Below are 112,730 nucleotides of genomic sequence, written 5' to 3'. Positions count from 1 at the left end.
AAGCGGAGCGATTAACCATAAAGAGGCGGAAATCGCGGCGAAAGCACTCAGTAATTCACTCCTCGTTAAAACAGCACTGTTCGGTCAAGATCCCAACTGGGGACGGATCGCTTCTACGGTCGGTGCCAGCGGGATTATGTGTGATGAAGCGTTTTTGAGTATCTGGTTTGATGAGGTATGCGTCTACAAAAAAGGGGAGTTGTTGTTTGATGAAAAACTTGAACCTCTCGCCGCGAGCGTTATGCAAAAAAGTGCCTTTACGATACATTGTGATATCGGGTTACAAGACGGTGAATTCATTGCGTACGGATGTGATCTAGGGCATGAATACGTAAAGATAAACGCTGACTATCGCACATAATTTTAACCGTTACTAAAGTGATAGGTTGCTATAATCGCGATAATTTATAGGCAACAGGAAGACCCATGCGCGGATATAAAATTTTCAGCGGTTCAGCGTGTACCGAGTTTGCGGCGGAAGTGTGCAGAACCCTCGATGTTCCCCTCTCCAAAGCTCTAATCAAACGTTTCAGTGACGGAGAGATTAACGTTCAAATCTCCGAGAGTGTTCGCGGACGCGATGTTTTTATCATCCAATCAACGGGTGCACCATCGAATGATAATTTGATGGAATTGTTGATTATGACCGATGCCCTTCGCCGCTCATCTGCTAACTCAATCACAGCGGTTGTTCCGTATTTCGGATATGCACGACAAGACCGTAAAGCGGCTCCTCGTGTCCCTATCACCGCGAAACTTGTTGCCGATATGTTCGAAACAGCGGGGATCGACCGTGTCGTGACGATCGATTTGCACGCAGGTCAGATTCAAGGATTCTTCGATATCCCGGTCGATAACCTCTACGGGGCGATTATTTTTGAAGAGTACATTCGCTCTAAAAATCTCTCAAATCCTGTTATTGCTTCTCCGGACATCGGCGGGGTAGCGCGCGCACGTTATTTTGCCGAAAAATTGGGTCTAGATATGGTTATCGTCGATAAACGTCGTGAAAAAGCGAACGAGTCGGAAGTGATGAACATCATCGGTGACGTTGCCGGTAAAGATATCATTATGATCGATGATATGGTCGATACGGCAGGGACAATGGTTAAAGCGGCGGCTGCTTTGAAAAAACGGGGTGCAACATCGGTTATGGCCTGTGCTACTCACGGTGTTCTCAGCGGAAACGCGTATGAGAATATCAACAACGGTGAGCTTGATGAACTTGTCATCTCCAATACCTTAGTTCTTCGCGGTCAAAGCGATAAAGTCAAGGTTTTAAGTGTTGCCCCTCTCTTCGCCGAAGTCATTCGTCGTGTTTATCATAATGAAAGTGTCAACAGTTTGTTCAGCTAATGGATAATATTCGCAACTTTTCAATCATTGCCCACATTGACCACGGTAAAAGTACGTTAGCCGACCGTATCATCCAAGAGTGCGGAGCAGTCAGTGACCGTGAGCTTAGTAAACAGATGATGGATACGATGGATATCGAGCAAGAGCGCGGGATTACGATTAAAGCCCAAAGTGTTCGTCTTGATTACGTTAAAGAGGGCAAGCATTACATCCTCAATCTGATAGATACTCCGGGCCACGTCGATTTTAGCTATGAAGTAAGTAAGTCACTTGCATCGTCTGACGGAGCCTTACTGATTGTCGATGCGGCACAAGGGGTTGAGGCACAAACCATCGCGAATGTCTATATGGCGATGGAAAACAACCTCACCCTCATCCCCGTTATCAACAAAATCGATCTCCCCGCCGCAGAGCCGGAACGGGTAGCTGAGGAGATTGAAACAACCATCGGGATCGATGCCACCGATGCGGTGATGATTTCAGCCAAAACAGGGGTCGGTATCCGTGAACTGATCGATACGATCGTCGATCGTATCCCTGCACCTAGCGGTGACCCATCCGCTACGACCAAAGCGATTATTTACGATTCATGGTTTGATGCGTATCAAGGGGCTATGGCACTGGTACGTGTGTTTGATGGTGAGATCAAAATGGGGCAGATGATTAAGCTGATGCACAATGATGAAAACCATCAAGTGCTGGAGTTGATGTACCCTCACCCGCTTCGTCGCCAAAAAACGCAAGCGATCAAAGCCGGAGAGATCGGGATTGTGATCTTGGGGGTTAAAGAGGTGGGATCTATCCGTGTCGGCGATACGATTACCGATGCACGAAATCCGACGCGTGAACCGGTGGGTGAATATGCCCCTGCTAAACCGTTCGTATTTGCGGGGCTTTACCCTATCGATACCGATGAGTTTGAAGCGGTGCGCGATGCTCTCGATAAACTCAAACTCAACGACAGTAGCCTCAGTTATGAGCCGGAAACATCGGTTGCTCTAGGCTTTGGGTTCCGTGTCGGCTTTTTGGGGATGCTTCACATGGAGGTCGTTAAAGAGCGACTAGAGCGGGAGTTTAATCTCGATCTTATCGCAACCGCACCGTCCGTTATCTATAAAGTTTACAAGACCGATGGAACGATGATTGAAGTCCAAAATCCGAGTGAACTTCCTGAGCCGCAAACGATCGAGAAAATCGAAGAGCCGTATGTTCGAGCAACGGTGATCGTTCCGACCGATTATTTGGGGAATGTGATCACCCTTTTGACCAATAAACGGGGCATGCAAGAGAAGATGGAGTATCTCAATGAGACACGCGTCATGCTCATCTATGTCATGCCGATGAACGAAATCGTCGTTGATTTTTACGATAAACTCAAATCAACGTCGAAAGGATACGCGAGTTTCGACTACGATCCTATCGAATTTCGTCAGGGTGATTTGGTCAAACTCGATGTTCGTGTGGCGGGAGATGTAGTCGATGCCCTCAGCGTTATCGTTCCGCGCACGTCTGCCGATATGCGCGGCCGAGCATTGGTTACGAACATGAAAGAGATTGTCCCGCGTCAGCTTTTCGAAGTGGCGATCCAAGCGAGTATCGGTAATCGTGTTATTGCCCGCGAGACGGTCAAATCGATGGGTAAAAATGTTACCGCCAAATGTTATGGCGGGGATATCTCCCGTAAACGTAAACTCCTCGACAAACAAAAAGAGGGTAAAAAACGGATGAAAGCGATCGGGAAAGTTCAGCTTCCCCAAGAGGCATTTATGTCCGTCCTCAAAATGGACTAGTTATGCGTTGCATGATGTGCGAGCGGCTTAGCTTCTCACATATCTGCTCCGCGTGTCGAGATTCTCTGCTAACTCCGCAACTCCATAAACGCAAAATTCTTGGGAATATTCCCGTCTACTCCTTTTTTCCCTACAACGATATCGAACCGCTGCTACTGAGCAAACATACCGATGTCGGATACTACATCTATACGATTTTAGCGAAGTGTGCATTCGGGGCATTCGCAAAAGAGTGGCAGTACGAAAATCGTGTCGCCTCCCTCGGCATCGACGATCATGCACTAAGCGGCTACTCTCATACGGCGGTGTTAAACCGTGCATTAAAATCTCCAAACATTACCCCCCAGTATGGAAAACTTCGCGCGACGAATCACCATAAATATGCGGGTAAAAGCGCCGAAGAGAGGCTGTTGAATCCTCGGCAGTTTCGATATACATCATTTGCGGAAAATGAGGTCATTTTGGTTGATGATATCGTCACGACGGGGACAACTCTTAGCGAAGCCTCTGAGGTACTTCATACGAACGGTAAAAAAGTGATCCTCTGCCTCACCCTCACCGATGCGGAGAATAAATAGTTAAGAGCGTCTAGTATTATTCCGAAATGCTACGATGAATTGATAGATCATGACTGCGATTGTGATTCGAACGATGGTGGCGTAAAACTCGATTCCTTTGTATAGCTCAACATCTTTGAATGCGCCGATAGGGTTGGTGATTTGAACAATGTAATTGGTGAAAGTTCGTATTTCAAGATTATTAGCATCTGCTATGAAAAAAGCCAAGACTATAAATGGAATAGCTATAAGAATAAGATAAATATCTTTAGTAAAAGTGTAGCGGTATAGAAAACCCCAACCTGAAATCATTGTTAATGTAAGTGGAAGATACTGATACAAGTTAAAATGAATGACACTTTTATCTTTGTCATCCACTAACCATCCAATATGGTCAAATGCCATGTATCCGATCATTACAATATATCCAAAGAGGATAAGCACTATAAGTGATCTTAGCCAGTCGGTACCGAAATGAGAGACATATTTATTTAAAAAAAGAGTTGTGATTGTTTGCCATCGATTTGGTTCAGTAGAATTTGGATCTTTCAGTTCATCGAAATAGAGTTCTTGTTCGAGAGCAAAATATTTATTAGACTCAGTGATGTTATTATGGGAGTCAAGATGACCTTTGATGAGTCTTGCTGTTTCTTTGTTTACAAAGTTATCTTTTGTAAGTACTTTGCCATTTTCTAGGTCATTATTGTATGCAGATATATTTAAAAGATTTGTATCATCAAAAAAAGTATTAAGTAAATTGAATTTTTTAATTTTAGCATTATATAAGGAGAACTTTTTAGCAAAGGTAGCTCCTTCAAAGTTAGCGTAATTACAAAATATTGTTTTCTTGAAAGAAGCTTGATGATCAAATTGAGTTTCTGAAAAATCGACATCATCTTTGAACGTTGCTTGATTAAAATCAACATTACCATTGAATGTACTTTGATAAAAAAAGACTTCACCTGCAAAACTAGCTTCATTAAAATTAACATAACCAGTGAATATTGCATGACTAAAATCAACTTCACCATTAAATATAGTTTTGAAAAATTGGCTGTTAGCTCCCAACCTGATGCCAGCAAAGTAAGATGCACCTTCAAAGATACATTTTGAGAAAATTACACTATTATCATTTAGATTGTATTTATCAATATCAAAGTGTGGGAAATGGATATAGCGCAAATCCATTTTTTGAGTTTTCATGTAAGATAAGACTTTGCTAAATGCAGAAGTGAATTCAGTTATTTTATCTTTTGAATTATCCCAATCTTCTTTTCCATTGGATATAGTGTACCAACTTTTTTTGTCTTCAAAAAGGATATCAAGTTCTGCTTGATTGATCATACCAGCTTTACACAATTCTTTGATAGTGTAGTTTTTTGATGAGCAATTAGCCACTATTTTGTCCTATTCTTCGGAATACTCTTTAAAAGTTCTCGAAGCATTTGATCGTGGGTAGTCGTAGCATCGATCTCCATGCGGCTTAAATCAGATGTGAAGGAGGCTTGGTAATGAACCCCTTTTTTTGTTATATCGGCACTGACATCCGCATCAAAGTGAATGAGAGGCTGTGTGATCTGATAGTGCTGCTTTAACGTGTTAGGGATCGTTACCCCATTGAGTATAGCAATGTTAATGTGTCCGCTGTTGGCCTTGAGTTCCGCATAGGCAGAAAGTTCTCCTTGTATAGGCGAGGGGGTAGCAAACAGTCCAAAGGTTTGCTCGGCATCTCCCCCTTTGAGATCAAAGATGATGGAAGAGGGCTCCAGCTCGGGGATAAGAATCGTAAGGGAAGTATCACTCCGGGCAACATCGCTAGAGGCGCGCAGACGTAAGAATTTTTCATCCCCTTCGATTCTCCCTTTCACTTTAAAGGCTCCGGCTAAGGGGATACCGACAAACTGCTCTAAAACTCCGGCGTGCTCTAACGAAGCGTCAAGTATCACTTTTACATGAAAAGGTCTTATCTGCCCGTCAGGATCTGCTAAAAACGATTTAAGAGTGAACGATCCGTTGCTATCTTCCAAAATCGGGGTCGGTGTAAAGTGCTCGGTCTTGGTGTTGAGGACAATGTCTCCCTCTATGTCACGTTGATCGAACCCTTTTAATGTAATTTCACCGCTGAGCAAAGTCTCGGTTTTGGAGGGGTAGTCAAGCAGATGGAGAAGCTTTTGATAGTTGATTTCCTCCATTTTGAGATGGAGAGAGGCGAGATGAAAGCGGTGGAGCTCTGTTTGATAGAGAAGATTGCCTCCGAAGATATCTCCGGTTCCGTGAATAGTGAAAGAAGCAATACCGCCGCTGAGGGAGCCTTCTGTTTTAAACGGCTGAGAAATAGGATTGAATCCGTTGTTCTCAAAACACTCAATTCGGTAATGAGCATACATTCGGAGTGTCAGCAGTGAAAAGCCCCCTTGGGTGGAGAGGGTATTGCCAAAGCGATCTTGGATAACGAGTTGAAAACGGTTATAGGTGAGGGAAAACTCTTGAACTTGAATTGGCGTTGAGAGTGCTGAGGTGAGTGATTTCTCGACGATAGGGCTCATGATGCGGTTCCCCACCGGAGTGAAGAGGAGCAATGCGAGAACTACGATTAAGCCGAGAATAAAGAGGAGTACTCTTCCCGGCATAGTGTGGTGAAAGTTGCGAATACGTTTCATGCGAGAGCCAGTATCCACGGCGTACCGATAAGGATAAAAATGAGAAAGGTCAGGAGTGTCACTGCACCGCCGTAGATATAGATATCACGGGCGCTGATGTAGCCGGAACTGAGATAGATCGCATTGCACGATGAGCCTTGCGGGGTAATCGTGGCATTAAAGTTGGTGGCAAACAGCAGCATCATCGCCATCAACTCTCCCGGTACGCCCGATTGGACACCGATGGCTAAAAAGATACCGAACAATGCTAAAAGGTGAGCACTTTGAGAGACAAAGAGGTAGTGGATCAACACATAAATTGTGATTAATACAAGATAGACCCACATCCATGAAAGCCCTCCTAAGTAGTGAGTAAAGTGTTCGGCGATGGCGTTCATAAACCCTTGTTCGGCGAGTTGGGTAGAGAGACCGAAGAGAATAGCAAACCAGATGAGGGTGCTGAGTGCTTCTCCTTGACTTCTGAAATCATCGACCCCGAATACTCTCGTCGCCATCAAAATCCCCAACCCTCCGAAGGCAACCGCTGCTTTATCGATAGGAAATATCCCTGAGAGCGCCCAAAGGGTCAACATTGAGACAAAGACGCCGGCGGTGATCCACTCGTTACGGCTGATGCGCCCCATATGCTCCAACGCAACTGCGGCTTTTTGAGGGGCATCTGGGGTCTCTTTCATTTCCGGGGGGTAGATACGATACAGCATCCACGGGATGAGGGCAAACGCGATCAGGGTCGGAACAATCGCGTACAAAAGCCAGCTGCCAAACGTGATATGGATTCCCATCTTCGCCGCAATTCCCACTCCCACAGGATTGACCGCCATAGCCGTAAGCCATAGACCCGAGGAGATGGTGAGTCCGGCCATCGAAGTCATCATCAGATAGCTACCCGCTCTGCGATGGGTATTATCTCCAACTTTTGAACCGCAGTCATGGGCGAGACCATAAACGATGGGGTAGAGGACTCCGCTTCGGGCGGTATTACTCGGAAACGCGGGGGCAATAAGGATATCGGTGGCGATAACACTGTATCCTAACCCCAGAGTCGAATGTCCGAATTTACGGATAATATGCAAAGAGAGCCGTTTTCCTAACCCTGATTTGTGGACGGCATGGGAAACCAAAAATGCCGCAACGATAAGGAGGATAAAGCTCTCCGAAAATCCCGCATAGGCTTTGGCAGGCTCAATGACTTCCGCCAATACACTGACTGCAAGGGCTATGATAGCAGCGGCAATGATGGGGAGGATGTTAAATAAAATAGCACCGATAGTGGTGATGAAGATCGTAAAAAGATGCCACGTTGATAGGGAAATAGAGAGGGGAGGGGGGGTAAACCACACACCTAGTGCAAAGAGCAACAATAATAGCGGAGGATAAAACCGTTTGATATTCACATTGTCCCCTTTATAGCGGTTCTTATTATAGCATTTTAGGGGGCTTTTTATAGTTGATAGTATAAGACTCAACTATTTTGCATAAAAATATTCATACACCCCTTGACAACAGGTGACTCAATTCATTATAATAACACCGGATTTCAAAAAAGGAGTCGTATAAACTTATGTCAAACGAAGTAAATGAAGAAGTGATCAACGATGAACAACCAGCCCTCCAAGAGGGTGAGGAAGCAGTCGTTGAGAGTATGAGCGAATTAGAAACTATTACGGCTGAATTAGCGTCGTTGAAAGACAAGTACGCTCGCGTACATGCCGATTTCGACAATATCAAAAAACGTCTTGAGCGTGAGAAATATCAAGCGCTAGAGTACGCAAACGAAAAATTTGCAAAAGATTTGATCCCCGTGGTCGATTCGCTTTCTATGGCAATCGGCGCAACGGCTATCGAAGCAGATGCAAATGTTTTACTTGAAAAGCTCAAAGAGGGTGTTGAACTCACGATGAAACAGCTTTTAAGCGTTCTCGAAAAACACGGGGTAACTCCTGTCGATGAGAGTGAACCGTTCAATCCCGATATTCATAACGCAGTACAGCGTGTGGACAGTGATGCTCATGAGAGCGGAGCTATCGTAAACACTTTTCAAAAAGGGTTTCGATATAAAGAGCGAACATTGCGGGATGCAATGGTCGTAATTGCAAACTAAATTTAAAACAAGGAATATATTATGTCAAAAGTTATTGGTATCGACTTAGGAACAACAAACTCATGTGTTGCAGTCTATGAAGGCGGCGAAGCAAAAATTATCCCGAATAAAGAGGGAAAAAACACTACTCCTTCCGTAGTAGCATTTACTGATAAAGGGGAAATCCTCGTCGGTGATCCTGCAAAACGTCAGGCGATCACAAATCCGGATAAAACGATCTACTCGGTCAAACGTATCATGGGTCTTATGATGAACGAAGAGAAAGCAAAAGAGGCGCACGACAAAGTTACCTATAAAATCGTCGATAAAAACGGTATGGCTGCGGTTGACGTTGCGGGTAAAATCTATACGCCACAAGAGATCTCGGCTAAAATCCTTTCAAAATTGAAAGCGGATGCAGAGAGCTACCTCGGACAAGCGGTAAGCGATGCGGTTATTACCGTTCCTGCGTACTTCAATGATGCACAGCGTAAAGCGACCAAAGAGGCGGGAACGATTGCAGGTCTTAACGTTCTTCGTATCATCAACGAGCCTACTGCGTCTGCGCTTGCATACGGTTTGGATTCTAAAGGGGATGAAAAAGTTCTCGTTTACGATCTAGGGGGCGGAACATTCGACGTTACGGTTCTTGAAATCTCTGAGGGAACTTTCGAGGTTCTTTCAACCGACGGTAATGCGTTTCTCGGTGGGGATGACTTCGATAATAAAATCGTTGACTTCCTCGCAAATGAGTTCAAATCCGATCACGGAATCGACCTCAAAGCGGACAAAATGGCGCTTCAACGTCTCAAAGACGCGGCTGAAAATGCGAAAAAAGAGCTCTCTTCAGCAGAAGAAACAGAGATCAATCTTCCGTTTATCACCGCAGACGCATCAGGTCCTAAACACTTAGTTGTGAAATTGACCCGTGCGAAATTCGAGGGGATGATCGATACTCTCGTTAAAGAGACGATCAGCCATATCAAAACAGCGATGAAAGATGCAGGCCTTAGCAACAAGGAAATCAACGAAGTTATCATGGTCGGTGGATCAACTCGTCTTCCAATCGCACAAAAAATGGTATCCGATGAATTCGGCGGAAAAACTCTTAACAAAGGGGTAAATCCGGATGAAGTCGTTGCAGCAGGTGCCGCTATCCAAGGTGGAGTTCTTCGCGGAGACGTTAAAGACGTACTTCTTCTCGATGTTACTCCATTGTCACTCGGGATCGAAACTCTCGGCGGCGTAATGACAAAAATCATCGAAAAAGGGACTACTATTCCGGTTAAAAAATCGCAAGTGTTCTCGACTGCGGAAGACAACCAACCAGCGGTTAGTATTTCTGTAGGTCAAGGTGAGCGTGAGTTCGCCCGCGATAACAAATCTCTCGGATTGTTCGAGCTTACCGGTATCCCTGCCGCACCACGCGGTGTACCTCAAATCGAAGTAACGTTTGACATCGATGCCAACGGTATCCTAACTGTTAGCTCGACCGATAAAGGGACAGGTAAATCTCAGTCTATCACGATTTCCGGAAGTTCAGGATTGAGTGAAGAAGAGATCAACAAAATGGTTCAAGACGCGGAAGCTCACAAAGTTGAAGATGCGGCACGTAAAGAGATCGTAGATCTTCGCAACCAAGCCGATGCACTTGCTAGCCAAACCGAAAAATCTCTCAAAGAGATGGAAGACAAAATCGATGCAACTGAAAAAGCTGCGATCGAAACAGCTCTCGAAGAATTGAAAGTAGTGTTGAAAAATACCGATGCTACCAAAGAAGAGATCGAAGCGGCGACCAAAAAATTGGCAGATGCGAGCCACAAAATGGCAGAGCAAATGTACAAACAAAATGAAGGCGGCGAAGCTGCTGCATCTTCATCAGCGAAAAAAGATGACGACGTCATCGACGCTGAAATCGAGTAATTGCATCTCTCCTCTTTTCCCCTAAGGGGGAAATTCTCCTTCTTAATCCTCATTTGTTATAATATCCCTAATTAAAAGGGAACTATCATGGAACATTTTTTAGAAAAAGCAAAATCTGCCAGCCGCATTTTGGCGACGATGAGCGGAAACGAGCGTAACCGAATCCTTCGCGAGATGGCCGAATCCCTTCGTGCCAACACGATGAATATCATTGAAGCCAATGCCCTCGATATGCGCAGTGCGGATGAAAACGACATAGCTCCATCAATGAAAGAGCGATTATTGCTCGATGAAAAACGGATTGAGTCGATGGCAGTAGCGATTGAAGAGATCGCCGCGCTCAAAGATCCGATCGGAAAAGTGATCGAGGGATGGGTCACCGAAGCGGGGCTAAAAATCGAGAAAGTGAGCATCCCTATCGGGGTGATCGGGATCATATACGAATCCCGTCCGAATGTCACCTCCGATACGGCCGCACTCTGTTTTAAAAGTTCGAACGGTTGTGTCCTCAAAGGGGGAAAAGAGGCGGAGCATTCTAACAAGGTCATTGCCGATGTCTTACAGCAGGTTCTATTGCGTAACAACCTCCCGAAAGAATTGATAGCACTCTTGCCCGATGCGACGCGTGAGGGGGTAGCGAAACTCATTAAAATGGATCGCTACGTTGACTTGATCGTTCCGCGCGGGGGAGAAGCTTTGATCCGATTTGTGAGCCAAAATTCGAGTGTCCCCGTCGTCAAACACGACAAAGGACTGTGTCACACCTATATCGATAAAGACGCGAATATCGAAAATGCGATAGCCATTGCGCTCAACGCGAAAGTTCAGCGTCCGGGTGTGTGTAACTCGATGGAGACGCTGCTCGTAGACGAGCCGATTGCGCAACATATCCTACCGATGCTAAAAGAGGCGTTTGATCGAGCCCATACAGAGCTTAAAGGGTGTGATCAAACCCGTGAAATTATCAGTGTAGCCCCCGCAACCGAGGAGGATTTTGATACGGAGTATTTGGCAAATATCCTCAATATCCGTATCGTTGACGGAGTCGATGGGGCAATCAGTCATATCGTCCGTTTCGGCTCAGGGCACTCCGAAGCGATCATCACCGAAAACATCACGACCTCTGAGCGGTTTATGGACGCTATTGATGCGGCGGCAGTGTACGTCAATGCATCCACCCGATTTACCGACGGAGGTGCATTCGGATTCGGTGCCGAAGTGGGGATCAGTACCAACAAACTCCATGCGCGCGGACCGATGGGTGTTGAGGGGTTGACGACCTACAAATTCAAAGTGTACGGAAAAGGTCAGATTCGTTGAAACCCATTTTAGATATCGAAAATATATCTTTTGGATATAGTAAAGATATAAAAATATTCGATAATTTTTCACTCTCTCTCAAAGAGGGGGAGATTAAAGCTATCGTAGGCCCTAGCGGTGTCGGAAAATCGACACTGTTTGAGCTTATTTTAGGGCACCGTAAACCCTCATCAGGTTCTATTCGATCATTATCCTTCTCTCAGGTGTTTCAAGACCCTTACAGCTCGTTTCACCCTACCTATACGGTACGTGAACAAATTGCGGAAGTGACATCGATGGAGGGAGTAGAGAAGCTCTTGGATCAGATGGGGTTGGAAGAGTCTCATTTGGATACGCTTCCTCATAAACTCTCAGGTGGACAGCTGCAGCGATGTTCTATTTTGAGGGCATTATTGATGAAGCCGAAACTGCTCCTTCTGGATGAGCCGACTTCGGCACTCGATAATCTGAATCAACTCGATATTATGAAACTGATTGTACAACACGCTCAGGGGATGGGTGTATTGTTGATTACTCACGATCATGATTTGGCAACGTGGTGTGCCGATGAAATCGTGACGTTAGGATAGAGTGTTTTTGAAGAGATAATATCCCGAAGCAGCCATCAAAACCGTTCCGAAAGTATTAAGTGCCATGTTTGCCGCCGCCATAAGCAAATGGCCGCCGCTTAGCAATAAAAACGTCTCCATGGCAAAGGTTGAATAGGTGGTGAGACCTCCCAAAAAACCGGTAGTAAGAAATGACTTCATGTGAACGCTAAAGAGTGTCGTGTAACTGAAATAGGCGAATAGGGCACCGATAATAAAACTCCCCAGCAGATTAACCGAGAGCGTTCCAAAAGGGAGGGAGTGGGGAAAGTGATGGTTAACAACACCGTTCATATAGGCACGAAGAACCGCACCTAAAAAGGCACCGCTACCGATAGCGAGGATGGTTTGCCAACTCATCATCATATACCTTTTGCATTAGATCACGGGTTTCATTTAGCCATTCCGGGTTGCTTTTATCGGCGGTAAAAGGGTCCAGATAGATCGCGGTAATCGTTCCGGGGTTAAAGTCTTTGCGTTTATTGCTGAAATGCCATGCGGTGGCAATGAGGACAACGGGTTGGACTTTGAGGCTGAATTTATCAGCGACCATTTTAGCCCCTGCTTTAAACGGCTTCATTTTTCCGCTTTCGGTACGGGTTCCTTCAGGGAAGATAGTTATAACACGCCCGTGATCGAGTCGGTCTTTGGAGTCTTTGATCAGTTTGACGAGGGCAGTTTTGCTTTCTCGCTCTAATGCGATGTCCTTAGGAAGACGGACAACCAGTCCGAAGAACGGGACATTGAAAAGCTCTTTTTTGGCGACCCAAGCCAAATCTTTGGTACTGATCGTCTCCATAACGCCGATATCGATATCACTTTGGTGGTTAATTAAATACATTTGGGCATCGGGATCGGGAGTCCCTTTAACACGGACGGGGACAAAGACGAGAAGACGGATAAACCATGCCGAAAATTTAACGGCATAAGGTTTCGGGAGAAGATAGAACGTCGCGATCATCAGCGTCATTCCGCTGAAGATGACGATTACCGCATAAAGCCACTTAATTCGAGCAAAGATCACGTTGATTCACCCATCCGACTTTATCGTTGCTTAGATGTATTTTAACGAACTCACCTACCTCTTTTTCTGCTTCCAAATGTTCTTCTTGAAGGGTCATCTCAAAAATGGTTCCGTTTTTAATCGGAAGCAAATAAATAGGAGCATCTTTTTTGACACAGATATTTTGATTTGGAAGCAATGCATAGACAATGTAGAACATCGGAACAGCGGAAAGATATAAATACCATTTTTCCCGTCTCCAGTAAAAAAGAGCAAAGAAAATAAAGACGGTAACGGCAGCAGCACCTACTTTGAGCTCTGTATGACGTGCATCGGTCGGAGAGAGATCACTTTGTCCCGTCGAGACGGTATCGTCATCCACAACGATAGGGATTGTTAAGGATTCATAGCGTTGCTTTTTGAGATTGAAAAAAGAGAAATTGATGTTTTGTTCACTATTGGGGATAATCACATAGTAGGTCATTTGCGATTCGCCGACATTAGAGAGTTTAGATTCAAACCCTTGTTTTATCGCATTAGGAACACTAAAGTCACTGATATTACATCGAGTCGCTTTTGCCGTAAATATAAGAACATTGCTCTCATTGTTATATGGGGTCGTTTTGTAATTAATAATTTCAAATTTTTCGGCAAGAATATTGGCAAAGCCTGAAGGAGGACTCAGTGTTGTAGCACTTAGTGTGGTTCCTGTTAGCGTCTGCGATGTTGTTCCTGTTGAAGTAATTGTTGCGGTAATATCCGGGAATCTAATGGCGGATGACTGAACTAAGAAATAGAAGGTATCATAAACACCGTCATCTTTGACACTACGCCGCGGGGTATCGCTGAAAATCCGAATGCCCTCCTCATTTTGAAGGGTATACTCGATATTTCCTGATGCGACATCGACGGGAGTGAGTTTAACGTTGAGGGCAACGATTTCACCGACATAAGGGTGTTCCGGAAGATTTGTAAACTGAAGGGTTAGCCCTGATGAGGATATTCCGGAGAAAAGAGTATCTATCTCTGAAGCATTTTCTACTGTCGCTGGTGTTACCTCTTCGCCTGTCGCAGGCGCTTGCTCGGTGAGAACGGAGGGCTCAGAATAAAGTACCTGCGATATAAAAAGAAAGAAAAAGGCTAGTGTTTTCAAGCGTTTATGAACCCTTCAAGCATAGCTCGACCGTCATCTGAGCCTAAAAGCATTTCCATCGCACGTTCAGGATGGGGCATAAGACCAAAGACATTTTTAGATTTGTTGCAAATGCCGGCAATTGAGTCAACCGATCCGTTAGGATTATCGATGTTTCCTGAGCTGTCGGTATATTTCAAGAGGACTTGATTGTTCGCATAAAGCTCACTTAAACCTGCGGCATCAATGTAAAAGTTCCCGTCATGGTGTGCGATAGGGATGTTGACCACTTGATCAACTGCACAATGGCGGAGGAAGTCATTGTCGTTATTGACCACTTTTAGATGATGATGACGCGAGATAAAATGGAGCCCTTCGTTACGTTTCAAGGCACCCGGAAGGAGACCGGTTTCGGTGAGTACTTGAAACCCGTTACAGATACCGAGTACTTTTCCTCCATTTTCCGCGTATATTTTAAGTGCTTTCATAATCGGAGACATTTTTGCGATGGCACCGCTTCGGAGATAATCTCCATAACTAAATCCCCCGGCAGCTACTACCAAATCCATGTCAGAGGGGATAGACTCTTCTTTGTGCCAAAGAATTTGTGTTTCACACCCTAATGCGGCAAACGCATGCTGGGTATCGTACTCACAGTTTGTCCCCGGAAATTGGATGATGCCGACTTTCATGCTTGGATCTCAATTTCATAATCTTCGATAACGGTGTTGGCAAGAAGCTCTTCACACATATGGGCAACTTTCTCTTTAGCGAGTGCTGCGTCTGATTCGTTCATCTCAATAATGATTTGTTTGCCGACACGGACATCTTTGACACTGTCAAAACCGTGACCTGAGAGGGCGTGTTGTACCGCTTTACCCTGAGAGTCAAGAACTCCGTTTTTCAAAAATACATTTACGATTGCTTTCATTCATTACCCCAATATTCTATTTAATACTTCTTCATAGGCGACTTTGAGTCCGCCAAGACCTTGACGGAAACGGTCTTTATCCATTTTTTCACCTGTCGCTAAATCCCAAAAACGGCAGTTATCGGGACTGATCTCATCGGCAAGGATGATTTTTCCATTCGCATCACGACCGAATTCAAGTTTGAAATCGACCAAATTAAGCCCTTTTTCATGGAAATAAGGACGTAAAATAGAGTTCACTTCACGTGCCATAGCGCGCAGTTGATCGAGTTCCGCTTCATTTTTAACAAGCTCTAATATGAGACAGTGTTGGTCATTTAACTTAGGATCACCTAGTGCATCGTTTTTGTAATCGAATTCGACCAATGTAAACGGAAGAACGGTTCCATCAGCGATTCCTAGATTCTTACTGAGGCTTCCTGTCGCGATATTACGGACAATCACTTCGATGAGGATAATGTCCACTTTTTTACAAAGCATGTGGGTATCATCTAACATCTCGACAAAGTGGGACTCTACACCGCGTGAAGCGAGCATCTTAAATAATTCGGTTGAGATCTTATTGTTCAATGCCCCTTTACCCGATTCATTATCTTTTTTTGCGCCGTTGAATGCGGTCAGATCATCCTTAAATTCGGCAATGACAAGGTTGGCATCGTCGGTGCTAAAGAGGCGTTTAGCCTTTCCTTCGTAGATGATATCGCGTTTTTCCATGGTTATTTTCCTTTGACTATGATTAGGGCTTTAATAATATCGACACCCTCTTTGAGCTGAATATCTTTATTCATTTGCTCTGGGGTAATAATTGTTTTATTGGTTGCATTGGCTTCGGTTACATCGATCATTCCACCCTCTTTTTCGAGTTCGGATTCGAGATGTTTTTTAAGATCGGCTTCTTTGATGTTAAATGTTTTGTCGTGATTTTTGACTTCGCCGGCGATTACTTCGATATCAGGTGCTACACCGACGGCTTGGATCGTACGGCCGCTAGGGAGATAATATCGGGCAACGGTGAGTTTGATCCCCTCCGTTTCAGTGATAGGCATAACGACTTGAACCGAGCCTTTACCGAAAGTTTTTTCTCCGACGATGACACCCCGTTTCAAATCTTGAAGTGCTCCGCTGACGATCTCTGAGGCACTGGCCGAACCTTCGTTGACCAAAACAACGAGAGGAAGATCGGTGATCGTTGAACTTTTGGTAGCGCTGTAGGTAATATCATCAGCTTTATTGCGCCCTTTTTGGGAAACGATAACCCCTTCGCTTACGAACAGGTCAGTCAATTCAACCGCTTGATCCAAGAGTCCTCCCGGATTGTTGCGGAGATCGAGAATGATCCCTTTGGTTTTTGCGGCGTGTTTTTTAATTGCTTTTTTGACATCAGCTGCGACTTTTTTATCGAAACTGGTGACACGGATATAAAGAATATCTTTGCCGATAGTGCGGGTATAGACCGATTCAACGGTGATGATATCACGGATGATGTGGAATTTGATCGGATCAGCGGACCCTTTACGGACAATCGTGATATCAATCGGTGTTTTAGGGGTTCCGCGCATTAAACTGACGGCATCGTCAATGGTCATGCTGAGGGTTGATTTGTCATTGATTTTAAGGATAATATCGCCCGCTTTAACACCCGCTTTGTCCGCAGGAGTACCTTCTATTGGAGCAATAACGGTGAGAGCGTTATCTCGCATACCGACCGTAATCCCTAAACCTCCGAATTCACCGTCAGTTTGGGTTTTAAGATTATCGTAGCTTTTTTTATCCATATAAGTGGAATGGGCATCAAGGTTGGAGAGCATCCCCTGAAGCGATTTATCGATGAGCTGATCGATGGTGAGACCGTCTACGTTGTACTGTTCGACGATTCCCAAAACTTTGGTAAATTTAGCGAGTGATTGGAGACGTGAGGCTTCTACAGAGGCTTCAGCTGGAACAGCGGTGTTGCTTTTTGCCAACAGCGATGTGGAAAGGGCGATACTGACCGCTACAGCACTAACAAAACCGACAACCATCATTTTTGTATTTTTCATACGTTTTTTGAACCTTGTGTAGAGCCGTTAAATAAGATCAGCAATTATAGTGAAAACTCCATTAAATAACAATGGATTAGATCACTTCGATTACGACGTCACCGATCGTAATCGTCTCCCCTTTTTTGATCTTTGCCCGTTTGCGAGTTTCGATTTCACCGTTACGGAATACATGGGAGTTTTCGATTAATACTTTGGCTTGTCCGCCGGTATCGACAAGGTCTAATAGTTTGATCAGTTTATGGAGTTCGATAAATGGTTCTGTGAGCGTATATGTCATGGTATGTCTTTAAAATTAAGATGATTGAGAAGAGCTAAAGGGGAAAACAAAAGAGGCATGAAAGCCCATTAGGGCTTCATGGTTGTGATTACCAGCGGTCGCGTGGAGGGCGTGGAGCGCGTGGACGAGCTTCGTTAACACGAAGTGTACGTCCGCCGAAATCGTTACCTTCAAGAGCAGTGATCGCTTTATTAGCTTCGTCTTGGTTCGCCATTTCAACGAAACCGAAACCGCGAAAACGGCCTGTTTCTTTATCATTTACGAACTTAACTGAGCTAACTTCACCGTATTGTCCGAAAAGATCTTTAAGATCATTTTCGTCTTTGCCGTAGGGAATGTTCCCGACATAAATTTGTGTCACATTGTACTCCGTGAAAAAATCGAACTATAACCAGCATAATCCTTGACACATTCTAGCAATTACAATCTTATGGGAATGTTAAAAAAAATTGTACATTTACGATTAATCCAAACCCCAAGTCAAAACTTTACAAAAACGCTCCCGCCTCGTGTAATGTGGTGAAACACGGCTTAGAATGTGAGCGTAAAAAGAGGAGAGCTTCACTCATCATAGCACCCCCTAAAAGGATAGGGAAAACGGGTTTATTCCATGATTGATCTAAAAGACGGACAATATTGAGTGTATCGGTCATCATTTGAGGGGTGATGAGAAGATAGATCAGATCGACTCCCTCCATCGCATCGACACATCGCAATGTCGCTTCAAATCGCTCACTGCGAGCATCACCGATAATATCGATAGGATTATTGCGTGACCAGTTGGAGGGTAATACGGCGTCAAGGGCACTAAGATCGTCTTCACTCAGGGTATAGAGTTTTGATCCCCTCTCAATGATAACATCAGTGATAATCGTACCCGGTCCTCCTGCGTTGGTGATGACGGCAATGTTCTCAAAATTTTGGGCGTAAAGGAGTGCTTCGATAGAATCGACCATTTTAACGCCGACACTCTCTAAAAGACCTCGAAACATCGGATAGTCTCCACTGAGATTTCCCGTATGGGAAAAAGCCGCTTTTCGTGCCTGCGGAGATTTCCCCGCTTTATAGACACGGATCGGTTTCGGGCAACGTCGTAGCGTCTCTAAAAATGCTTTCCCCTCCTGTATCCCCTCTGCATACAGCGAGATTGCTTCACATTGGGGATCGGCAGAGAGCATCGTAATGATGTCAGCAAAACCCATATCGGCCATATTCCCTGCCGAGAGAATATGGGAAAAGCCAATCCCCTCTTGGGTCGCCTTGTCCATAAGGGAGGAGAGGACGGCTCCCGATTGGGCGATGAGAGCAAGAGAACCTTGTTTAATGCTGGATGAGCCGAAGGTGAGATTAAGGCTTTGGGTCGATTCGTAGTACCCCAAACAATTCGGTCCGATAATATTGAGATTGTGCTGCTTTGCCAACTCGCTTAAACGCTCTTCGCTGCGGGTGTCACCCACCTCTTTGAAGCCTGCCGAGACGATAATAAGATTTTTAACGCCCTTGGGAATGAGGGCTTCTATCGTTTCGATGACGTGAGAAGAGGGGATGGTAATAACAGCGGTATCAATCGTTTCGTCAATATCATTCAGTGAACAATAGAGCTGATGACCCTCAAACGTCCCCCCTTTTGCATTGACCAAATAAAGTTTCCCTTTAAAAGAGAGAGCATTGTGGGCAATAGCATAACCCACTTTATTGGGATCATTGGATGCGCCGATAACGGCAACAGTGCGGTTGTCGAAAAAATTAGGACGCACACGTATATCAGATGCGGGTTTCAGGCTCTGTGTATGATACGCGATTCGCGCATCCACGACGTGTAGCCCTTTAGGATTGAAAATGACGGGATTGAGATCACACTCGCGGATTTTCGGATTGTTTTTGATAAAGCGTTGGAGGTTCTGAATAAATTTGATGATTTCTTCCATCATCGGTTTTGAACCCCGAAACCCTTCAAAAAGTTTGCTTATTTTGGTGGTACGGATGGCGCGGAGAATCTCGATTTCACCTGCGTGGATATCAATATAGCAGACGTCACGGTAGAGCTCCAGTAAAATGCCCCCTTTTCCGAAAAGGATGATTTGCCCGAAAATCGGATCATCGATAACACCGGCGAAGAGTTCCTCCCCTTGAATCATAGCGGTCGCAATAAAGCCATCATGAGAATCCAGTACGATATTGTGCTCACCGATTCGGCGTATCATCTGATCTCGTGCCGCTTCTACCGCATCTTGAGTACTGAGTGAAATACTCACTCCGCCCACATCGCTTTTATGGATGATTTTAGGAGATTCGACTTTGAGAGCTACGGGGTAAAAATCGAGTGCAATAGGCTCATTCAGAGCGAAGCGGCGAAACGGAGGAATTTGGAATCCCGATTGTGAGAGTAGCGGGTAAAGTTCAGATTCGAGCATGAATATCTCCTAGGGAGTTTTTTAATACTTCAAAATGAGGAAGCAGATTAAGTAGTATAGCCTAAGGCTATTACAGTGTAAAGAACTGCCGCTAACATATTGTAACGACTTTCTTTGAGTCGTCATAATAAGGGTTAGGAGAGGATAATTTGAATTTGGATATAATCGCGTAATTTTTATGTAAAGAGTTTTGCAATGGTACAAGTCACAAAATTAACAATGCGCTTCGGAAGCCGAATTTTATTTGAGGGGATCAACCTCAAACTAGATCGTAACAAACGTTACGGTCTTATCGGTGCGAACGGCGCGGGAAAAACAACATTCTTGAAAATTCTCAGCGGTGAGATCAAAGAATACGAAGGGGATATCTCTATTGAGCCGGGTCTCAAAGTAGGTATTTTGGGGCAAAATCAGTTTGCGTTTGAAGATTTCACGATTGCCGATGCAGTATTGTGGGGTAATAAACGTCTATATGACGCAATCAAAGAGAAAGAACATCTATATGCCAACGGCGATTTCGAAGATGAAAAAACCAATGATCGTCTTGCAGAGTTGGAGATGATTTCGGTCGAAGAAGATCCGACGTATGAATACGATGTCCAAATCGCAAAGATTTTAGAAAATGTCGGTATTTCAGCAGAACATCATAATGATTTGATGTCAAGCCTCCCTTCATCAGAGAAATTTAAAGTCCTCCTTGCTCAGGTCCTTTATCCGAAACCGGATGTTTTGTTCCTCGATGAGCCGACAAATAACCTCGATATCGACACGATCGGATGGTTGGAGCGTGAGCTTCAACGTCATGAGGGGACATTGGTCATTATCTCACATGACCGTCACTTCATTAATGCCGTCGTTACTAATATTCTCGACGTCGATTTCCAAAAAATTCGTGAATTTACGGGGACGTATGATGACTGGTATCTCGCCTCTACCGTTATGGCGAACCAAGCACAGCTTGATCGCGATAAAAAAGTAAAAGAGAAAGAGCAACTCGAAGCGTTTGTCCGTCGATTCTCCGCGAATGCGTCAAAAGCAAAACAAGCGACTTCCCGTCAGAAACAACTTGATAAATTGACTATTGAAGATATCAAACCATCATCTCGCCGTGACCCAAGTATCGTCTTTAAACCGAAGCGTCCTATGGGGGATGAAGCGTTGCGTGTAGCGAATGTTTCTCACAGCTATGATGATTTGAATGTCTTGCGCGACTTTGACATTTTGGTGGCTCCGGGTGAAAAAATCGCTATTATCGGTCCCAACGGTGCGGGTAAATCAACCTTGTGTAAAATTCTTATGGAAGAGATGAAGCCGACAAGCGGAACCGTGACATGGGGAGCGACGATTGAATACAGTTATTTCCCTCAAGATACGACCGATAAAATCAAAGGGGACGGTACCCTGTACGATTGGCTTCGCGGGTTTGATCCGAAACGTGAAATCTCCGAGATCCGTAACTGTTTAGGGCGTATGCTTTTCAACGGTGAACAGCAAGAGAAAAGTGTTGAGAAGATTTCAGGGGGAGAAAAACATCGTATGATGCTCTCTAAAATGATGTTAGAGGGGGGGAATTTCCTCGTACTCGATGAGCCTACCAATCACCTTGACCTTGAAGCGATTATTGCTCTCGGTGAGGCGCTATTGGATTTCGAAGGGAATGTTATTTGTGTGAGTCATGACCGTGAGTTGCTTGATGCATTCGCGGATCGCATTATTGAATTACACCTTGATGGCACCTATATCGATTTCAAAGGTTCGTACGAAGAGTTTGCTGAGGCAAAAGCAAGTGGCACATTATAAAGAGTATGTCGGTTTTGGAGTAGCAGGTAACTTCGCCCTCCATCTCGAACAAGCCGGTGAAAGCGCCGATTTTAAAGATGTCGTAACCGATGATCCTAACGGTCCCAAAGGGGTGTTCCCTTTTTATATGCCCGGACGCAAAGGGCAGCTTGGAATCTATCCTCTCAGTAGTGATACCATCATTCTTCCCCAAGAGGAGTGCAATGTCCAGATGGAACCTGAAGTCGCCCTTATTTGTGATTTGGAATATGACAGCGAGGGGAAAATCATCCGCATTACTCCGAAGTTTTTCGGTGCCTATAACGATTGCTCTCTCCGCAAAGAGGGAGCTGCAAAGATCAGCCACAAAAAAAATTGGGGCGAAGCTTCCAAGGGGTTATCCTCTACCCTCATTCCGATCGATACGTTTGACAAGGGCGGAGTGATGGATAGCTATCGTATTGCTTCGTTTCTACGGCGCGAGGGAATATTGATGCGCTATGGCGAAGATGTTGAATTGACGGGGTACAGCTATTTTCACACTAAACTGATCGATTGGCTTAAAAACCAAATCAATATCCAAGTGGATTTCGGCCCGTTGGAGGCGATAGGAAGCTATCTCAAAGATGCAGGATATCCTGCACGAGCGGTTATCAGTATCGGAGCTACCCGCTATACCCATTTCGGTGAGACAAACTTTTTACAAGAGGGGGACGAAATTATTGTGGTCGTGTATGATAACGATAAATACTGTATGAATCCGATCCTCTCACTGGCGAATAAAGGGGAGTTGGCGGAAAAAGAGGGGATCAGTGTTTTGATTCAAAAGGTAGCACGTGGTTAAAAGCGGTCTTTATCGCCATTACAAGGGGAAACATTACGAAGTGATCGGGGTGGCAAAACACTCCGAAACCTCCGAGAGCCTTGTTGTATATCGTCCCCTTTACGGTGAGAGGGGATTATGGGTTCGTCCCCTTAAAATGTTTATTGAAATTTTACCTAACGGGGTGAAACGATTTGAATACTGCGGAGAGGTGCAATGAGTCGGGGGATGAAACTTTCACTCGATCTAGGAGCTTCTTGGGGCGAGGAGTGGAGTATGGAAGAGGAAAAAACCGCAAAAGTTTTCACAACTCTTGAACCCTCTGCTCACCGTCTCGTCTTTCAAAAAGAAAAACGCAAAGGGAAAGCGGTAACCTTAGTGGGCCCATTCAGCCTGTGCGAAGAAGATGCTCAAAAAACGCTCTCTTCGCTCAAAAAGTCATTGGCGTGCGGCGGTGCGTATAAAGAGCACTGGATGGAATTTCAAGGCGACATTGCCCCAAAAGTACGTGAACAGCTAGAAAAACTTTCATTCAAATTCAAAAATCCGAAATAATTTATAATTTATTGCTGAACATCACTTGATTGCGTCCTCGCTCTTTTGCGGCATAGAGGTTTGTATCTGCCGCATGGATAAGGGCATCTTCGCTCATATCAACGGTGGGAGTGATACAAATTCCACCGATTGAGATACTGAGGGTAGGTAAAATTTTAGACCCTTTATGCTCAATTTTTAGGTTCTCAATCCCTTCGCGTACTTTTTCACCCATACTGCGAGCATTATTACAATCGATATCGGTAAGGATAATCCCAAACTCTTCTCCCCCCAATCGAAACGGGTAATCGCCCGGACGCTGGAGTGTGGTTTTGAGTACTTTGGCTACGGCTTGAAGGGCGACATCTCCTTGTAAGTGACCGTAGGTATCGTTGTATTGCTTGAAATAATCGATATCGAGCATCATAAAAACAAAAGGGTTATTAGAGCGGAGCGCGCGTTTAAATTCCCTCTCATATACAATATTAAAATAACGTCGGTTGAACATCCCCGTCAGCGAATCGGTATAAGAGGCTTGCTCGAGTTTTAGGTTCAGATGCTTCAGCGTTTCACTCGAAGCAATTAATTGCTGTTGCTGAACTTCAATACGGGCGAATATCGTCCATGCCAGTCCCATAACCAGTGCCAAAATAACCCCAAGAAAGAAAACCAGCTGTATTAGAGCATTCTCGTATTGTGTCAATAGCATAGAGTGTTCATATTTTGCTACGGCATTTTCATAGGTAATGAGCTGCTGAAGGGTCGTGTGGATTGATTGGAGATTATCATCCATACTCATAAGCGAGAGGGGGTGAGATCGGTCAGGGTCGTTGATTAAAGAGCGCACCTGAATAAAATAATTGCCGATATTTTGTATCTGTCCTTCGGTATATTTAACATATGCCATCTCTTCGGGACGTTTGTGATGGGAAATATACGATCCCCATAAGGTATTGATCCGATCTAGTCCCTGCACGATATTCTGGGATGCCTGCTCGTCGCTGAGGAGTTGGTTGCTCCATTGATAGACGGAAGAGGCGAGATCATTATGATAGATAGAGGAGATGGAGTTTAGTTCGCTCAAGGGGAGAAGGGAGCCGAAATAGAGGGTATCCATATTCCGTTTGATATTTTGAATATTGATATAACCGATCAATCCTACTACAACGAGTCCAAATCCTACAAGCAACAATAAGTAAAGAAGTTTTGTTTTAAGTTTAAGAGATTTCACGATTTTGATTAATCTTTATGGATTGGATACTTTTATCTAAGCAACTCCTATACCAAAAGCTATTACAATAGGGGACTTTAAACGGGAGGTAAACAATGGCAAAACGGCTCATAAAAGAGGAGCGAATCAAGACGATTGTTCATAATATTGCCGAAGATTTCCGTTTTTCTCATGAAACGGGTGATTACGCATTGCTGTTTTATAAAGCGGATACGGAAGGGGTGATCCGAGGAGCCGATATCGACTCGATGATCGAGTACCTCTCTACCGGACTTACGGAGCTGCAAGATAATATTCAATGGCGTCGGGAATTTTTGAGTGAAAATCCGGGAGTTGATGAGATGCGGATGCTCGAAAATCTCGGTGTCATCGAAAAAGAGTATATCGATTTGCTCGAATTCTTACGTTAGGGATTCGGCTTATACGGCTCTATAGGCATCTTTTTGCCGATGGCGTATTGAATCCCCCCCTGCAAATCGATAACGTTATACCCTTGCTGTTTTCCTAAAAAATTACCGACGATTTGAGTACGGTTTCCGCTGTTGCAGATTAGGGCAAACTTTTCCCCTTTTTTGACCACTTTATTCAGTTTTCCCAAAAAAGCTTCGACGTTGTAGTTTCCCTGTTCGTCAAAAAACATGATAGGGATGGAACCTTTGATTAGCCCTGTTGTTTTCCATTCCGATGGAGTTCGGATATCGATGATTTTGATTTTGGAATCAATCAGTTTTTTATCGATCGGTTGGGCGGAGTAATCGGCCATCAACGTTGTAGCCAAAAGCAAAATGGCAATGAATAGAATACGCATACTAAATCCTCTTAAGGGTATAATAGCGGTATTGTATCGATGAATGATTAATATGAGGTTTTATGGGCGAATCTAAAACAGAAAATGCAAAACGGCTCCGCTACATTCGGCTATTGGGTCGTTTTATCAACGGAATACTCTCGTTTCTCGCAAAAAGCGATAGTCCGACAAAAGAGCAGTTTGATCAAAAAGTAGATATGAATTTTCGCTTTTTAGAAAAAAATGAAGCGGTCAAACTCTATAAGGATGAATACCTCGTCCTTGAAGCGCTAGGACAGAAGATTCTTGATTTCCGAGCGAGTGATGAGGAGATTGAAACGATTAAAGAGGAACTTTTTTATGCTCAAAATCAGCTCGAGAAACGGGTAAATGCCAGCCGCTATAAAAAATCAAAACACGATAATCATGCAACGGACGGTTGGTAATTAAAGAACCTCTAAATGCTCTAAGAGGATCTTGGTTCCCAATCCGATTAGGATAAGTCCTCCGAGCATCTCCGCTTTACTCTCCAGCAATGAACCTAATTTCTTCCCGACATAGACGGCCGCGACACAGAGGACAAATGTGACCAGTGCAATGACACCTGCCGCACTATAGATATCGGTTTGTAAAAAAGCGAAAGTTACCCCGATCGCCATCGCATCGATGCTCGTAGCAATCCCAAGAGTGATAAGCGTTTTAGCGGAGAGATCGGTAACTTCTTCATCGAATTCATTTTTGTACGCTTCGTAAAGCATTTTCCCCCCAAGACCTACGAGGAGGACAAAGGCGATCCAGTGATCGAAGGCTTGAACATAGTCGGCAAAGCTGATTCCGATGAAATAGCCTGCTATGGGCATCGCCCCCTGGAAAAAACCGAAAACGGCAGCTGTAAAAAAGGCTTTGGAGAGTAAAAGATCTTTGTATTTTGATCCGATCGCGATGGAGACGGCGACAGAGTCCATTGCCAATGCGACGGCGAGGATGAGAAGGGTTTCGTTCATAAAGCGTCCTGAAAAATAAGTGCGCCATTATAGCGGACAAAGTTTTAGTACCTATTTATGAGCAGCATGATCCGCCCTTGCAGTTTTTATCCTTTTTTTGAAACCATCCGCGAACCAAATGCCATCCGATCAATCCGAGCATTAAAACTGCCGCTACCTCTTCTACTATCCCATGCTTCTCGTTCAGGTTTACATCCATATTAATCGAGAGAGAGTCAAATAGCAAATCGATTGATGCACCGAATGCAATACTGCCAATGGCAATCACCGAGAGATAAATTACTAACGCACGCATTCCAAGCATCGATTTGACGGCTCCCATCGTTACCGTATTGGTAGCCGGCCCTGCACTTAAAAAGATAAAGGCGGCGCCGGGAGAAACTCCGGCAATCATAAGAGATGCCGCTATCGGAAGTGATTCTGTAGCACATACATACATGGGGGCTGCGATTGCGACGGCTATAATGTAACTTAAAAAGCGGTTGTCATTAAAGAGTTCCTGGAGATTGGAGGGGATAGCCGCCGTAATAAACGCACCGAGTAAAAGTCCGAATAATAAAGGTTTGCTGAAACTTCCAAGCAATGTTACCAGTCCGTAGTGAAAAACCGCCATGAAAGAAAACGGATTTCGGGGTTCCGATTGGGTAATTTGTATTACCTTAGGGGAAGCTATCGGAGCATTTGCCGTGAACGTAAACCCTTTATTTACAGTCTCTTTGGGTTCAAATATATTCATAAGCATTCCGGCAACAATCGCTATTACAACGGAAGTAAAAACTCGATAGAGGGTAAAAATCCCTCCGAACATTCCAAAGGTCGCTAACATCGAATCAATACCTGTTATCGGCGTTGAAATCAAAAAGGAGAGGGTTGATCCTTTGGATGCACCGTTTCGTCTGAGAGATGCCGCAAACGGGATAACACTACACGAACATAAGGGGAGGGGAGCTCCGAATAGGGCGGCTTTGAAGACGGAGTTGTGTGTATTGGAACCTAAATGCTTTTGAATCCACTTTTCTCGGATAAGCTGGTGCAGTACCCCTGCAGCTAACAGACCAAAAAGGATATAAATCCCCATCGCGACACTCAAACCCCAAAACGCTTCCCAAATTAAATACACAACATACTCCTGAAAACAATAACTATTATCGAATTATGAGTATATTAGCTTAATTTTTTATTACAGTCGGTCTCTTTTCCAAAAATACATCGTCCGTTAAAGATCAGTTTTCGGATCAAGAAGAAAAGTGAAAGGGAGGCAAGAAGTCCGCTGATAACAGCATGGGGGATAAGTCCTTGCGAGAAAAAAGAGAAGGTGGCCACAATAAAGGCAAAGGTTAAAATAAGGCACATAGAGGAACTCCTTGAAGATACATAGTGATCACCCTGTAATATGAGGAAGGATTTTAATAAATTCGATCAGCAAAACGACGAGCCATGTAAAAATAGTTATCCCTGCCGCCGCCGCGGCTATATCTTTGATAATACGAATCTTTTCATTACATTGTGTTTCCATAAAATCGCATACCGCTTCTATCGCTGTGTTGAAGAGCTCTCCCGCAATCATAACCCCTGTGGCTAGAATGATCAAGGAGGCATCGACCCACTCTTTATAGAGCATAACGGGGATGAGGAGTAGGATCGAGAGGATAATTTTGTACAAAACACTAAAATCGTAGATAACGGCAAAACGGAGACCGGAGAGGATGATTTTGAATTTTCGCAGCGGATGATAGCCGTGCTCCCCTGTCTCTAAAAATTTGTTTTTCATCCCAATACCCCCGTTTTAACAATCCATCCGGTAATAACGGCCCACATAAAAGCTATGAGCATCCCCGCCACGATATCGGTCGGAAAATGGACTTGAAGATACATCCGTGAAGCGGAAACCGATAAAACGAGTACCAAAAGAAGTGAGGAGATTACCCCTTGATAGAGGGTTTGAGTACCGGCGAGTGCGAGAGTGAGTCCAAGGGCGAATGCGGTGATCTGCGCCGTATGGGCACTCGGAAACGAAGGATCCAGCGGAAGTTCATGGATAGCTCCGAAAAAGAGAGGACGTTTGCGTTCGAATTCAAATTTGAGCGCATAGACGGTGATAACCGTTCCCCAAAAGGTGATGCCCAAGATTTTTTCAAAATGGGCTATATGGGGAGTCAGCGTGAGGGTCAATACAAGATAGAGTGGCAAAAGAATCCATAACGATCCCATCCATGTGATGGTAGAGAAAAAATGATCCAGATACGGATGACGGATCGTATGGAACCACGTTAGAACGCTCTGATCAAAATTGACGACGTAATTGTTTTTCAGATAGTGAGCAAGAAAAATAAAGAGAATGAACGCGGTTGAGAAGAGGAGTAGTGAGAGTATCCACGATTCTCCGGAGATAAATTTTAGATTGAATGGCATGTTCTCCCCTTTTTCTAAGAAGATTGTATCATATTTAGGGCTAGGGGAGACGATTGAGGCGATCTTTTACCTCACTGAGACGGACGAAGCTAAAGCCGTCCGCTTTGAGCTTGGTAACCCCCTCTATGATCCCCTCACGGGTACCCCCCTCGGGATGGTTCATATGAAAAAGGAGAATATCGCCGCTGTGGGAAGTTAGGAGCTGTTGCGTCACTTTGGGCGCACTAAAGGTTGCTCCCGCATCTCCCAATACACTGAATCCCGCTATTTCAACACCGTTTTGATGAGCAATGGCGACGGAGAACTCATCATAATAGGCGGTGCCGGAACGGAAAAACAGGGGGCGTTTGCCGGTGAGTTTCTCGATCAAATCTCCGTTACCGTTGATCTCTTTTGCAACTTCTTCAGCTGAAGCGGTACCGGGTATATTGTAAACGCTTTTGCCGTTGATCGAGAGGGGGCGGTGTGCCGTACCGTGGTTGGCTATCTCAAACAGCGGATTTGCCGCTAATTTGGCAAAAATTTCCGGATTGCTTTGTATCCAGCGGGTGTTGATAAAGAGGGTAGCTTGAATATGGTTATTCGATAGAAAATCGATCAGTTGTGCATCGTACTGTGAACTGCGAAAACTTCCTCCGCACGCATCGAAGGTGAGAGCGATCTCTTTTTTGGAGGAATTAAACGTTCTGACGACGCCGCTCACATTTTCACCCCATTGTGCAGGCTCATCGGCGGAGAGTGACAGAGCCGTGATGAAGAGCAAAAAAAGTAGTTTATTTAACATAATGAATCCCTTTATACAGACAATACAATTGTAACGTAGAGTTTCTTTTAAGATAGTTTTCACCCCCTATTCGGTATCATAATAGGTTCTATATCTAAAGAAATTAAGTTAATTTTATAATTTAAGTAGGTGAAAAATGCAAAATAAAACGACCTATACAAAGATTGCGGCAAAAATAATTTTTATTACGATGTTTGTAACTCTCTTGGCCGCGTATTTGTACGGTGAATATATGAAGAGAGACGCGATTGCAAATCTGGCTCATGTGGATGCTAAAAAAACGAGTATGCTCGTCTTTGAAACCCTCTATTCCGCTATGCAAAGAGGGTGGAACAAAGATGATTTGGAAGAGATTATCGCAAGACTAAACAGTGTCGATGCCAATATGAAAGTCAATGTATACCGCAGTGAACGGGTTGTTCAGTTGTTTGGGGAAATTGAAAAAGATAAGATTGCCAGAGAGACGGATAAAAATATTGCAAGAGCTATTCAAGGCGAAGAGATATTAAATATTTCCGATGCTGAAATGATCGAATATTATTATCCGGTCATCGCAAAAGAGAATTGTTTAAAATGTCATATCAATGTGAATGCAGGAGATGTTTTAGGGGTCATTGACGTCTCTTATCCGATCGATAATTTAAAAGTGCCACTCACTGAGATGATAAACTTTTTTATTGTCTTTATCGTACTGTTTTCGATTGTTATCTATCTCTCTATCTTTATAGAACTCAATCAGTATTTGATAAAACCGATCAAAAACTTTTCCAATATGATAAAAAATATAACGGCCTCTCAAGATATGAGAAAACGGATTGAAGTGAATGACAATATCGAAGAGATCGATTCGATCAAGGATGTTTTTAACAGTATGCTCGATTCGATCGAACACCAATTTTATTTTGACAGTTTAACCGGTTTGGAAAACAGAAGAAGATTGACGGAAAAGCTCGATGAGGGGCAAAATATATTTTTAATCATTATTAATATCGATGGATTTCAAGAGATAAACGATCTCTACGGTGATCCGGCAGGAGACTTGATTTTAAAGGAATTTGCACAATTTTTACAAGAGATTATGATTGATAACAAGGGGCTTTATCGACTTCATTCGGATGAATTTGCCCACATATGTAACAGTACAATAGATATGAATGAGTTTAAAATCTTTGCGTCATTCCTGAGTGAAAAAATCGCTCAAAAAAGTTTTAAAATAGATGAAAAAAGTGAGGTAAGCCTCAGCGCGACAATGGGGATATCGTATGGTTCGGAGATGCTGCTTGTGAATGCGGACGTTGCGCTAAAACTAGCTAAAAAAACTAAAAAGAATTATTTGATTTATGATTCTTCAATGGCAATGACGAAAGAGTATGAGAAAAATTTTGACTGGACCAAACGTCTTAGAAAAGCGATAGAAGAAGATAAAATCGTCCCTGTCTTCCAACCGATTGTGGATACCAAAACACAGAAAATCGTCAAATACGAAGCACTTATGCGGATGATGGACGATCACGGATTGTACATAGCCCCTATCCATTTTTTAGAGCTTGCCAAAAAGAATAAGCTTTATCATCAATTGACAAAAATTATGATAGAAAAAACATTTGCAAAATTCCAGCATTTGCCTTACTTTGTCTCTATCAATATATCGGTCGAAGATATTTTGAACAAAGATATCTATACCTATATTTTGAAAAAGTTGGAAGAGTCAGGGATCGGTCACAAAATTGTCTTTGAAATTATAGAGTCCGAAGGGATCGAAAATTTTGATAAAGTTTTAGAGTTTATCAATAATGTCAAACAATACGGTGCAAAAATTTCTATTGATGATTTCGGTACGGGGTATTCAAATTTTGAGTATCTTATGAAGTTGAAAGTGGACTATATTAAAATTGACGGATCGATGATTAAAAATATCGATAGTGACAAAAATTCTCAAATGATTACAAAGTCGATTGTCAGTTTTGCCAAAAATATGAATATCAAAACGGTTGCCGAGTTTGTCCACTCTAAAAATGTTTTTGAAAAAGTGAAAGAGCTGGATGTCGATTATTCACAAGGGTATTATTTCGGAGAGCCTACCGATACTATTGCCTCTGAATCTTAATGTTCTAACGCCGTTTCTATTCGATTTTTCCCTAGCTCTTTTGCACGGTACATTGCCGAATCGGCTCGTGTGAGAAGGGTATCTATCGTATCGCCGGTGCGGGCGGTGACAATCCCGAAGCTCGCGGTTACAGGGGAAGGGGCGAGATGAATGAGACGAGCGTCTTCTTCGAATGCGCTGCGCAGTGTTTCGGCAATCACCTCGGCATTTTCTTGATCCGTATCAATCAATCCGAGGATAAATTCTTCACCTCCCCAGCGGCCGACGATATCGGTGCGGCGGAGACGGGCTTTAAGGAGCTCGGCAATGCGGATGAGGACACTGTCTCCCACCTGATGCCCCAGTGTATCGTTGATGGTTTTGAAGTTATCGATATCAAAAAAGATAAGGCTCAGAGGATCACCGTTTCGTTTGGAAAGGTGGAGAAAATCATTAAAGGAATCATTGAATGCGCTTCGATTCATCAATCCGGTTAGCGTATCGTTACGTGCCATAAATTCGAGCTTTTCGTTGTATCCACGGATCATTAGGAGAATGATAAATGTGATAATGACGGTTACCAGCAGTGAAGCGGCAAGGTTCAGATAAAACGTCTGGCGTACATTTGCGGTAAAGTCATCCAGTTTGGCTTCTACTAGGAGGTACAGATCGAGTTCAGGGATGTATTTGGTCTTGAGGAGATAGTTTTCGCCGTTTTTTTGGTATTCGAGAATTTTGGAGTCTTTGACGATGATCTGATCACTCAGGCTTTTCAGCTCCGGAGTATCGGAAAGGTTTTGGATTTTGCTGTCGGTCCGTTCGGATAAAATGATTTGACCCTCTTCGTTAACGAACATGACGGTGAAATTGTACTCCTGTCGAAACCGTTTGAGCATATCGTTGATATAGGAAATTTTCAGTCCGATTCCGGTGGCTCCGACTAAATGGTACTCGTTGTCGTAAATTTTATGATTGATAAACATAATCAGGGAATTGTCTAGATTGTTATTGAAATCGAGATTGATTTCATTGTTCTCTTGTACTTTTTTAAAATTAAAATACCACGCATTATTAGGTTTTGAACTGCTGAGATGTTCAAGAAACCCGTTTTGGGTGTAGTAGCTTTGGGTTTTTTCCGAAACTAAAAAGGCGACGAACATACCGTATTTATTTTTGATCGTTTCAAGATAACGGATGATCTTCTCGCTGTTTTGTTCATCGTTGATGAGCCAGTCTTTGAGAAATGTATCGTGTGCCATCATGGACGCGACCAAATTGGGTTCGATGACGTGTTTTTGGATTTCGGTGTAGATATTGTCTACTGTCAGCGGGAGGGAACGGGTTTTTAGGTCGGTTTCGGTGGCATGGAGAGAAACCATAAAGTTAATGAGTGAAATACTGATTGAGAGGAATATCATTAATATCGAAACAGTGATGACTATATAGAAATTGTTTTTATTTTTCATTAAGACTCATTTAAACGGCATAAAATAGAGGAAAGTGTAGCATGATTTTTTAAAAATGAAGTGGTGACCCCAACGAGATTCGAACTCGTATGGCCAGAATGAAAATCTGGAATCCTAACCATTAGATGATGGGGCCACATAAATGTGGTTGAAAAAAGTGGTGTCCCGTGATGGATTCGAACCATCGACCCCTTCATTAAAAGTGAAATGCTCTACCAGCTGAGCTAACGGGACGTAAATAACAATAAACTGTTCCAGCACAATTTATGGACGGGAATTATAGCGGTTGTAACCTTTTTTGTCAATAGGATATGAGCTTAATAGGGGTATTTCTCTTAAAATAAGTGATAAGTACACTCTTTACGCGGAAATCGGGGAGTAAAAATGATACTATTGTGATAGTAATAGTATAAGGAATGAGAATGTTGAGAGTATTTTTTTTAAGTTGTGCCGCTGTTTTAACCCTGTGGGGTGGAACCATTCAGAATGATGAGCAATTTAAACAGGCGGTTTTCCAAATGGGAAAAGAAAATAAAATAGTATTAATGATGTATACCACGGACGATTGTCCCGAATGTGCTTATATGAAAAGCAAAGTGTTTCACGATAAAGAGGTGGAACTCTATATGAACCGTCATTTCATTGTAATCGAGAAAAATGTCCATAAAAGCAAACTCCCTGACGGGTACGATTTTTTCGGGATTCCGACGATGTTTTTTATCGACAAAGCGGGCAATAAAAAAGAGACGATCATCGGGTCTAAACGCCCCCAACCGTTTTTGGGTGAGTTACGCCGTATTCGGGGGATTAAATGAGAGGACTCTTGTTAGCAATTGTTTTAGGGATCACTCTAAGTGCTTATGATGCCATCCATCTTAAAAAAGCGTTGGAAGAGAAAGAGTGTATCGGCTGTGATTTGCGGGATGCGAATTTGAGCCGGAGAGATTTTAGCGGCGGTGATTTTCACGGAAGCGATCTTAGCAAAGCGGATTTGAGAGGTAGCATCTTCGAGATGGGCGATTTCAACGGGTGCAGTCTGCGCGGCGCGAATGCAGAAGGAGCCGTTTTTTGGAAAGCGACATTAGAGCGTGCTGATTTGCGTGGAATGCACGCCAAAGGGGCGAATTTCAAAGGGGTACATTTTAACGGAAGTGATTTGAGCCGTGCCGATATACGGGATGCGAAAGTGTGGAAAGCCGATTTCACCGATGCAATTCTCCGTAAAACCGATTTTCGGAATTCTGAAATAGGAGGATCCAAGTTTATACGTAATGATCTGCATACTGCGAAAATGAAAAATACCCTCCTTTGGCAAACCCGTTTTAGCGATGTCGTAATGAGCAAAACGCAATGCGCTCACGCCAAAAAAGAAGAGGCGACAGTGGACGCAAACGTGACGTGCCGTTAATTTTTTTTGGCTATCATTGCATTATGTATAACAAAGGATTAACTTGTTTATAGACTATTTTCTCTCATTTGCCCTTTTCTTCTTTACCGCAATAGCGGTTTTTGGCCTATTTCTTTTTCTCTATGCGAAAGTTACTCCGTATGATGATTATCAAATGATTTTCGGTGCGAACAACACAGCAGCGGCACTAGGATTCGGCGGAGCTATCTTAGGTCTCTCAATCCCACTTTACAGTGCATTGGTTCATAGTGTTTCGTATATCGATTTTGTGATGTGGGCCGGTGTCGCGATGTCGATACAACTTATTTTTGCACTGATCCTCACTCGTTTGAGCGGCAAATTCTCGGTTAAAAAACATATCGATAACGGTGACCTCTCCGTCGGTACGTTTATGGCGTTTATGTCGATTGCTATCGGTTTGATCAATGCCGGTTCGATGAGTTACTAAGCCCATGGACAGGACACCCTCTCATCCCTCTTCATCTAAGCGTATTCCTTCCCAAGGTTCTTACTAATGTCAAAAAGTGTCAAGACGGCTTTGGTCGCCAATGGAATTATCGCTGTGGCAAAAGGTCTTGCCGCCTTTTTTACCGGCTCGGCTTCGATGATGGCGGAAGCGATACACAGCACTGCCGATTGCGGAAATCAAGCTCTGGTATTAGTCGGTCAAAAACAGGCGGCACGGGGGAAATCGGAAGCTCATTCATTCGGGCAGGGAAAAGCCAACTTCTTTTGGTCGTTTGTTGTTGCCGTTGTCCTTTTTTCGCTTGGCGGATTATTTTCACTCTATGAGGGGATTCACAAGATCATGGACCCCCAAGAGATTCAACATCCGTGGCTCATCGTAGGTATTATCATCCTCGCCGTGATACTTGAGGGGGGAGCGTTAAAAGTTGCCCTCAAAGAGAGCGGAACAAAACTCAAAGATATCTTTAAAACGATCGAAAAAAGCTCCTCGTCTCATATTCTGGTGGTTCTTATCGAAGATTCCGGTGCCTTGTTAGGGCTATTTATTTTAGCCGTAGGGCTTGTTCTCTCTTTATATGTCGACCCCATATTCGATGGGATTGCGGCACTGATGATCGGTATTTTACTCTTATCCCTATCGACGCTGCTGTTCGTTGAGCTTAAAAAATTACTCGTCGGTGAAAGTTTGGATCGTGAGACAATCCGACAGATCAAGAATCTCGTAAAAGAAGAGTCAAATGTACTGGTACATATCAATTCGGTACGGAGTATGTTCATCGGTTCGGAGGAAGTTTTATTGGTTATCTCGATGAATGTCAAAGATGATAAACTGGGATCTGAAATTGAGCAAGATATCAAAGAATTGAAGCATAAAATTCAAAAGATACTTCCACAGCATAGACTTGACATTTATATCGATGTATTTGAGTTTTGATGCTGCAGCGTAGGTAAAAGGGAGAAAAAAATGGTCTACATTATCCTAAAAATAGTATTGTCCGCATCTCTTCTCGTGGCGATAGCTGAAGTCGCCAAACGGAGTTCATTCATGGGAGGGCTTCTCGCTTCATTACCATTGATCTCAATTCTAGCCATGATATGGATTTACACCGAGACAAAGGACGTCGAAAAAATATCTCAGCTCTCGATGTCGATATTCTGGCTTGTAATCCCTTCGTTGACACTTTTTGCGACTTTGCCTCTTCTGCTGAAAAAAGGGCTTAACTTTTATCTGAGTTTGGGGATAGCGGCGCTTATCACTATTATGGCCTATTATGCGATGATCTGGGTATTGGGCAAAATAGGGATTGAGTTATAACGATCACTTAAAACATATAATCGGCAATAATTCTCACATTAGTCTCATCGTATGCTTTGTTCTGATAGAGTGACGTGCTGTCACGCTCATAATTGATACGTGCTAAACGGGTTCGCAAACGAAATTCTTTACGCGGCTGATAGGTCGCATCGATATTGACCTCGTCCGAATCGGGGCGGGGATTTTGGGTGAGCGATGCGGGGTTGGATTGGATAGCGTCGCTTTGATCGATCCGCATATATTTGGCCGAAATCTCGAACGTCGAATCAGGGCGATAGGTGAGGACTCCTCCGTACGCTTCCGCACCTGCGTTTTCACTCTCTCCGTCGATTTGCAGATCGGTGTAGGTGATAAAGGCTCCCCACCCCATCTTCTCATACCGTCCGCCTGTCCCTAGCAAGCTCTGATCGCCGATACGGGTGTATAGAGCGCTCAGACTCCACTCACCCTTCGTTAGAGTTCCTCGTAGCCCTAGCAGATAGGTATCGACTTCTCCTGCGGCATTGTCTCCGATACTCTGTTCGCTCAGATATTGTAATGCTCCCGAAAAGGTTGTCCCATCGGACGATTTCCAAATAGCATTGTCGATGATTTGCAGATAAGGGGCGTTCATCACATCATGGACATAGGTGTCGAAGAGTTCGATTTTCCATGGTGATGCCGGAGAATAGATCGCTCCCAGGACGGCGATGTCACGGTCAATCCCGAGCGAGTAGGTGGGTGAGACGAAGGTATCGGAGCCTTTGTATTTCCACCCCGTGATATAAGCACCTTTGAGGGTGACATGGTCGATGGAACGATTCTCACAACTGAGTGCTTCGAAACTGTTGGGGAGCATCCGGTTGTAGTAGTCGTTTGAGAGGGGGAGGTCGAGACGCTGGCGTCCGTATTTCACAACGGTATCATATCCACTGTATTGGAGGTAGGCTTCGCCAAGAGTGTTGATGGAACTGCCATTAGGGTTGAGGTTATGGGTTTGCCCCGATTCGGGCATCTGTGTCAGCGAGGTAACTCCGTTACTCGAAAAGAACGAAACGCCTCCGCTGAACCCTTCGTAAGGGGCTGTTTTATAGCTCAAAATCCCTCCGAGTGTGAGGGCGGTTCGGTCGATCCGTAGCTCACGGTCGCCGTCGTACCAGAATGCGCGAAGCTGAGCATTCATTTTCCCTTTGCTAAACATCTCTTCAAGACTTTGAGCTAAAGCTGAAGTATTGAGCGCAATGCTCCCAATGAGTAGAATGATAGTATTGAGTCGGATGCTCATTTAGTGAATCGGCACATAGGCAAAATGGTCGTTTTGTTTATCGATCAACCCGATCGTAGAACTCGGGGTGAGTTTCACAAAATCATAGAGGGTGTTTTTGTCGATTTTCAGAGATTTCATCCCTGATTCGCACATGATAAATTCCACATCGTAGTTTTTTGCCATAGCGATGAGCCGTTTGCCGAGCTGGTCGTGTGCTTTAAGAAGATTTGCGTCATTTTTATAAGGGGAGTTTTTGAGATCTTTGATGAAAAATTTATAAGCATCACCGTGAATCACGACGGCGACATCGAGTTTTTCGAGTTGATTCTCATAATGGGTTTTATTAAAAGCGATACCGCTCAATACCTTTTTCTCAATCGCTTCGAGTTTTCCGCTGGTGAGATCGAAAACGACTTTTTTAACCCCTTCTTCTGCGAATAATACTCCGCAGAGTACGAGGAGAAATAATAATTTTTTCATCTTGGCAGTCCTTTTGGTCAAATTATAAAGGATTATAGAGTAAGAGTGTAAAAATAACGAAAAAGCCTGAATAAACTTAATCCTCAAATCGGTATAATTTATCTATGAATATTTGGTCATTTGATTTCCCGTGGGCATTTTTAGCACTTCCTCCCATCCTCTATTGCCTTTACCGCTGTAAAATCATCCCCCAAAAGCGCTATTTTCCCCATCTGCAATTTTTCGGTAATCCGGGAAAATGGCGCAATATCGAGTGGCTTCTCAAAGCACTTGCCGTGACATTGATGGTGGGGGCGTTGGCGACACCCGTAGTGGTCGATTTTTCTGATCCGCGCAACCGTAACGGGATCGATATCGTCCTAAGCCTCGATGCCAGCGGGTCGATGAACGCCTCGGGATTTTCGAGTGATGAGAGCCGTGCCACCCGATTTGAGATCGTCCAAAAAATCGCTTCTGATTTTGTCATGAAACGGCGCGAAGATAACGTAGGAGTAGTCGTGTTTGGGGATTTTGCCTTTATCGCGACCCCCGTGACCTATGAGAAAGAGATCATAGCCGAGATGATCAGCTATCTGAGTCACGGTATGGCGGGGCAAAATACGGCAATCGGTGAGGGGGTCGCTCAGGCTGTTCGGGCGCTTAAAGATTCCAAAGCTAAGAGCCGGGTCATTATCCTCCTCACCGACGGAGAGCACAACAGCGGTGCGATCTCTCCCAAAGAGTCGGTAGCGATGGCTCAAAAAGCAGGGATCAAACTCTACACTATCGGGATCGGTGAAAAGGGGGCGTTTGACAGCAAACTTTTAGCCCAGATGGCGCGTGATGGCGGAGGAGAATATTTTAGCGCGGGAAATGAGAAGGAGTTGAAAGCGGTGTATGCTCAAATCAATACGCTGGAGCGTTCCCGCATCAAAAGTGCCGAGCACACATTTTTCGAACACTATTACCAGTACGCGGTGGCGGCGGCATTGTTCATTATTGTGTGGCTAGGCTGGAGAAGGAGGGTCAAAGGATGAGTTTGTTATCCCCTCTGTGGCTCATTGCCCTCATAATCCTTCCTCTCTATCTCTGGGGTGCACGTCGCTATAGGTGGCATAGGCAAGCTTGGATGATGGTGAGTGTGTTCTTTTTGATTCTCTCCCTTACCCGTCCGGTACTCTCTGAAAAACCGATCAGCGTTGAAGAATCGGGGAGTGACGTGATTTTAGCCGTCGATGTGTCGTATTCGATGAGAGCAACCGATATCGCCCCGAACCGTTTGGAAGCGGCGAAAAAGGCTTTGAGTGAGATTGTTAGATCCGATAGTCGTGATCGCTTCGCCGTTATGGCACACACCACCAGTGCCATCGTCCTCTCACCGCTGACCAAAGATACTGAGCTTCTCGAATACCTCTTCGCCTCGCTCGATGAATCGCAGATTATTACCAAAGGGACGGAGGTGATGAGTGCGTTGGAACTTGCCCGTAAAATGTCCCACGCACAGCACCCTTTGGTGGTTTTATTTACCGATGGCGGAGATGAACTCTCGTATGAGGAAGAGGCGGCGTATGCCGAGGAAAAGGGTTTGAGAGTGTGTATCGTGATGCTCGCTACATCAGGCGGAAGTACTCTCCCCTCCGAGAACGGCTCGCTCAAAGATGAAGAGGGGCATATCGTCGTAAGTTCACGCAATGATGCGATTAACACCATCGCCGAGCAAAGCGGCGGGAAAGTGATTGAGGGAGCGGATGCGGAGGCTGTGAGAGAGTGGATCGAACGTGAACGGAGTGAAGATTTCGCGGGAGAGTCTACCGTAACACGCTATAGCGAACTTTTTTATTTTCCTCTGGTGTTGGCACTGATCGCTTTTGTACTCGCCTATACGAGCGTGGGAGAGAAAGTGAGCAAATCTCTTATCCCTTTACTCGCGCTGGTGGGAATCAGCGCCAATGCGGGGCTGCTGGATTATCCCTATCAAACATTAGGGAGCTATGCGTATTCTCATGGCAATTATGAGCGCTCGGCTCAGTGGTATGGACGGATCGATTCGGAGAGGGGACGGTTCAATCGTGCCGCTTCTCTCTATAAAATGGGAAAATATCAGGATGCCTTAGCTATGTATCGCACGATACGCTCCGAAGAGCCTTTGTTCAAATCGAAGGTATTTTATAATATGGCCAATTGCCATATTCGACTCAGTGAGTTTGAAAACGCTCGAACCGCGTTACTCAAATCGCTCACTCTGAGTTACACGCCTCAAGCCGATCAAAATCTCCGCGCTATTGCAGGGGCACAGGAGCAAAAATCGCTCAATGTCCGTAAAGAGAAAAAAGATCAATTCACCTCGGATGAAAACAAACCCACAGGCGAGGGGAAGAAAAGCAAAGAGGGGGGCGGATCGAATATGCAAAGCGATATTGCCTCCTCCGGTGCCGGAGATGCGGGGAAAAAAGCACAGGCTGATCCCCGTTTCTCAACGTCGCAAGGCAAAGCAGCCCTTAGCTCAAAACAGTATGAATTGATCAATCAAAGGAGTGTGCATGAAACGAAGCCTTGGTAAGCTCATCGCGCTGATGATCCTCAGCATGAGCGGATGGGGAGCGACTTATGAGTGGAAAATGCTTGAAGCTCCGCAGAGCCTCTATGTTCAACAAAGCGGTGTCGTACGGTATGAGTGTACCTTTTCGACCAGTGCGGCGGATTACACGATTGATTTTAAACCCTCAAGCACCGAAGAATATCGTGCTTCAATCCTGACCCAGCGCGATCAGATCGTTAAGGGAAAGCGGGTGCAGACGTTTGATGTACTTATCACTCCGCTTAGAGAGGGGAATATCGAGATAGCATTGGAAGCATTGATCCGCCACACGACGTTTGCCTCGATTGAGAATGCCTCCATCGGTCGCGATAACGTCAAAAAATACGACTTCGATGATGAGACAGCGCATCTGCCGAAAGTCCTCATCACTGCCAAACCTAACAGCGCGGCACTTAGTGGAGAGATGGCGTTGGAGGTGAGAATCGACAAACGGAGCGTCATAGCGCATGAACCGGTGCATGTGAGCCTCTTTCTTCGCGGGAAGGGAAACCTCGATCAGTATGTTCCCTATGAGCTAAACATCAGCGGAGTGAATATTTTTGCCGAAGAGCCGATGCGTGATATCTCTCCCGATACGGCGGGATTTAGCGGGGAGATACGTCAGGAATTTGCCCTTGTCAGCTCTAAAAGTTTTATTATCCCTTCCATCACCATCGATGTTTTCGACACGTCAACGCAAAAAATAAAACGGCTCCAAAGCGAAGCGGCAGCGATCGAAGTGGTGCAGGGATATGAGCGATCGAATCTCTTAGACCCTCCCGCTTTGCGTGATTGGAGCGGTTGGATGCGATATACCCTTTATACGGGTTTAGTGATTATGGGCATTGTACTGGGTGAGGCAGTGCGGCGACTGTGGAAACTGAGACCACGGAGAAAGGCAAAGCGGTTTTGGGATGAGGCCAAAACATCCAAAGAGTTGGTGATGCTCCTCTCCCTTTCGGGAGAAAAACGTTACGAAGAGGTGATTGGATTGCTCGAATCAGGGAGAGTGGATTTGCGTGAAGCTAAGAAGAAACTTGATAAACTCACAACAGATAAAGAGGAAAAATAATGATAGATGTAATTAATCAAATACGCTCCGAAGTTTCAAAAGTTGTTGTCGGTCAGGAGAAGATGATCGACGGGTTGTTGATCGGATTATTGTGTGACGGACATATTTTGATCGAGGGGATTCCGGGGTTGGCGAAAACGACGACGGTCAAAGCCCTCTCACAAACGTTGGGATTAGGGTTTAAACGGGTGCAGTTCACCCCCGATCTGCTCCCGAGCGATATTTTGGGCGCTGAGGTCTACGATCCGAAAGAGAACGGCTTTAAAATCAAAAAAGGGCCTATTTTTACCAATCTTCTCCTTGCCGATGAGATCAACCGCGCACCTGCAAAAGTGCAGTCGGCACTGCTCGAAGTGATGCAGGAGCGGCAGGTGACGTTGGGGGATGAGAGTTTTAAACTCTCCCCTCCGTTTCTCGTTATGGCGACGCAGAATCCGATCGAGAACGAAGGGGTTTATCCTCTTCCCGAAGCGCAATTAGACCGTTTTATGCTCAAAATTACCGTCGGATATAACACTGCCGAAGAGGAACTCTCCATTGCACGGCGTGTCGGTTCGGGATTGGGAGAGGCGATCAATGCCGTGATTGACTCGGCGGTGTTAATGGCACTCAAAGAGAAAGTCAAAGAGATCCATATCGACGAAGAGGTAGAGAAATATATGATCAGCCTCGTGACCGCTACGCGTGAGCCGCAAGCGTTCGGATTGGGTGAGATCAAAGGATTTTTACAGTTCGGTGCCTCTCCTCGTGTGAGCATCGATATGTTCAAAGCGGTGCGTGCCGTGGCGTTTTTACGCGGTCGCGAGTTTGTAACTCCGAGTGACATCGCCTCGATCATCAAAGAGCTGATGCGTCATCGCCTTGTCCTCTCGTACGAAGCGGAAGCAGAGGGGATCACGAGCGATGAACTGATCGAGAAGATCATTAAAGCGGTACCGATTCCGTAATGAAAAACAGCGCTCAGATTCTCCTTAAAGCCCGTCGTCAGATCATCGGGGACCGTATTGGAAATAACCCCTCCATGTTTCGGGGGGAGGGGTACGATTTCATCGAACTGCGCGAATACGTCAGCGGTGATGATACCCGTCACATCGACTGGAATGTGACGGCAAAGATGGGAAAACCGTTCGTCAAAGTGTTTCGGGAGGAGAGGGAACTTAATGTCCTCACCGTGGCACTTCTCGGCGGAGGACTTCATTTTGGGTCGGAGAAGTTTAAAATCGAGAGCGTTGCCGAAGCGGTGGCATTGATCGGGTACTCTGCGGTGGCGAACGGAGACGTATTTGGTCATTGTAACTATTCTGAGAGTTTACGCAATGAAATCCGTCCTGCGAAAAAGCGTTTTTCGGTACAGCAGGCGACGCAAAGTGTTTTGGATGCGGAGATTTTGCATCATCATGTCGATCTGCACCATACGATAAAAGAGCTGTATCGACGAACGAAGCGAAGGTCTCTGATGGTATTGATCGGCGATTTTTTCGAGATTCCCGATCTGCGCCTCCTCGCCCGAAAGCACGAAGTGGTTGCCGTCGTGGTACGTGATCGTGCGGAGGAGAATCCGAGTGAGATGGGATTTACTGCCCTGATCGATCCCGAGAGCGGTGCAGTGTTAGAGGGGGATTTTAATGAACGGAGTATCAAGCGTTACCGTGATCGGGTAAAGGCGCACGATATCGAACTCTTTGAATCGTTTCGTAAAGCGGGAGTAAGGGGAACGAAACTCTATACCGATGCAAATGCGGTGGTGACGTTGCGCCGATTGTTTGAGGGGAGAGTATGAAAGATCTTAATATTCCGCTAAACGATATCGCTCCTCTTGTCGAGATACCCGATTACTCACTCTATTACTTTATCGCAGTGGTTCTTATCGGAATTGCTGTGAGCGTGGCACTCTTTTTAGCACTCCTTAAACAGATGCGAAAACGTAAAGTGAATCTCAGAAAAGAGTGTCTTAGTGCACTCTCAACGATCGATTTTTCCGATCCTAAGCGTGCCGCCTATGCGATCAGTGAGCTCGGACGTGTGTTTGCCTCCGACAATGAACGGACGGCAAAAGCGTATCACAACCTCTTCGAGCGGTTGGCTCCCTATAAATATGCTCCAAAAGTAGAGAAGATCGATGAGGAGACGTTGGGGTATTATCGTCTCTATTTAGAGATTATCGATGTTTGAGGGGATCTATTTCCAGTTTCCCAAACTCAGTTTTATACTCTTTTTCTTTTTAGCGTGTGAGGCGTTGTGCCCTCTGCGCACCAATGCTCTCTATTTTCCCCGAACACTATTATTCGGTGAATCAAAGATGAGACCACCTTTATGGATGTGGATTGCGAAATGGGCGATGATCTCCTTTTTTATCGTGGCATTGATGTCTCCCGTGCGGGAGACCAAAGAGGAGGTAGAGGGGTATGATATCCTTTTCGCTATCGATCCCCAATCGCTTACCTCTGAAACCCTTAGCGATATTCAAACCTTTATAAAAGGGAGGGAAAATGATCGTTTTGCCCTTTTCGTCCCTGCTTCATCCGATATTATGATCCCCCTTAGCGATGATTACGAGAAACTTTTAAAGATCGTTGCCCAGCTGAGTGTAGTCCCGACAGAGGAGAAGATAACACGGCAGATTGATCGGTTTTTTTCTACCACATCCGAGGGGAGAGGATGGATCATACTTCTCTCTGAGGAGCCTAAACACTTTGTCCGATCGCTTCCGGTAGATAAAGAGACCTCTATAATAGCCCCCAGCGAGGATTGGGTTGAAGCACTTGATCGTTCTCACCCAGCGTTCAGTGTTATCGGTGTGCAGAAATATTTTGAGTATTTTTACATCTATCCGCTGTTTCTCGGATTTTTAGCGATGCTCGCCTATTTGTATGGACGCAATCAGAAGGGGCTTCGATGAGTTTTTTGCATCCGGAGTTTTTACTCTGGCTTTTGGCTCCGACCCTCATCCTTTTTTATTTTTGGCTCACCCAAAAACCGTTGAGAACTCTCAATGTGCGCGAGGAGATACTCGAAAAACTGCGCGCCCCCGAGACAACCATGGGGTTGCAAGGGAGAAACACCCTTTTTCTCCTCTCCGCCGTATTGTTGATTATCACGATGGCGCAACCGGTGATCCTCGATTCAACTCCGATAAAAGGGAAGGGGCTTCATATCGTGATGGCGATCGATAGGGGTGAAGAGAACTTTGAGCTGACCCGCTCTTTAGCGCTCTCGAGCCTTTATACCCTTTTGGGTGAAGAGATAGAGGTGATGGCGTTTGATGAGAAGGTGTACGGTATTTCTCCGCGCAGCAATGACGGAGGGATATTGGGTGAATTGATACGAGATCTATCCCCCTCTTCGAAACGGTTCAATCAAATGCTTTTAGAAGAAAAACTCTCACGAATGGATGATGTTGATATGGTAGTTGTCATCACACATCAGCCGATTGAGAGCGGTTTATTGCTACGGGTCTCTTCATCGGCAGATATTATCAACGTCCATGAAAAACTCCTTCAGCTCAGAGACACACATCGATTGAGGATGCATATCCCCCTCTTTTTCTACCCTTTGGGCTTGGCGATGGTGTTGATTCTTTTTGCCCTTTCGTCCATGAGTAAACGTCAAAGCGTAAGTGTGGGAACAGTACTTATCCTTTTTACTCTATCACCGGATTCCGGCAATGCGGGAATTTTGGATTTTAAGCTGCTCGCAGACGCTTCACAAGCGTATGAAGCAGGGGCGTATGAGAAAAGCGAACGCCTTTACAGAGAGTATCAATTGGCACACGATTCACCGCAGGTACGCTATAACCGTGCCAATGCTCTTTATATGAGCGGGCGCTATGCGAGGGCTAAGTATTGGTATGAGAAGGTTTATACCTCTGATCCTCTCTTGCGGGAGCGGGCAAGGCATAATTTAAAACAGAGTATTAGGAAAATAGAAGAGGTTGAGGAACAAAAGAAAGGTGATGTAAAAGAGACGGCTCGATCGGAAGCTTCAACCCTTCCACAAGGGCTAAAGCATTTTAAGAGAGAAACAAAATTATTTGAATGGTGATTATTTAAAAATATCGTAGAGCTTATTGGCACCTTTCATCTCACGGCGAAGCTCGGCATAATCTTTGTTTTTGAGGGCAGATTTAAGTGCTTGAAGTTCGACTTCAAAGAGTTCTACCGCTTCAAGGACATTTTCACGGTTTTGACGAAAAATATCTTCCCACATCGCGGGAGAACTTTTAGCCAGTCGGCTCATGGAGCGAAAGCCCCCCGCCGCGAGGGTGAGGATATTCTCTTTCTCTTCTTGGGCTAACACAGTGTTTGCGAGCGCATACGAGATAACGTGGGGCATGTGGCTGATAAATGCCGCATGACGGTCATGTTGGGCTGCTCCCATAGTGCGTATTTGCATACCGATCGCCTGAAAAATCCGTAAAGCCGTATCGCGCTGTGTGTCGCCGCTGTGTTCCAAGTCACACAGTACGACTACTTTCTCTGCGTATAACCCCTCCAGCGCTGCACTGGGGCCAAATTGTTCCGTACCCGTCATCGGATGGGCGGCGACGACATTTTTACGGATAACGGCGGGGATCGCATCGACGATAAGGGCTTTAGTACTTCCCAAATCGATCAGCGTTTTATCACTTCCGGCCAAGTCGGTTGATTTTTGAAGAAACTCAATAACACCGTTTACGGGGACAGCTAGAAAGATCACATCGCAATGTGCTTTAAGCTCTTCAAAGCTCATAAAAGATTCGACAAGCCCTCGTTGAAGGGCGATCATTTGGTGCTCTTCGTTGTGGTCACATCCGATAATGGAGGAGATAAAGGAACGGTGTTTGAGGGCAAGTGCCATCGAACCTCCCATTAACCCTAACCCTACAATACCGATTTTCATGACACCCCTTTGACTCTAATGGTGCTATTTTAACCCTTTTAAGTTTAATTTACAGAACAATTAATCGTTAGAGTGATAGAATGGGAGACTATTTTAACGCAATGGAAACTTTGGCTTGAAAACAATTACCCTCTCATTGATAGTCGCGAGTGCATTGGCGCACGCATCTACGCAAAACGTCCAATCGATTCAGTATGATGGAATGATCCATATTTCCGAGACCGTTGCCAAACGGCTTAATGAGGTCAAAGTCGGAGAGCCTTTAGATGCTGCCGCAGTAGACAAAACGATCAAAAACTTCTTCGATCAAGGTTATTTTGAAGACGTATGGGCAGAAGAGGATGAGGGGAAAGTGACCTTTCATTTCAAAGAGAAACCGATTATCTCTAAAATCGAGCTCAAAGGGTACAAAGAGAACGATGAAGAGGCGCAAAAAACACTGTTGCAAATTGATAAAGGTGCCTTGTATGATGAAAAGCGGCTTGAGGGAGCCAAAAAACGGATCGTTGAAGCTCTAAGTCAAGACGGAAAAATCGATTCCGTTGTTGAGATTGATTCCGAAAAACTGGACAACGGCAGTATGCAAGTCACCTTTATCGTCAATGAGGGTGAAGAGATTATCATTAAAAAACTCACCTACGCGGGAGTTTTGACCCAAGACGCCGATGATTTCGACAGTATGATCGCCAATAAAGAAGAGCAGTTTATGGGGTGGATGTGGGGCCGCAACGACGGGAAGATGAAAGTTGCCGAGTTACAGTATGATCCGCTTCGTATCCGCGACTTTTATATGCAGCGCGGTTATCTTGATGCGAAAATCGACGAACCGTTTGTAGCGGTCGATTTCGATCACTACGAAGCACAGATGAGCTATAGTATTTTTGAGGGGGATATCTATCGCGTATCCGATATTTTGGTCTTCCAAGATACACAGGTAATCGATGACAAAGAGCTTCTTGAGATTATTGCGTTAGAGAAAAATAAACCTTTTAATATTAAAACGTTCCGAGAAGATGCGGAGCGGATCAAAACAAAAATCGCCGATTTGGGATATGCGTACGTGCAGGTACAGCCCGATTTGAAAAAAGACAAAGAGGCTAAAAGCGTCGATGTCGTCTACCGTATCACTCCGGGTAAAAAAGTTCGCATTCGCAACGTTATCGTTTCCGGAAATAACCGTACTCTTGATAGAGTAGTACGTCGTGAGCTTTTCCTTGCACCGGGAGATTTGTACAGCTTGAGCGATCTTAAAGATTCCCGTAATGCGTTGGGGCGAACGGGATATTTCGAGAGTAATACAATCGAAGAGAAACGGATCGACGATGAGTCGATGGATCTCATCGTCCAAACCAAAGAGGCTCCTACCGGAAATATCCAGCTCGGCGGAGGATACGGCAGTTTCGGCGGAATACTCCTCAGCGTTGCGATCAGTGACCGTAATATTTTCGGTTCAGGGATCAATGTCGGACTCAATCTAGAGCGTTCTCAACGTACCAGCAATTACTCATTCAATATCTCTAATCCGCGTCTCAACGACAGTGATTTCAGCGGTAACTTCTCCGTTTTCAACAGCTCAACGGAATACGACAGCTATACCACCTCTTCTTTGGGGACAAGCATCGGAGTAGGACACCGTTTTAACCGTTATTGGAGCGGTTATATGGGATACAATTACTCTAAAAATGATTACAGCGATATCGATTCGACGACCTCAACCCTTGACCCTCGTTATTATGCGAATTATGCGAAAAGCTCGCTGATCGCTTCGGCAACATTTGACAATACCGATGATTTTTATATTCCTCGTGAGGGAATTAGTTTTTCTCAAAGTATTGAAAAAGCGGGGGTAGGAGGAGACGCCGACTTTATTAAAAGCCGTACCACCTTCGGTGCGTATCAGGGACTTCAAAAATTGACGGATTTTGATTTGATTCTCCGTTATAAAGCACGGTTCAATTATGCGGATGAAAGCGGCTATTTACCGTTGGGTGAAAAGTTTTACATGGGGGGAATCGGTTCGGTTCGCGGCTATCAGGGGTATTCGATTTCCCCAGTAGACGGGGTTGACAGCAGCGGTGACCCGTTTAAAATCGGGGGGACTCAAACCTTTTCAAATTCACTCGAATTCAGTGTTCCTCTTGTCCCAGAAGCTCGTATGCGGGCTACGGCATTTATCGATTACGGTATGATAGGTGAGAAGAGTTTAACTGAAATCAAGCGCGGAGGATATGGGGTATCACTTGAGTGGTTCAGCCCTGTCGGACCGCTTCAACTTGTTTTCGCAAACCCTATCGGAGACAAACCGGGTGATGATATTACCCACTTCGAATTTACCATCGGACAGAGATTCTAAAATACATTTCGTTCCCCCTGAGCTAGTTGAAGGGTGGACGAAAGAAACTTACTTTTTAAACACTCTTACAATTTTTGAAATAATTTCGACTGTCCCCATCACAATACCGCCCGCAACGATTCCCGCTACAGCATCTAATAGCACCGGCGTCATCCACCCTAGCACATTACCAATGGCAGGTATCTTTTCGGCTGTTTGAACCGCAGTTTCTACGATATGGTGCGCATCGGGGAGTCCGTGAAGCAAGATACTTCCTCCGACGAGGAACATTGCCGCGGTTCCGACTATGGTAAGAATTTTCATCAGTTTCGGAGCAAAACTGAGCAATCCCTGCCCGACATTGCGGTGAAGTATCCCTCGTTTGCCCTCCGGAGCATTATGGAGGAGGTGTAATCCGACATCGTCCATTTTAACGATTGCGGCCACAATTCCATACACTCCGATCGTGATGGCGATTGCAATCCCCGAAACAACGATCGTTTGGGTCATGATATCTTTATCAGCGACGGTTCCCAGTGCAATAGCGATGATCTCTGCCGAGAGGATAAAGTCGGTACGGACAGCCCCTTGGATTTTCTCTTTCTCAAACGCTTCCAAATCGATTTCGGGGTTGTGAAAGGCTTCAATCAACTGATGCTGATGTTCTTCCTCTTCACGGGAAGCGAGAAAAGGGTGGGCTATTTTTTCAAACCCTTCATAACAAAGGTACGCTCCCCCAACCATCAAGATGGGGGTGATCGACCACGGTGCAAAGGCACTTAACCCTAATGCTGCAGGGACGAGGATCAGTTTGTTTTTGAAAGACCCTTTTGCAACTCCCCAGACGACGGGGAGTTCCCTCTCTGCTCGAATCCCGGCGACTTGCTGTGCATTGACTGCAAGATCATCACCGAGGACTCCGGCAGTCTTTTTCGCAGCTACTTTACTCATTGCCGCGACGTCGTCTAAGAGAAGGGTAATATCATCAATCAGAAGGAGTAAGCTGCTACCTGCCATCATTTAGTCCTTTAGTATAAGGGTGATATTTTCAGGTAGAATAATATTTTTGAGTTGTTCACGAGCAAGATAGAGATGTTTTCCGCTAACACTCAATGTCCCATTTTCCAGCACAAGCGAGATCTCAGAAGCATTGACTCTTGATGCCAAAAGGATATGTGCAAGCCACAGTAACATACCAAGAGCATCCAGAGTCTCTTTCTCCGGCAATAGTGAGCTTAATGATCCTTTAGGGATGAGATCAGAGGAAGAGTGCCCTTTTTTAAAGAGGAGAAGGTGTGAGATAAGGGCAATCTGTGAATGATTGAGACCATAGTCGAGTGTGTTCATCGCTAGATAGTGACTGTGGCGCTGATAAGCATAATAACGGACATCAACCCCTATGGAGAGAAGTTTGGCGGCAATAGCAAGCTCTTGTTGAAATTTAGGGGCAATCCCGAGAGAAACATGCAGCAATTCAAAGAGACGTTTACTAAGATGGGCACATTGCTGTGCATGCGTACTGTGGAGACCATAGGTATCGAGAAGATACCGAACACTGGGGTTATAATTGGCAGGGAAGCGATCTCCTGAATTACGAAGTAAATCGGTTAGAAATACCCCTTCGCGTACCCCGACTCCACTACAGATAAGTGTTTTGATTTGGGTATGACGAATAATACGCTCTAAGATAAGGGCACCGGGCTTGATGGTATCAAAACGATCGGGCTTAATAAATAACGAGCGAAGTTTTTTGGAACCCGCAGAGAGGATTTGCTCATTAAAGTGTAAAAAAGAGGCTTCATCTGTGGTGTATGCGTGAAGCTTTTTAAGAGGATACTCCTCTTTTTTCATCAGAGCACGGGTGAGGGCGCGAAAGCTTCCTCCTATACCGATCAGAGTATCGGTATCAAATGGTGGAAGCTGTTTGAGTGCTTCATCGATATAGCCAATGGCTCCCTCCACATCATCACGATCGAAGAAAAGTTCTTTGATTCGAACAGTTCCGACATTGAGAGAGAAGAGTTGCTCAACTTTCCCGTTGCGAAGAAGGGTAAACTCACTGGAACCTCCCCCTACATCGACCGTAATGGCATCTGAGAGGCTCGGAAGGAGATTGGCACAGGCCATTCCTCCTAAATAGGCTTCTCTCTCTCCTGTGATCACTTTGATAGATAGGTCATGTTCACGTTTGATACGGGAGAGAAAAGAAGAAGCATTCGGTGCATCACGTAGAGCGGATGTCGCAACACATAATATTTTTCGAACACCGAAAGATTTGGCAATCGATAAAAACTCTCCGATTGCCTGAGCGGTACGATCCATAGCGTCACTCTGAAGATAACCTTCATTTTTATAAGCGTTTTCACTGATACGGACAGAACTTTTGACTTCGTGGAGAATATGAAAAGCAAAACGGCTGGTTTTTTGAAAGACCGCCATTCGCATGGAATTGCTTCCTATGTCGATAACGGCGGTTGATTTTGCCATTTACTCCTCTTCCTCCATCAATTGCTTGTGTTTATAGAGGAGTTCTTGCATGGTTTCCACATTATCTTTATCGGGGATAATACAATCGACCGGACATACGGCAATACAAGCAGGTTCATCGTAGGTTCCTACACACTCGGTACAACGGTCCGGATCGATGATATAAATCGGATCGCCCTCTTCGATTGCGTCCATTGGGCATTCTTCACGGCATGCGTCGCATGCGATACATTCATCGACAATTAATAGTGGCATAGGTTAAACCTCGGTTATGTATTTGGTTATTGCGCGATTTATAGCGAAAGGAACCTTTGAGGAGTTTTAAAGTAGAGAATCTTATCGTAATGGAAGGACGCAACACAGCTTCGAAGGGAGAATAAGACGAGCACATGAACCGTCCATTCCATCTTCTCTATTGGTTAGCGTAATAACGGCACCGATCGCTTCGGCAGCACTTTTGGCTAAAAATAGTCCCAACCCAACCCCTGATTTGTTTCCTTGGCGCTTAAACGGGGCGAAGAGATCGACGCTTTCATCGATACCGCACCCCTCATCGATCACTTCAATGACAATTCCGACTCCGTTGAGACGACTTTGGAAGGTAATTACTTTCCCCTCAGGGGTAAACTTGAGGGCATTTTGTAAAAAATTCTGCAAAATTTGATTGAGCAGAGTAACCTGCAATACGGCATTAAAGGCATCCGGTTCAAAATGGGTTTTGAGCGTTTTATTTTCACTGTTTGCCAAGAGTTTAAAATCCCCCTCCCATTTTTTGAGAATTTGGATGACATCGGTTTGGACAGGAATTTCGAGCTGTGCCCCCTCTTGACGACCTATGTTGAGAATATCGGCGACGATTTTATTCATCTCATCAACACTTTGATTGGTTATTTTGATCGCTTCGATATACTCTTCCGCGGTTCGCTTTTTAATCAACGTAACTTGATTTTTGAGTTTAATAACGGCGAGAGGGGTTTTGAGTTCATGTGCCGCACCGATAAAGAGCTCTTTTTGGTATTTGACGAAATTTTGGATACGGGCTATGAGACGATTGAGCGTCTCTCCCAGAGGTTCGAACTCATCGGGAAGCTGTTCAACTTTGATAGGGCGTATAAGGTGCTCGTTCATGTTGGCAAGACGGCGGCTGAGGGCAGTGATCGGGGCAATCAACATTTTTGAAAAGGCTATAGCATAAAGGATAATGACGACAAAACCGACGGCATTGATGAGATAAATAGAGTTCATGATTTTTGTTAAGAGCCGCTTGGTCGGAGTGATATCCCGACTCACTTTTAGATACGAGGAGTTTTCAAAATCAAACGGATAGATAAGAACAAGGGTCGTTGTTTTATCTTTATTTGTTTTTTCATAAAAATCGAGGTGTTCTTCATTTGGGGTGAGGGTAATCAACTCAACGTCAAGTCCCATAAGTGTTTCCGTATTGTTCTGCTGTGCGGACAAAAGGGATTTATTGGAAGATATGTTTTCAGCGTAACCGATTAGTTCAGCTTGTTTTTCATCGTAAATAGATTGTTTGATAAAGAGATATAAAAAGGAGGAAAAAAGGATAACCAATGCCGCCGAAGCGACAATGAGTTGGAAGAGAAAGCGTCGTCTTATGCTTCTTTTGGAAAACAAAAACGGTATCCTCGGCGGCGCACGGTTTCGATAGTGGTGATACCGAGCGGTTTATCCATTTTCTGACGAATTTGGTTGATCGCAACCTCGATAACATTCGGAGTAACGAGTTCAGGCTCTTCCCAGATGGCATCCAACAATTGCTCTTTGGATACGATTTGGTCACGATGACGTGCAAGGTGAGTCAATACTTCGAAAGGTTTACCTTTGAGTTCAATCTCTTTTTCTTTATAGATGATTTTTTCCTCTTCAGGATTGATCGTCAAATCATCAATTTCGATGATATTGCTACCGCCGAAACGTAAACGTGCTTCAATACGAGCAACAAGGACATCGAAATCAAACGGTTTACGGATATAATCGTCCGCACCAGCTTTAAGGGCTTCAATTTCGCTTGCATTGTCATCACGTGCTGAGAGAACAACAACTACAGTTTTAGGAGTATTGCTTTTGATGTCTGGGATGATATCGACGCTATTACCATCAGGTAGCATCCAATCCATCAAGATTAGGTCATAGTTACGGATATCGAGATAATACTCGCCGTCTTTTAGTGTTTCGACGACGTCGCTTTGGTAACCAAATTCTTTGAGCCCTTCTGCAAGGGTTTTATTGAGGGTTACTTCATCTTCAATGATCAGAATACGCATTCAGATTCCTCATTTATACGGAAATTTTGCCGAAATGATACCATACTTTTAGAATTTTTTAAACTTTTTTTCAATTTTTTTTAAAAAATGAAATTTTTTTGAACACCGACGGTGCAATTTTGGAGAATATCAGGTTTGCGAATGGTAAGAAAAAGGGTTTCAATAAGAGGGAAATGTTTTTTGAGCGTAACGCCGAGTACCTCCAATGCCGTTTCGATCAATTCAAACTTTTCAGTTTTCATTGTATCTTCAATCATTCGGGCAACGTCAGCGTAATTAATGAAAAGGGTGGATGTATAAGAATAGTCAATAGTGCAGTCGATTTGAACCCTCTGCGGGATGGTGCGTTCATGTTCAAGAATCCCGATAATAGTATCAAAGGTGAGATTCTCGATAAGAATGGTCATGCGACCCGTTTCTCTTCCCCTTTGAAAAGGCGGACAAAGTTAGGAATATGTTTGTAAAAAAGGATAAAGGCGATGAAAAGTACCGGAGCATGGAACATCGTAGGATATAAAACAAAAGAAGCAATGATAAGGGCAAGAAGTCCGAGCATTGAAGAGAGTGACGAGATACGGATCGTTTTTGCCGCAACTCCCCACACGATAAGGGCGATGGCGGTAGGAATCGGGAGCATTACGGCCATAACGCCCATCCCTGTTGCAACTCCTTTGCCCCCCTCAAACCACATATACGGACTAAAACAGTGCCCGATAACGGCGAGAACGGCAACCATCCATTGAACCGAATCACTCATTTCAAAATATTTAGCGGCGAGGACAACAATAATCCCTTTGAGTGCATCCAGAGCGAGGGTCGCGGCACCGAGCTTTTTAGCAAGCTTAGGATTGGTCTCTTTGACAACGCGCAGTACATTGGTCGCCCCGATACTTCCCGAGCCTGAATCGGTGATATTGACCCCTGCAAACACTTTTGCCAAAATAAGTCCGAACGGGATACCGCCGAGGAGATAGGCGGCGAGATAAAACTGAACATTGAGGTTAAATAAAAAATCCATAATAGGTGACTCTTTGTTGGTAAATTTTGGATGGTATTATATTTCAAAAGATATAATAACATCCTAATGAGAGTAAGGAATGATTTTGAATACTAGCGCAGAAGAGTTAAAACAAAAAATTATTGATCTTAAAAGCCGTCTCAGCGTCACCGTTGTTGCCCATTTTTATCAGCGCGATGAAGTGTTTGAGATGGGGGATATTACGGGAGATTCGCTCGAACTCGCGAAACGGACGATGGCGGATGATAAAGAGTTCGTCGTATTCTGCGGGGTCGGATTTATGGGGCAAAGTGTCAAAATCCTCAGCCCTGAAAAACGGGTTGTGATGCCGAAAGTCGCCTGTTGTGCGATGGCAAAAATGATTGATGGCCTCTATTACGATCAATCGATCCAAAAACTCGAAGAGGCGGGGATCAAAGCGGACGATATCCTCCCGATCACTTACATCAACTCCGATGCGGCGGTAAAAGCCCGTGTCGGAAAAATGGGGGGGATGGTTTGCACCAGTTCCAACGCCAAAACGATTATCACCAAAGCCCTTGCCGAGGGGAAAAAGATCCTTTTCGTCCCTGATCGCTGTTTGGGACAAAATATCGCCAATATGATGGGATTGAAATCATGCGTCATCGGGGATGGGTCTGACCCCAAAGAAGCGGACATTATTTGCTACGACGGATTTTGCTCGGTGCATCAACTCTTTAGTGTCGAGGATATCGAGTTTTACCGTAAGAAATATCCGGGGATTTTGATCGCCGTCCACCCTGAGTGCGACCCTGCTATCTGTGACCGAGCCGATTTCGTCGGTTCGACGTCGCAACTCATCAAATACATCATGGAACTTCCAGCGGATCAAAAGGTGGCGGTAGGGACAGAGTTTAATATGGTCAACCGCCTCCGCCCATCCAATACGTATATTCTTTCCAGCACCAAACCCGAATGTCCGACGATGAATGAAACGACGTTGGAAGATTTGTATAATGTCCTTAAATCGATTGAAGACGGTGCGCCGATCAACGAGATCGAAGTGGATGAGGATACGGCGTATTGGGCAAAAATCGCGTTAGAGAGGATGATGGCGTTATGATTGAACAATTTATCCGTGAAGTATTAGCCGAAGATGTGGGGCGCGGGGATTTGTATGCGCGGGTTTCCGATGCGGCACCTGCCAGTGCGAAGATCATCGCGAAAAGTGACGGTGTTTTAGCGGGGGAAGCGTATCTACGGGTATTGTCGGATATCGAAAAGTTCACTATTACATGGCACAAACAAGACGGTGAGAGGTTTGTAAAAGGGGAGGTGCTGATGGAGCTTAGCGGCGATTCGCACACACTCCTTCGGATAGAGAGGACGCTTCTTAATATGCTCCTTCATGCGAGTTCTATCGCGACACTGACCCGTAAATATGTCGATCTCATCGCACCGTATGGGACGAAACTCCTCGATACCCGAAAAACTCGCCCTTTGCTGCGCAATTTCGAGAAATACGCGACCCGTATCGGCGGGGCGACGAACCATCGGATGGGGCTGGACGATGCACTGATGCTCAAAGATACCCATCTCAAAACGATTCCAAATTTAGAGCTTTTTATGGAAGAGGCGCGGGCAAAAATACCCTTTACCGCGAAGATAGAGATTGAAGCTGAGACGATAGAGATGGCGAAGCATGCTATGGAAGTGGGTGCCGATATCGTAATGTGTGACAATATGTCTGCCGAAGCGCTCCGTGAAGTGGTTGAGTACAAATGGGAACACCACAGCAGTGTATTGCTCGAAGCGAGCGGCAATATTACTCTGGATACCATAGAAGAGTATGCTAAAACAGGTGTTGATGCAATCAGTACGGGTTCCCTCATTCACCAAGCCAATTGGATCGATATGTCAATGAAAATGGATTAATAAGTGGCTGACGACACAGAAAAGACCGAAGAACCCACCGCCAAGAAGATAGAAGATGCGCGTGCTGAAGGGAATGTCCCCAAAAGTCAGGATATTGTCGGGGTAGTGGTACTGCTCGTCGCTATTTTGGCTCTAATAATGATGTTTGTTTTTATTGCCGAGCGGATGCTCAATCTTGCCCGCTATTACTTTTCCTTGATGAATCAGCCTCTGGATCGTGAGCTGATGCTGGATATGGCAATAGTTACGATGAAAGAGTTCCTCATTATGGCATTGCCTATCTCAGTGGTTGTCGCTATTGCAGGGGTCATGGGGACAGTCGGTCAGATCGGATTCAATTTTACGACCAAACCTCTCGTCCCTAACTTCTCAAAACTTGACCCGATTAAGGGATTTGCCAATCTTTTTACCCTTCAAAAAGCACTGGAATCGGTCAAAATAACCTTTAAATCCCTTACGGCTTTGGGGATCGGATTTCTCTATTTTTGGTATTTTATGGAAGAGTTGCCGACGGTTGCGTTGTTTAACCTGCACGATCAGATGATTTGGTTGCGGGACAAAGCGATCATTTTAGCTTCCATTATGCTTATTATCATTTTTCTGTACGCTATTGTAGACCTCTTTTTAGTCCGAAAAAACTATTTTGATAAGCTCAAAATGTCACTTCAAGAGATCAAAGATGAGATGAAGAATATGGAAGGGGATCCTCACATCAAAGCGAAAATTCGCCAGATTCAGATGCAGGCGGCACGGAAGCGGATGATGTCGGCTGTCCCTACCGCCGATGTCGTTATCACCAATCCGACCCACTATGCCGTAGCGATAGTCTACGATGATACGAAACACAATGCTCCCGTCGTGGTCGCCAAAGGGGTCGACAATATGGCGATACAGATTAAAAAAGTGGCACGGGAAAATGGGGTACATATTGTCCAAAATCCTCCTCTTGCACGATCTCTTTACGCAGAGGTTGATGTTGATCGTCCAATTCCCGATATGCTCTTTGCCGCAGTGGCCGAAGTACTGGCGTATGTCTATAAGATGGGCAAAAAACGGAAGGATAGCTTGTGATGGATCGCTGGTTAGCGTTTTTTGCCGATAAAAAAATTATTGCCGGCGTATTTTTGCTCATCATGACGCTTCTGGGGGGAACCTTGTTGTATTTGGAACAAAAAGTGACATCCCAAACGCTAGAACGTCTTAGCGACCAACTCTCACTCGCACTCAACTCTCAACTCGAAAAAGAGCGTTCCACCGCATTGCGCTATGCTTTGATACTGGGACAAAACAATTCACTCAGTGATGCATTAGAGCAAGAAGATGAAGAGAAAGGTTTTGAAATTCTATCCGAGGTAATGGAGTCGATTAAGCTTCATACCGATTCACTCATACGTTCACAGATTATTACCGCCGATTATGTTATTTTTGCACGGAGCTGGGACAACTCGTATGCAGGGATGCCTTTGGATTTTCATCGTCCCGATCTCCTCTATTTTCAAAATCATAAAAAACCCCGCTCCGCTATCGAAGTAGGGCGAAAGATAGGGGTTAAAGCAACGGTTCCGATCTATCATACCGAGCAGATGGTCGGATTTGTGGAAGTGGTCTCTTTTTTCGAATCGACGCAAGAATATTTTGATCGTTTGGGGATTGATTTATATATTCTGATGGATGAACGTTTTTACGAAACAGCGGTATTTATGCAAGAAAATCCGGCGATCGGAAAAGAGTATATTTTAGCCAATCCGAAATATACCCAAAGTGATTTAAAGCTTTTGGAGGGGATCAATTTCAAAACGTTAAAAATGACTCGAGTAGTTTTTAGCGGAGGGCGTTATCTGTTTTATGAACCGATGAAAAACGGTGAGGGAGAGACGATCGGTGCTTTCATCTTTTCCCTTTCGCCGAAGCAGATTAGTGCGTATGCCCATTCGGATGAAGAGGACATCTCCTTTTTGATCCATCTGTCTCGCAATGAACTGTACGATGTAATGGTCAAAAAATCGCTAGAAAATGCGCAATTTCAAAGTGTATACGACAAAGAGCTACTTTATCTCAAAGATACCGTTGCTCCGGAAGATCGAGAGCTTTATCTACAAGAAGCGCGTGAGCGGCTGAATGCCTATTCCAAAGAGGAATTGATCGGGATAATGCTCGATTACAAAGTAACCAAAGAGATCAAAGGGGAGATTCGATGAAAGTACTATTACTCGAAGATGAATACATGCTGCGTGTCAGTATCACCGAATTTTTGGAAGAGTTGGGATTTGAAGTTTTTGGATTTAGCAATGGGGAGAGAGCCTTTGATGCGGTATATGAAACCCACTTCGATCTCTATCTTCTCGATGTGAATGTTCCGGGGATGAACGGATTTGAGTTACTTCGGACACTGCGTAAAGAGGGAAATAAAACACCTGCCATTTTTCTTACTTCTATGGTCAACGTGTCTGATTTACAAGAGGGGTATAAGTCGGGGTGCTGTGACTATATCCGCAAACCGTTTGATCTGACCGAATTGCAGATACGGATTATGCATGCCATGAAAAGTTTCTATCATGAGGGGGAAAACCGAATCGATTTCGGCGAAGGGTTGATTTACGATACCGAAAACTTCACCTTGATGCACAACGATCATAATATTGCCCTCAGTAAAACGGAAAAAGAGATTTTTACCGTATTACTCAAGCATACGAATCAAGTCGTCTCGGTGGAGATGTTCCAAGATGAGATTTGGGGGGAATATGTCGATCCGGCTAATATACGGGTTCAAATCAATAATCTTCGTAAAAAACTTCCTCTAGAGATCATACAAAACCGTCGCGGGCTGGGATACATCATTGAACGATAATCGCTACGCACTTAAAAATGCATTTCTCTACACAATGCTGGTCGCAGTGCTGCTGTTGCTACCGACCTATCTGTATGTCACTTATATGAAGTATGTTCACGAAATTCAGTATGAGTTTAAACTCAAGCGGCAGTCCCATTTGATTATCCGTACGATGGAAGAGTTTGACTCCAATGAGAATAAGCCGTTTGAGTATCCGAGATTCCGCTCGTTTCAATCTGGGCTTTATGATGTCCATTTTAACCCTCTCTTTAGTGTCATTCAATCACCCCTTGGTGTTCAAAAAACAGGGTACCATATCCAAGATTCTTATGCGTATCTGGTTATAGCTCTTCCTGAGGGGCGTTATTTCGGAGCATCCTATCTGGTGGTTGGGGGGAATATCTCGTACGCCCGAATTTATCAAGATGTTGTGGTTATTTTGCTCTCCATTACTGCATTGATCTTTGTTCTATCTCTGTTTTTTCTGGATAGGTTTGCTTTACCGTTTCAGAGAATTAATCAGCGTCTGGATCAGTTTATAAAAGATTCGATGCATGAGATTAACACACCGCTCTCTATCATTAATGTGAATATTGATCTGTATAATCGCGCCAATCCTACGAATAAATATCTGCAGCGGATCAAAGCAGCTACCAAAACACTCGCAACCCTTTACAATGATATGGATTATCTTATAAAAAACGAGCGTTTGGCATTTGAATATGAAACGATCGATTTAAGTCACTATTTGCAAGAGAGGATTGATTACTTTTCCGAAGTTGCCGCACTCAAAAATATTACCCTTATTCCGCACATCGACAAAGGGGTTGCCATTGTCTTTAATCCCACACAGTTGCAGCGCATTATTGACAATAATATTTCCAATGCGATCAAATATTCGCATGAAGAGGGAAAAATCGAAGTCATTTTGGAGCGTTTTGAAACGAAGTGTGTAATCCGATTTCGTGACAACGGAGTCGGGATTGAGGATATCAATCGTATTTTCGAGCGGTATTACCGTGAAAATCGTGACAAGGGCGGATTCGGGATAGGTCTGAATATCGTCAAATCGATTGTGGACAAAGCGGGTATCGAACTTCAAATAGACTCTATTTACGGAGAAGGAAGCACCTTTACCTATACTTTCTTCCCCCCCCTTTATATTAACGGGTAAATTTTTACTTTTTTTACATTAATTTTACATTCCTACCTTACAATGCTCCTTGAAATATAGAAATTAGGAGAGCCAATGCGAAAAGTGATTATGCTCGGACTTGCTACTTTTTTAAGTGCAGCCGATTTATCGCAGGTAATTGAAACCCCGGATGCGACGGCTATTTTGAAAAAAGATGCCTTGCCTGCAGCTAAAGCGTATGTTATGCCAGAGGGGTGTGTCAGTACTGACCCTAAAGCGATTGCCCGTGGAAGCTATATCTTCCATAACCTAAACGGAAAAGATGCAAAAGAGAATCCGCCGGAGGGGCTTACCAGACTCCTTCCTGATGGAAAAGAGAAACAAATGGGTAACTGTGTTGCCTGTCACAACATCGAAGGTGCCAAAGGGTACGGTAATATCGGCCCTGATTTGAGTAAGTACAAAGAACTTTACATGGATAGCGGCGTACGTAATCCTCAGTTTATGTACCAAAAAATCGCAGACCCGCGTTTCGATAACCCAAAATCGGCCATGACGGTTAATTTGGCTAACGGCCTTATGAACGAGCGTGAAGTGTGCGATTTGGTATCGTATATCACAGCAGTTAAAAAATAAATTTCAAGGAGAGACATTATGGAACGAAGATCATTTTTAAAAGGTTTTGGAGCAGCGGCAGCATGTGCGATTGCATTGCCTCATGTAGCAAGTGCGGCAGAAGAGAAAAAATCGGGCGGCCCGAATGAGATGAATTTTGAGACGGCAGTAGCGGCAATTACCGGCGGTAAAGCAGTGATCGCTTCGGCTAAAGTCAAAATGGAAGCTCCTGAAATTGCGGAAAACGGTGCGGTTGTACCGGTTAAAGTAACCGTTGATAGCCCAATGACATCAAAAGAGTATGTAAAAGCCATCCATGTACTTGCATCGAAAAACGGAAACGTTCGTTGTGCGAATATCTATTTGACACCGGCAAACGGTGAAGCATTTTTCGGAACGCGTATCAAATTAGGTGGAACCCAAGATGTCGTTGCTATTGCAGAGATGAGTGACGGAACTTTCCTTAGTGCAAAACAAAACGTAAAAGTAACGATCGGCGGATGTGGTTGATTTTAATCAACTCTATAACGTTTAGTAAAAATTGATAAAGGATTAATATTATGAAAACACTGATTAAAATCAAACCGAAAGATTACAAAGCAGGCGATGTTGTAAAAATCGATTTTATGGCGATGCACCCGATGGAAACCGGTATGCGTAAAAACAAAGACACGGGAGCATTGATTCCGGCTGAATACATTGATGAAGTTAAGTTTATGTTTAACGACACTTTGATTACAAAAATGGTTATTTGGGAATCCCTCTCAGTTAACCCGCTTATGTCTATCAGTTTTAAAGTGCCGGGTGCAGGGACACTCAAAGTTATTGCAAAAGATAACAAGGGCCAAAGCGTCGAGAGTACGACACAAATCACTCCAAAAGGATAAACTATGCGTACCCTATCAATCACGGCTGCATTGGTGTGTTTAGCACTATTGGGAACGGCTAACGCTGAAGAAAAACTCAGCATGTCCGATGCGGATAAAGCGATGTACGCGGAGCTTTTGGATAATAATCCCGCAGAGATGGAAGTATCCGAGGGTGAACAGCTTTTCGGCGAACTTGTCGGAACGGCAAATTATGCAAAAATGTTAGGTGTTAAAGAGAAAGACCTTCCTAAAACTATTGCAGGATTTCCTCGCTACCTCGAGAGTGCTAAAAAAGTAGTGACGTTGGCACAGAGTATCCAAATGGCTGCTGCGGCAAATGAAAAAGCGGTTCCTAAGCTTGAGAGTAAAGAGATGGTTAAAATGTCTGCGTATGTGAAATCAATTGCAAACGGACAAAAAACCAATATTGATGTTAAAGCAAATAAGCACATGGTTGAGATGATGAAACTCGGACAACAAGTGTTTGAAGAGCGTCGCGGCGGTCGCGGACTTTCCTGTAACAACTGTCACAGTGCCGATATTGTCGGTCAGCGTCTACGTATGCAGCCGTTGCCTGATTTAGGGGCTAAAGAGACGGCAGCTGCGGGAACATGGCCGGCGTATCGTATGACCCAGAGTCAAATGGTAACATTGGACAAACGTATGCAACAATGTATGAAAAATGCCCTTTTAGCTGAGATTCCACTTGGCTCGAAAGAGATCGTAGCATTGGAAGTATATGTTACGAACAAAACCAAAGGGAACAATATCAGTGTTCCTAGCGTGAAACGTTAAGGATTAGATTATGGATTTATCACGAAGAGATTTTTTCCATATTGCTGCGGCACTGGGAATAGGGGTTCCGACTCTTTCATCAGCGGCATCAACACCTAAACGTGCTGATGAGGTTAGCCTCAAAGATATTTATGGATTTAACGCGAAGGGAAATGTAACATTGTTGCATATCTGCGATATGCATGCTCATATCAAACCGCTGTATTGGAGAGAGCCTTCGACACTTATATCAGCGCCGAACCTCACCGGAACACCGGGATTTTTATGCGGCGAATCGTTTTTGAAACATTATGGGATGCAGGGTAAAACTCTGGATGCTTATTTCGATACGTTTATGAATTTTGACGCATTAGCCTCTAAGTTTGGAAAAATGGGGGGGATTTCACACATGAAAACCCTCATCAACCATATCAAAAAAGAGCGCGGTGCCGACAATGTGATGCTCCTCGATTCAGGTGATACGTGGCAAGGTACCGGTGTTGCATTGAAAACCAAAGGTGAAGCGATCGTAAAAGCGCAAAACTATCTCGGTGTCGACGTCATGGTCGGACACTGGGAGTTTACCTACGGTAAAACACGGGTCAAAGAACTGATCGAGATGTTGAATGCGAAATTTGTTTCTCAAAACGTCGTCGGAGATGATTCCTTTGCCGATGATTTTGAAGAATTGATTTTTGAACCCTATACTGTTATGGAGCGCGGCGGAGCGAAGATCGGTATTATCGGCCAATCGTTTCCGTTCACCTCTACGGCGAATCCGAAAGAATTTACCCAAGGGTGGAGTTTTGGCCTACGTTTAGATACTCTTCAAACGTATGTGGATAAACTTCGTAAAGAGGAAAAAGTGGACTGCGTCGTAGTCCTCTCTCACGATGGTTTCAGCGTTGACCAAGAGGTTGCCCGTCAAGTCAAAGGGATCGATTTTATCCTCAGCGGACACACGCACGATCCGTCGCCTCGTCCGACCGTCATCAACGGTACGGTCATTGTAATCGCGGGAAGTCACGGTAAATACGTAGGGCGTTTGGATATCGATATCCAAAACCATAAGGTTAAAGGGTATGAGTACAAACTGATTCCCGTAGCCTCTAACCTGATTCCGGCTGATCCTGAGGGTGAAGCGCTAGTCAAAGAGTTGTATTCGCCGTATGATTCCGAACTCTCCGAAGTGTTGGGGATTACGAAATCGACGTTGTTTAAACGCGACACGTTCCACTCGACATTCGATCAGCTGATCAACGATTCGATCATCGATGCGATGGATTCGGACATCTCGTTTACTCCGGGATACCGATGGGGAACTACGGTTCTCGCCGGTGATAAAATCACGATGGACGATGTCTATGATATGACGGCGATCACTTATCCGAATGTGTATACATTCGAACTAAGTGGTCTTCATATCCGTACGTTGCTCGAAGATATCGCCGATAACGTATTTAACGCCAACCCGCTTTATCAGCAAGGGGGCGATATGAGCCGTCTGGGCGGAGTCACATACGAAATCCGTGTCGGTGCTGCCAGCGGTAAACGTATCACGAATATCATGGTAGGCGGCAAGCCTCTCAATGATACTAAAGTGTATAAAGTCTCTTCATGGGGCGGCAACCTGCAAAATGCGGGAAGCAACCTAAAAGACTCTTTGACACGTCCTGTCTATGACGTAACGTCAGCCTATATTCGCCGTCAGAAAAACGTCAACATCAGCGGTAACAGTAATGTCCGTTTGATGGATTATGACTGCGGATGTCCCAAAAAAGGTGCGAAAGGGTGCTAAGCACCTTTTTGTTAATCCATCAAACTTAAGGAGTTAGGAATGAAATTAGTCAATCTCAGTATCGTAGCAGCAGCTACATGTTTGTTAGCAACGTCGGCGCATGCGCTTAAAACGGAAGATCGTAACCTCAAAGCAAACGGTCAAATTGAATATCTAAAAGCACCGGGTGCGGTAAACTCTATCGGTGAGATGTTTACCGAGGGTGAAGTTTACGGACGTATGCGATCCAATATGTTCTGGTGGGATTGGGAAAATGAATACCATGTTGCTGGCGGTACGGCTGATAATAATGTATGGGGCATCGGTGGAAGTTTAGTCTATAAAACCGGTTTTTATAACGGTTTAGGGGCTACTGTCGGTTTTTACGGTACAACACCTATATCAAATGAAAATCTTGTTCCAGGAACAACGAGTAACTCAGGTAAAGCAGGTAAAGATGCCTATCGTACGAGTATTGATGGAAAAGAAAGCGGGATCGGCGTATTTGCGGAAGCGTATGGTGAGTACAAAGCGGGTAAAACCAATCTAAAAGTAGGTCGCCAAGGCATAGACAGTATTATGCTCGCAACAAATGATACGAAAATGGTTCCAAATACCTTTGAAGCAGCAATGGTTGAGAATAAAGATATTCCGAGTACAACAATTCGTGCCGGATATGTAATGAGCCAAAAACTTCGTGACCACCAAACTTTTCACAGTATTTTGGCGTATGATAGCGGTACAAGTGGATCAAGTAAAGTGGACAAAATTTATCAGAATGATGATTCAGGTGTTCACAAAGGGTTGAGTGTTAAAAATATTCGTGCATTGAATGAAGATGCGAATCCTGAGATGGTATTGGCTATAGTTGAGAATAAATCAATTCCTAATTTGAAACTCGATGCAGAATATGTTGGTATTGATGGATATTTTTCAACAGTGGTTGCAGAAGCCAATTATCAAATTGCTGTGGGCAATGGTTGGACATTGACTCCGGGTATCCGTTATCTTGGACAAATGGATGATGGTGCAGGTAAGATCGGAGGTGCTTCGTTAAATGGAAAAGTAGCTACAAATGCTAATGGCGGAAATCTTACTGCACGTAATTCGTATACTAACCCTTCAAGTGTAGATGGGAATATTTGGATGGGGCGTTTAGTATTGGCTAATGGTCCTTTATCATTGATGGCAGGATATTCTGATGTTGCCGATAAAGCAGATATTATTGCTCCGTGGCGCGGATTCCCGACGGGTGGATATACTCGTGATATGGCACAGTTAAACTGGATTGCTAATACTCAATCATGGATGGTAAAAGCCGATTATAATTTCGATAAAGCGGGAGTTGTTCCGGGACTTATCGGTGCATTATCGTATGCTGATATGGATTTTGATGATAAAAAAATGTTGGCAGTGGCATCTGATTTAAGTGATCGTTCGATCATACATTTAGATTTGATTCAAACGTTTAAAACACTTCCAAATATGGAATTTAAATTCCGTTTTGCGGCAATTGATGCAGAAGCTTCTACAAAAACAAGTCCAACTTTAGTTGTTGATGGTGAATCATATAACGAGTATCGTTTCGAAATTAACTACCTCTTTTAAAGGCTAAATGATGAGAGCGTTGTTGGGAACTTTATTGCTAGCAGTAACGAGTTTGAGTGCGTATGATTACGCCCTTAAACCGGTACGTGTCACCTCGGACGTCCACTGTTTTTTTGGGAAACCCGAGATTATGGATAAAACCAACAACGGAAATATCGTCAACAGCTGTTATATCGATGCGGGAGAGGGATACGTTGTCGTCGACACCGGTCCCTCTTATGCGTATGCCCAATCGGCCTACAATGCAATGCAAAAAATAAAATCCCTCCCCGTTAAACTCGTTATCAACACCCATATCCATGATGATCACTGGCTGGGCAACAACTATTTTACCGAGCAGGGAATTCGTGTGTTAGGATCCGATGATTTCAAGGTGAGTGCTGATATGAGCGAGCCTACCCGAATGCAAACCTATATCTCTGGCGAAGCGTATGCTAAGACGAAGCCCACATTGCCGACTGAGATGATCAGTAGTGATACAACGTTGAACATCGGTAACCAAAAACTTGAGCTTAAAATTGCTAAACATAAAGCCCATACGGCAAAAGATATGGTCGTGTATGTGTCGAAATCGGAAGTACTTATTGCCGCTGATTTGGTTTTTAACGACCGTCTCCCTTCCGTCCGAGGGGGAGATATTAACGGGTGGCTCTTGGCACTTGATGAGCTTGATACTTTAAAAGCCAAACACGTGGTCGGAGGACATGGAAACCGCACCGATAAAGATGCGGCTGCGATGACGAGAGACTATTTCACGCAGATGCGTAACGAGATTCGTGCCGCAATTGCTGAGGGTCTTAGCATTGATGATACCCTCAAAAAAGTAACGATGGACGGTTATAAAAAATACAAACTCTATGAGGGTACGCATCGCCATAACGTCGAAGCTTCGTATCGAGTACTCGAGTGGGAATAATGATGAAACAATTAGTGTTTTTAGTTTTCGTATTCTCTACTCTAGCTTTTGGGGATATCCGTTTCGCACAGCCTGAACCCTCTATCGATAAGCCGCGTGAAGTAGTAATGGGGATCAGTCATGGTGATGATGAATCGATTCACCATGGCCTCAGTACGGCGAACAATCTCCTCAAATTCTACGGTCCGGAGAAGATTCATTTACGGATTGTCGCTTATTATCACGGCATCCGAACAGTGCTCAAAAGTGAAAAAGAGATTGCCTTGCGTGTACGGGCCCTCCAGCAATACGGTGTCGAATTTGTCGCCTGCGGCAATACGATGGAGACCAAAAAAATCACCCCCGATCAGCTAACGCCTGATGTCGAGGTCGTGAGTGCAGGGATTGCGGAAGTGATCGAGCGCGCCACAGAGGGCGCATTTTATATTCAACCTTAAGGAAGTAAACATGAAAATTTTTCTCATAACAGTTTTGGCGGGGTTTTTATCCCTTTTTGGCGGTGATTTACACCTATTGAGTGTTCCGAATGCGGATGGAAAATACAATGCTGCTGTCATAGAAAAAGCACTGGAAGCCAACGGCTTTGTCATTTCGGCAAACAGTGAAATGAACGGCCCGTTTAAAATTCAATTCGGACAAAGTGATTTTACACAGTTCAATCTATTGACCGCATATCATAAAGTTCATTCGGAAACATTGGTAAAAGCAAATCCTGATGCGGGAATTTTTGTTCCGATGGGATTTGGTATTTATCAACGAAGCGGGGAGAAAGAGCTTCATGTCTCAATCTTGAGTGCTGAAGCCATGGCAAAAATTGCGGGGTTCAAGGCAAAAGAGTTTCCCCTAATTGAAAAAGAGGCGTTAAGCGTATTGAAAAAAGCGCTACCGAATGCGAAAGTCTCAACGAGCGAAACGTCACTCCCTGCCGAGGGGAAACTTTTAAGCCGATACGTCAAAGCAAGCAGCAAAGAGAGTTGGACGAGTGATAAAGAAGAGACGGAAATGATGATCGAAGACGGTCTCAAACCGGCGGGGTTTGTGATGTCGAACTTCACCGATTATAATTTTGCCCTCGGTGAAAAAAGTCCGTTTGATTTTTACGATACCTACTCGATTTGTAAACTTAAAGTGATTTACACGGTAGCGAAAACTCGTCCTGAAGCGGCGGCTTTTGCACCGTGCACCTTGATGGTATACAAGAAAAAAGATGCAAATGAAATCGTGATGGGATTCCCGGGAGTTTACAACTGGATGAGTAGCGCACGTGTCAGTGATCCCGAGGGGAAGGCCGTATTGATGCAAGCACAGAAAGATTTTGAAGCGGTACTTCAAAGTACGGTTGAATAAAATTTTGTGAGCATGGTGAAAATTTAATCACTTTTCTCTCTCAAATAGGGGAGAGAGGTGCTATAATCGGGATATTTTCACTATCATAGAGTATTCATGCCCTCAGCTTTAATCGATTCATCTAACCATATCGTTTTAATAGCGCATAAAAATCCGGATGCCGATTCACTCGGCTCGGCGTGTGCTTTTTACTCTCACCTTCTTCGCAGTCAAAAAAAAATTACCCTTTTTTGTGTCTCAGATGAATTGAATCCTAATCTTGCTTTTTTACCGTGGTTTGACAAAATAACCGACCGTTTTCCCGAAGATGCCGATTTGCTTATTAGCTTTGACTGCGGCAGCTATGGACGGCTTGGGATTGAAAAAGAGTTGCCGCTTATTAATATCGATCATCATGTCAGTAATGACTTTTACGGTACACATAACCTTGTAGATAGCAGTGCGATTAGTACAACTGAAGTTATTTATGACTATTTTGTTGCCAACGGTATAAAAATCAATGGTAAAATAGCACTTTCGCTTTATGCCGGACTGCTCGATGATTCGAAATGTTTTAGTGCACCCGAATGCAGCACGAAAACATTTGCGATGGCGCAAGCACTCTTGGAACTTGGAGCTGATCATGCGATGTGTATTGAGTGGCTTTACCGACGCCGTTCTCTGGCTTCCTTGAGAATACGCGGAATCCTGCTTAAACAGATGAAGCTGTTATCGGATGCCCGACTTGCGGTATTTGAGGTTTCCCTTCCGTTGTTGGAAGAGACCGGAGCCACGATTTCTGAGTGTAAACGGGTGCTCGACGAAGCTTTAGGGATGCGAAGTGTTCAAGCCGCCATTATGGTGCTGGAACACCCACAAGGTGGGATAAAACTCTCTTTGCGCACAGACGGCGCGGTTGATGCAGCTAAAATTATGATGTCATTCGGCGGCGGTGGGCACGTGAAACGTGCAGGGACACGGATAAAACAAGAGAATTGTGATGAGTTCGTCAAAAATATTATGGTGATGATAACAAAGGAGTTTATGTGAGAAGAGGCCGAAACGGTTCGGGAATTGTTGGATGGATTATAGTTGTTTTGGTTTTGAGTGCCGTCGGTTTTATGGGTTTTTCACCGCTGTTTGAGAGAGATGAGCCAAAAGTTACTCTTTCACAAGATGGATATTGGAATTTTAGAGACCCTATCCACGTCAATGTGGAAGATGCAAGCGGGCTGAAATCGTTTAAAGTGACGATTGCAACTCCTCATGAGGAGTGGGTCGTTGCTGAAGAAAATATGAAGTCTTCAGAAATAAAAAAAGTATTTGATATCCTCCCTCCCAAAGGAGTACGCAGAGTTGAAGCGACTTCTATCGTGTTGAAAATCGAAGCGACCGACAATAGCTTATGGGGTCTCTTTATGGGGAATACCTATAAAGAGGAGATCACCCTTGTGATCGATCAGCGCCGTCCGGTTCTTGCGATTATCGCAAACTCGTATAAAATTCAAAAAGGGGGATCGGCGATTGTCATATTTAAAGCTGAAGATCCCCATATGCAGAGCTTAAAAATTGAAACTTCTTTCGGTAAAACATTTGTTGCACAGCCCTTTATGAAAGAGGGATACTACGCTTCTTTGGTTGCATGGCCTGTTCAAGAGCAAACCTTCAGTGCGACCGTAATTGCCCGTGACCGCGCCGGAAACGAAACAAAAAGCGCCATACCGCTTCGTCTGAAAGATCATGTTTACCGCGTATCCAATATTGAACTCAGTGATGCATTTTTGGACGGTAAAATTGCGGAACTTGCTAATGAATACGAACAAACGGCAGGTGTAGATGACCGACTGGAGCAGTTTCGCATCATTAACGAAAAAGTGCGTGCCGATAATGAGAAAATCATCCATGGCATTACCTCGAAGGTCTCTACAAACATGATACTTGATTTTACTCCGGAGCCTTTTTATCCGTTGGTCAACGGTCAAAAAGTAGCCGATTTTGGAGATCACCGTATTTACAGCTATAAAGGGAAAGAAAATGTTTCTCAAGCGTACCATATGGGGCTTGATTTAGCGAGTGTTGCTATGGGATCGATTACGTCCTCCAACGGCGGTAAAGTTGTTTTCTCTCAACCTAACGGAATTTACGGGAACTTACCTATTATCGATCACGGATTTGGGCTCTATACCCTTTATGGGCACTGTTCGGAAGTTCATGTGCAAGAGGGAGATGTCGCAGCACTCGGGCAAGCGATTGCTAAAACAGGGCTTAGCGGCTATGCGATGGGAGACCATCTCCATTTCGGTATTTTGGTACAGGGCATTGAAGTGCGTCCGGAAGAGTGGATGGACACAAAATGGATCTACGATAATATTACCAGTGTTATTGAGAGTGCTAAACTAATCATTAACCAACGTTGAAACACGGTATAATTTCACAATAGAGCTAAGGATAATACGCACATGATGCAAACAACGATCGGTAAAAGTGTCGAACTCGTGGGTATAGGTTTGCACCGAGGCTCCCCGGTTAAACTACGGCTTGAACCGTTAGGGGCTAACAGCGGTATCGTCTTTTATCGCAGTGATGCCGGAGTATCGATTCCGTTGATCCCTGAGAATGTTGTTGATACGAAAATGGCAACGGTTATCGGGCGCGAAGGGGTAACGATTTCGACGATCGAGCATATGCTCTCGGCGATCTATGCCTACGGTGTCGATAATCTTCGCGTTATTGTCGATGCGGATGAAGTCCCCGTTATGGACGGTTCCTCCATGAGCTTTTGTATGCTTCTTGAAGAGGCCGGAATCGTAGCACAGGACGAGCCTAAAAAGATTATGCGAATCAAAAAAGAGGTGATCGTTCAAGAGGGAGATAAATACGTTAAATTGATCCCTTCCAATGATATGAACTACGACTTTACGATTAAGTTTTCACACCCCGTTATTGATCAGCAAAGCTATGTCCTCTCTTTTACAAAAGAGAATTATAAAAAAGAGATTGCACGTGCTCGAACATTCGGATTTGTCCATGAAGTGCAATATCTCCGCTCCAAAGGGCTCGCACTGGGCGGAAGTTTGGAAAATGCGGTTGTATTAGATGATAAAAAAGTGCTCAACCCTGAGGGGCTTCGATTCGGTGATGAGTTTGTGCGTCACAAAATTCTCGATGCGATAGGAGATATGTCGCTGATTGGAATGAATTTCATCGGTAACTACGAAGCGTTCGCAGGGAGTCATGATCTGAACCATAAATTGACGTTAGAGCTTTTAAAAGATCCAGCGAATTATGAGGTCGTTGAACTCGCACACGCAGAGTCGAAAGAGTTGGCAAAAGCGTATGCATGACGCTCTTGTCATCGCGTTAAGTTCCCCCGTATTGGTGGGAATTTACAAAGATGGAGTTTTAGTCGAAGAGATTAAAAACGAGGGGATGAGTTCGGATGTGCTGGCGGAGATTTTTGATTCGCTGTTAGAGCGGTATACTTTTTCGCATTTGATGTATGCCAAAGGTCCCGGGAGTTTTATGGGGATCAAGGTCACCTATGTTTTTCTAAAAACGCTCAGCATTGTACGAAAAATCCCCCTTTTGGCAACGGATGCCTTCTTTTTTAACCAAAATAGCCCCATCAAAGCAGTTGGAAAGCTCTATTTTGTTAAAAATAGGACAACAATCGAGTTAGAACCGCTGACCTCACCTGAGATTATCGGTTTTGAACTTCCCAAAACTATAGAATTAGAAAAATTTAATTCGGACAATCTTCCCTATTATGGGATTGATGCCGTTGGATAAGGAAATTATTTGTTCGTTAGTGTACCCGCAACGAGTGCTAATTTAGGACCCGGATTTGATTCATTAGGCCTTGCCGTCGATTTGCGTAATCAAGTCGAGCTGGTGCCGTCACGTTTTTTTGCCGTCTCTATCAAAGGGGAGGGGGAGAATAACCCGCGCCTCAAAGGGAACAATCTCTTCGTCTCTATTTTCAACGAACACTACCGTCGTCTAACCCAAAAACGACAAAACTTCAAGTTTACGTTTTACAATCAGATTCCTATGTCACGTGGATTGGGGAGTTCTTCTGCCGTCATCGTCAGTGCTATCAGCTGTGCTCATGAAGCTGCCGGAGTCAAAGTGTCCAAACGTCGCATCCTTAATCATGCCCTTGTGTATGAAAGCCATCCCGATAACATTACTCCTGCGGTAATGGGGGGATTTAATGCGGCGATGGTAGAGAAGCAAAAGGTTTTTTCACAGCAAAAACATCTTCCCGATTATCTGAAAGCGGTCGTTGTTATCCCGAACAAGCCGATCTCAACCGCGAAATCACGAACAACGCTTCCTAAATCGTACAGCAAAGAAAATGCCGTCTTTAACCTTTCCCATACGGCGGTGACGGTGGGGGCCTTTTTTAATGAAGATTGGGAGATGCTTCGCCTTGCTACTCAAGATCGGTTCCATCAAAAAGTACGGATGAAGATGCTTCCTGAACTTTTTGCCGTTCAAAAAATGGCGTACGATAACGGAGCTTTGATGTCCACACTATCGGGCAGCGGATCGACTTTTTTTAATATGGTCTATGACCAAGATGCCCAAATGTTGGCCGATAAATTTAAGTCGGAGTTCACCGATTTCGAGGTCAAAATTTTAGGCTTCGATAATGACGGTTTAGTTGTCGAACGATAACTAAGAAAGTATTGGATATAATGGCGCAAAAGTTACATCAGCCTATCCGCATGTGCGTGGTATGTCGTGAGCGCTTTGCTCAAGTAGCACTTTTACGCCTTCAATGTCGTAATGGGGTCTTAGAACCTTATACGAATGCAGGGAGAAGTTTTTATATGTGCAGGTCTTGTACCGATCATAAGAAAACTCCGGGGCAGCTGTCCCGTCAATGTAAAAGCGGCGCTAGCGTAGAGCTGATGAATCGGTTAAAGGAGATCATCGTTAATGATGGATAAAGTTAGAGTTCATGAAATTGCCAAAGAGCTTGGTATCAATTCAAAAGAGGTAGTAGACAAAGCAGCTGCAATGGGGCTTAATGTGAAAACTGCCTCGAGTTCGGTTTCGATCGAAGAAGCTGAGCAAATCATGAACTATATCATGAGCGGCGCATCTACGGAAGCTGCAACGCCTAAGTCTTCTCCAAAAACAACCCCTTCTGAAGAAGTATCGGTTGTTGCCGCTGCAGTAGTAGAGAGTGCTCCGAGTGTTGCACCGATTGCAGAAGTAAAAGAAGAGAGTTCGGAAGAAGTATTAGTCGAGCAAGAAGTTCCTAAGCGTTCAGGTTTGAAAATTGTTAAGAAAAAACGGCCTCAAGAAGAAGAGTTTGTTGCTCCGGTTCGCCATGAAAGTAGCCACGTTTCTAGTTACGGTAAACTAAGTGAGCAGGCTCAACGTGAATTGGAAGCGAAACGAGCGAAAAAAACACAAAATAGCAGTTCTCCGGTACAGAAAAAAGATCAAGGGGTTCGCCTTGATATTTTCGGCGGCGGAATCTCCGATGTATCTATGGACTATGAACAAGATCAAGTCGTATTGATGGATTTCAACGATTTGGGTGCTAATTTGCCGCCGGAAGAAGAGCAAAAACCGAAAGAGAAAAAACCGATCGGTCGTAATGCGGGTAAAAAACAGGGTGCTAACCGTGGTAAGCCGCGTCAAGTCTCTCGTGAAGCACGTAAACGTTATACGAAAGATACTAAAGAAGACGAAGTTATTACTCACGTTGAAATTGCTGAAGACGTTCGTGTCTATGAATTTGCCGAAAAAGTAGGACAAACAATCTCTGCGGTCATTAAAGTCCTTTTTGACCTTGGAATGATGGTTACCAAAAATGACTTTTTGGGCAAAGATGAAATCGAGATTTTGGCGAGTGAATTCGGTGTTGAAGTAACCACCATCGATCCAAAAGATGCGTTTAATCTTGAGAGCGCGTACGATGAAGAGCACGAAGACAGTGAAGGTGCCGTTGAGCGACCTCCGGTTATCACTATTATGGGTCACGTTGACCATGGTAAAACCTCTCTTCTCGATGCGATCCGTAATGCTAAAGTGGCAAACGGTGAAGCGGGTGGGATCACTCAGCATATCGGTGCCTATTCAGTAGAGCAAAAAGGTAAATTGATCACGTTCTTGGATACTCCGGGGCATGAAGCGTTTAGTGCGATGCGTTCACGCGGTGCACAACTTACCGATATTATCGTTATCGTTGTCGCGGCAGATGATGGGGTTAAACCTCAAACCCGCGAATCGGTTCAACACGCCAAAGATGCAAAAGTTCCGGTTATCGTTGCGGTGAACAAAATGGACAAACCGGGTGCTAACCCCGATATGGTTAAAGCACAAATGGCAGAACTTGGACTTAACCCTACCGAGTGGGGCGGAGATGTCGAGTTTGTCGGTGTATCGGCTAAAGCAATGACGGGAATCGATGAGCTTTTAGAGGCGATCTTGCTCCAATCCGAAGTGATGGAACTCAAAGCAAACCCTGATGTTATGGCAAAAGCAGTTGTCGTTGAGTCTACATTGGAAAAAGGTCGTGGACCGGTTGCTACCGTTATCGTTCAAAACGGAACATTACGCGTCGGTGATAACATCGTGTGCGGTGGTGCTTATGGGCGCGTTCGTGCATTGATCAGTGATCGTAAAGCACAGCTTCAACAGATCGGGCCGAGTCAAACCGCCGTTGTTGTAGGACTCAGTGACGTACCGCCATCGGGTGAAGTGATGATGGTGATGGAGAGTGATCGTGAAGCGCGTGAAGTAGCACAAAAACGTGCTGAGTACGATCGTCACCGTGAACTCTCATTGAGCACCAAAGCATCGTTTGATGATTTGACCTCGTTGATCGCTGAAGGTCGTATTAAAGCCCTTAAAGTCGTTCTTAAAACCGACGTTCACGGATCTCTCGAAGCGATTAAATCGGCGCTTGCAGAGTTACGTAACGAAGAGGTCAAAGTTGAAGTGATCTCCAGCGGTGTCGGTGGTATCACTGAAAATGACATTGCATTAGTCAACAACAGTGAAAACTGTGCACTACTCGGATTCAACGTTCGTCCTACGGGTAATGTTAACGCTATGGCTAAACAGATGGGTGTAGAGATCAAAACCTACTCTATCATTTATCAGTTGATCGACGATGTTAAATTGTTGCTCGGCGGTATGATGGCACCGCAATTCCGTGAAGAGAACACCGGACAAGCCGAAGTTCGTGATACGTTCCCTATGCCTAAAGGTGCAGGAACCATCGCAGGATGTGTGGTTGTTGATGGTAAACTCGTACGCGGCGGAATGGTTCGCGTTATCCGTGAGGGTGTCGTTATCCATGAGGGTGATCTTACATCACTCCGACGTTTCAAAGACGATGTCAAAGAGGTTGGTAAAGGGATGGATTGTGGTGTTGTTCTCAACGGCTACACCGATGTCAAAGTGGGTGACGTTATCGAAACCTTCAAAAAAATCGAGACTAAAGTATCCCTGTGACTCCGGCACAAATAAAAATCAAGCGAACGGAATCAATTCTCAAAGAGTTGATCCCCGAAGCGATCAGCCAACTCTCCGATGCGCGTGTGCGTGAAGTGGATGTTATCGATGTCCATTGTTCACGCGGACGAAGCGATGCAAAAGTCTATCTTGATCCGCACCATTACACTCCGCAAGAACAAGCCGTCTTTTTAAAACTGCTTGAAAAAGCCCGTCCGATCATCGAAGAGCATTGTATGAAAGATCAAGGGTGGTTTCGTAGCCCCCGTATGACCTTCGTGTTTGATGATACCCTCAAACGAAGCCAAAATATCGAGGCGTTATTCGCCCAAATCGCCAAGGAGAAAAAAGATGAGTCTTGAATCTGACATCAAAAAAATGGTCGAATCCATCGGCTTGTCTCTCTACGACACTGCCGTACTTAACGAAAATGAGAACACCATTTTCCGTGTTAGTGTTACGGCACCGGGCGGTGTAACGCTCAACCAATGTGCTGAGCTCACCCATCTTATCAATCCGTTATTAGACGTTACCTCTCCGGTAAGCGGTGAGTATCGTCTCGAAGTAAGCTCACCGGGGATTGAGCGTCGTCTCAAAACACTAGAGCACTTTGTTCAATCGGTAGGTGAAAAAGTTGCTTTGAGCACCATTTCTAAAGAGAAATATGAGGGTGAAATGATCGGCGTTGAAAACGAAGAGATCATCCTTAACACCAAAGAAGAGGGTGAAAAACGGATCCCTTTTCGCTCGATCAGCAAGGCAAAAACCTACTTCGAGTGGTAATGAAACCCTCTACGGAACATCATGCTATGACACTCGCGCTGGCTGCAGCGTGGGATTATCAACTCCTTACGTTTCCTAACCCAGCCGTCGGTGCCGTTTGTTTTTCCAAAGAAGGTACTATCCTCTCTATCGGTGCTCACAAACGTGCAGGCGGTCCTCATGCCGAAGTGTATGCACTTCGTGATGCTTATGCTCTCCTATCGGGCGATACTACCATTGCGGACTCCGACGACGCCCACCATATCCATGAGTATCTTCGTACCCACCATAACGGCATTTTTAACTCTGTTTCGATGGCAGTAACACTCGAACCGTGCTCCCACATCGGTAAAACACCCTCATGCGCATTACTCATCCGAGATTTGGGACTACAAAAGCTTGCCATTGCGTGTAAAGATTCTAATCCTGAAGCGGCAGAGGGGGGAAAAATCCTCGAAGAATCAGGGATAGTATGTGAATTTTGTGTCATGGAATCAGAGGGGAAAAAACTGTTAGAGCCGTTTTTGAAATGGCAAGAGACCCCTTTTGTTTTTTTTAAATGGGCACAGCGACTTGATGGGACGATTGATAAAGGGACGATCAGTTCAAAAAGCTCACGTGAACATATGCACGCTCTGCGCGATCGGTGCGACTTGATCGTTATCGGCGGTAATACGGTGCGTCATGATCGTCCGACGCTCGATGCACGATTGGTAGCGGGGAGGGCACCTGATGTACTCATTTATTCTCATCAGAATGATTTTGACCGATCCATTCCCCTTTTTAGTGTACCGAATCGGAATGTTTTTGTTGAATCGTCGCTGGAAAAAATAAACGGATACCGATTGGTGATGATTGAGGGGGGCGCGGGGATGATGGAAGCTGCGTCTAAGGTCATAAATTGGTATCTCAGTTACATTGCGCCTAAAATTGGGGGCGGATCACAAACTCTTGGTATCATTCAAGAGGATTTTGAGGTAATGAACGCTAAAATCACTGACAATATTATCCTTTGGATGAAGAAAAAATAGGACTATTTATGACCAAACAAGAGAAAATCGTATCGATGTTCAACGATATAGCTCCGACATATGATCGTGCTAATCGAGTGCTCAGTATGGGTATCGATACCTTTTGGCGTCGTAAGGCATGCGATTTGGCGTTTGGTTACTGCCCCTCGAAAAAAATTGACTCTATCGTTGATGTTGCATGCGGTACGGGGGATATGATGGGGTATTGGAAACGTCGTGCCGATAAAGCGGGATTGAGTGTTGATCGTATTGTCGGTATTGACCCGAGTGAGGGGATGGTCGGGGTAGGACGTGAAAAATTTCCGGATATGTCGTTTCACATTGCCCCTGCGACACAACTTCCCAAAGAGGACAGCTCAGCCGATATCATCAGCATATCCTATGGAATCCGTAATGTTGTAGAGCGCCAAGAGGGGCTCCACGAATTTAACCGTGTCCTTAAACCGGGGGGGCTTGTCGTTATTTTGGAATTTATGAAGAATGAAAATCCCTCTATGCTCGGAAAAGTGCGTGATTGGTATATGAACAATATCCTCCCCAGCATCGGCGGATTGATCTCAAACAACTACGAAGCGTACCGCTATCTACCTGACTCTATCGAAGGTTTTTTAACGGTGGGAAAAATGTCTCGCGAGCTTGAAGAAGCGGGATTTGAGATGCTCTATACCAAAAGCTTTTCAATGGATATTTCGACGTTGATGATCGCCCGTAAAAAGTAACCCAATGGCAACAACCCTCAGTGTCTCTTCTCTCAATGAGCAGATTAAGACGCTATTAGAGACCTCCTTTGAATTTGTCAGCGTCGAGGGGGAACTCTCCCGTGTCACCAAACACGGTAGCGGACACATCTACTTCACCCTCAAAGACAACGATTCTGCGATCAAATGTGTCATGTTCAAAGGCAACGCCGCACGATTGAAGTTCTCTCTCGAAGAGGGGGCGCATATCATCCTACACGGGGCACTCTCCCTCTACAAACCGCGTGGCGAGTATCAGATCAACGCATTCAGTGCCGAACCCTACGGTGCGGGGGCGTTGGCGGTAGCGTTCGAGCAGCTCAAACAAAAGTTAGAATCAAAAGGGTACTTCGACCCGACACGTAAAAAAAGTTTCCCGAAATTCCCCCAAACGATTATTTTAGTTACTTCCGCGACAGGGGCGGCGTTGCAAGATATGCAGAGAGTCGCCTCACATCGATGGCCGCTGGTCAAACTCATCGTTTTGGATGTATTAGTTCAAGGGGAGCGCGCGGCGGGACAGATCGGCTCTGCGCTGAGATATGCCGATACACTAAACGCGGATGCGGTCGTTGTCGGACGAGGTGGTGGAAGTATCGAAGATTTATGGGCGTTTAATGAGGAGATCGTTGCCGATGCGATTTTCGCGATGAACACTCCCGTAATGTCCGCCGTAGGGCACGAGATCGACTGGGTTATCAGCGACTACGTGTGCGATATGCGCGCCCCGACACCGAGTGCCGCAATGCAGATGCTCCTCCCCGATCAAAACGAACTCTCTCAAAGTATCGATGAGATTCGATACAGTGCCTATGGGATGATTACTCAGCGTTTGGAGCGTAAACGTGAACAGCTCCTCTCGATGCAAGAGGCGTTTAAACGCCACGGAGTAGAACATCGTTTAGAGGTGCAGCTCGAGCTGGTCAAAGAGCTACGAGAGCGGTTAAATCGACAGATGACACAACGATTGGAGCAAAGCCGACGGGAGATTACTCCGTTGATAGAGCGGTTAACCCAAAGCATCGAATCAACACTGCGACAAAAGCAGTTTATGATTACACAGCTCACCGAAAGCTTTAGTGCCAATCATCCCAAGAATAAAAACAAAAGCGGATTTGCGCAGATCGCCCGCGAGGGGAAAGTGATCGATTTGGATGTGTTGAGCGTCGGAGATCGGTTTGAAGCTATGAACGAGCGGAGAGTTGTCCGCTCGGAAGTAGTAGAGATCGTTTCGATTTAATTTTTATTGCAATGATACGGGCGGAAAGTACATGTGGGCCAAACTGGCTCCCTCTGCGGCGAACCGTTTGAAAAACTTATCCATCGGGTCTTCTTTATTCCAGATCGGTTCAGCTACTTTACTAAGAGTTTCTACCCGTTTTTTAGCATCAAATTCAACCCCTATAGAGTCGATAAGCCCCACTTTTTGTGCTTGAGCTGCGGTGAAAATGTGAGCATCCGCATAATTGCTGCTGAGATTAGGATCGAGTTTTCGAGCACGTGCGACATCGGTAACAAACATCGCATAGGTTCCGCCGATCACTTTGTCAAGTTCGGCGCGTTCAACCTCACTCCATTTACGATCAAATGTTCCCACCTGTTTGTAGGTTCCGGCATGGACGGTTTGCGTTTTTACTCCCACTTTTTCCATGAGTTCGGAAATATCAGCCCCTTGCATTATGACGCCGATGGAACCGATCATACTGCCGGGGTTGGCGATAATCTCATTCCCCCAGATAGCGGAGTAGTATCCGCCGCTTGCCATGATCCCTGCCGCATAGACGACAGTCGGTTTAACTTCACTGAGCCGTTTGATGGCGTAGGCAATCTCAACGGATGGGGCGACGGCTCCGCCGGGAGAGTCGATACTGAACAAGACCCCCTTAATATCCTTTTTTTCACGTGCTTCGTCGAGTTGTTCGACAATCGATGTCGCATCCAAAATAGGTCCCGTTAGGATTATTTTTTGGAGGTTATGGGGAGTAATTCCCTCATCGCCCGAGGGGAGAAAGAGCCAAAGGACAAATAAAACCAAAACGGTTGCTTTAAAATGCTCTTGTATGAATTTGAGTCCCGTAACCATACACGAGCCGATTTTTTTGATAAATTCCATCATTGTACTTTCTCCCCTTGAATATAGATCGATTCGATGACGCGAGGCTGATTGATGAGATGTATCGGTAGTTGCTCATTAATAGGATAATTGACTCGCATAACAAGAAAGTCCGCATCGTAATCGGGCATGATTTTACCACAATTGAGACGCAATGCTTCCGCCGCTTCCGATGTGACTCCTTTCCACAGTTTTTGCGCTAGGGAAAGGAGATCATCGTTCGGGTGGATAAAGAGGGCAATTTTCATCTCTTCAAACAGATCGAGGGTGTAGTTGGAACTCAGACCGTCGGTTCCGCAGACGAAGCGGATATGTTTCTCTTCTAGAGGTTGCAGATCGAGTACACCGTTTCCGAGGAGGCGGTTTGAGATAGGGCAGTGGATGATGGTGTGGTTCCCCTCGGAGATGGCCGCTAACTCCTCATCGGAAGCGTGAACCGCGTGGGTAAAGAGGGTAGGAACGTCACGAAAATAGCTCAAAAACTCTTCAGCGGTATTGGCGGCTTGGGTCTGTTTGAGAAAGTTTTGAAAAAACGGTGCGAAAGCTCCGCTGTTACTATCGAGCCATTCGCGCTCAGCCGGGCTTTCCATGAAATGAGTGGTGACACGCAGTTCTTTATCTTGTGCGTATTTGAGTCCTTTTTGGATCAATACCCGATGGACGGAGTAGGGGGAATGGATGGCAACGGAGGGATAAAAACCGTCCCGTGTTAGTTCTTGGGAGGCAAAAAGCCGCTCCTGAAAATTGCCATATAATGCATCCGCCATCATGGGATCGGAGCCGATGAGTTCGTTGAAAAAGACCACTTTTTGAGGGGCTTTGAAACACGGCTCCAAATCAAAACCGTAGGAACTCACCGCACCGAACGCCGTGATGCCGTTGGAGAGCATCATCTCTATAGCACGCGTCGTGCACCCATCATCGCAGTCGTTAACCAATTCATCCCGTGCGGCGATAACACTTGAGAGCCACGGCATAAACTCCCCGTAGGTGAGGGTGGAGCGGTTGGCACTGAACTCCAAATGGACATGGGAGTTGATGAGTCCCGGAACCAAAACGGAACCCTCTCCCAACTCGATACATTGCTCACCGTAACGGGAGCGTAAATTATCGTTAGAGGAAACGTCGATAATGGTTTTGTCAAATACGATACCGTGATCACGGAGGATCACTCCGTCGCTAAAAAGGGTATCGGCTAATAATATTTTCATACAGTAATGTCCAAGCGTATCAGAGTTTTTTTAATGGCTAGAATTGTATCATAGGGAATACAACCCATTTCTCTTTTTAGCAACTTAGAATCAAATTTTTTAAGATTGCTGAGCCAGAGCATGAAAGAGTGTTTCAAATAGTCCGATTAAAGAGTATTGCGTTATAATAAAACATAGGGAAATATAAAAGGATTATATTGAAAATACTTGTCGTCGATGACTCTAAACTAGCACGTTTATTTCTGATTAAAACGCTAAAAGAACTGGAGCCTATGGCTGAAATTTTAGAAGCGGAGAATGGACTGATTGCGGTCGAATTATTTAAGCAGGAAAGACCGAGCGCTGTTTTTTTAGATTTGACTATGCCGGTCATGGACGGGTATGAAGCGTTGAAAGAGATTATAAAAATTGATTCCAAAGCGCAAGTTGTTATTGTTTCGGCTGATATTCAAGCACAGGCACAGTCCACTGTTCTCGAATCGGGTGCCAAAATGATGGTTCCCAAGCCGATTAATAGCGAAAAAATGTTGACTGTATTGCAGCAACTTTCCATATAAAGAGTTAAGAATGCAACAAAACGGATTTACAGACGATCATCTTGATATGCTTCGGGAGTTGATGAATATCGCTATGGGGAACGCTACGGCCAGTATTGCCGATTTGCTCGAAGCATTCGGAAAAATGCATATCCCCCAAATTATGATCAGTGATATGGAGGGGCTGGATAGCTATATTCAGCAATCGATACCTAACGATCAGCGTAACTACGTGACAAAACAGCTTTTCGGAGGGCTCTTTAGCGGTGAGTTCCTATTTGTTATTTCGGAAGAATCCGCATTGCATCTGGGGCATCACCTGTATGATGTCGATAACCCATCGGATGGAGATATTCTGGATGCCGTCATTGAACTGACCAATATTCTCAGTGCGACGATTATCAGTCGATTGACGGAAGAACTTAATACCAAAGTGCAGTTTTTCGTCCCTTCGACAGAATTGGTGGACGGAAATTCTCTGATCAGCCAAGAGGATATTATCAATTATCATAGGATCATTATCATCAGTACGGAGATGGAATTTCAGCATCAAAATATCAACGGACAGATTTTTATCCTCACGAAAGACGGGATGATCGGAAGTTTAAAAGAACTTATCGATCGTAAACTCGAAGAGTTGTACGCCTAATGGTTACAATCCCTTATCCTAATGTACTTCTCGATGCCCTTGAAATAGGGGTTATGGTTATCGATGAAAGTTTTGAAATCCGTTACTGGAATCAATGGCTAGAGATCAATACCGCTCATTTAGCATCCGAAATGATCGGTAAGAATCTTCATGATGTTTATCCTCAGATTGACTATAAAGTATTTTCGCGGAAGATACGGACAACTTTGCGCCTAGCGTCTCCCACCTTTTATGATGCATCATTGCAAAATCGTTTTATCGAAATACCCCGTACAAAAATTACGACTTCATTGCTGATTAATATGCAGCTTCAGGTGACAATCTCACCTTATGTCGTCGAAGAGGGGCTTGTAATGGTATCCATATACGATATCAGCGATTTGCATGAGTTGAAGCTTACCCTTCAGTCCCAGATGGAAAAAATTTCTGAGCTGAACAGTGAACTGCACAGAGACAAAATGATTATCGATGCCAATCTTCTGATCACCAAAATCGATGAAGAGTGCAGGATTGTCGAAGCAACTCAAGCGTTTTTGGAGTTTTTCGGGTACAAAAAAGAGAGTGTGATTGGTGCGTATCTCTCTCAGGTATTTGGGGACGTTTCGGTTGATTTTGATACGATCCAAATATGTGATGCCATCGCGCGTCAGCAAAAATGGTCAGGTGAAGTCAAAGCCGTCTTGGCGAACGGGGAAGAAGTATGGTTTGATACCGTTGTAACCCCTTTGAATGACGATGAGAACGGTACATTGTCCTATACGGTTATTTTTCACGATATCAGCGATAAGAAACGGATAGAACTCCTCTCCATTACCGATCCGCTGACTAAACTCTTTAATCGGCATAAATTTAATGAAGTGTTTGAAAATATGATTCGTCGTCGTCATTGGGATGAGAACCATACTTTTGGCCTGATTATTGCGGATGTAGATCATTTTAAACGGGTTAATGATACGTATGGACACCAAAGCGGAGACAAAGTATTAATCGAGGTAGCCCAGGCTTTTTCACAAACGATCCGTACCGGAGATATTTTAGCGCGCTGGGGCGGTGAAGAGTTTGTATGCCTTTTGCCGGATGTTGATATGGAAAAAGCACTTTACGTCGCCGAAAAACTCCGTCTGGCCGTTGAAGAACTTCATTTTGCCGATGCGGGAACGATCACCTCTTCATTCGGAGTGAGTATTTTTGCTCCCGGAGATACGCAGGAGAGTATGATACACAGGGCGGATTCATCACTGTACCGTGCTAAAGAAAACGGGCGTAATCGGGTCGAATGCATATAAGCGAGAGTGAAATTTAGTTCCTTATAATATAGAACCTCTTATAATCTATACCTTAAAACATCAATCAAGGTTTAATCAATGAAAATAGTCGTTATCCAAGGGCCGAATCTCAATATGTTAGGAGTTCGGGAACAACAAGTGTACGGACCGATGCGTTTAGAGCAGATTCATGCACAGATGAAAGATGTTGCAACTCAAAACGGGGTAGAGATCGAGTTTTACCAAAGCAATTTGGAGGGTGAGATTGTTGATCGTATCCAAGAGTGTTATGGCGATGCCGATGGGATCATTATCAACCCTGCGGCCTATACTCACACCTCTATCGCAATCCGTGATGCGATCAGTGCGGTGAATCTTCCGACGATCGAAGTTCATATCAGCAACATCTACCGTCGTGAAGAGTTTCGTCAAAAAAGTATGACGGCTCCTGCGTGTACATCTTCGGTCATCGGATTCGGACCTTTCGGTTATCATTTGGCAATGGTCGGGATGATGCAGATTCTCAGCGAAATCAATGCAATGCGTCAGGCTCAAGCACCGGCACAACAAGGTGCAGAAGAAGAATAAGCGATGCCGCTTCGTCGCAAACTAGATGAGAAACATACCGTTTATGTGGATCATAATTTCCCAAAAACACTCCCTCAAGCGGACGGATTTCGTTACCACGCCCTTTTGGGAGTAGGGGGGAATATCGGCGATGTAAAGCGGCGGATGAATCATTTGTGGATTCATTTGCGTCGTTTATCGATGCTCGCTCCTCTGAAAAGCGGGGTGATTCTTCGCAATCCCCCTTTCGGGTATACGGAGCAGAATGATTTTGAGAATACCGTCATTGAAATTGTAACCTCACTGGAACCTAAAGCCCTTTTACGGTTGATTTGGCGGATCGAAAAACGTTTTGGGCGGCGTCGCAGTTTTGCGAATGCGCCGAGGACGTTAGACTTGGATATACTATTCTTTGAGAAACGGTTCATTCGAACCAAAGAGTTGAGTATTCCTCATCCTCATTGGCGTGAGCGGGTGAGTGTAACTATACCGCTTGGAAGTTTAGCTCGAAAGAGCGCACGGAGATATTATGAAAATCTTGACATTTAGCGGTGCCACCCCTGCTGAAGCGCTTAAAAAAGCACAATTGGAGGTAGGCGAGGAAGCGATGTTGATCGAAACTCGCGAAGTACAGAAAAAATCGCTTGGAAAAAATGCTCTGTATGAGATTGTGGTAGGAGTCGAAGAAAACTCTATCCCTACCCCTAAAGCCAAGCCTAAAGCGGAAGAGACGTTTATGAAACAGCGTCCGTTGGCACAAAAAAGCAGTGATGTCCTCTATAATATTTCCGAAGCGGCAAAACAAATCTCCAAAATTGCCGAAGTAACCGAAGAAGAACGCCCCTCCCGCCAAGCCCCTGTGAGAGAGAGTGAAGATCTCAAGCGGATTAAAGAAGAGATCGAAAAACTGGGTGATAAAGTTAAATTGATTCAAAATATGTTTTGGTCGGAAAAATCCCCGAAAACGACTGCCGCTATCCCCCCTGAATTTGCCGAGATTTATCGTCTCGCGCAACAAAGCGGAATGGATCAAGATCACCTCGATGAGATTATGCACCTTACATTGGAGCATATGCCCTCCAAAATGAGAGAGAGCTCCGAAACCGTCAAACGCTATTTTCAGGTACTGATGCGAAAAATGATCCCTGTCCGTATGGAGACACCGCCGAAACCGGGAAGTAAAAAAGTAATTATGCTGGTCGGCCCTACCGGTGTCGGTAAAACGACTTCGATTGCGAAGCTGGCGGCACGCTTTTCGTATCTGTTGGAGAAAAAATATAAAGTAGGGCTAGTGGTACTTGATACCTACCGTATCGGGGCGGTAGAGCAGCTGATGCAATACGCACGTATGATGAAGCTTGGGATTGAGACAGTCGTCGATCCTCCGGAGTTTTCGAGCGCCCTCAACGCGTTGCGTTACAGTGACTATATCTTGATCGATACAATGGGAAGCTCACCGTACGATAAAGGGAAAATCGAGAAGATATATGAATGTCTACGTGATAATAACACCGATTACAGTGTGGATGTCGTTTTGGTCATGCCAAGCTCGATCAAGTATGATGATCTTAAAGCAACCTATGAGAATTTTGCACCGCTTGGGATCGATACGATGATGTTTACGAAACTTGATGAGACGAGAGGATTCGGAAATATTTTCTCACTCGTATATGAGACCAAAGTGCCGATCAGCTATTTTTCAGTCGGTCAGGAAGTGCCTGAAGATTTGGTTGCGGCAACAAGCGATTTTTTAGTCGATTGCCTGATGAACGGATTTAGCAGAGGTGAGCGTACATGACTCACCAAGCTTCCAAACTCGAAGCCCTTGTTAACCAAAACCGAAATCTGGTAGCGAAAAAAACCAGATTTATTGCGATTACAAGCGGTAAAGGGGGAGTCGGAAAAAGTACGATCAGCTCCAATATGGCCTATGTGATGGCTAAGTACGGGCTGAAAGTGGGAATATTCGATGCCGATATCGGGCTTGCCAATCTCGATGTTATGTTTAACGTCAAAATCAAAAAAAATATTTTGCATGTCCTTAAAGGGGAAGCGACCGTTGAGGAGATTTTGGTTCCGATTGAGCCGAATCTGGTCTTGATCCCCGGTGAGAGCGGTGAAGAGATTTTTAAATACGCTTCGGGGGGATTGTTCGAGCGCTTTATGGAGCAAGCCAATGTTTTGGATGATTTGGATGTGATGATTATCGATACGGGTGCGGGGATCGGGGAACATATTCAGCTCTTTTTGCGTGCGTGTGATGATGTCATCGTTGTAACGGTTCCCGATCCCGCTGCAATTACCGATGCGTATGCTACAATCAAGGTAACCGCTAGATTGCGCGATGAGATTAACGTCATTATGAATCAAGTCCGTTCCAGTAAAGAGGCGGAGGGGTTATTTGAAAAAATTCACAAAGTCGCGGCCGCAAATATCGGAGGCTCTTTGAAGCTTAGTTATTTAGGTCAGATTTCAAGTGATCCTAAAATATCGACAAGTGTCAAAAAAAGAGCCCTTTTCTCGCGTGATTTTCCGACAGCAACACCGACGAATGAATTAGAACTGATTGTTAAGCGTATCGCAAAAAAACTGGAACGAAACGTGCTGGTAGATCCCAAAGAGAGCGGGTTAGGTGGGCTGTTTAAACGTCTAATGGAACATTTTTAATCCACAGTGTTTGCAGAATTACGGCACATACTGCTTTTTTGGATAGACAGCTACGATAAGGATAAAAAGATATGCGGGGTTCGAATTTTGTCTCTTTTCTAACAGTACAGGGATTTTTTATCGGTATTGTTTTTGGGATACTTCAATCGGATTCTGCAGAGAGTTTTTTAGGATATGTTCTCCTCATTAGCCTCTTTTTTTACCTTTTTGCCCATTTATTCGTCGGATTCTTTTTTCAATCGTTGGGAGTTAAAGCGCAATCGTTTCCTAAAAAAGCGCATGAGCACAATCTCGACTTTTTTGTACGGGAAATCAATAAGCGCGAGCAGTTTATTGACGCTTTTTATATGCATAAATCAGAGTTGCTGGATGATCATCAGGGGCGGGGGAAAGTATGAGCGGTGCCAATGTTTATACTCAAGAGTTAAAACATCGTGAAGATCAACTGGCACTTCAGTTTCTTCCTGCGGTCAAAGCGATGTCTTTTCGTCTGAAAGAGCGTCTTCCTAGCTCTATCGATTATATGGATTTATGTGCTATCGGAACCGAAGAATTGGTGAAATTGGCGCGTCGCTATGATGAGGCTCAAAACGATTCGTTTTGGGGATATGCCAAAACACGGGTATACGGTGCGATGCTTGATTATCTCCGTTCTCTTGATATGGTAAGCCGCTCAAGCAGACGGCTGATCAAAGAGATCGATCATGCCATTGAGGTTTATATGGCCGATCATGACGATGAACCGAGTGATAATGAACTCTCCCTCATATTAGGGATTGAAGAAGAAAAAGTACGTGAAGCTCGGATAGCGTCGGATATTTACACCGTACTGCCGCTGGATGATCAGTTAGGAACTCCTGAAGAGGGCGGTGTTCTAGAGAGGCTGGAACATGAAGATCTGATCGAGAGTATCCAAGAAGTTTTAATGGGATTTGAAGAGCGTGAACAAATTATTATTCAGCTCTATTATTTTGAAGAGCTGACACTCAAAGAGATCAGTGAAATCGTCAATATTACCGAATCACGAATTTCACAAATTCACAAATCGGTGATTCGGCGGATTAAAGAAGCGGTAGGAGGGCAGTAATGGCAGATATATTATCCCAAGAAGAGATCGACGCCCTTTTAGACGTTGTAGACGATGAAGGGGATGGGGTCCTCGAATCGAATGACGATCCCCTGTACCAACAGCGTCAAATTACCCTATACGATTTTAAACGTCCTAACCGTGTCTCAAAAGAGCAGCTTCGCGCCTTTCGAGGGATTCACGATAAGATGGCGCGCTCTATCGCGTCACAGATTTCCGCCATCATGCGCTCCATCGTAGAGATACAGCTTCATTCGGTCGATCAGATGACCTATGGGGAATTTTTGATGTCGCTCCCCAATCCGACGAGCTTTAACGTCTTTTCGATGAAGCCTCTGGAAGGGAACGGTGTTTTAGAGATTAATCCATCGATTGCTTTTCCGATGTTGGATCGTATTCTCGGCGGAAAGGGTGAACCTTTTGAAGCTAATCGAGAGTTTTCCGATATCGAACTCTCTTTATTTGAGACAATTTTACGGGTAATGATGGGGACGCTTCGTGAGGCATGGGGACCCGTTACCGATCTTTATCCGCAGGTCGAATCGAAAGAGTCCAGTCCTAACGTTGTCCAAATCGTTGCCCAAAATGAGATTGTCGTTATGGTCGTTATGGAGATCATTATCGGGCACAGTTCCGGAATGATGAATATCTGTTATCCCGTTATCGCATTGGAACCGGTATTGCCGAAATTGGCGAGCCGTGATTTGATGCTGAATGAAACCAGTTCGAAAAAAAGCCGTAACCAAGAGTTGCAAGTTCTACTCGGTGGAGCCCACGTTAATGTTGAAGTGAATCTTGGGGAAGCAGAGTTGAGTCTCCATGAGCTTTTAGACTTAGGTGAAGGGGATATAATTCGGCTAAATATTCCGGCCGATGATGTCGTCAATGTCAGTGTGGATGGAAAAGCACGCTTCGTCGGACAGATGGGACTACGGCGATTTCGCAAATCGATACAGATTACATCCCTTATCGATACCGAAAAAGATGCGGTTAAACGGGCACTTAAAGAGTTTGAGACGAAACGTAAGGCCCGTATCAGCGGGGTTAAAGAGATGATACGCGGACCTATAGATGAGGAGGATGAAGATGAGTGATTTTCCAGGGGTATTTGCAGCCGAAGCGGTTGCCACGATTGAGGGATTAACGGGGCAGGCACCTACTATCACCCTTAAAGAAGCAGAAGATATCTCCATCATCTCTAATGTGATTCCTCCTATTGCACAGATTCATGTGAGTTTCAGCGGTGCGGCTTCAGGACGCGGGATTGTGATGATGCCTCCACAGCTGGCAACGGCATTGGGCGATATGATGCTCGGCGGTGAGGGGGAAGCCCAAGATACTATGTCGGATGAAGATATGGATGCGGCCAAAGAGATCGTTTCCAATATCGTGGGAGCCATGAGCACATCGCTATCTTCACAAAAAGAGTTGCCGAAATTTACGATTAAGCCAGAACGTGCTGAATTCATCCAAGAGAGCGGAGAGGTCAATCTTGATGCCTATGCAAAAATGTTTGTATTCACTTTTTCGCTGGGGTCTATTAACTCTTTGATGATGTTGGCGATTGATTCAACAATCAATGATGCCTTGAGCGGAGAAAAACCCTCACCTGCGAAACCGAGTGTCAGCGGAAATATTTTTGACGCTCCCTCTTCTGAACCGACGGTAAAACTTGAAGACGGAGAGATGAAAAATATCGGTTTGATCATGGGGGTCAAACTTCCTGTTCGCGTCCGAATCGGAAAGAAGAAAATGCTTCTCAAAGATGTTCTCAGTATGGATATCGGTTCAGTTATTGAGCTAAATCAGCTCGCCAACGATCCGCTCGATATCTTAGTGGATGATCATGTCATTGCACAAGGTGAAGTCGTTATCGTGGATGGAAACTTTGGTGTCCAAATCACCTCTATCGGAACCAAACGCGATCGATTGAATAAACTCAAAGGTTAGTTAATGCCTCCGCATCATAAAAAGAAAGAAAAAGAGTACCCAAGCAGCCGTTACGTTAAAGACATAAAATCGGCTGATGTTTGGAGTGTCTTTAAGATTATTGCCGACTTTGTACAGGGCTTTGATGAATTAGGGGATTTGGGACCCTCCGTAACTATTTTCGGCAGCGCTCGTGTTGATGAAAATCATCCCTATTACTTGCAAGCGATGGAACTCTCTAGTATGCTGGGTGCCCGTGGTTACAACGTTATTACCGGCGGCGGGCCGGGTGTTATGGAAGCGGCCAATCGCGGTGCGTATGAGCATGAAGATGTCGAATCGATCGGTTTGAACATTGAACTGGCATCAGAACAACAGCCGAATCCTTATATCACCAAAGGGAGAAGCTTCGACTATTTTTTCTCCCGTAAAGTGATGTTGGTCAAATACTCGATGGCGTATGTCATTTTTCCGGGGGGATTCGGAACTCTTGATGAGATGTTTGAAGCTCTAACTCTGATCCAGACCCGTAAAGTATGGGGTGTTCGACTGTTTATCATCGGGACGGAGTTTTATACGCCGCTGGTCCAGTTCATCCGAGACAAAATGCTGGCTGAGGGGATGATCGACGAAGCGGATTTGAAATTGATGATATTGACCGATGATCTCTCCTTTGTTGTTAAAGAGATTGAAAAATCGTTGATTGCACAGATGGTAACATTAGAAAAAGAGGGATTGGATGACACAAAATATTATCAAGTTCTCTCTTCGTATATGGCAGATAGAGATAAAGTTGATGAGAGCAGTATCTAATGGCTAAAAAAGTATTGATCGGTATGAGCGGCGGAGTTGATTCAACTGTTTCAACGCTACTGCTTAAGGAAGAAGGGTATGAAGTGGAGGGCGTTTACATGAAACTCCATTCCAAACCGGGCTACCATGAGATTCATCAGGCCCGTGCACAGAAAGCGGCGGACTTTGCAGGGGTAAAACTTCATATACTTGATCTTCAAGAACAATTTAATGAGAAAGTTTTTCTTCCGTTTATCGAAACGTATCGTGAGGGAAAAACTCCGAACCCCTGTGCGCTGTGCAACCGTAATATCAAATTCGGAGCAATGGTCGCTTATGCGGACAGCATCGGTGCCGACTACATTGCCACGGGTCACTATATCCGTCATGACGGACAATATCTCCTTCAAGCACAGGATGATACAAAAGATCAAAGCTATTTTCTTTTTTACATTGATCCGGCATTGGTATCGCGACTTCTGTTTCCGTTGGGCGAGCGTCATAAAAGTGATATCAAAGCGTATGCTGCGGGTATCGAGGGATTGGAATCGTTTGCATCGCAAAGCGAATCGAGCGAAATATGTTTTGTCGAGACAACCTATATGGATGTCCTCAAACCGTATGTTCCGGTAGACCAAGAGGGTGATGTGTTGAATCTTGAGGGGAAAGTGGTCGGGAAACACAAAGGGTACATGCACTACACGATCGGCAAGCGTAAAGGGTTCAATGTTCACGGTGCACACGATCCCCATTTTGTCGTTGCGATCAAACCTGATACCAACCAAATCGTTGTTGGAACACGCGAAGATTTAGAGTGCAGACGCGTCGAACTGGAGAGGGTCAATATGTTTGATAGCGCTCGTGAGTTTGAATGTGATGTCAAACTTCGCTACCGAACTACGGCGGTACGATGCTCCGTGAAAATCGACGGCGATCATGCGGTTGTCGAACTACATGAACCGGTCTTGGGTGTAGCCTCAGGTCAAGCGGGTGTATTTTACGACGGAGAAAAATTACTCGGCGGTGGGTGGATTATTTGATAACGCCGAAGCAAAAAATTGTAGCGGCTGGGATTATCGGTAATGTTATCGAGTATTATGATTTTGCACTCATCGGTTTTTTAGCGGTGATGATGGGGAATCTGTTTTTCCCATCACACGATCCTTTTCTCTCATTATTAGGCTCTTTCGGAGCTTTTGCCGCAGGGATGATTATGCGTCCCGTAGGGGCACTTGTTTTCGGTCATATCGGCGATCGGATCGGTCGGCGTTTTGCGTTGATGAGTTCGCTTGCGCTTATGGCACTTCCCACATTTTTGATCGGTTTTTTGCCTACTTATGCACAAATCGGAATATTGGCTCCGATTCTCCTTGTCGCTCTTCGGATGATTCAGGGGCTCTCTGTCGGGGGTGAATACGCCAGCTCTATTGTCTATCTGGTTGAGCAATCCTCCCCTAATCGCCAAAATCTTTACGGCTCTTTTGTCTCTGTCGGGGCAAAGATCGGGATGGCTCTAGGCTCAGGATTGTGCGGCGCGTTGCTATGGTATTTAGGTGAAGATGCAATGGGGGAGTGGGGATGGAGAATCCCGTTTTGGGTTAGTATCATAATTGCGGCGGCAGGATTGTATCTGCGCCGTAATCTAACCGATGAGTATCAGCCGAGTGAAGATAAAACCGTCCCTATTGTGGCAATTTTACGTCATCATCGCGCTGAATTTTGGCGATTTTTGAGCGTTGCATCGGCAATTTGGATTTTTTACTATACCGTATTTGTATATCTTCCTATCTGGCTTCAGGGAAGTGCGGGACTCAGTAAGGCAGAAGCGGGGCAGATCAATACCCTGTCCATTATCGTCGGGGTCATTTTTATCCCCTTGATGGCAATGGTTGCCGATAAAGTAGGTTCATTTCGGGTGATGCGGATCGCGGCGTTAGGACTTGCGATAGGGATTTATCCGCTGATGGTAGGGATGAGCATCGGCGGGTACTGGGCATCGTTAGCGGGGACGATCGTTATGGTCATCTTCTTGTGTGCATTTCAAGCACCGATTTTTGCTTCCACCGTCATGGCGTTAAAGTACCATGGGTATCGTGCATCGTTTACGGCGGTTATTTTGGGAAGTGCGGCAGGGATTGTCGGGGGATTAACCCCCGTTTTGATGACTTCGCTGGAGAAACTGAGCGGCGATCCGTACGCTCCGGCGTCTCTTATCGCCGCAACATCACTGATCGGGTGGATTGTCCTTAGACGTGTACCGGCTTAAAGAGTGATTTCATTAGAGGAAATTGCATAATTTTCTCAGGGTTAGTCTCTCCGTTGATGTTAACGATTTTAAGACGACCGTAGCCGTTGTTGAAGTCATTAGCAAGATCGTAAACGACTCCGACGATAGTAAGCTTTCCGCTTTCTACATCTGCTTTAAACTCTTTTTGTGCGTAATAGGCTTGCTGATGAACGTTGCTAATAACCGCTGAGAGCCATTTGGCCTCTTCCGTACCGCTCAGGGACGTTTTACGTACTGCTAATGAGAGGGAATCGAGTTCTTGGATGATATGCGGCCCCTCGGCAGAGTAATCACTGAGAGCCGCTTTGATGGCACCGCATCGTGAGTGGCCGACGATAATTAACAAGGGCGTATTAAGATGGCGGATTCCGTATTCGACACTCCCCATGTTGGAGCTGAATTGGTTACCGATATTACGGATAATAAAGAGATCATTTTCGGCTGTTTTATCGAGTGCATCGCTTTGGAAACGGGAATCCGAACATCCGATGATAGTTGCACGGGGGTGTTGGGAATTTTTGAGTTTTTCGAAAAAAGCGGAACCTTGGTGGTTGACGTAATAATCGTTTTGAGAGATTACTTCGGCAAACATTTTATTCGCCATTTCCTGTAATTCTTGGGTGTTTGGAGCGCTATGGTGAGAAGCCGATGCGCCATGCTCGGTTGATGAAGCTAATGCCAGCGAGCCGGTAGTGAGGGCAAAAAATTTGAGAAACGTCCGTTTGTTCATTTGGTTTATCCTTTGTACTAAGTAGGATAGTGTACCATAAAATTAAAACGTCAGTGAACCATTTCCCTCTCCCGTTTCTTCACTCACTTGCGGAGTTTCCGTCTCGACTAACGGGGTCTCTTCCGGAGCGGTTTCGCTAAATAAACCGCTGATGCTTTCGTTACTCTCTTGGGTCATACTCTCTTCGGCCTTCGGAGGAGTCATCACCTCTTTAAACTCGGGGATAACGACTCCTCTGCGTTGCATAATTTTATAGATAATACGGGAACGGTTTTTGACGTATCTTTGATCTCCGATCGGGCTGTATTTGATCGGATTCGGGAGAACGGATGCCAAGCGAGAAGCCTCACGAGCAGTGAGCTTTTTAGCACTTTTTCCATAGTAATGACGTGCCGCCGCTTCGATTCCGAAAATTCCGTCTCCCCATTCGGCAACATTGAGATAAATTTCCAAAATACGGCGTTTGGAGAGGGTGTTTTCGATACGCCACGTGATAATTGCCTCTTTGATTTTACGAACAGGATTTTTGCTCGGAGAGAGATAGAGATTTTTAGAGAGCTGTTGACTAATAGTGCTTCCACCCGCCACAACCCCTTTTTTTAGACTTCGCTCGATAGCATTTTCCATCCCCTTAACATCGAATCCGTCGTGATTCCAAAATCCGTCATCTTCGGCGATTAAAACGGCTTTGATAATGTTGGGAGAGATTTTATTCATACTGACCCATTGGTGCTGAATCTCTTTATCACGATTTTGCTCCGCCCACTCCTCCTGGCGATACTCCATAAATGCCGTAGGGACAGGGTTAATCTCTTTTAAATCGGAAATAGTGGGGTAGAGGAAGAAACGGCCGATATCGATAACTCCTCCGAGGATGAGAAGCAAAAAAACGAGTTTAAAAGTGCGCATTGTTAATCCATATTGAGTGTAGGCAGATGCCATTGTTTAGTGTAAGCGAGAAGCCGTAAAAAGATTGCAAATCCCGCAACCGCTGCAACCCCCCATGTGTTAATTAGATCCATTTGGGCTAAAAGAAGGAGTAAAACAGAGACGATGATCGCGATGGAGCCGTAAAAATCACTGATTAAGACAGAGGGGACTTGGTTGATCATTGTATCGCGTAATACCCCTCCCCCGACAGCCGTGAGAAAGCTGAGTATCATAACGCCGAAAAAATTAAACTCAACTTCGATTGCGAGTAATGCTCCCGTAATACTAAAAGCGACCAAGCCGATGGTATCGGAGATGACAAAAAGCCACTGACGCTCAATTTGCTCACGCCGATAGAGACGAAAAATAAAGGCTAGTAGAATGGTGCTCATTACCGTGATTGCGGGATAGTATTCGTTGAAGGCAAACGGAGTACGCCCTAAAATAACATCCCGTACTACACCGCCGCCGAGGGCAGTGAGAGAAGCAGAGATAATCAGACCGAGGAGGTCGAGTTTATTGCGTACGCCGACCAAAAACCCGCTCAATGTGAAGGCACAAATACCCAGTATATCGGCAGCAACGACAAGATCAAACATTGGGAGAACGGTAATTTTCTTTAAAACTCACATACCGTGCAGCCGATGCGTAGAGTTCGGCGACCTCTTCATCGGTAAGCTCTCGTACTACTTTCGCGGGGCTTCCCATGATGAGTGAGCGGGGAGGAAAGACTTTGTTTTTGGTTACTAACGCTCCGGCTCCGACAATCGACTCTTTTCCGATCACCGCACCATCGAGGATAGTTGCAGACATCCCGATCAGACAGGCATCTTCTATCGTGCAACCGTGGAGCATAACGCGATGTCCTACCGTAACATCATTGCCAATAATCGTCGGGTAGCCATCCGACATATCATCGCGTTTGTGGTGGGTAACGTGAACCATACTTAAATCTTGAATATTGCTTCGATCACCGATAGTGATAAAGTGGACGTCACCGCGTACGACACATCCGAACCAGATACTGACATCCTCTCCCATCGATACCCGCCCGATGACATCGGCAGAGTCCGCTATCCAAACGCGCTCTTTCATCTCAGGGGTGTAGTGCAGATAATTTCCGATCATCAAATATCCTTATCAGCTCTCTTTAAAGAGTCGTGCCGTGAGTTGCTGCACGTAATTGGGAGCATGTTTTTTGACCGAATTATACACTTTGTTGGTATGGGTTTCAACGATCTTGTGGCTGTCGATCAGATTGCCGGCTTCATGGGTTACTTTGACATAACTGCCATCATTTTGCAACTCGTAGGCCAATACGTTATCGGAACTTTGGAGCTGCAGTATTTGAAGCAGTTTATTCGTACTCTCTTCACCGCTAATCGGTGTGAGCAACTCAATACGGCGCAGCAAATTTCTCGGCATCCAGTCGGCACTGGAGATATAGGTCTGCGGAGTGGAGTGTTTAAAAAAGAAAATACGTGCATGTTCGAGATATTTTCCGATGATGGAGATGACACGGATATTGTCACTCATACCCGGTATCCCAGGGCGTAAGCAGCAGACACCGCGAATAATGAGCTGGATTTTTACCCCTGACTGAGAGGCTTTATAGAGTGCTTTGATGATATCTTCATCGACCAGTGCATTCATTTTTGCGATGATGACCCCTTCCTCTCCCATACGGGTCTCGTTGTGGATCAGCGAGAGAATTTTTGGCTTGATCTGAGTCGGTGCCATATAGAGTTCGTTAAGCTTCCCTTTTTTACTGAATCCGGTTAAAAAGTGAAAGAATCGAGTGAGATCATAGGTGATCGCATCATTGCTGGTCATATAGCTGATGTCCGTATAGACGGTTGCGGTAGAGGGGTTGTAGTTACCTGTCCCTAAATGGGCGTACTGTTTGACCTTTCCATCCACACGGCGTGTGATGAGAGCCGCTTTGGCGTGAACTTTGAATCCGGTAATACCGTAGATAACGTGCGCTCCTGCACTCTCTAGTGCTTTTGCCCATTGGAGATTGTTCTCTTCATCAAAGCGAGCGCGCAGTTCCACCATAACGGTGACTTGTTTGCCCGATTCGGCAGCTGCGATCAAGGACTGGACAATGACCGATTTGGAACCGGATCGGTACAGTGTCATACGGATAGAGACGACATCGGGATCTTTTGCCGCTGTTTGTATGAGTCGTACCACCGGCTCAAAACTCTCAAACGGGTGGAAAAGAACGAGATCTTCTTTATCAAGAATGGTATAGAGACTCTCATCCGAATCGAGAGGGGGGAGATTGCGCGGCTTAAAGCTCGGAGTTGTGAGATGGGCAAAATCTTTGTTTCCGACCACTTGCCAGAGGGCACCGAGATTAAGATAGGTTTGGAAACGGTAAATATCGTCTTTAAAAACATTCGCATGGCGGTTAAAGAAGTTGAGGAGATCATCATCGGCATGATTACTGAGTTCAAGCCGTACAATCTCCCCTTTTTTACGAAGTTTTAACCCCTCTTCGAGGATCTCCATAAAATCATCCGCTTCCTCTTCTTCGATCGCGATATCGGCATTTCGGGTGACTCGGAAAGCAGAGAATTTAATCAGTTCGTATCCGGGGAAAAGGTCTTGGATATGTTCAGAAACAATACTCCCGATCGGGACATAGATACGGTTGTCGATGTCGACAAATCGAGGGAGAACACGCGGAATTCGGATGAGACCGTAGCGCTCAACACTCGGCTCATCTTTATCACGCAGTTTGATGATTTGGCCAAAACCGAGATTGTTGAGGTGCGGGAAAGGGTGGGTGGCATCGATCGCGATAGGGACGATAACCGGATAGATATTCTCTTTGAAATAGGCATCAAGGTAGTGACGTTGTTGCGCTGTCAGCTCTTTATAGGATTTAAAAAATATCCCCTCTTTTTCAAGACGTTGCATAATACCGAGTAAGCACTCTTCGACAACCCGTTGTTCGTTATGCAGATACGTACGAATTTCACGAAGTTGGTGGAGGGGTGTAAAGCGATCTGCCCCCGAAACATTGACCCCTGCGCTGAAGAGTTTTTTTAATCCCGCCACGCGGATCATATAAAATTCATCCAGATTGGTTCCGTAAATGGCCAAAAATTTTAGACGTTCAAGAAGTGGTAAGGACTCATCCTGTGCCTGTTGTAAAACACGGGTGTTGAATTGGAGCCATGAAAGCTCGCGGTTGATATAAAGTGCTGGATCTTTGTAGTTATTAGGCATAGTTTCTACCGATTTTGGTTTTAAGTTAACGTGATTATATTATACTTAGGTTTCAAAAGGAACACTAATGAGCACTTTTCAGATTTTAATGTTTGCCGCAACGCTTTTTTTCGCCTATCAAATCTATCGTCATGTCCAAACGCTAGAGGATTCCAAAGCCCCGGAGAGTGAACTGAGTGCGACGGAGCCTTCTGCTTTAAATTTGGTTGAGGAAGCCGACAACGCGTATGAAAAAGGGGAGGTTGATAGCGCCAGAGGATTTCTTGAAGAGGCGTTAGCTCTCGATCCTGCAAATCCCGAAATTTTAAATAAACTGGCATTTATCACTGCAAAAACGGGTGATCGGCTTAAAGCGATAGAGCTGTATGAGCAATCGTTGGAACTGGATGAGAACGATGATCTTACCCATAACGCTATCGCTTCGCTGTACCGCGCCGAAAATGCGTATGAACATTCCCAAGATCATTACCTCAAAGCGATAGAGATTGATGCCTCGTACGCGCAGACCTATTATAACTATGCCAATCTTCTCGTGGATATGGGAGAGATTGAAGAAGCGCGGAATATGTACAAGCGTGCGTTAGACCTACAGAGCGACTTCCCGCAGGCACGTGAAGCACTCTTGTCGTTGGGGAGCTATCAATGATTGATGATCAAGCACGCCTCGCCGTTTTAATCGATGCAGACAACTCTCAGCCCTCTATCATCGCAGGACTTATGGATGAGATCGCCTCCCACGGTATCGCCAGTGTAAAGCGGATTTACGGGGATTGGACCGATACGAAACTTAAAGGGTGGAAAAACGTCCTTTTAGAACACGGTCTCCATCCGATGCAGCAGTTTGCCTACACGACGGGGAAAAATGCGACCGACAGCGCGATGATTATCGATGCGATGGATCTGCTCTATACGAAAAACTTCGACGGATTTTGTATTGTCTCCAGCGACAGCGATTTTACCCGACTTGCCAGCCGTATCCGTGAATCGGGGATAAAAGTATACGGGTTTGGGGAGCAAAAAACGCCTAAAGCGTTTATCGGGGTGTGCGATAAATTCATTTTTACCGAAAACCTTCGCCGCGATGCTAATCATAAAGAACCTACCGCTACGAAAATCAAACCGGATAATAAAGCTCTGTTGGCCTTGGTACGCAATGCGGTCGAGGACACGACCAACGAAGCGGGATGGTCGTATTTGGGCTCTATCGGGCAAAATCTGATCAACAAATCTCCCGAATTCGATCCGCGCAGTTACGGGCATAAAAAACTTCTAGATTTGATTGAGTCCTTAGGAGAGTTTGAGTTCAAATTTTCCGATCCCCTTTCAGGCTCACAGGCAGTTCATGTTCGACTCAAGCGGCATAAAAGGAGTTATGAAAAATGACGGTACGAGAGATTTATACCTATCTTGATGAACTCTCCCCTTTCGTAATACAAGAGGGATGGGATAACTCGGGACTTTTGGTCGGCGATTTCGCCCAAGAGATTACCCATGTGGTACTCAGCATCGACATAGATGAAGAGTTGATCGAATCTATACCTGAAAATGCCCTTTTGATTACCCACCATCCGATCATTTTCGGCGGACTCAAACAGCTCCAATTCAACCAATATCCCGCAAAAATTCTGGCACCGATGATTCGGAAAAATATTACGAATATTGCGATGCACACCAACTTCGACCAAACCCATCTTAACGACTACGTTGCGACAGAGATTTTGGGATACCCCATCATTGCCAAAGAGGGATTTGTAGCCTACCTAGGGGTTGATGAAACGTATGAAACGTTTGCCGCCAAGATTAAAACGGCATTTGGATTGCCTCATACGCGCGGGGTGAAATGCCACGATCATATCCGAACCTGCGCTTTAGTGACCGGATCGGGTGCCTCGTTGATGCGAAATATAGAAGCGGAGTGTTTTTTGACGGGGGATATCAAATATCACGATGCAATGGAGGCCAAGGCACTCGGTTTATCGATGATTGACATCGGACACTATGAAAGCGAACGCTATTTTGGCGAGGTTCTAGGGGGGTATTTGGAAAAATTAGGATTGAGTGTTATAATTTCACCATCTAAGAACCCCTTCACCTATCTTTGAGCTAAAATTAGGTAATCGTGTAACTCCAAAAGGAACCGTATGAACAAACACCTTGAACAATTAATCGAGCTCTCTCATGTTGACAAAGAGATCGATGCGTTTGAACCGCAAATCGAAGAAGCAAACCTTCAATATGACGCTCTTCTAGCAACTAAAAACAGTATCATCAATGAAATCAATGCTCTGAAGCAAGAGATTAAAGACGAGCAGCTCAAAAAGCACAAAAATGAGCTTCATTTAGCTGAACTCTCTGCGAAACTCGAAGAGAACAGCCGCAAAAGCGGTGAAGTTAAAACAGAACGTGAAATGAAATCACTTCAACTTGAAGAAGAGATTGCAAAAGAGCAAGTAAGCTTTGCGAACGAAGAGATTGAACGTTTGGAAAAACTGATCGATCACAAGCAAGGTAAAATTGACGAACTTGAAACAAAAGCCGCTGATATCGAAGGGACTCTTTCAACCGTTAAAGCCGATGTTGATGTCAAATTGGCACGTATCGATGAAGAGCGTAAAGAGGTATTCGGACGTAAAGAGACATTGGTCGGTGCGATGAACCAAAAAGGGTTATCGTTTTACCAAAAAATCCGTCGTTGGGCAAAAAATACAACGGCTGTTGCGGTACGTAACCAAGCGTGCATGGGTTGTTATATGGCCATCAGCGATAAAGTGTACTCTGACGTTATCAAAGGTGAAGAGATCACAATGTGCCCACACTGCGGCCGTATCTTATTTTTAGAACCGACTTCTGACGCTATCGGTGCGTAACGTAGCGTTCGACCTTTTTTATACTTTGGTTGCGGCGTTATTTTACGTCGTAACGCTTCCCCTTTTAATCCTCTTTTCGTTCAAGAAAAAATATCGCGATTCGATTCCGGCACGATTTTTTGGCATCAAGAATCCTCCGTTTCAACCTCATGATATTTGGTTTCATGTTTGCTCGTTGGGAGAAGCGAAAGCGATCGCACCGCTTCTGGAAAAGTTAGAGAATAAAAGGGTTGCTATCAGCGTCATTACCCATACGGGATATGAAGCGGCATCCAAATACGTCGCACAGGTACGCTATCTTCCTTATGAGCTATGGCTATGGTTTTGGATTGAACGTCCTAAAACGGTAGTGGTACTTGAAGCGGAGTTTTGGTATCTGCTGTTTCGTTTAGCGCGAACCAGAGGCGCGCGGGTTATCGCCCTCAATGCCCGTATCAGCGATCGGAGTTTTCCGAAATATTACCGGATGCGGTGGTTTTATCGGATTTTGCTTTCGCAATGTGACCGCATTTTTTGCCAAAGCAATGAAGATATGGTTCGCTTTATCGCATTAGGTGCCCGTAATGTTGAAGTGGTCGGGAATATCAAACTTGCCCAAAAGATCGAGGCAAGCAAGCACTATTCTAAACCCGAGGGGACGATCATCGTCGCCGCAAGTACCCACGAGGGAGAAGAAGAGGGGATTATCAGTGGATTTGTCGCCTACCGCGAGGATAACCCCTCTGCCAAACTTTTAGTCGTTCCGCGCCATCCCGAACGGTTTGCCAAAGTGGGAGAATTGATTGCAAAAACGGCTCCGATGATGAGTTTGTCACGTTGGAGCGAGTCGCAATCACTGGAGAATGATATTGTCCTTATCGATGCGATGGGAGAGTTGAACAATCTCTATGCGATCAGCGATGTGGCAGTTTTAGGGGGGGCATTTGCACCTATCGGGGGGCACAATCCGCTCGAGCCTGCGACATTCGGGTGCAAGATTATCAGCGGTGAGGAGATGTTTTTACAGCGTGAGCTGTTTAAATACGTCTCGCATGTACAGTTTACGTCATTGGAGGGCATTGCGGAAGCATTAAAAAATGCGGAAACATTGCCCCCTTCACAGATCAATGGAAGTGTTGATTTGCAAAAAGTATTAGATTATTTAACGGAGAAATAAAATGGAAAAACCAAAAGCGTATAAGCTCCTAGCGGAGCAAGAGGGAATATCCAACTCTGAGGCCAAATCACTGATCGATCGTGGTTTGGTTTATGTCGGAAACAACAAGGTGATGATCGCACGGGGTGAGATCAGTCCAAAGACGATTTTTATCGTCCAAAAAGTGGAAAAAGCACGTCCGATTTTTGAGAATGACGATTTAATCGTTATCGATAAACCGGCGTTTGTTAACTCGGATGAAATCGAGCGACAGTTCAAAGGCTCACAGCTTCTTCACCGACTTGACCGTGAAACGAGCGGCGTTTTGATGTTGGTAAAAAACGAAGAGTTTCGTCTCAAAGCGATTAGCGAGTTTAAAAAAGACAATGTTTACAAAGAGTACGTGGCATGGGTAGAGGGATTGGTCAGTGAGCCGTTTGTTATCGATCAGCCGCTCATTACCGAGAAAAAAGGGAACAAAGCCTATACCAAAGTGGCTAAAAAGGGCAAACCTGCGATTACCGAAGTGACTCCGATCGAAGTTTCGGGGAAAAAGACCAAAGTACAGCTCATTATCCACCACGGACGTACACACCAAATTCGTGCTCACCTAAAATACGCCCAGCATCCGATTATCGGGGATGAGAGCTACGGCGGACGACAGTCGAAGCGGGTAATGCTTCACGCTAAAAAAGTGACATTGCTGGGACAGACATTTGAAGCCCCTGAGCCGAAAGTATTTGGACATTTCGGTAGTTGATCAAAGATACAAAGTGTCATTAAAGTAAAAATTTAGTATAATTCGGAAATTTTTATACCCTGTAGAGCTATTATTTAGGAGTTGAAGTGTTTGATACACTAACCGAATCGTTTACATCAGCCATACGCAAAATCCGTTTTCACGACGATGAAAAGGCGTTAACCAAGGCACTCGGCGAGCTAAAAAAAGCGTTGCTCAAAGCCGATGTAAATCATAAAGTCGTCAAAGACCTTATCGATTCGGTCGAACTCCAAACTAAACAAAGCGGTATCGGGAAAGACCAATTCCTCGATGCGCTTCGCAAATCATTGTATGCCCTTTTGGATGTCAAAGGTAAATCAGGATTTGTCTACGCTCCGGTATCTCCAACCGTTATTTTGATGACGGGTCTGCAAGGTTCGGGTAAAACAACAACGACGGGTAAGCTTGCCAACTGGCTTAAAACACGTCAGAAGAAACGGGTATTGGTTGTAGCGGCAGACTTACAGCGTCTTGCGGCGGTTGAGCAACTTCGTCAAGTGTGTGCTTCTATCGAAGTAGAACTTTACGCGGATGATGCAAGTAAAAATCCTGTTGATGTGGTCAAAGCGGCACTTGAGCACGCGAAAAAAGCACTGGTGGATGTCGTATTGATCGATACGGCCGGACGTTTGGCGATTGATGATGAGTTGATGGGCGAATTGGCGGAAGTGAAAGCCGTTGCCAATCCGCATGAAATCTTCTACGTTGCCGACTCACTATCGGGTCAAGACGCGGTTCGCACCGCAGGTACATTTAACGAGAAAATCGGTATTGACGGGGTCATCCTCACTAAATACGACGGTGATTCCAAAGGGGGCGTTGCATTAGGTATCGCTTCCCAGATCCAAGTACCACTTCGCTTTATCGGAGCGGGTGAAAAAATGGAAGATCTCGAAATCTTCCTTCCTGATCGTATCGTCAACCGTCTTATGGGATTGGGTGACATCGAAGGTCTTGCTGAGCGGACTGCATCGGTTATTGATGAAAAAAGAGCGAAAGCCCTTACTAAAAAGATCAAAAAAGGGGAGTTCAACTTTAACGACTTCCTAGAACAGATGGAGAGCCTCAAAAAAATGGGGAGCATGAAATCCATTATGGGTATGATCCCCGGTATGGGCGGAATGGCCTCTGCGCTTAAAGATTTCGATTTGGAAAACTCTAGCCAGCTCAAACAGATCAAAGCCCTCGTTTCATCGATGACGGTGAAAGAGCGAGAAGATCCTGAGCTCTTAAATAACAGCCGCAAGGCTCGTTTGGCAAAAGGGTGCGGACTTGATATTATCGAAGTGAACCGTATTTTAAAACAATTTAAAAATGCCTCTAAAATGGCAAAACGGTTCTCGGGTAAATCAGGGATGAAAGACCTTCAGAGTATGATGGGTCAAATGCAAGGTGCACGTTTACCGCGTTAACTTTGCCAGCACAAATGCTAAATACTGCACTCGTTATGAGTTTAGTCTTTAGCATTTGAAGAAGCTTAGAGGTTTTTCTTTTACTTTTGTGGGTAAAACACTCTTCTAAACTTCTTGGTGCAAAACAACATTTAAAGGACACACAATGGCAACAGTCATCCGTTTAACCCGTATGGGTCGTAAAAAACAACCTTTCTACCGTATCGCGGTAACCGATAGTCGCAAACGTCGCGACGGCGGTTGGATCGAATTGATCGGGTACTATAACCCAATGACAGACCCTATCACTACCAAAGTAGATGAAGAGCGTCTAAACTACTGGTTGAGCGTTGGTGCTCAAATGTCAGACCGCGTTAAAAAAATTACCGGTAAATAATGATGGTTGCGGACTTCGTCGCAGGTTTTGCTAAGTTAATAGCGTCTTATCCCGAAGAGATTCGGGTAGAGTCTAATGAAGGCGACGAAGTGACCGAAATCGTTTTGTACGCTAATCAAGCGGATGTAGGCAAGCTAATCGGAAAAGAGGGCAAAATGATCGGTGCGATCAAAACTGTCATCTCCGGTTGCAAAGCCAAAGACGGAAAAAGTTACCGAATCAATGTCGAACCGCTTTCGTAATTCACCTCCGCAGGATTTACTCCATGTCGCCACTTTGGGCCGAGTTGTCGGCTTAAAAGGGGATATGAAACTTAATCTCTCCACCGATTTCCCTGAACAATTCGCTCCTAATGCCTCATTCACCCTTGAAAACGGTAAAGAGATCACTCTCGTCTCTTATAATCCTGATCGTGAACTGGTTCATCTCAAAGGGATCGATTCTCCTGAAGCAGCCAAAGCACTTACCAATGCAAAACTTTTCACCACTTTTGAAGCGACGCGTGAGCGTTGTAATCTGGGTGAGGGTGAGTTTTTCTGGTTTGATTTGCTCGGCTCCAGTGTTATGGAAGGTGAGATACTTTTGGGCAGCGTTCAAGAGATTGAACGTATCGGACCATTGGATTATCTATTGGTTGCTACAGAGGCTTCTTTGGTTTCCAAAGAGCTTCCTGCTACCTTTTTAATCCCGTATATTGATCGTTTTGTTTTAAACGCTGATGCAAAGGGTAAAGTAATCACCGTAGAGGGCGGATTGGATCTGTTAGAGGCATCCTAATGCGCTTTACGTATGTAACGATTTTTGCCAATCTGATCGAAGGATATTTTCAAGACTCTATTCTCAAACGGGGGATCGAATCGGGTAAATTTTCAGTCGATTATCTCAACCCCAGAGATTTCAGTACCTCAAAACATCATAAAGTGGACGATACCGCTGCAGGCGGCGGTGCGGGAATGTTAATGACGCCTCAACCGTTGTTTGATGCTCTTGGGTCACTGAGTGAAGATGCTCACATCATTTTTGTGGCACCGGTAGGGAAACAATTTACCCAAAACGATGCCAAGCGTCTCGCAACAAAACCCCATGTAGTTTTTGTGAGCGGACGCTATGAAGGGATCGATGAGAGGGTGGTTGAACGCTTTGGTGATGAAGTGTTCAGCATCGGCGATTACGTCCTTACCGGAGGGGAACTTCCCTCTTTGGTGATGACCGATGCCATCGTTCGAAACATTGAAGGTGTTTTGGGAAATAGTGAATCATTGGAATATGAGAGTTTCGAATCACCACTCTTAGAGGCACCTTCATTCGGAAAACCCCCTGTTTATGAGAATATGAGTGTTCCATCAGAATACTTAAAGGGAAATCACAGTAAAATTCGTGCACTAAAATCGTCTCTGTCTGAATGCAAAACAAAATACTTCAGACCGGAGCAGCTTCAAAAGCATAAAATAAGGACATCTTATGAAAAATAAGTACATTGCAAGTTTCGAGCAAGCACAAATCGCTAACAAAAACGTTCCTGAGTTCCGCGCGGGTGATACACTTCGTCTTGCTGTAACCATTACAGAGGGCGAAAAATCACGTGTTCAAAATTATGAAGGTATCTGTATCTCTATCCGTGGAGAAGGTACTGGTCGTACTATTACTGTACGTAAAATCGGTGCTAACGGTGTCGGTATCGAGCGTGTATTCCCAATCTACAGTGACAGCCTCGAGAAAATCGAAGTTCTTCGCCGTGGACGTGTACGTCGTGCGAAATTGTTCTATCTTCGTGACCTTGCCGGTAAAGCAGCACGTATTAAAGAAATTCGTCGCAAATAATCCCTCTTGCCGCTCATCAGAGCGGCAAACTCATCATTTACTTCCCAAAACCTTTTTTATCTGAACAAGCCTAAGATTATTCCCCTTTTAATGCCCGTTCCATATCCCGTTTGAGACTTTTCTCTTTCAAATCATCCCGTTTATCATAGAGCTTTTTCCCTTTAACAATAGCCACTTGCATTTTGGCGAGGTTTTTATCGTTAAAATAGATACTGAGCGGTACAAGGGTAAACCCCTCTTTCTCAACCGCTTTAAACATCTTGTCGATCTGTTTTTTGTGCAGAAGCAGTTTACGGCTTCCCCTCTCTTCGTGGGTGTAATAGTGGTGGGTGGTATCGAGTACACCGATATGGACACCGAATACAAACGCTTCACCCCGAACGATTTTGATGAATCCGTCTTTGAGGTTGACCCGTCCGGCACGGAGGGCTTTGACTTCAGACCCTTTGAGGACGAGACCCGCTTCGAATTTCTCTTCGATGTAGTAGTCAAAAAAAGCTTTTTTATTGGTGGCTATATTTTCGCCCATAGTTATTGTTCCTTGATCCTAAAAAAACTGCTTCCACTTCCTGAGAAAAACCATCCCTCTTTTTCTTGCAGCTGGGGATAACATCCTAACGCGGCACTGTACAGATCGTTTGCCTCTTTTGAGTTAACGGTGGCCAATATCTCAAGTGAGGGGGTCGCTTCGAGTCGTGAAACCTCTTCGGCTGTGATGGGGGCATAACGGTGTTCACGATAATAGCGGTAAACGGCTGGGGTGCTGATTTGAAGTTTAGGGGTAGTTACTTCAAAATCAATCAACGGTTCATTGTAGGGTTCGACAATCTCGCCGATGCCGCTGACGTTGGCACTTTCATATCCGTAGACGAAGAAAGGGACATCTGCACCGACGGATGAGCCGATCCTTGCTAGCTCTTCGACACTTAGCCCTAATTCTAGCTCTTCATTGCACATCGCTAAAAAGGTTGCGGCATCGGAACTGCCGCCTCCGAGTCCTGCAAACGATGGGATCTGTTTATCAACACAAATCGCATGATGTTCCATCCATTGTGAGAGGGTATCGGAGTGGGTAGCGGCGAGGAGATATTTGTACGCCTTGTAAATGGTGTTGGAGTGGACTTCGCAGTCGAAATTTCCCCGTATTTCGAATTCTGGGGTCGATTTAGACTCAAACCAAAGGGTATCAAAAAGGGTGTTAACGCGCATAAAGCGAGAGGTTAGAGTATGGTATTCTCCCCGTATCCCGGTGATTTTGAGAAAAATATTGACTTTGGCGTAGGCACGATATCGGATCATAATTTTAATTTTTGTGCAAGTTGTTGGAGAAGTGACGTGTCATGACCCAGCGATGCTTCTTTGTTTGAATCTTCGACGGCTCGAACCAATTCACTTCGCAAGACCCGAATGTTGTGAGGTGCATCAATACCGAGTTTAACCACCCCTTTTTCGATGGAGACCACTTTGACAGTGATCGTATCGGCGATAATGATTGATTCTTCGGCTCTTCTGGAGAGAATCAGCATGCTTCAACCTTATTGAGAATATAACGGACACCCTCAGGGGCAATCTCCAGAATCGAGATCGTATCTCCGTTGTCGATCCAGTAGATTCCATCCTCTTGAAGATCGAAATCTTCGCGCACCAGAGGTTGTCCTAATAGGATCGTTTGTATTGTGCCATTATAGCGGTTTTTAGGGAGGGAGAGAGAGTTTTTAATGTCAAGTTCTCTTTCGTTTTCATACACAAACTGCCCCTCATTAAGTCTCTCAAGTGCGCTAAGTGCGCCACTGACACCCAGCCCAGCCGCAATCATCTCCCCCAGAGAGCGGATATATGTACCCTCGGATACGGTTGCTTCAAAGGTGAGAAAGGGATGGCAGTAGTGGCAAAGAGTGAGATCATAAATGGTGGAGGTGATTGCTCGTAAATCGACCTCTTTCCCCTCACGAGCAAATTCATACGCCCTGCGCCCCTCTATCCGTTTTGCACTGTATTTAGGAGGGAGATAGGTAAGCTCCCCTTGCAGTGAGTGGAGGATGGATTGCAGTTGCTCTAGCGTGGCAGGTTGTGTCTCCTCTATCGTTTCGATCTTCTCAATATCGAGCGTCGGAGAATAAGCACCCAGCCATAGGGTTGCACGGTATTGCTTGGGTGTTTTGTTGAGAAAACGAAACAATCGTCCATGATTTCCGAACGCAATGATTAAGACACCTTTGGCAAATGGATCGAGAGTTCCGGAATAGCCCGCTTTTTTTATCTTATAGCGGCGTTTGAGCTGACCTAAGAGTTGGTTAGAGCTAATACCGGAGGGTTTATAGGCTACGAAAAGGCGATTCATAGGCAATTAGAGCTTTTCGACGAAAGAGGCGAGAATATCCCGTTTATTGCCGCCGAAATTGATGCTGAGTTTAAATTCGCGCCCCGCTTTACTCACCCCCTCAACCCGTCCCGCTCCGAAGATTTTATGGCGAACCAAATCCCCTTTTTTATAGGAGGTATTTTTCTCCAAAATCAATGACCCTTCACATAATCCCGCTTCGTTGATAAAGCGGCTTTTTTGAAGTTCGGTACGTCGTCCTTTATAGAAACGGCTGTTGACATTTGAGAGGGTAAGGTTGCTTTTGGCGCGGGTGATAGCGACGTACCCTAGACGTCTCTCCTCTTCAAGGTCACTTCCATCACCGATAAGCGGTAAAAATCCCTCTTCCAAACCGATGACGAAGAGGTGTTCGAACTCCAACCCTTTGGAAGCGTGGATGCTCATAATGTAGATGCTCTCACCCTCTACCTGATCTTGTTCGCTCTGCAATGTAATATCATTCAAAAACTCAGCGAGCGAGCTTTCGGGATTTTGTTTGACATAATCGCGAAAGAGTCCGTAAAACTCGTCGATATTGGCGATTTTCTCCGCTTCATCGGGAAGACCTTTTAGGGTCTCTTTGATTTTGAAACGCTCTTCCAAAAGATCAATAAAACGGTAAATCGCCTCTTCCGAAACACGGCGAAGTTCGAGAATCTCCGCCACAAAATCACGCAGCTCGCCGGCACTTTTTTTTCGTACCAGCGTTTCGAGATCGCTGTCACTGAGGGTAGAGATAAATTCAAACATTGATTTGCTAGCTTCGATAGAAGAGAGTTCAATTTTATCAATCGTTGCTTTCCCCAGACCCCGTTTCGGTTTGTTAATGATCCGTTTTAGGGAGAAATTATCATGGACATTGGTGATGACCCGCAGGTAGCTGATGAGATCTTTGATCTCGGCACGATCATAGAAGCGTAAACCGCCGACGAGTTTATACGCAACACCGGCACGGTTCAGCCCCTCTTCGAGTGATCGGCTAAGGGCATTGATTCGGTACAGTACAGCGATTTCATTCGGACGAACTCCGCTAGAGATAAGCTCTTTGATAGACTTTGCAATCTTTTTGGACTCTTCACTCTCATCGTTCGAGGTGATCGTTTGAACGTCATCACCTCCCTCTTTGGTCGCGAGGAGTGTTTTCCCTAAACGGGAGCGGTTATGTTCTATCAAGGCGTTGGCGACGGTGAGAATCGGCTGAGTGGAGCGGTAGTTGTGTTCTAGTTTGACCACCATAGCATCGACGAAATCTTGATCGAATTCGAGAATATTGCGCACATGCGCGCCGCGCCACCCGTAAATACTCTGATCATCGTCTCCGACGACACAGAGGTTGTTGTGGGTAGAACAGAGTTTTTGGAGGAGTCTGAGCTGGAGCTCGTTGGTATCTTGATACTCATCGATCATAATGTATTGGTATTTTTCAGAGGTCTGAGTACATAGATCAGGATTTTCATCGAGCAGTTTAAAGGTTAGGCAGAGTAAATCGTCAAAATCGACGAGATTGTTTTTCAGAAGGTACGCTTCGTACTCTTCATAGATTTTTGCGATATGTTTGTAGTTGGTGAGTTCGGCTTGGGTATACGCTTCGGCAGGGTCAATGAGGGAATTTTTATAACGAGAGATTTCACTCGCGATCAATGCGGTAGGGAGATCGGCATTGATTTTTTTGATGATTTTCTTTTTATCATCGGTATCGATAACAACGAAATTATTGGCACGCCCCAGTAAATGGATATGAAATTTTAAAAATAACAGGCCGAATTTATGAAAGGTACACAACAGGGGGGGAAAAGAGTTCTGTGAGATCAATCCCATCGCCCGCTCGCGCATCTCTTTGGCCGCTTTGTTGGTAAACGTGAGGGTCAGGGTATTGCCAGCAGGTATCCCCACGTGATCGAGAAGATAGGCAAGACGGGTAGTGATAGTTTTGGTTTTTCCGCTTCCCGCACCTGCTAAAATGAGCAAAGGGCCATCGATCCGTTCGACTGCACTGCGCTGCGCTTCATTGAGGTTTGAGAGAATTTCATCCATACCGTTATTGCCTTGCTTGTATTAATAGTTAAATTATTATAGCCCAACTTTTCTATTATTTAAATTCCTTGAGGCTTGGAGAGACAAACGCTATAGCAAAACTCTTGCATTGGTTATAATAATGAGTTATAATACTGCTATTCATTCAGCTTATAGGAATTATTATGTTAAAAGATTTTGCCAAACTTATGACGTTTTTAACGGTGGTTCGGGAAAAAAGTTTTTCCAAAGCATCCGCAAAACTCGGGATTTCTCAGCCTGCCGTTACACAGCAGATCAAATTTATTGAGGATTATCTCGATACTCGTGTTGTTGAACGTAAAAAGAACGGTATTAAGCTTACAAAAGAGGGAGAAGATCTTTTTCGCATTGCTACTAAGTTAGAAAAAGCGATTCAATCAAGCGAGAAAGAACTTCTTAAAATTATCAGTAAAGAGTTTACGTTCATCGTCGGAGCATCATACGCAATCGGGAACTATGTTCTCCCCTCGTATATCGGGCAGCTTAAAGAGAAGATCAATAATGAAGTCCATATCCGTGTTGCATTTTCAGAAGAGATCATTGATCAGCTTTTGGATAAAAAGATCGATATCGCCCTTATCGAATCCCCGGTATTTAAAGACGGGCTGATTTACCGCGAATGGGAAGAGGACGAGTTGGTGATTTTTTCCAATCAGCCCATTCCTAAACAGCTTCGTAAAGAAGATATGTATAAATTTGACTGGATCTGTCGAGATGAAAACTCGCATACGCGTAAATTAACTTCCGAAGTGTTCGAAGAGATCGGCGTTGAGTGCTCAGGCTTCAGTGTCATCGGAGTAGTTGCGAGTTCCACGGCGATTAAAGAGACGTTGATGCGTTCCCCTAAAGATTCAGCCCGTCCGGTCGTCTCCGTTATCTCTCGTCATGTTATCAGCGATGAAGTGGAAGAGGGAAAATTGTTTGAAGCGCGGATTAAAAATTTCAAAATCAAACGTAAATTTTATATCGCTTACAGCAAAGAACGCAAACACGATGCGTTTATTGACAACGTAGTTACCTATTTATTAGGGTTGAAGTTATAAACTTCACCCTTTACTTTTTCTTCAAAAACTTCTGATTTTCGGGATTCGCGAGCAGTGCGCTCATCGAATTTTGAACCCCTTCATGCTTTTCAATATTGATAATAGGGTGTTGTTCTTGCGGCAATGCCAAGTTAACAAATGCCGGTGTATCATCGATAATAATTTGAACGATCGATAGCAGCGGAACCGAGACAAAGCTCCCTATGTTTTCGTGGCCGAAACCTGCTTCAAAAATTAAAGTATCATTATCGATTCTTGCACTCTCAAACGTATACCCCGCTAGAAAAAAGAGGGTCATCGCCCGAAATTCATCGTTAAGATGTTTTGGGAGGGGGGGATCAAAGGTAACGTGGTCGATTTTGCATAAGATGCCGAAATTCTGGTCGTTTTCGAACAGGTAAATAAGCATATCTCGAAGATGATTTTCCATCAAGCGAGAAAATGAAGAGCTTTTAATAATATCGAATAACATAACGGCAGACCTGTGTTGTATAAAATTAGATAATTATACCATTTTCGACTTCAATGAACCCTACCATCGCATTCATAAAGGCGACCTTGCTAGCTCGGCCGATATCCTCAGCGCTCAGGGG

The 112,730-nt window shown here is 44.8% G+C and carries 128 protein-coding genes, 2 tRNA genes and 1 pseudogene (2 of these 131 running past the window's edge); 83 read left to right on the top strand and 48 right to left on the bottom strand.

What is annotated here, in order from left to right; translation table 11 throughout:
• The 4 genes from argJ to Q8O20_RS01520 all read left to right on the top strand — a co-directional run.
• Positions 1-361: the final stretch of a bifunctional glutamate N-acetyltransferase/amino-acid acetyltransferase ArgJ gene (gene argJ, locus Q8O20_RS01535; protein ID WP_305529703.1), read on the top strand. 827 nt of this gene lie to the left of the window's left edge; the window shows 361 of its 1,188 coding nt (coding positions 828-1,188); its start codon lies beyond the left edge, outside the window; its stop codon occupies positions 359-361.
• Positions 362-426: 65 nt separating this feature from the next.
• The gene (locus tag Q8O20_RS01530; protein ID WP_305529702.1) at positions 427-1,356 is read left to right on the top strand and encodes a ribose-phosphate pyrophosphokinase; all 930 of its coding nucleotides are present in this window, start codon (positions 427-429) and stop codon (positions 1,354-1,356) included.
• Entirely contained in the window at positions 1,356-3,146 is a 1,791-nt protein-coding gene (gene lepA / locus Q8O20_RS01525; RefSeq protein WP_305529701.1) for a translation elongation factor 4, read from the top strand. Before Q8O20_RS01530 ends, lepA begins: the two co-directional genes overlap by 1 nt.
• A gap of 2 nt (positions 3,147-3,148) precedes the next feature.
• On the top strand, positions 3,149-3,724 hold the full coding sequence (locus Q8O20_RS01520) for a ComF family protein (protein ID WP_305529700.1): 576 nt from the start codon (positions 3,149-3,151) through the stop codon (positions 3,722-3,724).
• Here the strand turns inward: Q8O20_RS01520 and Q8O20_RS01515 are convergent, their stop codons facing one another.
• Genes Q8O20_RS01515 through Q8O20_RS01505 form a run of 3 tightly spaced genes read right to left on the bottom strand, consistent with a single transcriptional unit; the run spans position 3,725 to position 7,757 of the window.
• A complete protein-coding gene (locus Q8O20_RS01515; protein ID WP_305529699.1) occupies positions 3,725-5,101 on the bottom strand; it encodes a pentapeptide repeat-containing protein in 1,377 nt (458 codons plus the stop codon).
• On the bottom strand, positions 5,101-6,363 hold the full coding sequence (locus Q8O20_RS01510) for a hypothetical protein (protein WP_305529698.1): 1,263 nt from the start codon (positions 6,361-6,363) through the stop codon (positions 5,101-5,103). Before Q8O20_RS01510 ends, Q8O20_RS01515 begins: the two co-directional genes overlap by 1 nt.
• Positions 6,360-7,757 carry a DASS family sodium-coupled anion symporter gene (locus Q8O20_RS01505; RefSeq protein ID WP_305529697.1) on the bottom strand — a complete coding sequence of 466 codons (1,398 nt, stop codon included), beginning with the start codon at positions 7,755-7,757 and terminating at the stop codon, positions 6,360-6,362. The genes Q8O20_RS01510 and Q8O20_RS01505 overlap by 4 nt, the downstream gene beginning before the upstream one ends.
• Before the next feature lie 167 nt (positions 7,758-7,924).
• Between Q8O20_RS01505 and Q8O20_RS01500 the strand changes: the two genes are divergently transcribed.
• The 4 genes from Q8O20_RS01500 to Q8O20_RS01485 all read left to right on the top strand — a co-directional run bounded on the left by Q8O20_RS01500 (position 7,925) and on the right by Q8O20_RS01485 (position 12,255).
• A complete protein-coding gene (locus Q8O20_RS01500) occupies positions 7,925-8,464 on the top strand; it encodes a nucleotide exchange factor GrpE (protein WP_305529696.1) in 540 nt (179 codons plus the stop codon).
• A 21-nt stretch (positions 8,465-8,485) separates the two neighbouring features.
• Entirely contained in the window at positions 8,486-10,366 is a 1,881-nt protein-coding gene (gene dnaK / locus Q8O20_RS01495) for a molecular chaperone DnaK (RefSeq protein WP_305529695.1), read from the top strand.
• A gap of 87 nt (positions 10,367-10,453) precedes the next feature.
• The gene (locus Q8O20_RS01490; RefSeq protein WP_305529694.1) at positions 10,454-11,686 is read left to right on the top strand and encodes a glutamate-5-semialdehyde dehydrogenase; all 1,233 of its coding nucleotides are present in this window, start codon (positions 10,454-10,456) and stop codon (positions 11,684-11,686) included.
• Positions 11,683-12,255, top strand: a complete 573-nt coding sequence (locus Q8O20_RS01485; RefSeq protein ID WP_305529693.1) for an ATP-binding cassette domain-containing protein — start codon at positions 11,683-11,685, stop codon at positions 12,253-12,255. The genes Q8O20_RS01490 and Q8O20_RS01485 overlap by 4 nt, the downstream gene beginning before the upstream one ends.
• On the opposite strand, the gene crcB is transcribed toward Q8O20_RS01485, so the two are convergent.
• The 10 genes from crcB to Q8O20_RS01435 all read right to left on the bottom strand — a co-directional run bounded on the left by crcB (position 12,247) and on the right by Q8O20_RS01435 (position 20,072).
• Complete coding sequence (crcB, locus tag Q8O20_RS01480) at positions 12,247-12,633, bottom strand: fluoride efflux transporter CrcB (RefSeq protein ID WP_304742571.1); 387 nt, start codon at positions 12,631-12,633, stop codon at positions 12,247-12,249. The two genes, Q8O20_RS01485 and crcB, sit on opposite strands and share 9 nt — an antisense overlap.
• The gene (locus Q8O20_RS01475; protein ID WP_305529692.1) at positions 12,602-13,297 is read right to left on the bottom strand and encodes a 1-acyl-sn-glycerol-3-phosphate acyltransferase; all 696 of its coding nucleotides are present in this window, start codon (positions 13,295-13,297) and stop codon (positions 12,602-12,604) included. The genes crcB and Q8O20_RS01475 overlap by 32 nt, the downstream gene beginning before the upstream one ends.
• Positions 13,278-14,429: a hypothetical protein gene (locus Q8O20_RS01470; RefSeq protein WP_305529691.1), complete on the bottom strand. Its 1,152-nt coding sequence runs from the start codon at positions 14,427-14,429 to the stop codon at positions 13,278-13,280. The genes Q8O20_RS01475 and Q8O20_RS01470 overlap by 20 nt, the downstream gene beginning before the upstream one ends.
• Positions 14,426-15,100: a phosphoribosylformylglycinamidine synthase subunit PurQ gene (gene purQ, locus Q8O20_RS01465; RefSeq protein ID WP_305529690.1), complete on the bottom strand. Its 675-nt coding sequence runs from the start codon at positions 15,098-15,100 to the stop codon at positions 14,426-14,428. The genes Q8O20_RS01470 and purQ overlap by 4 nt, the downstream gene beginning before the upstream one ends.
• Entirely contained in the window at positions 15,097-15,339 is a 243-nt protein-coding gene (gene purS / locus Q8O20_RS01460; RefSeq protein ID WP_294893637.1) for a phosphoribosylformylglycinamidine synthase subunit PurS, read from the bottom strand. Before purS ends, purQ begins: the two co-directional genes overlap by 4 nt.
• 3 nt (positions 15,340-15,342) lie before the next feature.
• Complete coding sequence (gene purC, locus Q8O20_RS01455; RefSeq protein ID WP_304742561.1) at positions 15,343-16,053, bottom strand: phosphoribosylaminoimidazolesuccinocarboxamide synthase; 711 nt, start codon at positions 16,051-16,053, stop codon at positions 15,343-15,345.
• Between the two features lie 2 nt (positions 16,054-16,055).
• Complete coding sequence (locus Q8O20_RS01450) at positions 16,056-17,378, bottom strand: S41 family peptidase (RefSeq protein ID WP_304742558.1); 1,323 nt, start codon at positions 17,376-17,378, stop codon at positions 16,056-16,058.
• Positions 17,379-17,454: 76 nt separating this feature from the next.
• Positions 17,455-17,658: an RNA-binding S4 domain-containing protein gene (locus Q8O20_RS01445; RefSeq protein ID WP_304742556.1), complete on the bottom strand. Its 204-nt coding sequence runs from the start codon at positions 17,656-17,658 to the stop codon at positions 17,455-17,457.
• 88 nt (positions 17,659-17,746) lie between these two features.
• Complete coding sequence (locus Q8O20_RS01440; RefSeq protein ID WP_015652803.1) at positions 17,747-18,019, bottom strand: RNA-binding protein; 273 nt, start codon at positions 18,017-18,019, stop codon at positions 17,747-17,749.
• A 127-nt stretch (positions 18,020-18,146) separates the two neighbouring features.
• Positions 18,147-20,072: an acetate--CoA ligase family protein gene (locus Q8O20_RS01435; RefSeq protein WP_305529689.1), complete on the bottom strand. Its 1,926-nt coding sequence runs from the start codon at positions 20,070-20,072 to the stop codon at positions 18,147-18,149.
• Positions 20,073-20,267: 195 nt separating this feature from the next.
• Here Q8O20_RS01435 and Q8O20_RS01430 point away from each other — a divergent pair, with 195 nt between their 5' ends.
• Genes Q8O20_RS01430 through Q8O20_RS01415 form a run of 4 tightly spaced genes read left to right on the top strand, consistent with a single transcriptional unit; the run spans position 20,268 to position 23,229 of the window.
• The gene (locus tag Q8O20_RS01430) at positions 20,268-21,872 is read left to right on the top strand and encodes an ABC-F family ATP-binding cassette domain-containing protein (protein WP_304742550.1); all 1,605 of its coding nucleotides are present in this window, start codon (positions 20,268-20,270) and stop codon (positions 21,870-21,872) included.
• Positions 21,859-22,695 carry a DUF5718 family protein gene (locus tag Q8O20_RS01425; protein ID WP_305529688.1) on the top strand — a complete coding sequence of 279 codons (837 nt, stop codon included), beginning with the start codon at positions 21,859-21,861 and terminating at the stop codon, positions 22,693-22,695. Before Q8O20_RS01430 ends, Q8O20_RS01425 begins: the two co-directional genes overlap by 14 nt.
• Positions 22,688-22,894, top strand: a complete 207-nt coding sequence (locus tag Q8O20_RS01420) for a DUF1653 domain-containing protein (protein WP_304742545.1) — start codon at positions 22,688-22,690, stop codon at positions 22,892-22,894. Before Q8O20_RS01425 ends, Q8O20_RS01420 begins: the two co-directional genes overlap by 8 nt.
• Positions 22,891-23,229 carry a translation initiation factor gene (locus Q8O20_RS01415; protein WP_305529687.1) on the top strand — a complete coding sequence of 113 codons (339 nt, stop codon included), beginning with the start codon at positions 22,891-22,893 and terminating at the stop codon, positions 23,227-23,229. Before Q8O20_RS01420 ends, Q8O20_RS01415 begins: the two co-directional genes overlap by 4 nt.
• 1 nt (position 23,230) lies before the next feature.
• Here Q8O20_RS01415 and Q8O20_RS01410 read toward each other — a convergent pair whose 3' ends face one another.
• On the bottom strand, positions 23,231-24,439 hold the full coding sequence (locus Q8O20_RS01410; protein ID WP_305529686.1) for a diguanylate cyclase domain-containing protein: 1,209 nt from the start codon (positions 24,437-24,439) through the stop codon (positions 23,231-23,233).
• 95 nt (positions 24,440-24,534) lie between these two features.
• Between Q8O20_RS01410 and Q8O20_RS01405 the strand changes: the two genes are divergently transcribed.
• Positions 24,535-24,849, top strand: a complete 315-nt coding sequence (locus Q8O20_RS01405; protein ID WP_305529685.1) for a hypothetical protein — start codon at positions 24,535-24,537, stop codon at positions 24,847-24,849.
• Here Q8O20_RS01405 and Q8O20_RS01400 read toward each other — a convergent pair.
• Positions 24,846-25,247 carry a rhodanese-like domain-containing protein gene (locus tag Q8O20_RS01400; protein ID WP_305529684.1) on the bottom strand — a complete coding sequence of 134 codons (402 nt, stop codon included), beginning with the start codon at positions 25,245-25,247 and terminating at the stop codon, positions 24,846-24,848. The two genes, Q8O20_RS01405 and Q8O20_RS01400, sit on opposite strands and share 4 nt — an antisense overlap.
• A gap of 62 nt (positions 25,248-25,309) precedes the next feature.
• Between Q8O20_RS01400 and Q8O20_RS01395 the strand changes: the two genes are divergently transcribed.
• Positions 25,310-25,672, top strand: coding sequence for a hypothetical protein (locus tag Q8O20_RS01395; RefSeq protein WP_304742535.1), 363 nt, complete (start codon positions 25,310-25,312; stop codon positions 25,670-25,672).
• On the opposite strand, the gene Q8O20_RS01390 is transcribed toward Q8O20_RS01395, so the two are convergent.
• From Q8O20_RS01390 to Q8O20_RS01365, 6 genes are read right to left on the bottom strand one after another with little or no spacing between them, the layout of a single operon-like run.
• Complete coding sequence (locus Q8O20_RS01390) at positions 25,673-26,230, bottom strand: manganese efflux pump MntP family protein (RefSeq protein WP_304742533.1); 558 nt, start codon at positions 26,228-26,230, stop codon at positions 25,673-25,675.
• A gap of 55 nt (positions 26,231-26,285) precedes the next feature.
• Entirely contained in the window at positions 26,286-27,350 is a 1,065-nt protein-coding gene (locus tag Q8O20_RS01385; RefSeq protein ID WP_305529683.1) for an SO_0444 family Cu/Zn efflux transporter, read from the bottom strand.
• A 44-nt stretch (positions 27,351-27,394) separates the two neighbouring features.
• Positions 27,395-27,583, bottom strand: coding sequence for a hypothetical protein (locus Q8O20_RS01380; RefSeq protein ID WP_305529682.1), 189 nt, complete (start codon positions 27,581-27,583; stop codon positions 27,395-27,397).
• 28 nt (positions 27,584-27,611) lie between these two features.
• Positions 27,612-28,001, bottom strand: coding sequence for a diacylglycerol kinase (locus Q8O20_RS01375; RefSeq protein WP_304742523.1), 390 nt, complete (start codon positions 27,999-28,001; stop codon positions 27,612-27,614).
• Positions 27,998-28,642: a phosphatase PAP2 family protein gene (locus Q8O20_RS01370; RefSeq protein WP_305529681.1), complete on the bottom strand. Its 645-nt coding sequence runs from the start codon at positions 28,640-28,642 to the stop codon at positions 27,998-28,000. Before Q8O20_RS01370 ends, Q8O20_RS01375 begins: the two co-directional genes overlap by 4 nt.
• A 40-nt stretch (positions 28,643-28,682) precedes the next feature.
• The gene (locus tag Q8O20_RS01365) at positions 28,683-29,426 is read right to left on the bottom strand and encodes a polysaccharide deacetylase family protein (RefSeq protein WP_305529680.1); all 744 of its coding nucleotides are present in this window, start codon (positions 29,424-29,426) and stop codon (positions 28,683-28,685) included.
• A gap of 136 nt (positions 29,427-29,562) precedes the next feature.
• Between Q8O20_RS01365 and Q8O20_RS01360 the strand changes: the two genes are divergently transcribed.
• Positions 29,563-31,533 carry a GGDEF domain-containing phosphodiesterase gene (locus Q8O20_RS01360; RefSeq protein WP_305529679.1) on the top strand — a complete coding sequence of 657 codons (1,971 nt, stop codon included), beginning with the start codon at positions 29,563-29,565 and terminating at the stop codon, positions 31,531-31,533.
• On the opposite strand, the gene Q8O20_RS01355 is transcribed toward Q8O20_RS01360, so the two are convergent.
• From Q8O20_RS01355 to Q8O20_RS01345, 3 genes are all read right to left on the bottom strand, one after another.
• On the bottom strand, positions 31,530-32,978 hold the full coding sequence (locus Q8O20_RS01355) for a sensor domain-containing diguanylate cyclase (RefSeq protein WP_305529678.1): 1,449 nt from the start codon (positions 32,976-32,978) through the stop codon (positions 31,530-31,532). The two genes, Q8O20_RS01360 and Q8O20_RS01355, sit on opposite strands and share 4 nt — an antisense overlap.
• 61 nt (positions 32,979-33,039) lie before the next feature.
• Positions 33,040-33,114 (bottom strand) — tRNA-Glu (locus Q8O20_RS01350).
• Between the two features lie 22 nt (positions 33,115-33,136).
• Positions 33,137-33,212 (bottom strand) — tRNA-Lys (locus Q8O20_RS01345).
• A gap of 188 nt (positions 33,213-33,400) precedes the next feature.
• On the opposite strand from Q8O20_RS01345, the gene Q8O20_RS01340 reads away from it, so the two are divergent.
• From Q8O20_RS01340 to Q8O20_RS01320, 5 genes are all read left to right on the top strand, one after another.
• On the top strand, positions 33,401-33,793 hold the full coding sequence (locus tag Q8O20_RS01340; RefSeq protein ID WP_305529677.1) for a thioredoxin family protein: 393 nt from the start codon (positions 33,401-33,403) through the stop codon (positions 33,791-33,793).
• Complete coding sequence (locus Q8O20_RS01335; protein ID WP_305529676.1) at positions 33,790-34,386, top strand: pentapeptide repeat-containing protein; 597 nt, start codon at positions 33,790-33,792, stop codon at positions 34,384-34,386. Before Q8O20_RS01340 ends, Q8O20_RS01335 begins: the two co-directional genes overlap by 4 nt.
• 43 nt (positions 34,387-34,429) lie before the next feature.
• A complete protein-coding gene (locus tag Q8O20_RS01330; RefSeq protein ID WP_305529675.1) occupies positions 34,430-34,834 on the top strand; it encodes a DUF350 domain-containing protein in 405 nt (134 codons plus the stop codon).
• 66 nt (positions 34,835-34,900) lie between these two features.
• Positions 34,901-35,788, top strand: a complete 888-nt coding sequence (locus Q8O20_RS01325; RefSeq protein WP_305529674.1) for a cation diffusion facilitator family transporter — start codon at positions 34,901-34,903, stop codon at positions 35,786-35,788.
• 30 nt (positions 35,789-35,818) lie between these two features.
• Positions 35,819-36,169, top strand: a complete 351-nt coding sequence (locus tag Q8O20_RS01320) for a DUF3147 family protein (protein WP_305529673.1) — start codon at positions 35,819-35,821, stop codon at positions 36,167-36,169.
• A 7-nt stretch (positions 36,170-36,176) separates the two neighbouring features.
• Here the strand turns inward: Q8O20_RS01320 and Q8O20_RS01315 are convergent, their stop codons facing one another.
• Together Q8O20_RS01315 and Q8O20_RS01310 are read right to left on the bottom strand one after the other, a co-directional pair.
• Complete coding sequence (locus Q8O20_RS01315; RefSeq protein WP_305529672.1) at positions 36,177-37,433, bottom strand: OprD family outer membrane porin; 1,257 nt, start codon at positions 37,431-37,433, stop codon at positions 36,177-36,179.
• Positions 37,434-37,895 carry a DsrE family protein gene (locus tag Q8O20_RS01310; protein ID WP_304740830.1) on the bottom strand — a complete coding sequence of 154 codons (462 nt, stop codon included), beginning with the start codon at positions 37,893-37,895 and terminating at the stop codon, positions 37,434-37,436. It lies immediately after the preceding gene.
• Between the two features lie 104 nt (positions 37,896-37,999).
• Here Q8O20_RS01310 and Q8O20_RS01305 point away from each other — a divergent pair, with 104 nt between their 5' ends.
• The 8 genes from Q8O20_RS01305 to Q8O20_RS01270 are packed head-to-tail and all read left to right on the top strand — an operon-like array spanning position 38,000 to position 45,565.
• Positions 38,000-38,911, top strand: a complete 912-nt coding sequence (locus Q8O20_RS01305) for a VWA domain-containing protein (RefSeq protein WP_305529671.1) — start codon at positions 38,000-38,002, stop codon at positions 38,909-38,911.
• Entirely contained in the window at positions 38,908-40,434 is a 1,527-nt protein-coding gene (locus Q8O20_RS01300; RefSeq protein ID WP_305529670.1) for a VWA domain-containing protein, read from the top strand. Before Q8O20_RS01305 ends, Q8O20_RS01300 begins: the two co-directional genes overlap by 4 nt.
• A complete protein-coding gene (locus Q8O20_RS01295; RefSeq protein WP_305529669.1) occupies positions 40,415-41,524 on the top strand; it encodes a hypothetical protein in 1,110 nt (369 codons plus the stop codon). The genes Q8O20_RS01300 and Q8O20_RS01295 overlap by 20 nt, the downstream gene beginning before the upstream one ends.
• The gene (locus tag Q8O20_RS01290; RefSeq protein WP_305529668.1) at positions 41,524-42,471 is read left to right on the top strand and encodes a MoxR family ATPase; all 948 of its coding nucleotides are present in this window, start codon (positions 41,524-41,526) and stop codon (positions 42,469-42,471) included. The genes Q8O20_RS01295 and Q8O20_RS01290 overlap by 1 nt, the downstream gene beginning before the upstream one ends.
• Positions 42,471-43,304, top strand: a complete 834-nt coding sequence (locus tag Q8O20_RS01285) for a DUF58 domain-containing protein (RefSeq protein WP_304740153.1) — start codon at positions 42,471-42,473, stop codon at positions 43,302-43,304. The genes Q8O20_RS01290 and Q8O20_RS01285 overlap by 1 nt, the downstream gene beginning before the upstream one ends.
• Positions 43,301-43,696, top strand: coding sequence for a hypothetical protein (locus Q8O20_RS01280; protein WP_305529667.1), 396 nt, complete (start codon positions 43,301-43,303; stop codon positions 43,694-43,696). The genes Q8O20_RS01285 and Q8O20_RS01280 overlap by 4 nt, the downstream gene beginning before the upstream one ends.
• Entirely contained in the window at positions 43,689-44,423 is a 735-nt protein-coding gene (locus Q8O20_RS01275) for a hypothetical protein (RefSeq protein WP_305529666.1), read from the top strand. The genes Q8O20_RS01280 and Q8O20_RS01275 overlap by 8 nt, the downstream gene beginning before the upstream one ends.
• Positions 44,420-45,565, top strand: coding sequence for a hypothetical protein (locus Q8O20_RS01270; protein ID WP_305529665.1), 1,146 nt, complete (start codon positions 44,420-44,422; stop codon positions 45,563-45,565). Before Q8O20_RS01275 ends, Q8O20_RS01270 begins: the two co-directional genes overlap by 4 nt.
• On the opposite strand, the gene Q8O20_RS01265 is transcribed toward Q8O20_RS01270, so the two are convergent.
• Positions 45,566-46,402 (bottom strand): prephenate dehydrogenase, encoded by an 837-nt coding sequence (locus Q8O20_RS01265; protein ID WP_305529664.1) that lies wholly within the window; start codon positions 46,400-46,402, stop codon positions 45,566-45,568.
• Positions 46,403-46,517: 115 nt separating this feature from the next.
• Between Q8O20_RS01265 and bamA the strand changes: the two genes are divergently transcribed.
• Entirely contained in the window at positions 46,518-48,755 is a 2,238-nt protein-coding gene (gene bamA / locus Q8O20_RS01260; RefSeq protein WP_305529663.1) for an outer membrane protein assembly factor BamA, read from the top strand.
• 48 nt (positions 48,756-48,803) lie between these two features.
• On the opposite strand, the gene Q8O20_RS01255 is transcribed toward bamA, so the two are convergent.
• From Q8O20_RS01255 to plsY, 7 genes are all read right to left on the bottom strand, one after another.
• The gene (locus Q8O20_RS01255) at positions 48,804-49,754 is read right to left on the bottom strand and encodes a DUF808 domain-containing protein (RefSeq protein WP_305529662.1); all 951 of its coding nucleotides are present in this window, start codon (positions 49,752-49,754) and stop codon (positions 48,804-48,806) included.
• On the bottom strand, positions 49,755-51,221 hold the full coding sequence (locus tag Q8O20_RS01250; protein ID WP_305529661.1) for a Ppx/GppA phosphatase family protein: 1,467 nt from the start codon (positions 51,219-51,221) through the stop codon (positions 49,755-49,757).
• Positions 51,222-51,476, bottom strand: a complete 255-nt coding sequence (locus Q8O20_RS01245) for a YfhL family 4Fe-4S dicluster ferredoxin (protein ID WP_013459298.1) — start codon at positions 51,474-51,476, stop codon at positions 51,222-51,224.
• 81 nt (positions 51,477-51,557) lie between these two features.
• The gene (locus Q8O20_RS01240; RefSeq protein ID WP_305529660.1) at positions 51,558-52,859 is read right to left on the bottom strand and encodes a HAMP domain-containing sensor histidine kinase; all 1,302 of its coding nucleotides are present in this window, start codon (positions 52,857-52,859) and stop codon (positions 51,558-51,560) included.
• Positions 52,838-53,509 carry a homeostatic response regulator transcription factor HsrA gene (hsrA, locus tag Q8O20_RS01235; RefSeq protein WP_304739072.1) on the bottom strand — a complete coding sequence of 224 codons (672 nt, stop codon included), beginning with the start codon at positions 53,507-53,509 and terminating at the stop codon, positions 52,838-52,840. The genes Q8O20_RS01240 and hsrA overlap by 22 nt, the downstream gene beginning before the upstream one ends.
• 80 nt (positions 53,510-53,589) lie before the next feature.
• Positions 53,590-53,916, bottom strand: a complete 327-nt coding sequence (locus Q8O20_RS01230; RefSeq protein WP_305529659.1) for a dihydroneopterin aldolase — start codon at positions 53,914-53,916, stop codon at positions 53,590-53,592.
• Positions 53,913-54,527, bottom strand: coding sequence for a glycerol-3-phosphate 1-O-acyltransferase PlsY (gene plsY / locus Q8O20_RS01225; protein ID WP_305529658.1), 615 nt, complete (start codon positions 54,525-54,527; stop codon positions 53,913-53,915). The genes Q8O20_RS01230 and plsY overlap by 4 nt, the downstream gene beginning before the upstream one ends.
• A gap of 85 nt (positions 54,528-54,612) precedes the next feature.
• Here plsY and nadA point away from each other — a divergent pair, with 85 nt between their 5' ends.
• The 27 genes from nadA (at position 54,613) to xseA (ending at position 79,522) form a co-directional block, all read left to right on the top strand.
• Positions 54,613-55,611 (top strand): quinolinate synthase NadA, encoded by a 999-nt coding sequence (nadA, locus tag Q8O20_RS01220; RefSeq protein ID WP_305529657.1) that lies wholly within the window; start codon positions 54,613-54,615, stop codon positions 55,609-55,611.
• Positions 55,608-56,423: a carboxylating nicotinate-nucleotide diphosphorylase gene (gene nadC / locus Q8O20_RS01215; RefSeq protein WP_305529656.1), complete on the top strand. Its 816-nt coding sequence runs from the start codon at positions 55,608-55,610 to the stop codon at positions 56,421-56,423. Before nadA ends, nadC begins: the two co-directional genes overlap by 4 nt.
• A gap of 3 nt (positions 56,424-56,426) precedes the next feature.
• Positions 56,427-57,494: a flagellar biosynthesis protein FlhB gene (gene flhB, locus Q8O20_RS01210; RefSeq protein ID WP_305529655.1), complete on the top strand. Its 1,068-nt coding sequence runs from the start codon at positions 56,427-56,429 to the stop codon at positions 57,492-57,494.
• Positions 57,494-58,621: a cache domain-containing protein gene (locus tag Q8O20_RS01205; protein ID WP_305529654.1), complete on the top strand. Its 1,128-nt coding sequence runs from the start codon at positions 57,494-57,496 to the stop codon at positions 58,619-58,621. Before flhB ends, Q8O20_RS01205 begins: the two co-directional genes overlap by 1 nt.
• Entirely contained in the window at positions 58,618-59,271 is a 654-nt protein-coding gene (locus Q8O20_RS01200; RefSeq protein ID WP_304739086.1) for a response regulator transcription factor, read from the top strand. The genes Q8O20_RS01205 and Q8O20_RS01200 overlap by 4 nt, the downstream gene beginning before the upstream one ends.
• The gene (locus Q8O20_RS01195) at positions 59,261-60,427 is read left to right on the top strand and encodes a HAMP domain-containing sensor histidine kinase (protein ID WP_304739088.1); all 1,167 of its coding nucleotides are present in this window, start codon (positions 59,261-59,263) and stop codon (positions 60,425-60,427) included. The genes Q8O20_RS01200 and Q8O20_RS01195 overlap by 11 nt, the downstream gene beginning before the upstream one ends.
• A 75-nt stretch (positions 60,428-60,502) precedes the next feature.
• On the top strand, positions 60,503-61,024 hold the full coding sequence (soxX, locus tag Q8O20_RS01190; RefSeq protein ID WP_304739090.1) for a sulfur oxidation c-type cytochrome SoxX: 522 nt from the start codon (positions 60,503-60,505) through the stop codon (positions 61,022-61,024).
• An 18-nt stretch (positions 61,025-61,042) separates the two neighbouring features.
• The gene (gene soxY, locus Q8O20_RS01185) at positions 61,043-61,513 is read left to right on the top strand and encodes a thiosulfate oxidation carrier protein SoxY (RefSeq protein ID WP_304739092.1); all 471 of its coding nucleotides are present in this window, start codon (positions 61,043-61,045) and stop codon (positions 61,511-61,513) included.
• Between the two features lie 50 nt (positions 61,514-61,563).
• Positions 61,564-61,890 (top strand): thiosulfate oxidation carrier complex protein SoxZ, encoded by a 327-nt coding sequence (soxZ, locus tag Q8O20_RS01180; RefSeq protein ID WP_294870458.1) that lies wholly within the window; start codon positions 61,564-61,566, stop codon positions 61,888-61,890.
• A 3-nt stretch (positions 61,891-61,893) separates the two neighbouring features.
• Positions 61,894-62,667 (top strand): sulfur oxidation c-type cytochrome SoxA, encoded by a 774-nt coding sequence (gene soxA / locus Q8O20_RS01175; RefSeq protein WP_305529653.1) that lies wholly within the window; start codon positions 61,894-61,896, stop codon positions 62,665-62,667.
• Between the two features lie 10 nt (positions 62,668-62,677).
• Positions 62,678-64,444, top strand: coding sequence for a thiosulfohydrolase SoxB (gene soxB, locus Q8O20_RS01170; RefSeq protein ID WP_305529652.1), 1,767 nt, complete (start codon positions 62,678-62,680; stop codon positions 64,442-64,444).
• A gap of 39 nt (positions 64,445-64,483) precedes the next feature.
• Complete coding sequence (locus tag Q8O20_RS01165) at positions 64,484-66,031, top strand: OprD family outer membrane porin (protein ID WP_304743331.1); 1,548 nt, start codon at positions 64,484-64,486, stop codon at positions 66,029-66,031.
• Between the two features lie 7 nt (positions 66,032-66,038).
• Positions 66,039-66,947 carry an MBL fold metallo-hydrolase gene (locus tag Q8O20_RS01160; protein ID WP_305529651.1) on the top strand — a complete coding sequence of 303 codons (909 nt, stop codon included), beginning with the start codon at positions 66,039-66,041 and terminating at the stop codon, positions 66,945-66,947.
• Complete coding sequence (locus tag Q8O20_RS01155; protein ID WP_305529650.1) at positions 66,947-67,384, top strand: DsrE family protein; 438 nt, start codon at positions 66,947-66,949, stop codon at positions 67,382-67,384. The genes Q8O20_RS01160 and Q8O20_RS01155 overlap by 1 nt, the downstream gene beginning before the upstream one ends.
• 10 nt (positions 67,385-67,394) lie before the next feature.
• On the top strand, positions 67,395-68,294 hold the full coding sequence (locus tag Q8O20_RS01150) for a DUF302 domain-containing protein (RefSeq protein ID WP_305529649.1): 900 nt from the start codon (positions 67,395-67,397) through the stop codon (positions 68,292-68,294).
• Between the two features lie 96 nt (positions 68,295-68,390).
• Positions 68,391-69,323: a bifunctional oligoribonuclease/PAP phosphatase NrnA gene (locus Q8O20_RS01145; RefSeq protein ID WP_304741116.1), complete on the top strand. Its 933-nt coding sequence runs from the start codon at positions 68,391-68,393 to the stop codon at positions 69,321-69,323.
• Complete coding sequence (locus Q8O20_RS01140) at positions 69,320-70,690, top strand: M23 family metallopeptidase (protein WP_305529648.1); 1,371 nt, start codon at positions 69,320-69,322, stop codon at positions 70,688-70,690. Before Q8O20_RS01145 ends, Q8O20_RS01140 begins: the two co-directional genes overlap by 4 nt.
• A 42-nt stretch (positions 70,691-70,732) precedes the next feature.
• A complete protein-coding gene (gene lpxC / locus Q8O20_RS01135) occupies positions 70,733-71,617 on the top strand; it encodes a UDP-3-O-acyl-N-acetylglucosamine deacetylase (protein ID WP_305529647.1) in 885 nt (294 codons plus the stop codon).
• Positions 71,610-72,062, top strand: a complete 453-nt coding sequence (locus tag Q8O20_RS01130; protein ID WP_304741122.1) for a hypothetical protein — start codon at positions 71,610-71,612, stop codon at positions 72,060-72,062. The genes lpxC and Q8O20_RS01130 overlap by 8 nt, the downstream gene beginning before the upstream one ends.
• 9 nt (positions 72,063-72,071) lie before the next feature.
• Positions 72,072-72,953: a homoserine kinase gene (thrB, locus tag Q8O20_RS01125; protein WP_294895168.1), complete on the top strand. Its 882-nt coding sequence runs from the start codon at positions 72,072-72,074 to the stop codon at positions 72,951-72,953.
• A gap of 20 nt (positions 72,954-72,973) precedes the next feature.
• On the top strand, positions 72,974-73,228 hold the full coding sequence (locus tag Q8O20_RS01120) for a DUF448 domain-containing protein (RefSeq protein WP_304741125.1): 255 nt from the start codon (positions 72,974-72,976) through the stop codon (positions 73,226-73,228).
• Complete coding sequence (gene infB, locus Q8O20_RS01115; RefSeq protein ID WP_305530027.1) at positions 73,221-75,752, top strand: translation initiation factor IF-2; 2,532 nt, start codon at positions 73,221-73,223, stop codon at positions 75,750-75,752. Before Q8O20_RS01120 ends, infB begins: the two co-directional genes overlap by 8 nt.
• The gene (rbfA, locus tag Q8O20_RS01110; protein WP_015652896.1) at positions 75,749-76,114 is read left to right on the top strand and encodes a 30S ribosome-binding factor RbfA; all 366 of its coding nucleotides are present in this window, start codon (positions 75,749-75,751) and stop codon (positions 76,112-76,114) included. The genes infB and rbfA overlap by 4 nt, the downstream gene beginning before the upstream one ends.
• Positions 76,104-76,535 (top strand): ribosome maturation factor RimP, encoded by a 432-nt coding sequence (locus Q8O20_RS01105; protein WP_305529646.1) that lies wholly within the window; start codon positions 76,104-76,106, stop codon positions 76,533-76,535. The genes rbfA and Q8O20_RS01105 overlap by 11 nt, the downstream gene beginning before the upstream one ends.
• Positions 76,535-77,545 carry a bifunctional diaminohydroxyphosphoribosylaminopyrimidine deaminase/5-amino-6-(5-phosphoribosylamino)uracil reductase RibD gene (gene ribD, locus Q8O20_RS01100; RefSeq protein WP_305529645.1) on the top strand — a complete coding sequence of 337 codons (1,011 nt, stop codon included), beginning with the start codon at positions 76,535-76,537 and terminating at the stop codon, positions 77,543-77,545. Before Q8O20_RS01105 ends, ribD begins: the two co-directional genes overlap by 1 nt.
• 8 nt (positions 77,546-77,553) lie before the next feature.
• Positions 77,554-78,264, top strand: coding sequence for a bifunctional demethylmenaquinone methyltransferase/2-methoxy-6-polyprenyl-1,4-benzoquinol methylase UbiE (gene ubiE, locus Q8O20_RS01095; RefSeq protein WP_305529644.1), 711 nt, complete (start codon positions 77,554-77,556; stop codon positions 78,262-78,264).
• Between the two features lie 4 nt (positions 78,265-78,268).
• Entirely contained in the window at positions 78,269-79,522 is a 1,254-nt protein-coding gene (gene xseA / locus Q8O20_RS01090) for an exodeoxyribonuclease VII large subunit (protein ID WP_305529643.1), read from the top strand.
• A 3-nt stretch (positions 79,523-79,525) separates the two neighbouring features.
• Here the strand turns inward: xseA and sppA are convergent, their stop codons facing one another.
• Positions 79,526-80,398 carry a signal peptide peptidase SppA gene (gene sppA, locus Q8O20_RS01085; protein WP_305529642.1) on the bottom strand — a complete coding sequence of 291 codons (873 nt, stop codon included), beginning with the start codon at positions 80,396-80,398 and terminating at the stop codon, positions 79,526-79,528.
• Positions 80,395-81,606, bottom strand: a complete 1,212-nt coding sequence (locus Q8O20_RS01080) for an aminofutalosine deaminase family hydrolase (protein ID WP_305529641.1) — start codon at positions 81,604-81,606, stop codon at positions 80,395-80,397. Before Q8O20_RS01080 ends, sppA begins: the two co-directional genes overlap by 4 nt.
• 197 nt (positions 81,607-81,803) lie before the next feature.
• Here Q8O20_RS01080 and Q8O20_RS01075 point away from each other — a divergent pair, with 197 nt between their 5' ends.
• From Q8O20_RS01075 to Q8O20_RS01010, 14 genes are all read left to right on the top strand, one after another.
• Entirely contained in the window at positions 81,804-82,163 is a 360-nt protein-coding gene (locus tag Q8O20_RS01075) for a response regulator (RefSeq protein WP_305529640.1), read from the top strand.
• A gap of 10 nt (positions 82,164-82,173) precedes the next feature.
• Positions 82,174-82,791, top strand: a complete 618-nt coding sequence (locus tag Q8O20_RS01070; RefSeq protein ID WP_305529639.1) for a chemotaxis protein CheX — start codon at positions 82,174-82,176, stop codon at positions 82,789-82,791.
• Positions 82,791-84,077, top strand: a complete 1,287-nt coding sequence (locus Q8O20_RS01065; RefSeq protein ID WP_305529638.1) for a diguanylate cyclase — start codon at positions 82,791-82,793, stop codon at positions 84,075-84,077. Before Q8O20_RS01070 ends, Q8O20_RS01065 begins: the two co-directional genes overlap by 1 nt.
• A gap of 78 nt (positions 84,078-84,155) precedes the next feature.
• Positions 84,156-84,644, top strand: a complete 489-nt coding sequence (gene aroQ, locus Q8O20_RS01060) for a type II 3-dehydroquinate dehydratase (RefSeq protein ID WP_294895778.1) — start codon at positions 84,156-84,158, stop codon at positions 84,642-84,644.
• A gap of 3 nt (positions 84,645-84,647) precedes the next feature.
• Entirely contained in the window at positions 84,648-85,172 is a 525-nt protein-coding gene (gene folK, locus Q8O20_RS01055) for a 2-amino-4-hydroxy-6-hydroxymethyldihydropteridine diphosphokinase (protein ID WP_305529637.1), read from the top strand.
• Positions 85,153-86,421, top strand: coding sequence for a flagellar biosynthesis protein FlhF (flhF, locus tag Q8O20_RS01050; protein ID WP_305529636.1), 1,269 nt, complete (start codon positions 85,153-85,155; stop codon positions 86,419-86,421). Before folK ends, flhF begins: the two co-directional genes overlap by 20 nt.
• A complete protein-coding gene (locus Q8O20_RS01045; protein ID WP_304741151.1) occupies positions 86,418-87,290 on the top strand; it encodes a P-loop NTPase in 873 nt (290 codons plus the stop codon). The genes flhF and Q8O20_RS01045 overlap by 4 nt, the downstream gene beginning before the upstream one ends.
• Positions 87,291-87,361: 71 nt before the next feature.
• Entirely contained in the window at positions 87,362-87,688 is a 327-nt protein-coding gene (locus Q8O20_RS01040; protein ID WP_304741153.1) for a hypothetical protein, read from the top strand.
• Complete coding sequence (locus Q8O20_RS01035; RefSeq protein ID WP_304741155.1) at positions 87,685-88,377, top strand: RNA polymerase sigma factor FliA; 693 nt, start codon at positions 87,685-87,687, stop codon at positions 88,375-88,377. Before Q8O20_RS01040 ends, Q8O20_RS01035 begins: the two co-directional genes overlap by 4 nt.
• A complete protein-coding gene (gene fliM, locus Q8O20_RS01030; protein WP_304741157.1) occupies positions 88,377-89,471 on the top strand; it encodes a flagellar motor switch protein FliM in 1,095 nt (364 codons plus the stop codon). The genes Q8O20_RS01035 and fliM overlap by 1 nt, the downstream gene beginning before the upstream one ends.
• Positions 89,464-90,327: a flagellar motor switch protein FliY gene (gene fliY, locus Q8O20_RS01025; protein WP_305529635.1), complete on the top strand. Its 864-nt coding sequence runs from the start codon at positions 89,464-89,466 to the stop codon at positions 90,325-90,327. Before fliM ends, fliY begins: the two co-directional genes overlap by 8 nt.
• 3 nt (positions 90,328-90,330) lie before the next feature.
• Entirely contained in the window at positions 90,331-91,119 is a 789-nt protein-coding gene (locus Q8O20_RS01020) for a TIGR00730 family Rossman fold protein (RefSeq protein ID WP_305529634.1), read from the top strand.
• The gene (mnmA, locus tag Q8O20_RS01015; RefSeq protein ID WP_305529633.1) at positions 91,119-92,138 is read left to right on the top strand and encodes a tRNA 2-thiouridine(34) synthase MnmA; all 1,020 of its coding nucleotides are present in this window, start codon (positions 91,119-91,121) and stop codon (positions 92,136-92,138) included. The genes Q8O20_RS01020 and mnmA overlap by 1 nt, the downstream gene beginning before the upstream one ends.
• Positions 92,126-93,364 carry an MFS transporter gene (locus tag Q8O20_RS01010; RefSeq protein ID WP_305529632.1) on the top strand — a complete coding sequence of 413 codons (1,239 nt, stop codon included), beginning with the start codon at positions 92,126-92,128 and terminating at the stop codon, positions 93,362-93,364. Before mnmA ends, Q8O20_RS01010 begins: the two co-directional genes overlap by 13 nt.
• Here the strand turns inward: Q8O20_RS01010 and Q8O20_RS01005 are convergent.
• The 5 genes and pseudogenes from Q8O20_RS01005 to Q8O20_RS00985 form a co-directional block, all read right to left on the bottom strand.
• Entirely contained in the window at positions 93,345-94,115 is a 771-nt protein-coding gene (locus tag Q8O20_RS01005; protein ID WP_305529631.1) for a carbonic anhydrase, read from the bottom strand. The two genes, Q8O20_RS01010 and Q8O20_RS01005, sit on opposite strands and share 20 nt — an antisense overlap.
• 42 nt (positions 94,116-94,157) lie before the next feature.
• Positions 94,158-95,024 (bottom strand): monofunctional biosynthetic peptidoglycan transglycosylase, encoded by an 867-nt coding sequence (gene mtgA, locus Q8O20_RS01000; RefSeq protein WP_305529630.1) that lies wholly within the window; start codon positions 95,022-95,024, stop codon positions 94,158-94,160.
• A 2-nt stretch (positions 95,025-95,026) separates the two neighbouring features.
• On the bottom strand, positions 95,027-95,644 hold the full coding sequence (locus Q8O20_RS00995; protein WP_305529629.1) for a trimeric intracellular cation channel family protein: 618 nt from the start codon (positions 95,642-95,644) through the stop codon (positions 95,027-95,029).
• Complete coding sequence (locus Q8O20_RS00990; protein WP_305529628.1) at positions 95,637-96,173, bottom strand: gamma carbonic anhydrase family protein; 537 nt, start codon at positions 96,171-96,173, stop codon at positions 95,637-95,639. Before Q8O20_RS00990 ends, Q8O20_RS00995 begins: the two co-directional genes overlap by 8 nt.
• 12 nt (positions 96,174-96,185) lie before the next feature.
• Positions 96,186-98,288: pseudogene (locus Q8O20_RS00985) on the bottom strand (RNA degradosome polyphosphate kinase); the annotation flags it as partial.
• A 64-nt stretch (positions 98,289-98,352) separates the two neighbouring features.
• On the opposite strand from Q8O20_RS00985, the gene Q8O20_RS00980 reads away from it, so the two are divergent.
• The 12 genes from Q8O20_RS00980 to rplS all read left to right on the top strand — a co-directional run bounded on the left by Q8O20_RS00980 (position 98,353) and on the right by rplS (position 106,677).
• Complete coding sequence (locus Q8O20_RS00980) at positions 98,353-98,931, top strand: tetratricopeptide repeat protein (protein ID WP_305529627.1); 579 nt, start codon at positions 98,353-98,355, stop codon at positions 98,929-98,931.
• Entirely contained in the window at positions 98,928-99,668 is a 741-nt protein-coding gene (locus Q8O20_RS00975) for an NYN domain-containing protein (protein WP_304741236.1), read from the top strand. The genes Q8O20_RS00980 and Q8O20_RS00975 overlap by 4 nt, the downstream gene beginning before the upstream one ends.
• On the top strand, positions 99,665-100,387 hold the full coding sequence (locus Q8O20_RS00970) for a Nif3-like dinuclear metal center hexameric protein (protein ID WP_305529626.1): 723 nt from the start codon (positions 99,665-99,667) through the stop codon (positions 100,385-100,387). The genes Q8O20_RS00975 and Q8O20_RS00970 overlap by 4 nt, the downstream gene beginning before the upstream one ends.
• A gap of 39 nt (positions 100,388-100,426) precedes the next feature.
• On the top strand, positions 100,427-101,152 hold the full coding sequence (locus Q8O20_RS00965) for a zinc ribbon domain-containing protein (RefSeq protein WP_304741240.1): 726 nt from the start codon (positions 100,427-100,429) through the stop codon (positions 101,150-101,152).
• On the top strand, positions 101,145-102,308 hold the full coding sequence (waaA, locus tag Q8O20_RS00960) for a lipid IV(A) 3-deoxy-D-manno-octulosonic acid transferase (protein WP_305529625.1): 1,164 nt from the start codon (positions 101,145-101,147) through the stop codon (positions 102,306-102,308). The genes Q8O20_RS00965 and waaA overlap by 8 nt, the downstream gene beginning before the upstream one ends.
• 1 nt (position 102,309) lies before the next feature.
• Positions 102,310-103,047: an RluA family pseudouridine synthase gene (locus Q8O20_RS00955; protein WP_304741244.1), complete on the top strand. Its 738-nt coding sequence runs from the start codon at positions 102,310-102,312 to the stop codon at positions 103,045-103,047.
• Between the two features lie 86 nt (positions 103,048-103,133).
• A complete protein-coding gene (gene ffh / locus Q8O20_RS00950) occupies positions 103,134-104,480 on the top strand; it encodes a signal recognition particle protein (RefSeq protein ID WP_305529624.1) in 1,347 nt (448 codons plus the stop codon).
• 145 nt (positions 104,481-104,625) lie between these two features.
• Positions 104,626-104,856 (top strand): 30S ribosomal protein S16, encoded by a 231-nt coding sequence (rpsP, locus tag Q8O20_RS00945; protein WP_013459360.1) that lies wholly within the window; start codon positions 104,626-104,628, stop codon positions 104,854-104,856.
• Between the two features lie 2 nt (positions 104,857-104,858).
• The gene (locus tag Q8O20_RS00940; protein ID WP_294894857.1) at positions 104,859-105,098 is read left to right on the top strand and encodes a KH domain-containing protein; all 240 of its coding nucleotides are present in this window, start codon (positions 104,859-104,861) and stop codon (positions 105,096-105,098) included.
• The gene (rimM, locus tag Q8O20_RS00935; RefSeq protein WP_305529623.1) at positions 105,079-105,633 is read left to right on the top strand and encodes a ribosome maturation factor RimM; all 555 of its coding nucleotides are present in this window, start codon (positions 105,079-105,081) and stop codon (positions 105,631-105,633) included. The genes Q8O20_RS00940 and rimM overlap by 20 nt, the downstream gene beginning before the upstream one ends.
• A complete protein-coding gene (trmD, locus tag Q8O20_RS00930; protein ID WP_304741448.1) occupies positions 105,633-106,328 on the top strand; it encodes a tRNA (guanosine(37)-N1)-methyltransferase TrmD in 696 nt (231 codons plus the stop codon). Before rimM ends, trmD begins: the two co-directional genes overlap by 1 nt.
• The gene (gene rplS, locus Q8O20_RS00925; RefSeq protein ID WP_015652941.1) at positions 106,318-106,677 is read left to right on the top strand and encodes a 50S ribosomal protein L19; all 360 of its coding nucleotides are present in this window, start codon (positions 106,318-106,320) and stop codon (positions 106,675-106,677) included. Before trmD ends, rplS begins: the two co-directional genes overlap by 11 nt.
• Before the next feature lie 76 nt (positions 106,678-106,753).
• On the opposite strand, the gene smpB is transcribed toward rplS, so the two are convergent.
• From smpB to Q8O20_RS00900, 5 genes are read right to left on the bottom strand one after another with little or no spacing between them, the layout of a single operon-like run.
• On the bottom strand, positions 106,754-107,206 hold the full coding sequence (gene smpB / locus Q8O20_RS00920) for an SsrA-binding protein SmpB (RefSeq protein WP_304741453.1): 453 nt from the start codon (positions 107,204-107,206) through the stop codon (positions 106,754-106,756).
• 2 nt (positions 107,207-107,208) lie between these two features.
• Complete coding sequence (locus Q8O20_RS00915) at positions 107,209-107,976, bottom strand: 4-(cytidine 5'-diphospho)-2-C-methyl-D-erythritol kinase (RefSeq protein ID WP_305529622.1); 768 nt, start codon at positions 107,974-107,976, stop codon at positions 107,209-107,211.
• Positions 107,973-108,203: a carbon storage regulator CsrA gene (gene csrA / locus Q8O20_RS00910; protein ID WP_294894844.1), complete on the bottom strand. Its 231-nt coding sequence runs from the start codon at positions 108,201-108,203 to the stop codon at positions 107,973-107,975. The genes Q8O20_RS00915 and csrA overlap by 4 nt, the downstream gene beginning before the upstream one ends.
• Positions 108,197-109,018, bottom strand: coding sequence for a tRNA pseudouridine(55) synthase TruB (truB, locus tag Q8O20_RS00905; protein ID WP_305529621.1), 822 nt, complete (start codon positions 109,016-109,018; stop codon positions 108,197-108,199). Before truB ends, csrA begins: the two co-directional genes overlap by 7 nt.
• Before the next feature lie 6 nt (positions 109,019-109,024).
• Positions 109,025-111,073: an ATP-dependent helicase gene (locus Q8O20_RS00900; protein ID WP_305529620.1), complete on the bottom strand. Its 2,049-nt coding sequence runs from the start codon at positions 111,071-111,073 to the stop codon at positions 109,025-109,027.
• A gap of 164 nt (positions 111,074-111,237) precedes the next feature.
• Here Q8O20_RS00900 and Q8O20_RS00895 point away from each other — a divergent pair, with 164 nt between their 5' ends.
• On the top strand, positions 111,238-112,137 hold the full coding sequence (locus Q8O20_RS00895) for a LysR family transcriptional regulator (protein ID WP_305529619.1): 900 nt from the start codon (positions 111,238-111,240) through the stop codon (positions 112,135-112,137).
• 10 nt (positions 112,138-112,147) lie between these two features.
• On the opposite strand, the gene Q8O20_RS00890 is transcribed toward Q8O20_RS00895, so the two are convergent.
• Together Q8O20_RS00890 and Q8O20_RS00885 are read right to left on the bottom strand one after the other, a co-directional pair.
• A complete protein-coding gene (locus Q8O20_RS00890; protein WP_294896220.1) occupies positions 112,148-112,609 on the bottom strand; it encodes a hypothetical protein in 462 nt (153 codons plus the stop codon).
• 25 nt (positions 112,610-112,634) lie between these two features.
• On the bottom strand, positions 112,635-112,730 hold the final stretch of the coding sequence (locus Q8O20_RS00885) for an aminotransferase class IV (RefSeq protein ID WP_305529618.1). 474 nt of this gene lie beyond the right edge of the window; only the last 96 of its 570 coding nucleotides appear in the window; its start codon lies beyond the right edge, outside the window — the gene reads right to left on this strand; it ends in the stop codon at positions 112,635-112,637.

Origin of the sequence: Sulfuricurvum sp. (assembly GCF_030691015.1) — a bacterium.
Taxonomy (GTDB): domain Bacteria; phylum Campylobacterota; class Campylobacteria; order Campylobacterales; family Sulfurimonadaceae; genus Sulfuricurvum.
This window is presented reverse-complemented; position numbering and strand designations above follow the sequence as displayed.

What these genes read in the sequence shown, in the direction of transcription:
- Q8O20_RS01530 (WP_305529702.1), top strand. Translation starts at nt 427, where the DNA reads ATGCGCGGATATAAAATTTTCAGCGGTTCAGCGTGTACCGAGTTTGCG.
- lepA (WP_305529701.1), top strand. Translation starts at nt 1,356, where the DNA reads ATGGATAATATTCGCAACTTTTCAATCATTGCCCACATTGACCACGGT.
- Q8O20_RS01520 (WP_305529700.1), top strand. Translation starts at nt 3,149, where the DNA reads ATGCGTTGCATGATGTGCGAGCGGCTTAGCTTCTCACATATCTGCTCC.
- Q8O20_RS01510 (WP_305529698.1), bottom strand. Translation starts at nt 6,363, where the DNA reads ATGAAACGTATTCGCAACTTTCACCACACTATGCCGGGAAGAGTACTC.
- Q8O20_RS01500 (WP_305529696.1), top strand. Translation starts at nt 7,925, where the DNA reads ATGTCAAACGAAGTAAATGAAGAAGTGATCAACGATGAACAACCAGCC.
- dnaK (WP_305529695.1), top strand. Translation starts at nt 8,486, where the DNA reads ATGTCAAAAGTTATTGGTATCGACTTAGGAACAACAAACTCATGTGTT.
- Q8O20_RS01490 (WP_305529694.1), top strand. Translation starts at nt 10,454, where the DNA reads ATGGAACATTTTTTAGAAAAAGCAAAATCTGCCAGCCGCATTTTGGCG.
- crcB (WP_304742571.1), bottom strand. Translation starts at nt 12,633, where the DNA reads ATGAGTTGGCAAACCATCCTCGCTATCGGTAGCGGTGCCTTTTTAGGT.
- purQ (WP_305529690.1), bottom strand. Translation starts at nt 15,100, where the DNA reads ATGAAAGTCGGCATCATCCAATTTCCGGGGACAAACTGTGAGTACGAT.
- purS (WP_294893637.1), bottom strand. Translation starts at nt 15,339, where the DNA reads ATGAAAGCAATCGTAAATGTATTTTTGAAAAACGGAGTTCTTGACTCT.
- purC (WP_304742561.1), bottom strand. Translation starts at nt 16,053, where the DNA reads ATGGAAAAACGCGATATCATCTACGAAGGAAAGGCTAAACGCCTCTTT.
- Q8O20_RS01450 (WP_304742558.1), bottom strand. Translation starts at nt 17,378, where the DNA reads ATGAAAAATACAAAAATGATGGTTGTCGGTTTTGTTAGTGCTGTAGCG.
- Q8O20_RS01445 (WP_304742556.1), bottom strand. Translation starts at nt 17,658, where the DNA reads ATGACATATACGCTCACAGAACCATTTATCGAACTCCATAAACTGATC.
- Q8O20_RS01435 (WP_305529689.1), bottom strand. Translation starts at nt 20,072, where the DNA reads ATGCTCGAATCTGAACTTTACCCGCTACTCTCACAATCGGGATTCCAA.
- Q8O20_RS01430 (WP_304742550.1), top strand. Translation starts at nt 20,268, where the DNA reads ATGGTACAAGTCACAAAATTAACAATGCGCTTCGGAAGCCGAATTTTA.
- Q8O20_RS01415 (WP_305529687.1), top strand. Translation starts at nt 22,891, where the DNA reads ATGAGTCGGGGGATGAAACTTTCACTCGATCTAGGAGCTTCTTGGGGC.
- Q8O20_RS01405 (WP_305529685.1), top strand. Translation starts at nt 24,535, where the DNA reads ATGGCAAAACGGCTCATAAAAGAGGAGCGAATCAAGACGATTGTTCAT.
- Q8O20_RS01400 (WP_305529684.1), bottom strand. Translation starts at nt 25,247, where the DNA reads ATGCGTATTCTATTCATTGCCATTTTGCTTTTGGCTACAACGTTGATG.
- Q8O20_RS01395 (WP_304742535.1), top strand. Translation starts at nt 25,310, where the DNA reads ATGGGCGAATCTAAAACAGAAAATGCAAAACGGCTCCGCTACATTCGG.
- Q8O20_RS01390 (WP_304742533.1), bottom strand. Translation starts at nt 26,230, where the DNA reads ATGAACGAAACCCTTCTCATCCTCGCCGTCGCATTGGCAATGGACTCT.
- Q8O20_RS01380 (WP_305529682.1), bottom strand. Translation starts at nt 27,583, where the DNA reads ATGTGCCTTATTTTAACCTTTGCCTTTATTGTGGCCACCTTCTCTTTT.
- Q8O20_RS01375 (WP_304742523.1), bottom strand. Translation starts at nt 28,001, where the DNA reads ATGAAAAACAAATTTTTAGAGACAGGGGAGCACGGCTATCATCCGCTG.
- Q8O20_RS01370 (WP_305529681.1), bottom strand. Translation starts at nt 28,642, where the DNA reads ATGCCATTCAATCTAAAATTTATCTCCGGAGAATCGTGGATACTCTCA.
- Q8O20_RS01365 (WP_305529680.1), bottom strand. Translation starts at nt 29,426, where the DNA reads ATGTTAAATAAACTACTTTTTTTGCTCTTCATCACGGCTCTGTCACTC.
- Q8O20_RS01360 (WP_305529679.1), top strand. Translation starts at nt 29,563, where the DNA reads ATGCAAAATAAAACGACCTATACAAAGATTGCGGCAAAAATAATTTTT.
- Q8O20_RS01355 (WP_305529678.1), bottom strand. Translation starts at nt 32,978, where the DNA reads ATGAAAAATAAAAACAATTTCTATATAGTCATCACTGTTTCGATATTA.
- Q8O20_RS01340 (WP_305529677.1), top strand. Translation starts at nt 33,401, where the DNA reads ATGTTGAGAGTATTTTTTTTAAGTTGTGCCGCTGTTTTAACCCTGTGG.
- Q8O20_RS01335 (WP_305529676.1), top strand. Translation starts at nt 33,790, where the DNA reads ATGAGAGGACTCTTGTTAGCAATTGTTTTAGGGATCACTCTAAGTGCT.
- Q8O20_RS01325 (WP_305529674.1), top strand. Translation starts at nt 34,901, where the DNA reads ATGTCAAAAAGTGTCAAGACGGCTTTGGTCGCCAATGGAATTATCGCT.
- Q8O20_RS01320 (WP_305529673.1), top strand. Translation starts at nt 35,819, where the DNA reads ATGGTCTACATTATCCTAAAAATAGTATTGTCCGCATCTCTTCTCGTG.
- Q8O20_RS01315 (WP_305529672.1), bottom strand. Translation starts at nt 37,433, where the DNA reads ATGAGCATCCGACTCAATACTATCATTCTACTCATTGGGAGCATTGCG.
- Q8O20_RS01310 (WP_304740830.1), bottom strand. Translation starts at nt 37,895, where the DNA reads ATGAAAAAATTATTATTTCTCCTCGTACTCTGCGGAGTATTATTCGCA.
- Q8O20_RS01305 (WP_305529671.1), top strand. Translation starts at nt 38,000, where the DNA reads ATGAATATTTGGTCATTTGATTTCCCGTGGGCATTTTTAGCACTTCCT.
- Q8O20_RS01300 (WP_305529670.1), top strand. Translation starts at nt 38,908, where the DNA reads ATGAGTTTGTTATCCCCTCTGTGGCTCATTGCCCTCATAATCCTTCCT.
- Q8O20_RS01295 (WP_305529669.1), top strand. Translation starts at nt 40,415, where the DNA reads ATGAAACGAAGCCTTGGTAAGCTCATCGCGCTGATGATCCTCAGCATG.
- Q8O20_RS01290 (WP_305529668.1), top strand. Translation starts at nt 41,524, where the DNA reads ATGATAGATGTAATTAATCAAATACGCTCCGAAGTTTCAAAAGTTGTT.
- Q8O20_RS01285 (WP_304740153.1), top strand. Translation starts at nt 42,471, where the DNA reads ATGAAAAACAGCGCTCAGATTCTCCTTAAAGCCCGTCGTCAGATCATC.
- Q8O20_RS01280 (WP_305529667.1), top strand. Translation starts at nt 43,301, where the DNA reads ATGAAAGATCTTAATATTCCGCTAAACGATATCGCTCCTCTTGTCGAG.
- Q8O20_RS01275 (WP_305529666.1), top strand. Translation starts at nt 43,689, where the DNA reads ATGTTTGAGGGGATCTATTTCCAGTTTCCCAAACTCAGTTTTATACTC.
- Q8O20_RS01270 (WP_305529665.1), top strand. Translation starts at nt 44,420, where the DNA reads ATGAGTTTTTTGCATCCGGAGTTTTTACTCTGGCTTTTGGCTCCGACC.
- Q8O20_RS01265 (WP_305529664.1), bottom strand. Translation starts at nt 46,402, where the DNA reads ATGAAAATCGGTATTGTAGGGTTAGGGTTAATGGGAGGTTCGATGGCA.
- Q8O20_RS01255 (WP_305529662.1), bottom strand. Translation starts at nt 49,754, where the DNA reads ATGATGGCAGGTAGCAGCTTACTCCTTCTGATTGATGATATTACCCTT.
- Q8O20_RS01250 (WP_305529661.1), bottom strand. Translation starts at nt 51,221, where the DNA reads ATGGCAAAATCAACCGCCGTTATCGACATAGGAAGCAATTCCATGCGA.
- Q8O20_RS01245 (WP_013459298.1), bottom strand. Translation starts at nt 51,476, where the DNA reads ATGCCACTATTAATTGTCGATGAATGTATCGCATGCGACGCATGCCGT.
- hsrA (WP_304739072.1), bottom strand. Translation starts at nt 53,509, where the DNA reads ATGCGTATTCTGATCATTGAAGATGAAGTAACCCTCAATAAAACCCTT.
- Q8O20_RS01230 (WP_305529659.1), bottom strand. Translation starts at nt 53,916, where the DNA reads ATGACCATTCTTATCGAGAATCTCACCTTTGATACTATTATCGGGATT.
- plsY (WP_305529658.1), bottom strand. Translation starts at nt 54,527, where the DNA reads ATGGATTTTTTATTTAACCTCAATGTTCAGTTTTATCTCGCCGCCTAT.
- nadC (WP_305529656.1), top strand. Translation starts at nt 55,608, where the DNA reads ATGATTGAACAATTTATCCGTGAAGTATTAGCCGAAGATGTGGGGCGC.
- Q8O20_RS01205 (WP_305529654.1), top strand. Translation starts at nt 57,494, where the DNA reads ATGGATCGCTGGTTAGCGTTTTTTGCCGATAAAAAAATTATTGCCGGC.
- Q8O20_RS01200 (WP_304739086.1), top strand. Translation starts at nt 58,618, where the DNA reads ATGAAAGTACTATTACTCGAAGATGAATACATGCTGCGTGTCAGTATC.
- soxX (WP_304739090.1), top strand. Translation starts at nt 60,503, where the DNA reads ATGCGAAAAGTGATTATGCTCGGACTTGCTACTTTTTTAAGTGCAGCC.
- soxY (WP_304739092.1), top strand. Translation starts at nt 61,043, where the DNA reads ATGGAACGAAGATCATTTTTAAAAGGTTTTGGAGCAGCGGCAGCATGT.
- soxZ (WP_294870458.1), top strand. Translation starts at nt 61,564, where the DNA reads ATGAAAACACTGATTAAAATCAAACCGAAAGATTACAAAGCAGGCGAT.
- soxA (WP_305529653.1), top strand. Translation starts at nt 61,894, where the DNA reads ATGCGTACCCTATCAATCACGGCTGCATTGGTGTGTTTAGCACTATTG.
- soxB (WP_305529652.1), top strand. Translation starts at nt 62,678, where the DNA reads ATGGATTTATCACGAAGAGATTTTTTCCATATTGCTGCGGCACTGGGA.
- Q8O20_RS01165 (WP_304743331.1), top strand. Translation starts at nt 64,484, where the DNA reads ATGAAATTAGTCAATCTCAGTATCGTAGCAGCAGCTACATGTTTGTTA.
- Q8O20_RS01160 (WP_305529651.1), top strand. Translation starts at nt 66,039, where the DNA reads ATGATGAGAGCGTTGTTGGGAACTTTATTGCTAGCAGTAACGAGTTTG.
- Q8O20_RS01155 (WP_305529650.1), top strand. Translation starts at nt 66,947, where the DNA reads ATGATGAAACAATTAGTGTTTTTAGTTTTCGTATTCTCTACTCTAGCT.
- Q8O20_RS01150 (WP_305529649.1), top strand. Translation starts at nt 67,395, where the DNA reads ATGAAAATTTTTCTCATAACAGTTTTGGCGGGGTTTTTATCCCTTTTT.
- Q8O20_RS01145 (WP_304741116.1), top strand. Translation starts at nt 68,391, where the DNA reads ATGCCCTCAGCTTTAATCGATTCATCTAACCATATCGTTTTAATAGCG.
- lpxC (WP_305529647.1), top strand. Translation starts at nt 70,733, where the DNA reads ATGATGCAAACAACGATCGGTAAAAGTGTCGAACTCGTGGGTATAGGT.
- Q8O20_RS01130 (WP_304741122.1), top strand. Translation starts at nt 71,610, where the DNA reads ATGCATGACGCTCTTGTCATCGCGTTAAGTTCCCCCGTATTGGTGGGA.
- Q8O20_RS01120 (WP_304741125.1), top strand. Translation starts at nt 72,974, where the DNA reads ATGGCGCAAAAGTTACATCAGCCTATCCGCATGTGCGTGGTATGTCGT.
- infB (WP_305530027.1), top strand. Translation starts at nt 73,221, where the DNA reads ATGGATAAAGTTAGAGTTCATGAAATTGCCAAAGAGCTTGGTATCAAT.
- Q8O20_RS01105 (WP_305529646.1), top strand. Translation starts at nt 76,104, where the DNA reads ATGAGTCTTGAATCTGACATCAAAAAAATGGTCGAATCCATCGGCTTG.
- ribD (WP_305529645.1), top strand. Translation starts at nt 76,535, where the DNA reads ATGAAACCCTCTACGGAACATCATGCTATGACACTCGCGCTGGCTGCA.
- ubiE (WP_305529644.1), top strand. Translation starts at nt 77,554, where the DNA reads ATGACCAAACAAGAGAAAATCGTATCGATGTTCAACGATATAGCTCCG.
- xseA (WP_305529643.1), top strand. Translation starts at nt 78,269, where the DNA reads ATGGCAACAACCCTCAGTGTCTCTTCTCTCAATGAGCAGATTAAGACG.
- sppA (WP_305529642.1), bottom strand. Translation starts at nt 80,398, where the DNA reads ATGATGGAATTTATCAAAAAAATCGGCTCGTGTATGGTTACGGGACTC.
- Q8O20_RS01080 (WP_305529641.1), bottom strand. Translation starts at nt 81,606, where the DNA reads ATGAAAATATTATTAGCCGATACCCTTTTTAGCGACGGAGTGATCCTC.
- Q8O20_RS01070 (WP_305529639.1), top strand. Translation starts at nt 82,174, where the DNA reads ATGCAACAAAACGGATTTACAGACGATCATCTTGATATGCTTCGGGAG.
- Q8O20_RS01065 (WP_305529638.1), top strand. Translation starts at nt 82,791, where the DNA reads ATGGTTACAATCCCTTATCCTAATGTACTTCTCGATGCCCTTGAAATA.
- aroQ (WP_294895778.1), top strand. Translation starts at nt 84,156, where the DNA reads ATGAAAATAGTCGTTATCCAAGGGCCGAATCTCAATATGTTAGGAGTT.
- folK (WP_305529637.1), top strand. Translation starts at nt 84,648, where the DNA reads ATGCCGCTTCGTCGCAAACTAGATGAGAAACATACCGTTTATGTGGAT.
- flhF (WP_305529636.1), top strand. Translation starts at nt 85,153, where the DNA reads ATGAAAATCTTGACATTTAGCGGTGCCACCCCTGCTGAAGCGCTTAAA.
- Q8O20_RS01045 (WP_304741151.1), top strand. Translation starts at nt 86,418, where the DNA reads ATGACTCACCAAGCTTCCAAACTCGAAGCCCTTGTTAACCAAAACCGA.
- Q8O20_RS01040 (WP_304741153.1), top strand. Translation starts at nt 87,362, where the DNA reads ATGCGGGGTTCGAATTTTGTCTCTTTTCTAACAGTACAGGGATTTTTT.
- Q8O20_RS01035 (WP_304741155.1), top strand. Translation starts at nt 87,685, where the DNA reads ATGAGCGGTGCCAATGTTTATACTCAAGAGTTAAAACATCGTGAAGAT.
- fliM (WP_304741157.1), top strand. Translation starts at nt 88,377, where the DNA reads ATGGCAGATATATTATCCCAAGAAGAGATCGACGCCCTTTTAGACGTT.
- fliY (WP_305529635.1), top strand. Translation starts at nt 89,464, where the DNA reads ATGAGTGATTTTCCAGGGGTATTTGCAGCCGAAGCGGTTGCCACGATT.
- Q8O20_RS01020 (WP_305529634.1), top strand. Translation starts at nt 90,331, where the DNA reads ATGCCTCCGCATCATAAAAAGAAAGAAAAAGAGTACCCAAGCAGCCGT.
- mnmA (WP_305529633.1), top strand. Translation starts at nt 91,119, where the DNA reads ATGGCTAAAAAAGTATTGATCGGTATGAGCGGCGGAGTTGATTCAACT.
- Q8O20_RS01005 (WP_305529631.1), bottom strand. Translation starts at nt 94,115, where the DNA reads ATGAACAAACGGACGTTTCTCAAATTTTTTGCCCTCACTACCGGCTCG.
- mtgA (WP_305529630.1), bottom strand. Translation starts at nt 95,024, where the DNA reads ATGCGCACTTTTAAACTCGTTTTTTTGCTTCTCATCCTCGGAGGAGTT.
- Q8O20_RS00995 (WP_305529629.1), bottom strand. Translation starts at nt 95,644, where the DNA reads ATGTTTGATCTTGTCGTTGCTGCCGATATACTGGGTATTTGTGCCTTC.
- Q8O20_RS00990 (WP_305529628.1), bottom strand. Translation starts at nt 96,173, where the DNA reads ATGATCGGAAATTATCTGCACTACACCCCTGAGATGAAAGAGCGCGTT.
- Q8O20_RS00980 (WP_305529627.1), top strand. Translation starts at nt 98,353, where the DNA reads ATGAGCACTTTTCAGATTTTAATGTTTGCCGCAACGCTTTTTTTCGCC.
- Q8O20_RS00975 (WP_304741236.1), top strand. Translation starts at nt 98,928, where the DNA reads ATGATTGATGATCAAGCACGCCTCGCCGTTTTAATCGATGCAGACAAC.
- Q8O20_RS00970 (WP_305529626.1), top strand. Translation starts at nt 99,665, where the DNA reads ATGACGGTACGAGAGATTTATACCTATCTTGATGAACTCTCCCCTTTC.
- Q8O20_RS00965 (WP_304741240.1), top strand. Translation starts at nt 100,427, where the DNA reads ATGAACAAACACCTTGAACAATTAATCGAGCTCTCTCATGTTGACAAA.
- Q8O20_RS00955 (WP_304741244.1), top strand. Translation starts at nt 102,310, where the DNA reads ATGGAAAAACCAAAAGCGTATAAGCTCCTAGCGGAGCAAGAGGGAATA.
- rpsP (WP_013459360.1), top strand. Translation starts at nt 104,626, where the DNA reads ATGGCAACAGTCATCCGTTTAACCCGTATGGGTCGTAAAAAACAACCT.
- Q8O20_RS00940 (WP_294894857.1), top strand. Translation starts at nt 104,859, where the DNA reads ATGGTTGCGGACTTCGTCGCAGGTTTTGCTAAGTTAATAGCGTCTTAT.
- rimM (WP_305529623.1), top strand. Translation starts at nt 105,079, where the DNA reads ATGTCGAACCGCTTTCGTAATTCACCTCCGCAGGATTTACTCCATGTC.
- trmD (WP_304741448.1), top strand. Translation starts at nt 105,633, where the DNA reads ATGCGCTTTACGTATGTAACGATTTTTGCCAATCTGATCGAAGGATAT.
- rplS (WP_015652941.1), top strand. Translation starts at nt 106,318, where the DNA reads ATGAAAAATAAGTACATTGCAAGTTTCGAGCAAGCACAAATCGCTAAC.
- smpB (WP_304741453.1), bottom strand. Translation starts at nt 107,206, where the DNA reads ATGGGCGAAAATATAGCCACCAATAAAAAAGCTTTTTTTGACTACTAC.
- Q8O20_RS00915 (WP_305529622.1), bottom strand. Translation starts at nt 107,976, where the DNA reads ATGATCCGATATCGTGCCTACGCCAAAGTCAATATTTTTCTCAAAATC.
- csrA (WP_294894844.1), bottom strand. Translation starts at nt 108,203, where the DNA reads ATGCTGATTCTCTCCAGAAGAGCCGAAGAATCAATCATTATCGCCGAT.
- truB (WP_305529621.1), bottom strand. Translation starts at nt 109,018, where the DNA reads ATGAATCGCCTTTTCGTAGCCTATAAACCCTCCGGTATTAGCTCTAAC.
- Q8O20_RS00900 (WP_305529620.1), bottom strand. Translation starts at nt 111,073, where the DNA reads ATGGATGAAATTCTCTCAAACCTCAATGAAGCGCAGCGCAGTGCAGTC.
- Q8O20_RS00895 (WP_305529619.1), top strand. Translation starts at nt 111,238, where the DNA reads ATGTTAAAAGATTTTGCCAAACTTATGACGTTTTTAACGGTGGTTCGG.
- Q8O20_RS00890 (WP_294896220.1), bottom strand. Translation starts at nt 112,609, where the DNA reads ATGTTATTCGATATTATTAAAAGCTCTTCATTTTCTCGCTTGATGGAA.